Annotated in this window: 116 protein-coding genes, 4 tRNA genes, 2 pseudogenes and 1 riboswitch (2 of these 123 running past the window's edge); of the genes and pseudogenes, 31 read left to right on the top strand and 91 right to left on the bottom strand. The window is 71.8% G+C overall.

Annotation, left to right across the window (positions count from 1 at the left end; genetic code table 11):
* The 3 genes in view from nirB to ACTMTB_RS03065 are tightly spaced (at most 32 nt apart) and all read left to right on the top strand, a layout consistent with a single transcriptional unit that may run on beyond the window.
* Positions 1-2,177 carry the 3' portion of a nitrite reductase large subunit NirB gene (nirB, locus tag ACTMTB_RS03075; RefSeq protein WP_441142346.1) on the top strand. 355 nt of this gene lie to the left of the window's left edge, so only the last 2,177 of its 2,532 coding nucleotides appear in the window; the start codon falls outside the window, past its left edge; it ends in the stop codon at positions 2,175-2,177.
* 32 nt (positions 2,178-2,209) lie between these two features.
* Positions 2,210-2,557, top strand: coding sequence for a nitrite reductase small subunit NirD (nirD, locus tag ACTMTB_RS03070; protein ID WP_441142345.1), 348 nt, complete (start codon positions 2,210-2,212; stop codon positions 2,555-2,557).
* Positions 2,557-3,645 carry a uroporphyrinogen-III synthase gene (locus tag ACTMTB_RS03065; protein WP_441142344.1) on the top strand — a complete coding sequence of 363 codons (1,089 nt, stop codon included), beginning with the start codon at positions 2,557-2,559 and terminating at the stop codon, positions 3,643-3,645. The genes nirD and ACTMTB_RS03065 overlap by 1 nt, the downstream gene beginning before the upstream one ends.
* Positions 3,646-3,657: 12 nt before the next feature.
* On the opposite strand, the gene ACTMTB_RS03060 is transcribed toward ACTMTB_RS03065, so the two are convergent.
* From ACTMTB_RS03060 to ACTMTB_RS03045, 4 genes are all read right to left on the bottom strand, one after another.
* Positions 3,658-4,278 carry a GTP-binding protein gene (locus tag ACTMTB_RS03060; RefSeq protein WP_441142343.1) on the bottom strand — a complete coding sequence of 207 codons (621 nt, stop codon included), beginning with the start codon at positions 4,276-4,278 and terminating at the stop codon, positions 3,658-3,660.
* Positions 4,259-4,621, bottom strand: coding sequence for a DUF742 domain-containing protein (locus ACTMTB_RS03055; RefSeq protein WP_088960287.1), 363 nt, complete (start codon positions 4,619-4,621; stop codon positions 4,259-4,261). Before ACTMTB_RS03055 ends, ACTMTB_RS03060 begins: the two co-directional genes overlap by 20 nt.
* Positions 4,622-4,710: 89 nt before the next feature.
* Positions 4,711-5,118: a roadblock/LC7 domain-containing protein gene (locus ACTMTB_RS03050; protein ID WP_007465177.1), complete on the bottom strand. Its 408-nt coding sequence runs from the start codon at positions 5,116-5,118 to the stop codon at positions 4,711-4,713.
* Complete coding sequence (locus ACTMTB_RS03045) at positions 5,115-8,366, bottom strand: nitrate- and nitrite sensing domain-containing protein (RefSeq protein ID WP_441142342.1); 3,252 nt, start codon at positions 8,364-8,366, stop codon at positions 5,115-5,117. Before ACTMTB_RS03045 ends, ACTMTB_RS03050 begins: the two co-directional genes overlap by 4 nt.
* A 435-nt stretch (positions 8,367-8,801) precedes the next feature.
* Here ACTMTB_RS03045 and ACTMTB_RS03040 point away from each other — a divergent pair, with 435 nt between their 5' ends.
* A complete protein-coding gene (locus ACTMTB_RS03040) occupies positions 8,802-9,983 on the top strand; it encodes an ABC transporter substrate-binding protein (protein WP_441142341.1) in 1,182 nt (393 codons plus the stop codon).
* 128 nt (positions 9,984-10,111) lie between these two features.
* On the opposite strand, the gene ACTMTB_RS03035 is transcribed toward ACTMTB_RS03040, so the two are convergent.
* A complete protein-coding gene (locus tag ACTMTB_RS03035; protein ID WP_441142340.1) occupies positions 10,112-10,996 on the bottom strand; it encodes an ABC transporter permease in 885 nt (294 codons plus the stop codon).
* A gap of 102 nt (positions 10,997-11,098) precedes the next feature.
* A complete protein-coding gene (locus ACTMTB_RS03030; RefSeq protein WP_441142339.1) occupies positions 11,099-12,127 on the bottom strand; it encodes an ABC transporter substrate-binding protein in 1,029 nt (342 codons plus the stop codon).
* Positions 12,128-12,395: 268 nt separating this feature from the next.
* Here ACTMTB_RS03030 and ACTMTB_RS03025 point away from each other — a divergent pair, with 268 nt between their 5' ends.
* The 4 genes from ACTMTB_RS03025 (at position 12,396) to ACTMTB_RS03010 (ending at position 17,660) form a co-directional block, all read left to right on the top strand.
* Positions 12,396-13,175 carry an ABC transporter ATP-binding protein gene (locus ACTMTB_RS03025; protein WP_441142338.1) on the top strand — a complete coding sequence of 260 codons (780 nt, stop codon included), beginning with the start codon at positions 12,396-12,398 and terminating at the stop codon, positions 13,173-13,175.
* Between the two features lie 2 nt (positions 13,176-13,177).
* Positions 13,178-14,128, top strand: coding sequence for an LLM class F420-dependent oxidoreductase (locus tag ACTMTB_RS03020; RefSeq protein ID WP_441142624.1), 951 nt, complete (start codon positions 13,178-13,180; stop codon positions 14,126-14,128).
* Positions 14,125-14,433 carry a cupin gene (locus tag ACTMTB_RS03015; RefSeq protein WP_154941843.1) on the top strand — a complete coding sequence of 103 codons (309 nt, stop codon included), beginning with the start codon at positions 14,125-14,127 and terminating at the stop codon, positions 14,431-14,433. Before ACTMTB_RS03020 ends, ACTMTB_RS03015 begins: the two co-directional genes overlap by 4 nt.
* A 65-nt stretch (positions 14,434-14,498) precedes the next feature.
* Positions 14,499-17,660: a hypothetical protein gene (locus tag ACTMTB_RS03010; protein ID WP_441142337.1), complete on the top strand. Its 3,162-nt coding sequence runs from the start codon at positions 14,499-14,501 to the stop codon at positions 17,658-17,660.
* 57 nt (positions 17,661-17,717) lie between these two features.
* Here ACTMTB_RS03010 and thiC read toward each other — a convergent pair whose 3' ends face one another.
* From thiC to ACTMTB_RS02960, 10 genes and pseudogenes are all read right to left on the bottom strand, one after another.
* Complete coding sequence (gene thiC / locus ACTMTB_RS03005) at positions 17,718-19,310, bottom strand: phosphomethylpyrimidine synthase ThiC (RefSeq protein ID WP_441142336.1); 1,593 nt, start codon at positions 19,308-19,310, stop codon at positions 17,718-17,720.
* Positions 19,311-19,327: 17 nt separating this feature from the next.
* Entirely contained in the window at positions 19,328-20,116 is a 789-nt protein-coding gene (gene thiD, locus ACTMTB_RS03000) for a bifunctional hydroxymethylpyrimidine kinase/phosphomethylpyrimidine kinase (RefSeq protein WP_441142335.1), read from the bottom strand.
* Positions 20,117-20,370: 254 nt separating this feature from the next.
* Positions 20,371-20,970: pseudogene (locus ACTMTB_RS02995) on the bottom strand (thiamine phosphate synthase); the annotation flags it as partial.
* Positions 20,971-21,101: 131 nt separating this feature from the next.
* Complete coding sequence (locus tag ACTMTB_RS02990) at positions 21,102-21,881, bottom strand: thiazole synthase (protein ID WP_441142334.1); 780 nt, start codon at positions 21,879-21,881, stop codon at positions 21,102-21,104.
* Positions 21,878-22,078 (bottom strand): sulfur carrier protein ThiS, encoded by a 201-nt coding sequence (thiS, locus tag ACTMTB_RS02985; RefSeq protein WP_088960276.1) that lies wholly within the window; start codon positions 22,076-22,078, stop codon positions 21,878-21,880. Before thiS ends, ACTMTB_RS02990 begins: the two co-directional genes overlap by 4 nt.
* Positions 22,069-23,208 carry a glycine oxidase ThiO gene (gene thiO, locus ACTMTB_RS02980; RefSeq protein WP_441142333.1) on the bottom strand — a complete coding sequence of 380 codons (1,140 nt, stop codon included), beginning with the start codon at positions 23,206-23,208 and terminating at the stop codon, positions 22,069-22,071. Before thiO ends, thiS begins: the two co-directional genes overlap by 10 nt.
* The gene (gene thiE, locus ACTMTB_RS02975; protein ID WP_441142332.1) at positions 23,202-23,828 is read right to left on the bottom strand and encodes a thiamine phosphate synthase; all 627 of its coding nucleotides are present in this window, start codon (positions 23,826-23,828) and stop codon (positions 23,202-23,204) included. The genes thiO and thiE overlap by 7 nt, the downstream gene beginning before the upstream one ends.
* Positions 23,823-23,931: riboswitch (TPP riboswitch) on the bottom strand. Its footprint overlaps the gene before it by 6 nt.
* Positions 23,932-24,173: 242 nt before the next feature.
* A complete protein-coding gene (locus ACTMTB_RS02970) occupies positions 24,174-25,136 on the bottom strand; it encodes an aldo/keto reductase (RefSeq protein WP_441142331.1) in 963 nt (320 codons plus the stop codon).
* A 42-nt stretch (positions 25,137-25,178) separates the two neighbouring features.
* Positions 25,179-26,858, bottom strand: a complete 1,680-nt coding sequence (locus ACTMTB_RS02965) for an ABC-F family ATP-binding cassette domain-containing protein (RefSeq protein ID WP_441142330.1) — start codon at positions 26,856-26,858, stop codon at positions 25,179-25,181.
* A 41-nt stretch (positions 26,859-26,899) separates the two neighbouring features.
* Entirely contained in the window at positions 26,900-27,505 is a 606-nt protein-coding gene (locus tag ACTMTB_RS02960) for a class I SAM-dependent methyltransferase (RefSeq protein ID WP_441142622.1), read from the bottom strand.
* A 127-nt stretch (positions 27,506-27,632) separates the two neighbouring features.
* On the opposite strand from ACTMTB_RS02960, the gene ACTMTB_RS02955 reads away from it, so the two are divergent.
* Entirely contained in the window at positions 27,633-28,727 is a 1,095-nt protein-coding gene (locus ACTMTB_RS02955) for a hypothetical protein (RefSeq protein WP_441142329.1), read from the top strand.
* Positions 28,728-28,902: 175 nt separating this feature from the next.
* Here ACTMTB_RS02955 and truA read toward each other — a convergent pair whose 3' ends face one another.
* The 57 genes and pseudogenes from truA to ACTMTB_RS02670 all read right to left on the bottom strand — a co-directional run bounded on the left by truA (position 28,903) and on the right by ACTMTB_RS02670 (position 73,870).
* A complete protein-coding gene (gene truA / locus ACTMTB_RS02950; protein ID WP_441142328.1) occupies positions 28,903-29,733 on the bottom strand; it encodes a tRNA pseudouridine(38-40) synthase TruA in 831 nt (276 codons plus the stop codon).
* Between the two features lie 74 nt (positions 29,734-29,807).
* Entirely contained in the window at positions 29,808-30,365 is a 558-nt protein-coding gene (rplQ, locus tag ACTMTB_RS02945) for a 50S ribosomal protein L17 (RefSeq protein WP_280836951.1), read from the bottom strand.
* Between the two features lie 34 nt (positions 30,366-30,399).
* A complete protein-coding gene (locus ACTMTB_RS02940) occupies positions 30,400-31,422 on the bottom strand; it encodes a DNA-directed RNA polymerase subunit alpha (protein ID WP_154941831.1) in 1,023 nt (340 codons plus the stop codon).
* Positions 31,423-31,519: 97 nt separating this feature from the next.
* Positions 31,520-32,146, bottom strand: a complete 627-nt coding sequence (rpsD, locus tag ACTMTB_RS02935) for a 30S ribosomal protein S4 (protein WP_154941830.1) — start codon at positions 32,144-32,146, stop codon at positions 31,520-31,522.
* Between the two features lie 14 nt (positions 32,147-32,160).
* Positions 32,161-32,568 carry a 30S ribosomal protein S11 gene (rpsK, locus tag ACTMTB_RS02930; protein ID WP_013288613.1) on the bottom strand — a complete coding sequence of 136 codons (408 nt, stop codon included), beginning with the start codon at positions 32,566-32,568 and terminating at the stop codon, positions 32,161-32,163.
* Between the two features lie 18 nt (positions 32,569-32,586).
* A complete protein-coding gene (rpsM, locus tag ACTMTB_RS02925; RefSeq protein WP_091079342.1) occupies positions 32,587-32,967 on the bottom strand; it encodes a 30S ribosomal protein S13 in 381 nt (126 codons plus the stop codon).
* 261 nt (positions 32,968-33,228) lie between these two features.
* Positions 33,229-33,342, bottom strand: a complete 114-nt coding sequence (rpmJ, locus tag ACTMTB_RS02920; RefSeq protein WP_012184307.1) for a 50S ribosomal protein L36 — start codon at positions 33,340-33,342, stop codon at positions 33,229-33,231.
* A 93-nt stretch (positions 33,343-33,435) separates the two neighbouring features.
* A complete protein-coding gene (infA, locus tag ACTMTB_RS02915) occupies positions 33,436-33,657 on the bottom strand; it encodes a translation initiation factor IF-1 (protein ID WP_007073013.1) in 222 nt (73 codons plus the stop codon).
* Between the two features lie 357 nt (positions 33,658-34,014).
* A complete protein-coding gene (gene map, locus ACTMTB_RS02910) occupies positions 34,015-34,866 on the bottom strand; it encodes a type I methionyl aminopeptidase (protein ID WP_441142327.1) in 852 nt (283 codons plus the stop codon).
* A 94-nt stretch (positions 34,867-34,960) separates the two neighbouring features.
* The gene (locus ACTMTB_RS02905; protein ID WP_280836954.1) at positions 34,961-35,614 is read right to left on the bottom strand and encodes an adenylate kinase; all 654 of its coding nucleotides are present in this window, start codon (positions 35,612-35,614) and stop codon (positions 34,961-34,963) included.
* The gene (gene secY / locus ACTMTB_RS02900) at positions 35,615-36,943 is read right to left on the bottom strand and encodes a preprotein translocase subunit SecY (RefSeq protein ID WP_441142326.1); all 1,329 of its coding nucleotides are present in this window, start codon (positions 36,941-36,943) and stop codon (positions 35,615-35,617) included.
* A gap of 233 nt (positions 36,944-37,176) precedes the next feature.
* Positions 37,177-37,620, bottom strand: a complete 444-nt coding sequence (gene rplO / locus ACTMTB_RS02895) for a 50S ribosomal protein L15 (RefSeq protein WP_280836956.1) — start codon at positions 37,618-37,620, stop codon at positions 37,177-37,179.
* On the bottom strand, positions 37,620-37,802 hold the full coding sequence (rpmD, locus tag ACTMTB_RS02890) for a 50S ribosomal protein L30 (RefSeq protein WP_074314584.1): 183 nt from the start codon (positions 37,800-37,802) through the stop codon (positions 37,620-37,622). Before rpmD ends, rplO begins: the two co-directional genes overlap by 1 nt.
* A complete protein-coding gene (rpsE, locus tag ACTMTB_RS02885) occupies positions 37,802-38,416 on the bottom strand; it encodes a 30S ribosomal protein S5 (RefSeq protein ID WP_154941824.1) in 615 nt (204 codons plus the stop codon). Before rpsE ends, rpmD begins: the two co-directional genes overlap by 1 nt.
* A 33-nt stretch (positions 38,417-38,449) precedes the next feature.
* Complete coding sequence (gene rplR, locus ACTMTB_RS02880) at positions 38,450-38,839, bottom strand: 50S ribosomal protein L18 (protein ID WP_030329901.1); 390 nt, start codon at positions 38,837-38,839, stop codon at positions 38,450-38,452.
* Positions 38,836-39,378, bottom strand: coding sequence for a 50S ribosomal protein L6 (gene rplF, locus ACTMTB_RS02875; RefSeq protein WP_154941823.1), 543 nt, complete (start codon positions 39,376-39,378; stop codon positions 38,836-38,838). Before rplF ends, rplR begins: the two co-directional genes overlap by 4 nt.
* A 16-nt stretch (positions 39,379-39,394) precedes the next feature.
* Positions 39,395-39,802, bottom strand: a complete 408-nt coding sequence (gene rpsH / locus ACTMTB_RS02870) for a 30S ribosomal protein S8 (protein ID WP_013288624.1) — start codon at positions 39,800-39,802, stop codon at positions 39,395-39,397.
* A gap of 72 nt (positions 39,803-39,874) precedes the next feature.
* A complete protein-coding gene (locus ACTMTB_RS02865; RefSeq protein ID WP_007465272.1) occupies positions 39,875-40,060 on the bottom strand; it encodes a type Z 30S ribosomal protein S14 in 186 nt (61 codons plus the stop codon).
* 4 nt (positions 40,061-40,064) lie between these two features.
* Positions 40,065-40,634, bottom strand: a complete 570-nt coding sequence (gene rplE / locus ACTMTB_RS02860) for a 50S ribosomal protein L5 (protein WP_154941822.1) — start codon at positions 40,632-40,634, stop codon at positions 40,065-40,067.
* Entirely contained in the window at positions 40,634-40,954 is a 321-nt protein-coding gene (gene rplX / locus ACTMTB_RS02855; RefSeq protein ID WP_207914040.1) for a 50S ribosomal protein L24, read from the bottom strand. Before rplX ends, rplE begins: the two co-directional genes overlap by 1 nt.
* On the bottom strand, positions 40,951-41,319 hold the full coding sequence (gene rplN, locus ACTMTB_RS02850) for a 50S ribosomal protein L14 (protein WP_007465279.1): 369 nt from the start codon (positions 41,317-41,319) through the stop codon (positions 40,951-40,953). Before rplN ends, rplX begins: the two co-directional genes overlap by 4 nt.
* A 98-nt stretch (positions 41,320-41,417) precedes the next feature.
* Positions 41,418-41,693, bottom strand: a complete 276-nt coding sequence (rpsQ, locus tag ACTMTB_RS02845; protein ID WP_179801877.1) for a 30S ribosomal protein S17 — start codon at positions 41,691-41,693, stop codon at positions 41,418-41,420.
* Complete coding sequence (gene rpmC / locus ACTMTB_RS02840; protein WP_013288628.1) at positions 41,690-41,926, bottom strand: 50S ribosomal protein L29; 237 nt, start codon at positions 41,924-41,926, stop codon at positions 41,690-41,692. The genes rpsQ and rpmC overlap by 4 nt, the downstream gene beginning before the upstream one ends.
* Positions 41,926-42,351, bottom strand: a complete 426-nt coding sequence (gene rplP, locus ACTMTB_RS02835; RefSeq protein WP_073834927.1) for a 50S ribosomal protein L16 — start codon at positions 42,349-42,351, stop codon at positions 41,926-41,928. The genes rpmC and rplP overlap by 1 nt, the downstream gene beginning before the upstream one ends.
* Before the next feature lie 3 nt (positions 42,352-42,354).
* Positions 42,355-43,224 carry a 30S ribosomal protein S3 gene (gene rpsC, locus ACTMTB_RS02830; RefSeq protein ID WP_088960256.1) on the bottom strand — a complete coding sequence of 290 codons (870 nt, stop codon included), beginning with the start codon at positions 43,222-43,224 and terminating at the stop codon, positions 42,355-42,357.
* A complete protein-coding gene (gene rplV / locus ACTMTB_RS02825; RefSeq protein ID WP_088960255.1) occupies positions 43,224-43,682 on the bottom strand; it encodes a 50S ribosomal protein L22 in 459 nt (152 codons plus the stop codon). Before rplV ends, rpsC begins: the two co-directional genes overlap by 1 nt.
* Positions 43,683-43,722: 40 nt before the next feature.
* On the bottom strand, positions 43,723-44,004 hold the full coding sequence (rpsS, locus tag ACTMTB_RS02820; protein WP_007073032.1) for a 30S ribosomal protein S19: 282 nt from the start codon (positions 44,002-44,004) through the stop codon (positions 43,723-43,725).
* Between the two features lie 12 nt (positions 44,005-44,016).
* The gene (gene rplB, locus ACTMTB_RS02815; RefSeq protein WP_088998353.1) at positions 44,017-44,856 is read right to left on the bottom strand and encodes a 50S ribosomal protein L2; all 840 of its coding nucleotides are present in this window, start codon (positions 44,854-44,856) and stop codon (positions 44,017-44,019) included.
* A 12-nt stretch (positions 44,857-44,868) separates the two neighbouring features.
* Positions 44,869-45,171 carry a 50S ribosomal protein L23 gene (gene rplW, locus ACTMTB_RS02810; protein WP_073834931.1) on the bottom strand — a complete coding sequence of 101 codons (303 nt, stop codon included), beginning with the start codon at positions 45,169-45,171 and terminating at the stop codon, positions 44,869-44,871.
* Positions 45,168-45,818 carry a 50S ribosomal protein L4 gene (gene rplD / locus ACTMTB_RS02805; RefSeq protein ID WP_154941819.1) on the bottom strand — a complete coding sequence of 217 codons (651 nt, stop codon included), beginning with the start codon at positions 45,816-45,818 and terminating at the stop codon, positions 45,168-45,170. The genes rplW and rplD overlap by 4 nt, the downstream gene beginning before the upstream one ends.
* Positions 45,815-46,480 (bottom strand): 50S ribosomal protein L3, encoded by a 666-nt coding sequence (gene rplC, locus ACTMTB_RS02800; protein WP_334569339.1) that lies wholly within the window; start codon positions 46,478-46,480, stop codon positions 45,815-45,817. Before rplC ends, rplD begins: the two co-directional genes overlap by 4 nt.
* An 11-nt stretch (positions 46,481-46,491) precedes the next feature.
* Positions 46,492-46,800, bottom strand: coding sequence for a 30S ribosomal protein S10 (gene rpsJ / locus ACTMTB_RS02795; RefSeq protein WP_007073037.1), 309 nt, complete (start codon positions 46,798-46,800; stop codon positions 46,492-46,494).
* Between the two features lie 353 nt (positions 46,801-47,153).
* A complete protein-coding gene (gene tuf, locus ACTMTB_RS02790; protein ID WP_334569340.1) occupies positions 47,154-48,347 on the bottom strand; it encodes an elongation factor Tu in 1,194 nt (397 codons plus the stop codon).
* A gap of 222 nt (positions 48,348-48,569) precedes the next feature.
* Positions 48,570-50,666 carry an elongation factor G gene (fusA, locus tag ACTMTB_RS02785; protein WP_346538166.1) on the bottom strand — a complete coding sequence of 699 codons (2,097 nt, stop codon included), beginning with the start codon at positions 50,664-50,666 and terminating at the stop codon, positions 48,570-48,572.
* Between the two features lie 75 nt (positions 50,667-50,741).
* On the bottom strand, positions 50,742-51,212 hold the full coding sequence (gene rpsG / locus ACTMTB_RS02780) for a 30S ribosomal protein S7 (RefSeq protein ID WP_088647009.1): 471 nt from the start codon (positions 51,210-51,212) through the stop codon (positions 50,742-50,744).
* 1 nt (position 51,213) lies between these two features.
* On the bottom strand, positions 51,214-51,588 hold the full coding sequence (rpsL, locus tag ACTMTB_RS02775) for a 30S ribosomal protein S12 (protein WP_007465318.1): 375 nt from the start codon (positions 51,586-51,588) through the stop codon (positions 51,214-51,216).
* Positions 51,589-52,058: 470 nt separating this feature from the next.
* Positions 52,059-52,481 carry a hypothetical protein gene (locus tag ACTMTB_RS02770; protein ID WP_441142620.1) on the bottom strand — a complete coding sequence of 141 codons (423 nt, stop codon included), beginning with the start codon at positions 52,479-52,481 and terminating at the stop codon, positions 52,059-52,061.
* A gap of 493 nt (positions 52,482-52,974) precedes the next feature.
* Positions 52,975-53,343 carry a hypothetical protein gene (locus ACTMTB_RS02765; protein ID WP_154941815.1) on the bottom strand — a complete coding sequence of 123 codons (369 nt, stop codon included), beginning with the start codon at positions 53,341-53,343 and terminating at the stop codon, positions 52,975-52,977.
* Between the two features lie 118 nt (positions 53,344-53,461).
* The gene (locus ACTMTB_RS02760) at positions 53,462-57,349 is read right to left on the bottom strand and encodes a DNA-directed RNA polymerase subunit beta' (RefSeq protein WP_441142325.1); all 3,888 of its coding nucleotides are present in this window, start codon (positions 57,347-57,349) and stop codon (positions 53,462-53,464) included.
* Between the two features lie 80 nt (positions 57,350-57,429).
* Positions 57,430-60,861 carry a DNA-directed RNA polymerase subunit beta gene (gene rpoB / locus ACTMTB_RS02755; protein WP_441142324.1) on the bottom strand — a complete coding sequence of 1,144 codons (3,432 nt, stop codon included), beginning with the start codon at positions 60,859-60,861 and terminating at the stop codon, positions 57,430-57,432.
* A gap of 574 nt (positions 60,862-61,435) precedes the next feature.
* A complete protein-coding gene (gene rplL, locus ACTMTB_RS02750; RefSeq protein ID WP_088960246.1) occupies positions 61,436-61,819 on the bottom strand; it encodes a 50S ribosomal protein L7/L12 in 384 nt (127 codons plus the stop codon).
* 54 nt (positions 61,820-61,873) lie between these two features.
* Positions 61,874-62,419 carry a 50S ribosomal protein L10 gene (rplJ, locus tag ACTMTB_RS02745; RefSeq protein WP_120729737.1) on the bottom strand — a complete coding sequence of 182 codons (546 nt, stop codon included), beginning with the start codon at positions 62,417-62,419 and terminating at the stop codon, positions 61,874-61,876.
* Between the two features lie 424 nt (positions 62,420-62,843).
* Positions 62,844-63,533 (bottom strand): hypothetical protein, encoded by a 690-nt coding sequence (locus ACTMTB_RS02740; RefSeq protein WP_441142323.1) that lies wholly within the window; start codon positions 63,531-63,533, stop codon positions 62,844-62,846.
* Entirely contained in the window at positions 63,530-64,345 is an 816-nt protein-coding gene (locus ACTMTB_RS02735; RefSeq protein ID WP_441142322.1) for an ABC transporter ATP-binding protein, read from the bottom strand. The genes ACTMTB_RS02740 and ACTMTB_RS02735 overlap by 4 nt, the downstream gene beginning before the upstream one ends.
* Before the next feature lie 79 nt (positions 64,346-64,424).
* On the bottom strand, positions 64,425-65,141 hold the full coding sequence (rplA, locus tag ACTMTB_RS02730; RefSeq protein WP_334569349.1) for a 50S ribosomal protein L1: 717 nt from the start codon (positions 65,139-65,141) through the stop codon (positions 64,425-64,427).
* An 83-nt stretch (positions 65,142-65,224) separates the two neighbouring features.
* Positions 65,225-65,656 carry a 50S ribosomal protein L11 gene (rplK, locus tag ACTMTB_RS02725; protein WP_088960243.1) on the bottom strand — a complete coding sequence of 144 codons (432 nt, stop codon included), beginning with the start codon at positions 65,654-65,656 and terminating at the stop codon, positions 65,225-65,227.
* A 196-nt stretch (positions 65,657-65,852) separates the two neighbouring features.
* Positions 65,853-66,575, bottom strand: coding sequence for a transcription termination/antitermination protein NusG (nusG, locus tag ACTMTB_RS02720; RefSeq protein ID WP_179801890.1), 723 nt, complete (start codon positions 66,573-66,575; stop codon positions 65,853-65,855).
* A 38-nt stretch (positions 66,576-66,613) separates the two neighbouring features.
* Positions 66,614-67,018: a preprotein translocase subunit SecE gene (gene secE, locus ACTMTB_RS02715; RefSeq protein ID WP_441142321.1), complete on the bottom strand. Its 405-nt coding sequence runs from the start codon at positions 67,016-67,018 to the stop codon at positions 66,614-66,616.
* A gap of 212 nt (positions 67,019-67,230) precedes the next feature.
* Positions 67,231-67,303 (bottom strand) — tRNA-Trp (locus ACTMTB_RS02710).
* A gap of 127 nt (positions 67,304-67,430) precedes the next feature.
* On the bottom strand, positions 67,431-67,823 hold the full coding sequence (locus tag ACTMTB_RS02705; RefSeq protein WP_441142320.1) for a MaoC family dehydratase: 393 nt from the start codon (positions 67,821-67,823) through the stop codon (positions 67,431-67,433).
* A 1-nt stretch (position 67,824) separates the two neighbouring features.
* On the bottom strand, positions 67,825-68,271 hold the full coding sequence (locus tag ACTMTB_RS02700; protein WP_280836968.1) for a MaoC family dehydratase N-terminal domain-containing protein: 447 nt from the start codon (positions 68,269-68,271) through the stop codon (positions 67,825-67,827).
* A gap of 128 nt (positions 68,272-68,399) precedes the next feature.
* Complete coding sequence (gene rpmG, locus ACTMTB_RS02695) at positions 68,400-68,567, bottom strand: 50S ribosomal protein L33 (RefSeq protein ID WP_013288652.1); 168 nt, start codon at positions 68,565-68,567, stop codon at positions 68,400-68,402.
* 132 nt (positions 68,568-68,699) lie between these two features.
* Positions 68,700-68,772 (bottom strand) — tRNA-Met (locus tag ACTMTB_RS02690).
* 26 nt (positions 68,773-68,798) lie between these two features.
* Positions 68,799-68,871 (bottom strand) — tRNA-Thr (locus ACTMTB_RS02685).
* A 95-nt stretch (positions 68,872-68,966) separates the two neighbouring features.
* Positions 68,967-71,513, bottom strand: coding sequence for a putative bifunctional diguanylate cyclase/phosphodiesterase (locus ACTMTB_RS02680; RefSeq protein ID WP_441142319.1), 2,547 nt, complete (start codon positions 71,511-71,513; stop codon positions 68,967-68,969).
* 884 nt (positions 71,514-72,397) lie between these two features.
* Positions 72,398-72,685 (bottom strand): DUF1905 domain-containing protein, encoded by a 288-nt coding sequence (locus tag ACTMTB_RS02675; RefSeq protein WP_441142318.1) that lies wholly within the window; start codon positions 72,683-72,685, stop codon positions 72,398-72,400.
* A 94-nt stretch (positions 72,686-72,779) separates the two neighbouring features.
* Positions 72,780-73,870 (bottom strand): annotated as a pseudogene (locus ACTMTB_RS02670) (epoxide hydrolase).
* A 570-nt stretch (positions 73,871-74,440) separates the two neighbouring features.
* Between ACTMTB_RS02670 and ACTMTB_RS02665 the strand changes: the two are divergent.
* Complete coding sequence (locus ACTMTB_RS02665) at positions 74,441-75,085, top strand: dihydrofolate reductase family protein (protein WP_441142317.1); 645 nt, start codon at positions 74,441-74,443, stop codon at positions 75,083-75,085.
* A gap of 473 nt (positions 75,086-75,558) precedes the next feature.
* On the opposite strand, the gene ACTMTB_RS02660 is transcribed toward ACTMTB_RS02665, so the two are convergent.
* Complete coding sequence (locus ACTMTB_RS02660; RefSeq protein ID WP_441142316.1) at positions 75,559-76,773, bottom strand: PP2C family protein-serine/threonine phosphatase; 1,215 nt, start codon at positions 76,771-76,773, stop codon at positions 75,559-75,561.
* 243 nt (positions 76,774-77,016) lie between these two features.
* Positions 77,017-77,100, bottom strand: a tRNA-Tyr gene (locus ACTMTB_RS02655).
* A 148-nt stretch (positions 77,101-77,248) separates the two neighbouring features.
* On the opposite strand from ACTMTB_RS02655, the gene ACTMTB_RS02650 reads away from it, so the two are divergent.
* From ACTMTB_RS02650 to ACTMTB_RS02610, 9 genes are all read left to right on the top strand, one after another.
* Complete coding sequence (locus tag ACTMTB_RS02650; protein WP_441142315.1) at positions 77,249-77,743, top strand: YajQ family cyclic di-GMP-binding protein; 495 nt, start codon at positions 77,249-77,251, stop codon at positions 77,741-77,743.
* Between the two features lie 176 nt (positions 77,744-77,919).
* Positions 77,920-78,276, top strand: coding sequence for a hypothetical protein (locus tag ACTMTB_RS02645; RefSeq protein WP_441142314.1), 357 nt, complete (start codon positions 77,920-77,922; stop codon positions 78,274-78,276).
* On the top strand, positions 78,273-78,722 hold the full coding sequence (locus ACTMTB_RS02640) for a MerR family transcriptional regulator (RefSeq protein WP_441142313.1): 450 nt from the start codon (positions 78,273-78,275) through the stop codon (positions 78,720-78,722). Before ACTMTB_RS02645 ends, ACTMTB_RS02640 begins: the two co-directional genes overlap by 4 nt.
* On the top strand, positions 78,706-79,014 hold the full coding sequence (locus tag ACTMTB_RS02635) for a hypothetical protein (protein WP_441142312.1): 309 nt from the start codon (positions 78,706-78,708) through the stop codon (positions 79,012-79,014). Before ACTMTB_RS02640 ends, ACTMTB_RS02635 begins: the two co-directional genes overlap by 17 nt.
* Positions 79,011-79,346, top strand: coding sequence for a YnfA family protein (locus ACTMTB_RS02630; protein ID WP_441142311.1), 336 nt, complete (start codon positions 79,011-79,013; stop codon positions 79,344-79,346). The genes ACTMTB_RS02635 and ACTMTB_RS02630 overlap by 4 nt, the downstream gene beginning before the upstream one ends.
* A gap of 939 nt (positions 79,347-80,285) precedes the next feature.
* Positions 80,286-80,588 (top strand): FIMAH domain-containing protein, encoded by a 303-nt coding sequence (locus tag ACTMTB_RS02625; RefSeq protein WP_441142310.1) that lies wholly within the window; start codon positions 80,286-80,288, stop codon positions 80,586-80,588.
* Between the two features lie 83 nt (positions 80,589-80,671).
* Complete coding sequence (locus ACTMTB_RS02620) at positions 80,672-82,249, top strand: protein kinase domain-containing protein (RefSeq protein ID WP_441142309.1); 1,578 nt, start codon at positions 80,672-80,674, stop codon at positions 82,247-82,249.
* Between the two features lie 163 nt (positions 82,250-82,412).
* On the top strand, positions 82,413-82,796 hold the full coding sequence (locus ACTMTB_RS02615; RefSeq protein ID WP_441142308.1) for a hypothetical protein: 384 nt from the start codon (positions 82,413-82,415) through the stop codon (positions 82,794-82,796).
* A 508-nt stretch (positions 82,797-83,304) separates the two neighbouring features.
* Positions 83,305-83,880 carry a low temperature requirement protein A gene (locus tag ACTMTB_RS02610; RefSeq protein WP_441142618.1) on the top strand — a complete coding sequence of 192 codons (576 nt, stop codon included), beginning with the start codon at positions 83,305-83,307 and terminating at the stop codon, positions 83,878-83,880.
* A 208-nt stretch (positions 83,881-84,088) separates the two neighbouring features.
* Here ACTMTB_RS02610 and ACTMTB_RS02605 read toward each other — a convergent pair whose 3' ends face one another.
* From ACTMTB_RS02605 to ACTMTB_RS02570, 8 genes are all read right to left on the bottom strand, one after another.
* A complete protein-coding gene (locus ACTMTB_RS02605) occupies positions 84,089-85,348 on the bottom strand; it encodes an MFS transporter (protein WP_441142307.1) in 1,260 nt (419 codons plus the stop codon).
* A 137-nt stretch (positions 85,349-85,485) separates the two neighbouring features.
* Entirely contained in the window at positions 85,486-86,364 is an 879-nt protein-coding gene (gene htpX, locus ACTMTB_RS02600) for a zinc metalloprotease HtpX (protein ID WP_358000201.1), read from the bottom strand.
* Positions 86,365-86,686: 322 nt separating this feature from the next.
* Positions 86,687-88,186: an NADH-quinone oxidoreductase subunit N gene (locus ACTMTB_RS02595; protein ID WP_441142306.1), complete on the bottom strand. Its 1,500-nt coding sequence runs from the start codon at positions 88,184-88,186 to the stop codon at positions 86,687-86,689.
* Between the two features lie 157 nt (positions 88,187-88,343).
* The gene (locus ACTMTB_RS02590) at positions 88,344-89,846 is read right to left on the bottom strand and encodes a complex I subunit 4 family protein (RefSeq protein ID WP_441142305.1); all 1,503 of its coding nucleotides are present in this window, start codon (positions 89,844-89,846) and stop codon (positions 88,344-88,346) included.
* A 55-nt stretch (positions 89,847-89,901) separates the two neighbouring features.
* Complete coding sequence (locus tag ACTMTB_RS02585) at positions 89,902-91,833, bottom strand: NADH-quinone oxidoreductase subunit 5 family protein (RefSeq protein WP_441142304.1); 1,932 nt, start codon at positions 91,831-91,833, stop codon at positions 89,902-89,904.
* Positions 91,830-92,228 (bottom strand): NADH-quinone oxidoreductase subunit NuoK, encoded by a 399-nt coding sequence (gene nuoK, locus ACTMTB_RS02580; protein WP_441142303.1) that lies wholly within the window; start codon positions 92,226-92,228, stop codon positions 91,830-91,832. Before nuoK ends, ACTMTB_RS02585 begins: the two co-directional genes overlap by 4 nt.
* Complete coding sequence (locus ACTMTB_RS02575; protein WP_441142302.1) at positions 92,225-92,746, bottom strand: NADH-quinone oxidoreductase subunit J family protein; 522 nt, start codon at positions 92,744-92,746, stop codon at positions 92,225-92,227. The genes nuoK and ACTMTB_RS02575 overlap by 4 nt, the downstream gene beginning before the upstream one ends.
* Complete coding sequence (locus ACTMTB_RS02570; protein WP_280836989.1) at positions 92,746-93,336, bottom strand: NuoI/complex I 23 kDa subunit family protein; 591 nt, start codon at positions 93,334-93,336, stop codon at positions 92,746-92,748. The genes ACTMTB_RS02575 and ACTMTB_RS02570 overlap by 1 nt, the downstream gene beginning before the upstream one ends.
* Positions 93,337-93,440: 104 nt before the next feature.
* Here ACTMTB_RS02570 and ACTMTB_RS02565 point away from each other — a divergent pair, with 104 nt between their 5' ends.
* Positions 93,441-94,013, top strand: coding sequence for a Uma2 family endonuclease (locus tag ACTMTB_RS02565; RefSeq protein WP_441142301.1), 573 nt, complete (start codon positions 93,441-93,443; stop codon positions 94,011-94,013).
* Between the two features lie 86 nt (positions 94,014-94,099).
* A complete protein-coding gene (locus ACTMTB_RS02560) occupies positions 94,100-96,619 on the top strand; it encodes a carboxypeptidase-like regulatory domain-containing protein (RefSeq protein ID WP_441142300.1) in 2,520 nt (839 codons plus the stop codon).
* A gap of 241 nt (positions 96,620-96,860) precedes the next feature.
* Here ACTMTB_RS02560 and ACTMTB_RS02555 read toward each other — a convergent pair whose 3' ends face one another.
* Positions 96,861-97,268 (bottom strand): ester cyclase, encoded by a 408-nt coding sequence (locus ACTMTB_RS02555; RefSeq protein ID WP_441142299.1) that lies wholly within the window; start codon positions 97,266-97,268, stop codon positions 96,861-96,863.
* 132 nt (positions 97,269-97,400) lie between these two features.
* Between ACTMTB_RS02555 and ACTMTB_RS02550 the strand changes: the two genes are divergently transcribed.
* Positions 97,401-98,438 carry a glutathione S-transferase family protein gene (locus ACTMTB_RS02550; protein ID WP_441142298.1) on the top strand — a complete coding sequence of 346 codons (1,038 nt, stop codon included), beginning with the start codon at positions 97,401-97,403 and terminating at the stop codon, positions 98,436-98,438.
* Between the two features lie 10 nt (positions 98,439-98,448).
* Here the strand turns inward: ACTMTB_RS02550 and nuoH are convergent, their stop codons facing one another.
* Together nuoH and ACTMTB_RS02540 are read right to left on the bottom strand one after the other, a co-directional pair.
* A complete protein-coding gene (nuoH, locus tag ACTMTB_RS02545) occupies positions 98,449-99,411 on the bottom strand; it encodes an NADH-quinone oxidoreductase subunit NuoH (RefSeq protein ID WP_088960216.1) in 963 nt (320 codons plus the stop codon).
* Positions 99,411-100,193, bottom strand: coding sequence for an NADH-quinone oxidoreductase subunit C (locus ACTMTB_RS02540; RefSeq protein ID WP_441142297.1), 783 nt, complete (start codon positions 100,191-100,193; stop codon positions 99,411-99,413). Before ACTMTB_RS02540 ends, nuoH begins: the two co-directional genes overlap by 1 nt.
* Before the next feature lie 105 nt (positions 100,194-100,298).
* Here ACTMTB_RS02540 and ACTMTB_RS02535 point away from each other — a divergent pair, with 105 nt between their 5' ends.
* On the top strand, positions 100,299-101,345 hold the full coding sequence (locus tag ACTMTB_RS02535; RefSeq protein WP_441142296.1) for a glucose 1-dehydrogenase: 1,047 nt from the start codon (positions 100,299-100,301) through the stop codon (positions 101,343-101,345).
* Between the two features lie 12 nt (positions 101,346-101,357).
* On the opposite strand, the gene ACTMTB_RS02530 is transcribed toward ACTMTB_RS02535, so the two are convergent.
* Both ACTMTB_RS02530 and ACTMTB_RS02525 read right to left on the bottom strand, forming a co-directional pair.
* Entirely contained in the window at positions 101,358-102,674 is a 1,317-nt protein-coding gene (locus ACTMTB_RS02530) for a DUF2252 domain-containing protein (protein WP_441142295.1), read from the bottom strand.
* 75 nt (positions 102,675-102,749) lie between these two features.
* The gene (locus ACTMTB_RS02525; RefSeq protein WP_441142294.1) at positions 102,750-103,325 is read right to left on the bottom strand and encodes an NADH-quinone oxidoreductase subunit B; all 576 of its coding nucleotides are present in this window, start codon (positions 103,323-103,325) and stop codon (positions 102,750-102,752) included.
* Between the two features lie 165 nt (positions 103,326-103,490).
* Between ACTMTB_RS02525 and ACTMTB_RS02520 the strand changes: the two genes are divergently transcribed.
* The 3 genes from ACTMTB_RS02520 (at position 103,491) to ACTMTB_RS02510 (ending at position 105,565) form a co-directional block, all read left to right on the top strand.
* A complete protein-coding gene (locus ACTMTB_RS02520; protein ID WP_441142293.1) occupies positions 103,491-103,649 on the top strand; it encodes a hypothetical protein in 159 nt (52 codons plus the stop codon).
* A 175-nt stretch (positions 103,650-103,824) separates the two neighbouring features.
* Positions 103,825-104,373, top strand: coding sequence for a SigE family RNA polymerase sigma factor (locus tag ACTMTB_RS02515; protein WP_280836995.1), 549 nt, complete (start codon positions 103,825-103,827; stop codon positions 104,371-104,373).
* Positions 104,366-105,565 (top strand): hypothetical protein, encoded by a 1,200-nt coding sequence (locus tag ACTMTB_RS02510; protein ID WP_441142292.1) that lies wholly within the window; start codon positions 104,366-104,368, stop codon positions 105,563-105,565. Before ACTMTB_RS02515 ends, ACTMTB_RS02510 begins: the two co-directional genes overlap by 8 nt.
* 43 nt (positions 105,566-105,608) lie before the next feature.
* On the opposite strand, the gene ACTMTB_RS02505 is transcribed toward ACTMTB_RS02510, so the two are convergent.
* Genes ACTMTB_RS02505 through ACTMTB_RS02495 form a run of 3 tightly spaced genes read right to left on the bottom strand, consistent with a single transcriptional unit; the run spans position 105,609 to position 108,810 of the window.
* A complete protein-coding gene (locus ACTMTB_RS02505) occupies positions 105,609-107,087 on the bottom strand; it encodes a pyridoxal phosphate-dependent decarboxylase family protein (RefSeq protein WP_441142291.1) in 1,479 nt (492 codons plus the stop codon).
* Entirely contained in the window at positions 107,084-108,463 is a 1,380-nt protein-coding gene (locus ACTMTB_RS02500) for an MFS transporter (protein ID WP_441142290.1), read from the bottom strand. Before ACTMTB_RS02500 ends, ACTMTB_RS02505 begins: the two co-directional genes overlap by 4 nt.
* Before the next feature lie 32 nt (positions 108,464-108,495).
* Positions 108,496-108,810 (bottom strand): MGMT family protein, encoded by a 315-nt coding sequence (locus ACTMTB_RS02495; protein ID WP_088960207.1) that lies wholly within the window; start codon positions 108,808-108,810, stop codon positions 108,496-108,498.
* A 13-nt stretch (positions 108,811-108,823) separates the two neighbouring features.
* Between ACTMTB_RS02495 and proB the strand changes: the two genes are divergently transcribed.
* The 5 genes from proB to ACTMTB_RS02470 form a co-directional block, all read left to right on the top strand.
* Complete coding sequence (gene proB, locus ACTMTB_RS02490) at positions 108,824-109,981, top strand: glutamate 5-kinase (RefSeq protein ID WP_441142289.1); 1,158 nt, start codon at positions 108,824-108,826, stop codon at positions 109,979-109,981.
* 90 nt (positions 109,982-110,071) lie between these two features.
* Complete coding sequence (locus tag ACTMTB_RS02485; RefSeq protein WP_441142288.1) at positions 110,072-111,316, top strand: glutamate-5-semialdehyde dehydrogenase; 1,245 nt, start codon at positions 110,072-110,074, stop codon at positions 111,314-111,316.
* 86 nt (positions 111,317-111,402) lie between these two features.
* Positions 111,403-111,801, top strand: a complete 399-nt coding sequence (locus tag ACTMTB_RS02480) for a YbaB/EbfC family nucleoid-associated protein (RefSeq protein ID WP_441142287.1) — start codon at positions 111,403-111,405, stop codon at positions 111,799-111,801.
* 2 nt (positions 111,802-111,803) lie between these two features.
* Positions 111,804-112,130, top strand: coding sequence for a WXG100 family type VII secretion target (locus tag ACTMTB_RS02475; RefSeq protein ID WP_357609437.1), 327 nt, complete (start codon positions 111,804-111,806; stop codon positions 112,128-112,130).
* Positions 112,131-112,159: 29 nt separating this feature from the next.
* Positions 112,160-112,558, top strand: the 5' portion of a protein-coding gene (locus tag ACTMTB_RS02470; protein WP_441142286.1) for a hypothetical protein. The gene runs 96 nt beyond the window's last position; 399 of the gene's 495 nt are visible here — the first part of the coding sequence; its start codon is at positions 112,160-112,162; the stop codon falls past the right edge of the window.

Raw genomic sequence — 112,558 nt, 5'->3', positions numbered from 1 at the left:
CCGGGGTCTTCGTCTACCGCACCCTGGACGACCTGGAGGCGATCCGGGCGCACGCCCGGGGTCGGCGTACCGGCGCGGTGATCGGCGGCGGCCTGCTCGGCCTGGAGGCCGCCAACGCCCTGCGCCTGCTCGGCCTGGCCACCCACGTGGTCGAGTTCGCGCCCCGGCTGATGCCGGTGCAGGTCGACGAGGCGGGTGGCGCGATGCTGCGCCGCTACGTCGAGGAGCTGGGGGTCACCACCCACCTCGGGGTGGCCACCACCGCGCTGCGCCCCGGCCCGGACGGCGTCGTGGCCGGGCTGGAGCTCTCCGACGGCAGCACGGTCGACGCGGAACTGGTGGTGGTGGCCGCCGGCATCCGCCCCCGCGACGAGCTGGCCCGGGCCGCCGGGCTGGCGCTGGGCCCGCGCGGCGGGGTGCTGGTCGACGCGACCTGCCGCAGCGACGACGAGCGGATCTGGGCGGTGGGCGAGTGCGCGGCGGTCGACGGCACCTGCCACGGCCTGGTCGCCCCCGGGTATGCGATGGCCGAGGTCGTCGCCGACCGGCTGCTCGGCGGGTCGGCGACCTTCCCCGGGGCGGACACCGCCACCAAGCTCAAGCTGCTCGGCGTGGACGTGGCCTCGTTCGGCGACGCGCACGGCACGACGCCGGGCTGCCTGGACGTGACCTTCACCGACCCGGCCACCCGGTCGTACGCGAAGCTGGTCCTCTCCGACGACGCGCAGACGCTGCTGGGCGGCGTGCTGGTCGGGGACGCGAGCGCCTACCCCACGCTGCGGGCCAGCGTCGGCGGGCCGCTGCCCGCTCCCCCGCTGGCGCTGCTGGCCCCGGCCGGCGGGGCGGGCGCCGGGGCCGGGGCGCTGCCCGGCGCGGCGCAGGTCTGCTCCTGCAACGCGGTGACCCGCGACGACATCGACGCCGCGATCGCCGGCGGCGCGACGGACGTGCCGGCGCTGAAGGCGTGCACCCGGGCCGGCACCAGCTGCGGATCGTGCGTGCCGATGCTCAAGCAGTTGCTCGACGCGGCCGGGGTGAAGCAGTCCACGGCGCTCTGCGAGCACTTCGACGCCAGCCGGCAGGAACTCTTCGACATCGTCCGGGTGCGCGGCATCCGCACCTTCTCCGGGCTCATCGCCGAGCACGGGCGGGGACGCGGCTGCGACATCTGCAAGCCGGTGGTGGCCTCGATCCTGGCCTCGCTCGGCACCGGGCACGTGCTCGACGGCGAGCAGGCCTCGTTGCAGGACACCAACGACCACTTCCTGGCCAACCTGCAACGCGACGGCAGCTACTCGGTGGTGCCCCGGATCCCCGGTGGGGAGATCACCCCGGAGAAGCTGATCGTGATCGGTGAGGTGGCCCGCGACTTCCGGCTCTACACCAAGATCACCGGCGGGCAGCGGATCGACCTGTTCGGCGCCCGGGTCGAGCAGCTGCCGCAGATCTGGCGCCGGCTGGTCGACGCGGGCTTCGAGTCCGGCCACGCGTACGGCAAGGCGCTGCGGACGGTGAAGTCCTGCGTCGGCGAGACCTGGTGCCGGTACGGGGTGCAGGACTCGGTCGGCCTGGCCATCGCGCTGGAGCTGCGCTACCGGGGCCTGCGCGCCCCCCACAAGATCAAGTCGGCGGTCTCCGGCTGCGCCCGGGAGTGCGCCGAGGCCCGCAGCAAGGACTTCGGCATCATCGCCACCGACACCGGCTGGAACCTCTACGTCGGCGGAAACGGGGGCTTCCGGCCCCGGCACGCCGACCTCTTCGCCACTGATTTATCCACAGAAGCACTGATTCGACTAATCGATAGATTTTTAATGTATTACATCCGCACCGCCGACCGGCTGCAACGCACCGCCGCCTGGATCGAGGCGATGGACGGCGGCCTCGACCACCTGCGCTCGGTGATCGTGGACGACTCGCTCGGGCTCTGTGCCGACCTCGACGCGGCGATGGCCCGACACGTGGCGGCCTACTCCGACGAGTGGCGCGATGTCCTCGACGACCCGGAGCGGCTGCGCCGCTTCACCTCCTTCGTCAACGCCCCGGACGTGCCCGACCCGTCGATCAGCTTCGCCGTCGAGCGCGGGCAACCGGTGCCCGCCCGCGGCGCACCAGCCACCCCGGCGACCGACCGCCGCCGCCAGCCGGTCGCCCTCGGCCTTCCGGAGGTACGGCGATGAGCCCGACGAGCACCGTGGACGGAGACAGGGCGATGAGCTCGACGAGCACCCTGGACTGGACGGCCGTCTGCCCCCTCGACCGGTTGGATCCCGACCGGGGCGTCGCCGCGCTGGTGGACGGCGTACAGGTGGCGCTCTTCTCGACCGGCGGCGAGCTGTTCGCGGTCGACAACCTCGACCCGGTCGGCGGCGCGTACGTGATGTCCCGGGGCATCGTGGGCAGCCGCGGCGGGGTGCCGACCCTCGCCTCCCCGCTGCACAAGCAGGTCTACGACCTGCGTACCGGGCGCTGCCTGGACCTGCCCGGCGTGACGCTGCCCGTGCACCGGGTCCGCTGCCGGGACGGGCTGGTCGAGGTGCGGCTGCGACAGGAGGAGTGATGCGGGAGGAACTGGCCGGCTTCACCATCGGGGTCACCGCCGACCGGCGGCGCGACGAGCTGGCCGCGCTGCTGCAACGCCGCGGCGCCCGGGTGGTGCTCGCCCCGGCACTGCGGATCGTGCCGCTGGCCGACGACAGCGACCTGCGCGAGGCCACCCGCGCCTGCCTGGACCGGCCGCCGGACATCCTGATGGCGAACACCGGCATCGGGATGCGCGGCTGGCTGGAGGCGGCCGAGGGCTGGGGGCTCGCCGAGCCGCTGCGCTCGGTGCTCTCCCAGTCGTACGTGGTGGCCCGGGGACCCAAGGCGCGCGGCGCGATCCGGGCCGCCGGGCTGCACGACCAGTGGTCGCCGGAGTCGGAGAGCTGCGACGAGGTGATCGACCACCTGTGCCGGCGCGGGGTGGCCGGTCAGGTCATCGCCATGCAGCTGCACGGCGACCGGCAGCCGGAGTGCACCGAGGCGCTGGAGGCGGCCGGGGCCACCGTGATCGAGGTGCCGGTCTACCGCTGGGCGCCGCCCACCGACCCGGCCCCGCTGCACCGGCTGATCGACCTGGTCGCCGGCCGGCTGGTCGACGCCGTCACCTTCACCTCCGCGCCGGCGGCGGAGGCGCTGCTGCGGGCGGCCGGCGACCGGGCCGAGACGGTGCTGGAGGCGCTGCGCGGGGACGTGCTGGCCAGCTGCGTCGGCCCGGTCACCGCGGAGCCGCTGGTCCGCCGGGGAGTGCCGGTCAGCGCGCCCGCCCGGGCCCGCCTCGGGGCACTGGTCCGGCAGATCGTCGACGAGCTGCCCCGTCGTACGGTGACCGTCAAGGCCGCCGGGCACCTGCTGACCCTGCGCGGGCACGCGGCCGTGGTCGACGGGGAGCTGCGGCCGCTCGCGCCCGCCCCGATGGCGGTGCTGCGGGCGCTCGCCGCGTCGCCCGGCCGGGTGCTGTCCCGCACCGAGCTGCTGCGGACCCTGCCCCGGGGCGCGGACGAGCACGCGGTGGAGATGGCGGTGGCCCGGCTGCGGGTCGGGCTCCAGGCCCCCAGCGTGGTGCAGACCGTGGTCAAGCGGGGCTACCGCCTCCGGGTCGACTGACCCGGAGGCGGTTCAGCCCACCGGGGCGTAGCCCCGACCGTGCTCGGACTCCAGCCGCAGCATGGCGTGCTCGACCACGGTCACCAGCACCTGCTTCACCGAGTCCCGCTGCCGGGCGTCGCACATCACCAGCGGCACGTCCGGCGAGATGGCCAGCGCCTCGCGGACCTCCTCCGGCTCGTACTGCGGCGCGTCGTCGAACCGGTTCAGCGCCACCACGTACGGCAGGTTCCGGTTCTCGAAGTAGTCCAGCGGCGCGAAGGCGTCCGTGATCCGGCGGGTGTCCACCAGCACGGCGGCACCCACCGCCCCCCGGATGATCTCGTCCCACATGAACCAGAACCGGGTCTGCCCCGGAGTGCCGAACAGGTACAGGATCAGATCCTGCGCCATGGTGATCCGGCCGAAGTCCATGGCGACCGTGGTGGTCTCCTTGCCGGGCACCTTCGACGGGTCGTCGATGCCCACGCCGGCCGCCGTCATCAGCGCCTCGGTGGTCAGTGGCGTGATCTCGGAGATGGCGCCGACCATTGTCGTCTTGCCCACGCCGAAGCCACCCGCGACCACGATCTTCGCGGAGATGATCTCCCGGCTGCGGCGCGCCCCGGCGGGGTCATAGTTCGCGAAGTCCACTTAGCACCCTTCCCAGCAGGTTCATCCGCTCCTCGTAGCCCTCGGCTGGAGCGGCAGTGTGTAGCGTCAGCAGGCCCTCGGCCACCATGTCGGCGACCAGCACCCGGGTGACGCCCAGCGGCATCCGGGTGTACGCGGCGATTTCCGCCAGCGACTGTGCCCGGCCCTCGCAGACCGTGGCGATGCGGTACTTGTCGTGCCCGGCGAAGCGCGCTTCCGCACTCTGGGTGAGGCTGGCCGACAGCACCGCCTCCAGGGCGATGTCCCGGCTCGGCTCGGTACGGCCCCGGGTGACCGCGTACGGCCGCACCAACGCCCCGCGTGGGTCCCGCCGGGGTTCCATCCGCCATCACCTCCTCCGCCCGGAGCCCACCGGCACCGGATCGCCTGTCCCTCGCCGGGCGCGAGCGCGCCCGGCGTCGTACCGCCCGCCTACGAGCGCACGGCGTCCCGGGGCAGCGGCACCAGCGCGGCGCCCACCCGCTCGACGAGCAGCGCCATCTCGTAGCCGACCTGCCCGACGTCGCAGCTGCGCGCCGCGAGCACGGCCATCGACGACCCGTCACTGATCGACATCAGGAACAGGTAGCCGCTGTCCATCTCGATCACCGTCTGGAGCACACCGCCCGCGCTGAACATCCGGGCGGCTCCCTCGGTCAGGCTCACCACGCCGGAGGTGATGGCGGCGAGCTGGTCCGCCCGGTCCCCCGGTAGGTCCCGCGACGAGGCGAGCAGCAGCCCGTCCGCGGACACCGCCACCACGTGGGCGATACCCGCCACGCTGTCGGCGAAGTTGGTGAGCAGCCAACCCATGTCCTGCATGGCAGCTGGCCTGTTCATCGGCGCGTCTCCTTGGTCGAGGTGCTGTTCTGGTCCGTACCGGCCGAACGGCCGCGCTGCACCCCACGGTGGTAGGCGGAGAGCAGGCCGCGGACCTCGTCGGGGGTGCGGCGGCTACGGTCCCGCCCGTCCTTCGGCTCGATGCCGCCGGGGACGAGCTGGGCCTGGGGCACCCGCTTCGGCAGGCCGGAGCGGGTGGTGCCGCCGGTGGCCGGCTCGGCGGCCCGGGTGGCCCGGGACCAGCCTTCGTCGGCCGCCGTCCGCCAGGCGTCCGACTCCGCGGGTGGCGGGGTGGCGGACTCCGTGGGCGGCGGGGCGGTGGGGGTCGCCGGCGGCGCGGACGGCGCCGCCTGCGGAACGTACGACGGAGGCGGCGGCGCGACCGGCGGCTGCCCGGCGGCCGATCCGACGGACGCGGTGCCGGCGGTGGGTGACCCCACGGACGGGGTGCCGGTCGCGTTCGGGGCACCCGGCACCCGGGTCGGCAGCGGCGGCCGGCCGGGCTTCGCGGCGGAGGCGTCGGCCCGCGGCTCGTCGAAGTTGGGCCGGGTGAAGATCGCGGTGGCGTCGTCCCCGTGGGACCGGAACCAGACCGCCTCCATCTCCCGGAATATCGGCGAGTCGGCCGGCCGGGTCGGGCGGGCCACCACCGGGACGGCCGGCGCCGGGGCGGGCGGGGTGTACGGCGCCGCCGGGCTCTCCGACGCCGCCGGGGTCGCCGGGGCGAACGGTGCCGCCGGCGCCGCCCCGAACGGGGTGAACGGTGGGGGCGCCGGGGTGAACGGTTCGGCCGGTGCCGACGGCACGCCGGCGACCGGCCCGAGGGGCAGCGCCGGGGCGGCGTCGGCGGCCGGGGTCCGCTTCGGCAGCCTCGGCCGCGGGTCGACCAGGGGCTGCGTTCCCGTCGAGTAGCCGGCTCCGTACGCCGGCTCCGCCGGGGCGGCCGAGTACGGCAGCGCGGAGGTGGGTGCCGCCGACGTCGGCACGGCCGAGGCCGGCACCGCGGACGTCGGCACGGCCGAGGCGGGCACGGCGGAGGTGGGCGCGGACGGAACGTGGCCGCCGAGCGTCACCGCCGGGGCGGTGTCCCGCGCGTCGACCGGAGGCTGCCAGGGCGCCGGAGCCGGCGGGGCGGCCCGCCATTGGTCCGTCAGCGTCGCCGCGCCGGTACGCCCGCTGGTCAGCGAATCGCCGAGGCCGGCCGGGGTGAGCGGCGGCTGCTCGACCGCCAGCGGCTGGCGCGACCGGGGCAGCGACTGGTCCCGGCCCCGGTGGGCGGGCAGCACCACGGTCGAGGTGGGCAGCGTCACCTGGGCGACCGTGCCGCCCTCGACGTTGCGCCGCAGCTCCACCCGGATGCCGTACCGGGAGGCGAGCCGGCTCACCACGGCCAGACCCATCAGCCGGAACGCGGCCACGTCCACGCTCGGCGGCGCGGCCAGCCGGCGGTTGAGCGAGTCGAGCTGCTCGTCGGTGAGGCCCAGGCCCCGGTCCTCGATCTGGATCAGCACGTAGTCGCGGATCCGGCGGCCGTCGGCGACCACCGTGGTGGTCGGCGGCGAGAAGCGGGTGGCGTTGTCGAGCAGTTCGGCGACCAGGCGGACCACGTCGTTGACGGCGTGGGCGGAGACCGAGATGTCGGTGTCGACGGTGCCGAACTCGATGCGGTTGTAGAGCTCGACCTCGGACTGGGCGGCCCGCAGGACGTCGACCAGCAGCGCGTCGTCGCGGCGGGGCACCGCCGAGTCGGCGCCGGCCAGGACGAGCAGGTTCTCGTCGTTGCGGCGCATCCGGGTGGCGAGGTGGTCGAGCTCGAAGAGTTGAGCGAGGCGCTTCGGGTCCTCCTCGCTGCGCTCGATCGCGTCCAACTCGCCGATCATCCGGTCGACCAGCGTCTGACTGCGCCGGGCCAGGTTGAGGAACATCGCCGAGACGCTGGTGCGCAGGGCGGCCTGTTCGGCGGCGACCCGGACCGCCTCGCGGTGCACGACGTTGAAGGCCAGCGCCACCTGGCCGACCTCGTCGCGGTTGCGCAGCCGGATCGGGTCGCGGACCTGGCGCACGATCTCGTCCACGCCGCCCTCGCCGACGCTGCCCATGTTCTGCAGCCGCCGCACCGCGTCCGGCAGGTCGTGGTTGGCCACCGACAGTGCGCCCTCGCGCAGTCGCCGCAGCGAGTGGTTGAGCGAGCGGGCCAGCACCACGGCGAGCGAGACGGCGATGATCAGGGTGAGCAGCACCAGCGCCGACTCGATCACGGCCTGCCGGATGACGTCGCTGCGGGCCTGCTCGGCCCGGTCGAGCAGGCGGCCCTGGAGCTGGATCTCGGCCCACCGCATCAGGTCGTTGACCGCGCCGATCGAGGCGCTCGCGTCGGCCGCGCCGACCAGTGGTTGCTGCCCCACCGAGCGGGTGATGTCGGCGGCCACCCGGTCGGCGAGGCCGACCGCGTCGCCGGAGACGGTGCCCTCGACCAGGGCCCGCTGGTCCGGGTCGGCGGCCAGGGAGAAGGCGACCAGCGCCTCCTGCTGGCCGGTCAGCGTGGTGACGAAGGCGGAGAACTGCTCCTCGTCGATCCGGCCGGCGCTGAGCGCGGTGTAGGCGACCGCCTCCTCCTCGGCGACGGCCGCCTTGGCGCGGCTGAACGCGGCCACCGCGCGGCGGGCGTCGGCGAGGCTCTCCTGGCCGGGGAGCTGGGCCAGGGCGTCGCCGTACGAGACGAGGTCGGTCAGGACGATGCCGTAGCGCAGGGTGGCCTCGGCCACCGGCATCTGCCGACGGTCGAGCACCTCCTGGCGGGTGCCGTTGAGCGTCTCCAGGTGATCGTCGATGACCTTGAGCCGGTCACGGACGGCCGACGGGACCTCGCCGATCCTGCCGCGCTCGGCGCGGTACTCCCCGATCCGCTGGTCGGTGGCGCGGACCCGCAGGTTGTAGTCGTCGGCCTTCTGCTGCGGGGTGGCCAGGTAGCCGGCCGCCGCCATCCGCTCCTTGTGCAGATCCTGGGTGAGCGCGGAGACGTCGACGGAGAGCGCGGTCAGCGACCGGATCCGGGTGGCGTCGTACGCGCCCTCACCGGTGGAGATGAGTCGGATAGTTGCCAGAGCAATGACGGCGGCGACCGGAACCACCAGAATGAGGGCGAGTTTCGAGCGGATCCGCGCGTCCCTCAGTCGGGGCAGCCGCCGCCCCCGGTCACGCTGGGCGGCGTCGCCGATTTCGGGCAGGGTCGTCGGTCCGGTGCTCACGACATCGCCTCCGTCGTATCTTCCACGCCTGACCCGCCGACCCGTGCCTGGTGCAGCGGAGAGCGCCACGCGCGGCACGGCCGCGATTTCATCAGAGAAGATCGCGTTTGGGAAGCCGCAGTGCGGCAGGAAACGGTCAACCGGCGGCCTCGTCGCCCTTTGGCCTCATTGTCGCCCACGCTCTGAACAGGCATTCTCACTCCAGAGTGGCCGATCGCGTCTCCGAAGTGAGCGTCGGTAAATATCTGATGACCCCAACATGTGGGAAAGCCGTCCCGAAACCACATCGGGCTACCGCGCTTGACCGCGGGGCCCGGCATTGGCAAGGTTTTGCAGGCTTCGCGCACACCGTACGGCAGACAATCCCGTATCTCCACAGAGGACGGACTAGCGGCGGTGACCGGGCAGCGCCCGCGCCGCACCTGGAGGACTGAGTTGAGCCCCATCCGCTCCGCGACCATCGTGGCGCTCGCATCGGCCGTGCTGGCCACCACGCTCACCGGCTGTTCGTTCGGGGCGGGGCAGGAGGACACCAGCCCCATCGTCATCGCCGCGGACCTCGAACTCTCCGGTGCGGCGGCCCCGGTCGGCAAGGCGTACCAGCGCGCGCTGGAACTGAAGATCGAGCAGCTGAACACGTCCGGCGCCCTGGGCAGCCGAAAGATCCGGCTCGAGGTGAAGGACAACCGTTCCGACGCCAGTGAGTCACTGCGGAACATCACCGACTTCAGCGGCGATTCCAAGGTCAGCGCGATCATCATGGGCGGTTGCAACGAATGCGCCGTCGGCGCCGTACTCACCATCAACGAGAAGAAGATCCCCACCATCGCGCTCGCGCCGTCCAGCGCGATCTCCAACCCGGTCGCCGATCGGCGGTACGTCTTCAAACTGGCCCCCAACGCCGCCGACAGCGCCGCGGCGCTCACCACGGAACTGCGCCGAAAGGGCATCCGTAAGGTCGCCGTGCTGCACAGCGATGACGACTACGGCCGGGAGGGCCTGACCGCGCTGCGCGGCGAGTTCGACAAGGCCAAGATCCGGCTGGTCCGCAACGAGGCGGTGCGCACCACCGACACCGACGTCAGCCAGCCGGTCCGCCTGCTCACCTCCGGCGAGGCGCAGGCGCTGCTGCTCTGGACCCCGCCGGAGCAGGCCTCCCTCGCCGCGACCAGCGCGCAGGAGGCGGGCTTCTCCGGGTCGCTCTTCCTCGACGCGGCCGCCGCCGGCGACCTTTTCCTCGGCAACGCCGCCCGGTCCAGCGAGCGGGCCACCCTGATCTTCACCCAGACCATGGTGATCGACGACGTCATCGCCACCACCCCGGCCAAGGCGGCCCGGCGGCAGTGGTTCCAGGACTACACCGCCCGGTTCGGCGGCTACAACGGCTTCTCCTCCTTCGCCGCCGACGCCGTCCAGCTGATCGCCGACGCCGCGCTGCGGGCCGGCGGCCCGGCCGACCAGGTCAACCGGGACGGCATCCGGGACGTGCTGGAGACGTCCCAGATGGACGGGCTGTCCGGGCCGATCCGGATGACGCCGGACAACCACTCGGGGCTGATGCCCCAGGCGCTGACGACGCTGGTCGCCCGGGGTGGGCGCTGGCGGCTGGCCGGCTGAGGGGCGGTGTGGCTCACCGTCCCCGGCTCCGGGCGGTCAGGCTTGATCCCTACGCCGGGGACGGTGGCCACACCTCGGGCGATCCCGCAACTCCAACGGTTGACGTCGAGGTCAACGGTCGACGTGGGTCAGCGGGCGCTGGTGGTGGCGCGCACCCAGGGCAGGGCGAAGCGCTCCACCAGGGAGAGGGCGGCGTAGAGCAGGATGCTCATCGCCGCGATGAGCACGATCGCCGCCCAGGCGGTGGCGGTGTCCCCGATGCCGTTGTACTGCAGGATCTGGTAGCCGAGGCCCGGCTTGTCGGAGTAGAACTCGCCGATCACCGCGCCGATGGCGGCCAGCGGCATCGCCACCTTCAGCCCGACGAAGATCTGCGGCAGCGCGGCCGGGAAGCGCACCTTGCGGAACGCCTGCCACCACGAGGCGTTCAGCGACCGGGCCAGCTCAGCCAGGTCCGCCGGGGTGGTGGTGAGCCCGGTCGCGGTGGACAGCACGATCGGGAAGAAGCAGAGCAGGAAGACCATGGTCAGGATGGGTTTCTCGCCCCAGCCGACCGAGACCACCAGCAGCGGCCCGAGGGCGATCTTCGGCACCGCGTTGATCGCCACCAGCAGCGGCGCGAACATCCGCTCGGCCCGCCGGGAGGCGGCCAGCGCCATCCCGATCAGCACCCCGGCGGCGGCGGAGAGCACGAAGCCCAGCAGCGTCATCAGCGTGGTGATCCCCAGCGCCGGCAGCAGCACGTCGGCCGCCGCGGTCAGCGCTGCCCAGACGTCCTGCGGCGGCGGCAGGGACGCCGGATGGACCAGCTTCAACCCCGAGGTGACCAGCCACCAGACGGTCACCGCGATCACCAGGCCGAGCAGCGGCAGGCCGACCGTAGCCGGGCGTACCTGCGGGCGCCGCGGCGCCGCGGCGGCCGGTGGCGTGGTCGGCACCCCGGGCGCGTCGGCCGCGGCGGCCGTGTCGCGCTCCGCCTCCCCCGCCCCGGAGCGGGTACGGATCTGCGTCACGTGTCCCATCCTCTCCTGCCGGCCGGGGCCGGCACGGCCACGGGGGCGCGGCCACCGGTCGCTGTCCCGGTGACCGCACCCCCGTGGCACGGTCGGTGTCGATCAGGCCTTCGGCGTCAGGCTGAAGTCGATGATCTGGTCCGGGGTGATGTTCTGCTTGAGCGCGCCGGCGCCCTGCAGCAGCGCGATGCTCTTGGCGACCCGCTCGTTGTCGAGGGTGCCGATGGCGGTGCCGGAGTTGCTGGACCGGACGTACGCGGCCATCAGCTGGAGCTCGGCGGCGGCCGCGGCCGGGTTGGTCGCGGCGACGTTCTTCTTCAGCAGGTCGGCGGCCTCCTGCGGGTGGGCCAGGGCGTACTCCAGGCCCTTGAGCAGCGCCGCGGTGAAGCGCTTGACCATCTCCGGCTTCTCCTTGGCCAGCTTGGTCGAGGTGATCAGCGCGTTGCCGTAGAGGTCCTGCATGACCTCGCTGTACGCCAGGATGACCGGCTTCTTCTTGGTCACCGCCTCGACGGTGGGCTGGCCGACCACGAACTGACCGATGCCGTCGACCGTGCCGGAGGCCAGGGTGCCCATCAGGGTCTGCGCCTCACCGTTGACCCAGGTCACCTTGCTGGCGTCGACGCCGGCGAGGCGGGCGTACGTCGGGAAGAGCTGGCGGACCACGGAGGTGGGGGTGTCGGCGAGCTTCTTGCCCTCCAGGTCCTTCGGCGTGGCGATGTTCTTGCCCTCGACAGTGACCACGGCGGCCATGGTGCGCTGCTGGATCGCCGCCACCGCCACGAAGTCCTTGGCGGCGCCGTTGCCGAGCTGGAGCAGGCCACCGGTCAGGTCGATCGGGCCGAAGTCGGCCTGACCGCCGACGACGGTCTGGATGACCGAGCCGGTGCCCTGGCCCGGCTTGATCTCCACCTCGAAGCCGGCCTCCTTGAAGAAGCCCTTCTCCTTCGCCACCCAGGCGTACGAGTCACGGCCGAAGTTGCCGAAGGAGGTCAGGTAGGTCACCTTCTCCAACGCCTTGCCGTCACCGCCCTTGGCGTCGGAGTCGTCCGAGCCGCTGCTGCACGCGGAGACCAGGGCGAGGGCGGTGGCCAGGGCGGCCGCGGCGACCGTACGGGTCAGCCTTCTCATCAGTGCACCATGTCCTTTCCGACCGGGTCATGCCACCCGGAGGGGTTGTCGGTCCGGCGGTGCCGGCGTGGAGGGGGGAGCCGACGCCACCGTCGTGAAGGGACTCTTCGCGGGCACAGCGTACGAGAGACCCACCGTCACGACACCAGTCGCGCCGGGTTGCGGAACGGAAACAACTGAGCGTCCACCCCGGACTGTTGGCAAGTGCCACACGCCGGATAGCCTTTGTCGGATTCCTGACCGCCCACTCAGGGGAGGCCCGCCGGACATGATTCGACTCGCCGACGTGTCGCGTACCTTCGACGGCCGCTCCGGCCGGGTCGAGGCGCTGCGCGGCATCGACCTGGCGGTCGCCGAGGGCGAGTTCGTCGCGGTGCTGGGTCGCTCCGGCTGCGGAAAGTCCACCCTGCTGCGCATGGTCGCCGGGCTGCTGGCGGTGACCAGCGGCGAGATCACCGTGGGCGGCACGGCGGTCACCCGGCCCCGCCAGGACATCGCGATGCTCTTCCAGCGCCCCGCCCTGCTCCCCTGGCGCACCGTGCTCGACAACGTCCTGCTGCCGGTGGAGATCTTCGGCTGGAGCCGGGCCGGGCACCGCGACCGCGCCCGCCAGCTGCTGGAGATGGCCGGTCTCGGCGGGTTCGAGAAGCGGCTGCCGCACGAGCTCTCCGGCGGCATGCAGCAGCGGGTGTCGCTCTGCCGGTCGCTGATCGGCGAGCCCCGGGTGATGCTGATGGACGAGCCCTTCTCCGCCCTGGACGCGCTCACCCGCGAGGAACTCTCCGGCGAACTGCAACGCGTGCACATGGAGACCGGAGCCACCGTCGTCTTCGTCACCCACTCCATCGACGAGGCGGTGCTGCTCGCCGACCGGGTGGTCGTGCTCAGCCCACGCCCGGGGCGGATCCGCAGGATCGTCGAGGTGACCATCCCCCGACCGCGCACCCTCGGCCGCAACGCCCACCTGGCCGACGTCGCCCGGGTCAGCGCCGAACTGCACGAACTGCTGATGGAGCGCGAGACGCCGGCCGTGGCGGAGGGACGATGAGCATGCGGGTGGCCGTCTTCGTCGAGCCGCACCGCGGTGCCAGCTACGACGACCAGCTCCGGTTCGCCCGGCTGGTGGAGGCGGGCGGCTTCGACGGGTTCCTGCGGGCCGACCACTACCAGGCGATGGGCGACGAGCCGGGGCTGCCCGGCCCGACCGACGCCTGGCTGACCCTCGCCGCGCTGGCCCGGGAGACCACCCGGATCCGGCTCGGCACGCTGGTCACCTCGGCCACCTTCCGGCTGCCCGGGCCGCTGGCCGTGATGGTGGCCCAGGTGGACCAGATGAGCGGCGGCCGGGTCGAGCTGGGCATCGGCGCCGGCTGGTACGAGCGCGAGCACACCTCGTACGGCATCCCGTTCCCGGGCGTGGGTGAGCGCTTCGACCGGCTGGCCGAACAGCTGGAGATCATCACCGGGCTGTGGCGGACCCCGGTCGGCGACACCTACACCCACCTCGGCGACCACTACCGGCTGGTGGACGCGCCCGCGCTGCCCAAGCCCGTGCAACGGCCCGGTCCGCCGGTGATCGTCGGCGGGCGCGGCCCGAAGCGCACCCCCGAGCTGGCCGCCCGGTACGCCGACGAGTTCAACATGCCCTTCAAGTCGGTCGAGGAGACCGCCGGCGCGTACGAGCGGGTCCGCGAGGCGTGCGACCGGACCGGGCGTGCCGAGTCGGGGCGGGCCCCGCTGGTGCTCTCCGCCGGGGTGGTGGTGGCGATCGGGCGGACCGACGCCGAGGCCCGCCGCCGGGCGGCGCCGCTGCACGTCAAGAGCGCCCTGCCGCCGGAGGACCCGGTGGTCGGCTCCCCCGCGCAACTCATCGACCGGCTCGGCGAGTTCGCCGCGATCGGCGCCACTCGGGTCCACCTGCGCCTGATCGAACTCGACGACCTCGACCACCTGGAGCTCATCGCCGGTGAGGTGCTCCCACAACTGAACGGAACGCCATGACCGACGTGGTCGACGGTACGGAACTCGGCCCGGTGGGCCAGGAGATCGTCTTCGAGAACGAGCGGGTCCGGGTGTGGCACATCCGCCTGGAGCCGGGTGAGCGGCAGCCGCTGCACCGGCACGACCACCCGTACCTGGTGGTGGCCGTCCAGGGCGCGAAGAACGTGGTGCAGACGATCGACGGCACCCGGATCGACGCCGACGAACCCACCGGCGGGGTGGTCTACCGGGACCCGGGCGCGGTCCACATGCTCACCAACGTCGGCGACACCACGTATCTGGCCCGTCTCGTCGAGTTGAAGTAACCCCAGGCAGTCGCCCCGCCGCGCCACAGTGGCGATCGGGCGCACCGGGCCGTAACGTGCGCGACATGGCCTTTCGGACGTGGGGCAAGCTGCTGTTCACCGCATTCGGGGTGAGCGTGCTGGCCGGAGCCGGTCAGCTCGGCATCGCGTACGGGTTCGGGATCGTACGACTCAACGGCGCGTTCACGGATGTGAACCGGTGGCCGGCCCAGCTCGCCTGGGTCGGCTGGTTCGCCGTGACCGCCGCCGTGGTCGGCGCCGTGGTCACCGTCCGGCTCGCCCGCCGCGTCGGGCTGTCGGACGGCACCGGCGCGCAACTCGCCGTCTCCGGCGCGGCCGCACTCGGCGCGACCGTCGTCGCCCCGCTCTGTATGCAACCCGCCCGGGCCGCGGAGCTGAGCACCGTCGACCCGGTCTGGGCGGTCGGGATCTGCGCGGTCGTCGGCGCGGTGGTGGGCGCGGGCGCCGCCTCGGCCGTGCTGCTCCGGCCGCCGCTGGGCTGGAACGTCGCCCTGCTGACCGGCGCGGTCTGGCTGATCGCGCTGGTCTCCGTCGCGCCGGCGCTGCTGTCCACCGGGGTGCTGCGCTCCGTACGCCTCGGCGTGCTGGAGCCGTCCTGGTTGGACGCGGACGCGGCGCAGCGGCTGGCCATGCTGACCCTCCCCGCGGTGGCGCTGCTGGCCGGCGCGGCGACCGGTGCGCTGGCCCGCTGGCGCGGGCACGTCCCGCTGGTCAGCGGGGCGGCCGGGGTGGCCGGCCCGGTGCTGCTCGCCTTCGCCTACCTGACCGCCGGCCCGGGCGACTCCGCCGACCGCTACCAGCTCGCCCCGTACTACGGCGCCGTGATCGCCGTCGCGGCCGGCGCCCTGGGCTCGGCCGCCGCTACGCTGCTGCGCTGGCCGCTCTTCCCGGCGAGCGACGCCGGGACCGCCGCCGGAGCCGACGACGCCATCGAGCCGACCGACATCCTGCGCCCGCTGCCCGACAGCCCGGCCCTGAGCAGCGCCTCCGGCGACGGTACGGCGACCGTGGACCTGGCCGGCGCCGCCGGCGCGGGCACCCTGGCGGGGGCCGGCACGCCGGCCGGCGCGGACCGGGCCGCTGACCGGGCCGCGACCCGGGCGACCGGGCCGACCCCGGCGCACTGGGACTGGCCGGTCACCCCCGGCACCCCGACCCCGTCCGGTCCGCGCCCGGACAGTGGTTTCGCCCTCGACGACCCGGCCGGCGCACCCGCGTCGGCGACCTGGCCGGAGCCATCCGGCCGGACGCCCGACGAGCCGTCGTACGGCGACCTGCCGACGGGCCCGAGCCGCGCGCCGCAGGCCGAGGCCGCCGGCGCGGCGGGCGCCCCGCAGCCCCGGGACCGTCGCGGTACGCCGGAGTCCCGGTGGACGGCCGACCCGGCCGCGCCGACCGGCGAGCCGGCGTCCCTCGCCGGTCACCGGGTGGAGCCGACGGCGTGGGACGCCGCGGCGGACCGGGAGGCGCTGGCGGAGCCGGCCAGCGGGGTCGACGTCGGGGACGGAGCCGACTGGGACGGTACGGCCAGCCGGATCACGCCGGCGGTGTCCACCGGCGAGCCGGTGGTGGGCAGCTCCTCCGCGCCGGTCCCGTCCGACGGGTTGCGAGCGGTCGACCCGATCCAGGTGCCACCGACCGCCGACCCGGCCCAGGTTGCACCGCCTGCCGTTCCGTCCGACGAACCGCGTGCGGCCGATCCGGTCCAGGTTGCTCGGGCCGCCGGTCCGGCCGACGCGCCGGCAGCGGCCGGCGAGGTCACACCGCAGGTCGTGGTCGGGTCCGTGGCGGTCCCACGGGTAGCGGACCGGGCCGAGCAGCCGAACCGCACCGAGGAGACGGCAGCCACCACTCACCACACCGCGACGGCCGAGCAGCCGCACGACACCGAGCGGACGGCAGTGACCGCCGACCGCACCGCGCCCGCCGAGCCGGCCGAGCCCACCACCGTCACCCCCCGGCCCCGACCGAAGCGGACCCGCAAGTCCCGCTCCGCCGGGTCGGACGAGCCGGTCGCCACCACCGCCAGCAGCGCCGGATCGGACGCTCCGGTGGCCGCCACCTCCACCACGACCAGCGACGCCCGATCGGACGACCCGGTGGCGGCCACCCTCGCCACCACCGGCGACGCGGCGCCGGCCACCGACGCAGGTCCCGCGGCTGCCACCACCGCACCCACGGCTGCCACCACCGGCTCCGCCGCTCCTGCCGCTGCCGCCGGCTCCGCCGCTGCGGTCAGCGGCCATAAGGGTTCGGCGAAGCGGGCGATCCGCCCCGCGACGGACCCGACAGCCGCCCCCGAGCCGGCCGACTCCCCCGCTCCGGCACCCGCCGCCCGTTCCGGTGCGGACACCGCGCCGGCCGACAACCCCGAGCGTGCGCTCGACCTGCCCAGGCTCGACCGCCCCGGGCTCGATCGGGCACTCGACCGGAGCCGCCTCGACCGGCCGGAACTCGACACAGCCCGGCTCGTCGAAGCCGGCCATCGCACCACCGAACTCGACCCGGCCACGCCCGACTCGGCGCGGTTCGACCCGCCAGCGCTCGACTCAACCCGCTCCGAGTACCCCTCGGCCGGGTCCACCAGGGACGGCCTCCGCGACGCGCCGGTTCGCCGGCCCGGCGTGGGGCCATCGGATGCGCAACGCAGCCCGGCGCGCCACACCCCGCCCACCGCCGGCGCCACTCCCGTCGCCGAGCAGGCGCCCCGCCCCCGGCACCAACTGCCCGACCTGAACAGCGCGGCGAGCTGGAACGCCTTCACCGCTCCCCGCCCCGCGCCCGCGCCGCCCCGCGCCGGCCTGCCCTTCCCGGACCACGGTCCGGAGGAGGAACCGAAGCCGGTCACCTTCCGCTGGGACACGGACGACTCCCGGCCCGGCACGCCCACTACGGCGAGCCGGTCGACGGACCTGCCCGCAGCCGAGGTGCCCGGTGCCGAACCTCACGGGGCCGAACCGTCGTCGGAGGTCCAGCCGGAGCCGGCGGCCGACCGGTCCCGGCCGAAGCGGAGCTTGTTCCGCCGGAACAAGGCGCGCGGCGCCGAACCGCCGGCCGAGAATTCGGAGGCGGAGCCGCTCGCCGCGCAGGACGAGGAATACGTCGACTGGGTCGCCGGCCTGAGCCGCCCGCTGGCCGACAACGAGCCGGAGACGGAGAGCGGCCGCCGCTCGCTGCGGTCCAGCGGCCGGCACCACCGGGACTGAGGAAGCACAGCGGTCCGGCGACGGCACCCGCCGTCGCCGGACCGGCGTGGTCCAGGGTCAGGCCATCGGCAGGTACACCCGGCCGCCGGAGGAGAGGAACTCCGCCGACTTGTCCTGCATGCCGCGCGCGGCGTAGTCCTTCAGCTCCTGGGTGATCTTCATGGAGCAGAACTTCGGCCCGCACATCGAGCAGAAATGCGCGGTCTTCGCCGGCTCGGCCGGCAGCGTCGCGTCGTGGTACGACCGGGCGGTCTCCGGGTCCAGCGAGAGGTTGAACTGATCCTCCCAGCGGAACTCGAACCGGGCCTTGGACAGCGCGTCGTCCCAGGCCTGGGCGCCGGGGTGGCCCTTGGCCAGGTCGGCCGCGTGCGCCGCGATCTTGTACGCGATCACGCCCGCCTTCACGTCGTCCCGGTCCGGCAGCCCGAGGTGCTCCTTCGGGGTGACGTAGCAGAGCATCGCGGTGCCGAACATGCCGATCATCGCCGCGCCGATGGCCGAGGTGATGTGGTCGTACGCGGGGGCGATGTCGGTGGTCAGCGGGCCGAGCGTGTAGAACGGCGCCTCGTGGCACCACTCCTGCTGGAGGTCCACGTTCTCCTTGATCTTGTGCATCGGCACGTGGCCCGGGCCCTCGATCATCACCTGCACGTCGTACTCCCAGGCGATCTTCGTCAGCTCGCCGAGGGTCCGCAGCTCGGCGAACTGGGCCTCGTCGTTGGCGTCCGCGATCGACCCGGGCCGCAGCCCGTCGCCGAGCGAGAACGTGATGTCGTAGCGGGCCAGGATCTCGCACAGCTCCCGGAAGTTGGTGTAGAGGAAGTTCTCCTCGTGGTGCGCCAGGCACCAGGCCGCCATGATCGACCCGCCCCGGGAGACGATCCCGGTCACCCGGTCCACGGCCAGCGGCACGTACGGCAGCAGCACCCCGGCGTGCACGGTCATGTAGTCGACGCCCTGCTCGGCCTGCTCGACGACGGTCTCCCGGAACACCTCCCAGCTCAGCTTCACCGGGTCGCCGCCGACCTTCTCCAGCGCCTGGTAGATCGGCACGGTCCCGATCGGCACCGGCGAGTTGCGCACGATCGCCTCGCGGGTCTCGTGGATCCGCTTGCCCGTCGACAGGTCCATCACGGTGTCCGCGCCCCAGCGGGTCGCCCAGGTCAGCTTCTCCACCTCCTCCGCGACCGACGAGGTGACCGCGGAGGTGCCGATGTTGGCGTTCACCTTGACCAGGAACGCCTTGCCGATGATCGCCGGCTCGCACTCCGGGTGGTTGACGTTGAGCGGCAGCACCGCCCGCCCGGCGGCGATCTCGTCCCGGACGAACTCCGGCGCCATCCCCTCCCGGATCGCCACGAACTCCATCTCCGGCGTGACGACCCCGGCGCGGGCGTACGCGAGCTGGGTGGGCCGCTTCCCGTCCGCCCCGGCCAACGGCGTGCCGGCACCCCGGACCGGGGCCACGTCACCGCGCTCGGCGATCCACCTCCCGCGCAGCGGCGGCAACCCCACCTCCGGATCGGAGCCCGGGCCGGAGGTGTCGTAAAGGCGCAGCGGCGGGTTGTCCCCGGCCAGCTCCACCTCGGCGAACGGCACCCGGACGTCCGGCCGTGACCCCTCGACGTAGACCTTGCGACGTGCCTGCATGACAGCCTCCCTGATGGTCAACAGGACCAGCCGAAGTGGTCCAGCGGGCCGCGTCCCGCGCCCAGTTCCCAGTCCCGCGCGCCGGTCAGCGCGCGGGTGACGTACTCCTTGGCGGCGGCGACCGCGACCGGCACCGGGTCGCCCGCCGCCAGCCGGACGGCGATCGCCGCCGAGAACGAGCAGCCGGTGCCATGGGTGTGCCGGGTCCGCACCCGGGGCGCGCGCAGCAGGATGGTCGTCCCGCCGCCGCACAGCACGTCGACCGACTCGCCGCCGGCGTCCACGTCACCGCCGGTCACCACCACGTGCCCCGGGCCGCCGGCGGCGATCGCCTCGGCGGCGACCGCCATCTCCTCGACCGTGGTCACCGGGCGTCCGGTGAGGGCGGCGGCCTCCGCGCAGTTCGGCGTCGCCACCTCCGCGTACGGCAGCAGCCGCTCGACCGCCTCCACCACGCCGAGCGGGTGTCCACTGGTGGCGACCAGCACCGGGTCGACGACCAGGTACGGCAGCCGGCCCGCCTTCGCCGCCTCGGCCACGGCGTCGGCGACCGCCGGGGTGCCGAGCATTCCGGTCTTCACCGCCCGGACACGGAAGTCGCCGAGCACGCTGTCGAGCTGCTCAGTGACCGTTCGCGGGGGCAACGGCAGCACGGCGTCTACGCCCCGGGTGTTCTGCGCCGTGACGGCCGTGATCACGCTGGTCCCGTACGCGCCGAGGGCGGCGAAGACCTTGAGGTCGGCCTGAATGCCGGCACCGGCGCCGGAGTCCGAGCCAGCGATGGTGAGGACGGTTGTCGGCGTCACTGTCCCTCTTCCCGAGTCGCTGTTGAAGGCCGGCCGTGCGGGTTCGTCGAGGTCGGCGTGAGGGGCTGCGGCCGACCGTGCGGGTCCGTCGTTGTCGCTGTGGGGGGCTGCGGCCGACCGTGCCCACTCCGGGCGGTCAGGCTTGATCCCTGCGTGGGCACGGTCGGCCGCAGCCCCGTGTCGGAGACCTCCGCGAGGGCGTGCCAGGTTCGCGGCATCGGGGCGGGTGGGAGCGCCGAGACTGCTGATGTGGCGGTGGTGGTGGGGCTGGCTGCTCGGAAGGCCTCGGTCAGGGTGGCGGCTGCCTGAGTGGGATCTTCGGCTCGCATGATGGCGCCGAGCACGGCCACTCCGACGGCTCCCGCCTCCACGCAGGCGTGCACCTGGTCGGGGGTGTCGATGCCGCCGAGGGCGAGGATCGGCACGGGGCTGGCCTGGATCAGCTCGGCGAGCCCGTCCGGGTGCAGGGGTGGGCCGTAGCCGGGTTTGGTTCTGCTGGGGAAGACGGGTGAGAGGGTGGCGTAGTCCTCTGTGGTGAGTCGGGCCAGTTCGACGCGGTCGTGGCAGGAGCGGCCGACCAGGCCGAGGGGCGGTGGCGGGTAGGGGCCGGCCGACGGCAGGTGGACGGCGTCGCCGGCCAGGGGGTCGGGGCCGGCGACGATCAGGGTGCCGCCGGCCTCGGCGAGGAGCGGGCGCAGCGCGGCGGCGAGGGCGGCACGTTCGGCGCGGGGCAGGTCCTTCTCGCGCAGCACCACCCAGCGCACTCCCCCGGCCACCGCCGCCGCGACCACCTCCGGCAGCGGTCGCCGGGCCTGCCAGCGGTCGGTGAGCACCACCAGCCCGGAGGGCACCACCGGACGGGCTGGCCCGGTCGCGGCGAGCCGCCCCGAGCCGGCTCGACGCGGGTCCGGGCGCGTCCCGGCGGGGCGTGGACCGCGCACTGCGCCCGCCTCGGGCGGCCCGTCGACGACCTGCCGCGTCACCGTCACAGGTCGGGCCTTCCCTCGTCCGGCGTGGAGGCGAGGGCGTGGAAGCGACGGGCGATCCGGCCGGCACCGTACGCGAGCCGGCCCGCCTCCACCGCGTACCGCATGGCGGTGGCCATCGCCACCGGGTCGGCGGCCCGGGTGACCGCGCTGGCCAGCAACACCGCGTCGCAGCCCAGCTCCATGGCGAGCGCCGCGTCCGAGGCGGTACCGATGCCGGCGTCGAGGATCACCGGCACGGCCACGCTCTGCCGGATCAGCCGGATGTGGTGCGGGTTGGACACGCCCAGCCCGGAGCCGATCGGCGCGCCGGCCGGCATCACCGCGGCGCAGCCCACGTCGGCCAGCCGGCGGGCCAGGATCGGGTCGTCGGAGGTGTACGGCAGCACGGTGAACCCGTCGGCGACCAGTTCCTCGGCGGCGCGCAGCAGTTCCACCCCGTCGGGCAGCAGCGTGCGCTCGTCGCCGATCACCTCCAGCTTCACCCAGTCGGTGTCGAACGCCTCCCGGGCCAGGTGGGCCACCTTCACCGCCTCGCCGGCGGTGTAGCAGCCGGCGGTGTTCGGCAGCAGCCGCACCCCGCACCGGTCCAGCACGTCGAGCAGCCCGCCGGCCGCGGCGTGGGTGGTGTCCACCCGGCGCAGGGCCACGGTGACCAGCTCGGTGCCGGAGGCCCGGACGGCCTGCTCCAGCACGTGCAGGTTGGCCGCGCCGCCGGTGCCGAGGATGAGCCGCGACCCGAGGGTGACGGTGCCGATGGTGAGCGTCACGCCGCTCACCCGCCCTGCGCGGCGCTGAGCACCTCGACCCGGTCGCCGTCGCGCAGCACGGTCGCCGGCCAGCCGGTGCGGGGCACCACCTCGCCGTTCACCGCCACCGCGAGGCCGCGCCGCTGCTCGGTGACCGCGCGGACCAGGTCCGCCACGGTCGACCCGCCGGGCAGGTCCCGGCCGGCACCGTTGACGATCAGTTGCACGTCTCCTCCTCGGGGGTGGGTGCGATCCGGTCCCGGCCGGCGGCTCGGGCGGCGGCGCCGGCGGTGAACCGATCCGGCGCAAAGGGGGCGAGCAGCGGGTCCGCCGCGCCGGTGACCACCAGGTCGGTGATCAGGTCGGCGGTGACCGGGGTGAGCAGGATGCCGTGCCGGTGGTGGCCGGTGGCGACCAGCACACCGGGCCGGCCGGGCAGCGGCCCGAGGATCGGCGCGTTGTCCGGCGTACCGGGGCGCAGCCCGGCGGCGGCCTCCACCAGGTCGTACTCGGCCAGGTCGGGCACCAGGTCGACGGCGGCGCGGAGCAGCCGCAGCACCGCCCCGGCGGTCACCTCGGTGTCGGCGCGCTCCTCGACGGTCGCGCCGAGGACCACCTCGCCGTCGGCGCGCGGCACCAGGTACACCGACTCGCCGTCGGCGTACCCCCGGATCACGTGCCGGAAGTCCGGCGTGCCGCGACCGGGCGCGCGCAGCCGGAGCACCTGCCCCTTCACCGGCCGGACCGGCAGGCCGGTGAGCGCGGCGGCGCCGCAGCCGGCGGCGACCACGGTGACCCGGGCGTCCACGTCGGTGAGGCTCGCGACCGCGCCGGGCACCAGCGTGGCCCCGGCCCGCTCGGCCGCCGCCCGCAGCGCGGCCACCAGCCGCCGGGGGTCGACCTGGTGGTCGCCGGGCGCGACCGCGCCGCCGCGCACCCGCGGCGCCAGCGCCGGCTCGCGGTCCCGCAGCTCGGAGGGGCGCAGCGGGGTGATCGGCAGCCCCAACTCCCGCTGGTACGACCAGAGTCGCCGCGCCTCGGCCAGGTCGTCACCGGTGAGCCCGACGACGAGGGTGCCCTCGGTGCGGTGGCCGAAGTCGGTGCCGGCGGCCTCGGCCAGCTCGGCGGCGAAGCCCGGCCAGCGGGCGGCCGACTCGGTGAGCAGCCCGGTCAGCTCGTGCTCCCCGAAGTACGCCTCGGCGACCGGTGAGAGCATCCCGGCGGCCACGTGGGACGCGCCGGATCCAGGGGCGGGATCGTGCACGACGACGCGCAGCCCCCGCGCGGCGCAGCGCCAGGCGATCGCCAGCCCGACCGGTCCCGCCCCCACCACGGCGACGTCCGGTCGGGTCAGCACGTCAGCGCCCCGAGCAGTTCAGCGGTAGCTCGGGCCGGATCCGTTGATCCGGACAGCGCCCCCACCACCGCCACCCCGTACGCCCCGGCGGCCCGCAGTGCCGGCACCGACGCGGCGGTCACCCCGCCGATGGCGATCACCGGCACGGCGACGGCCTCGGCGACGGCGCGTACCCCGTCCGGGCCGATCGGGGCCGGCAGGCCGGCCTTCGTGGTGGTGGCGTGGCAGGGGCCCACGCCCAGGTAGCTGGCCCCGGCGGCGACCGCCTCGGTGGCGGCGACCGGTTCCCGGGCGGTGGCGCCGAGCACGGCGGTGGCGCCGAGCACCCGGCGGGCCGCCCCGACCGGCAGGTCGTCCGCGCCCACGTGGCCCCCGGCGGCGCCGACCGCGAGCGCCACGTGCAGCCGGTCGTTGACCAGGCACGGCACCCCGTACGGCGCGCAGAGCGCGAGCACCCGGCGGGCCAGCTCGTACGCCTGCCGGTCGGTGGCGTCGTCGTCCACCCGGACCTGTACGACCAGCTCGGCGCGGGCCACCGGCAGGGCGGCGCGCAGCACGGCGAGCGGCTCGCGCCCCGGCCGGGTGTCGGTGATCAGATGCAGTCGTCCCAGGGACGGCACGGCAACGCTCCTCCCTGCGCCGGCATTACCCGGATCAGGTTCGACGGTCGGGGGCTTCAGCCCCCCTCTCAGCCCGGTGCACCGGGCTCCCGTGGGTTACTTGCGGCATACCGTACGACGGATGCGCCGATCCGCCAAGGGCGGGGGTGCGCTTTTCCCACGGACCGTCTCAACTCGACGGTTCGGGCAGCGCGTGACGGACCGCTCACGCCATGCTGTCCGGTTGGCCCTGAGTGGACGGACCGGGCACGAAAGAGCGGGGCACCTCGGCGGCGTCGCAACGACTCCGAGGTGCCCCGCTCACGGCTGGTGCGACCGCCGGCGGGCGGGCCGACGGGCCGACGGTCAGAGGATGGCGTCGAGGGCGTCCAGGTCCTCGTCGGTGGGCTGCCAGGTGCCGGCCTCGGCGTTCGCCCGCACCTGCTCCGGGGTGGTAGCGCCGGCGATCACCGAGGTCACCGCCGGACGGGCGGCCAGCCCGCCGATCGCCACCTGGAGCATCGACAGGCCCCGCTCGCCGGCGTACGCCTCGATGGCCTCGATGGTGTCCCAGTCCGCGGCGGCGAGGCGCTGCGCGTACCGGCCGCCGCCGGAGAGCCGGCTGCCGGCGGGCGGCGCCTCGTTGCGCTTGTACTTGCCGGTGAGCAGGCCGTTGGCGAGCGGGAAGAACGGCAGCATGCCCAGGCCGAACCGCTCGCAGGCGGGCACGACCTCGGTTTCGACGGAGCGTTCCAGCAGCGAGTAGTGGTTCTGCGCGCTGATGAACCGGGCCCGTCCGTTGGACGAGGCGACCCAGTCGGCGTCGGCGATCTGCCAGCCGGCGAAGTTGGAGTTGCCAAGGTAGCGCACCTTGCCGGCGCGGACGAGGTCGTCCAGGGCGGCGAGCGTCTCGTCGATCGGGGTGCCCGGGTCGGGCTCGTGCATCTGGTACAGGTCGATGTGGTCGGTGCCGAGCCGGCGCAGCGACGCCTCCACCGCCCGGGCGATGTAGCGGCGCGCGCCCCGGGCGCCGTGGTCGGGGCCGTTCATGCCGTGCATGTCCATGCCGAACTTGGTGGCCACCACCACGTCGTCCCGGCGCCCCTTGAGCGCCTGCCCGAGCAGCTCCTCGGAGCCGCCCTGCGGCTCGCCGTAGATGTCGGCGGTGTCGAAGAAGTTGATCCCGGCGTCGAGGGCGGCGTCGACCACCGCCCGGGTGCCGTCGAGGTCGAGCTTGCGGCCGAAGTTGTTGCAGCCGACGCCGACCACGGACACCACGAGCCCGGAGTCGCCCAACCGGCGGTAGGTCATCTCAGTCACGTGATCCACCCTATGCCCGCCGTGAGGGACGGGCCCCGCGACCGCCGCCCGTCAGCGCACGTCCCAGACCGGCTCCGGCGTCTCCACCACTTCGCCGTCGCCGCCGAACAGCACGAACCGGTCGAAGGACCGGGTGAACCAGCGGTCGTGGGTGACCGCGACCACCGTCCCGGAGAACGCGGCCAGCCCGGCCTCCAGCGCCTCGGCGGAGGCGAGGTCGAGGTTGTCCGTCGGCTCGTCGAGCAGCAGCAGGGTCGCCCCGGACAGTTCCAGCAGCAGTACCAGGAAACGCGCCTGCTGCCCGCCGGAGAGGGTGCCGAAGCGCTGGTCGCCCTGCGCGGCCAGCTCGTACCGACTGAGCGCCGCCATCGCGGCGTGCCGGTCCATCCCGGCCCGGTGATCGTCGCCCCGCCAGAGGATCTCGACCAGGGTCTTCGCCACCAGCTCGGGCCGGTCGTGGGTCTGGGAGAAGTGGCCGGGCCGGACCCGCGCGCCGAGCCGGACCGTGCCGTCGTGGGCGACCGGGGCCAACGCGGCCGCGCCGTCGACCGGGCCGTTGGCCGGGTCCGGGTCGGTGCCGCCCCGGGCCAGCAGTCGGAGAAAATGGGACTTCCCCGTCCCGTTGGCGCCGAGCACGGCGACCCGGTCGCCGTACCAGAGTTCCAGGTCGAAGGGGTAGGTCAGGCCGTCGAGCTCCAGCTGGTCGCAGATGACCGCGCGCTTGCCGGTCCGCCCGCCGGCCAGGCGCATCCGGATGTCCTGGTCCTTCGGGGGTACGGGCGGCGGCCCGGCCTCCTCGAACTTGCGCAGCCGGGTCTGCGCGGCCTGGTAGCGCGACGCCATCCCGTCGTTGTACGCGGCCTTCTGCTTGTACATCAGCATCAGCTCGCGCAGCTTCTGGTGTTCCTCGTCCCAGCGTTTGCGCAGCTCGTCGAGGCGGGCGTGCCGGGCCACCCGGGCGTCGTACCAGCTGGCGAAGCCCGCCGGGTGCACCCAGGCGCTGCCGCCCTCGACGGCGACCACCCGGTCGGCGGTCTGGGCCAGCAGTTCCCGGTCGTGCGAGACGTAGAGCACCGACTTGCCGGACTCGCGCAGCCGCGCCTCCAGCCAGCGCTTGCCGGGCACGTCGAGGAAGTTGTCCGGCTCGTCGAGGAGCAGTACCTCGTCGGTGCCGCGCAGCAGCAGTTCCAGGGCGAAGCGCTTCTGCTGCCCGCCGGAGAGGGTCCGCACCGGGCGGTCCCGGGCGGCGTCCCAGGGCAGGTCCAGCACGATGGTGGCGACCGTGTCGAAGAGCACCTCGGCGTCGTACCCGCCGGTCTCGCCCCAGGCGGCCAGCGCGTCCGCGTACGCCAGCTGGGCCTTGCCGGCGGCGGTGCTGTACTTGCCGCGCAGCTCGGCCGACCGCATGGCCGCCTCGGTCTCGGCCAGCCGGCGACCGGCGTCGCGCAGCGCCGGTGGGGCGAGCGAGAGCGCCAGGTCGGCGAGCGTGGTGTCGTCCCCGATCATGCCGATGAACTGCCGCATCACGCCGAGGCCGCCGGCCCGGGCGACGGCGCCGGTCTTCACCGGCAGGTCGCCGGCGACCATCCGCAACAGCGTCGTCTTGCCGGCGCCGTTCGGTCCGACCAGGGCGACCTTGGCACCCTCACCGACCCGGAACGACACGTCGGCGAAGAGTTCCCGGCCGTCGGGGAGGATGTGCCCGACCCCTGCCACGTCCACGTATCCCACGCCGGCATCCTGCCGGAGCGGGCGGCGCGGGCGACACCCGATTACCGGGTGACCCGCAGCACCCGGTAGCCCTTCTGGCTGGCGTGCCGCTCGACCTGCCAGCCGCCGTCGACCAGCCAGCGGTGCAGCGAGTCGCCGCCGAGGTGACGGGCGATCACCAGCCAGGCGACGCCGTCCGGGGCGAGCCGGGGCAGCCAGCGGCGCAGCAGCTCGTGCAGTTCGGCCTTGCCGATGTGGATCGGCGGGTTGGACCAGATCTGGGCGAAGGTGACGTCGGCCGGGACCTCGTCCGGGGCGACCGCCCGCAGCCGGTCGGCGGCGCCGACCCGGCGGGCGTTCTCGGCGGTGAGGGCGCGGGCCCGCTCGTTGACGTCGACCGCCCAGACGGTGGCGGCCGGCGCGCTGGTGGCCAGCACGCAGCTGATCGGCCCGAAGCCCGAGCCGATGTCGAGCAGGTCACCGCCGACGGTGGCGGTCGGCAGCTCGGCCTTGCGCAGCAGGACGGCGGTGCCGGGGTCGAGCCGGTCGGCGGAGAAGACCCCGCTGGCGGAGGCCAGGGTGTAGTCGCGCCCGGCGACGGAGAACTCGACCTCCCGCGGGCGCGCCGCAGCGGTGGGGCTGGTGGAGAAGTAGTGGTCGCCGGTCACGTCCGGCATTCTTCCACCGGCCCGGAACCGGCTCGCGGTCGCCTCGGCGGGGAGGACCCCGACGCGCCCGCGCCGGAATTTCCCATTATTACCCCCTAAAGGGGCAACGGCTCCTACTCTGGGCGACATGGTGTATCGGTACGAGTCCGATGAGGACGCCTTCGTGGAGTACCCGCGGTCCGAGTCGGACCTGCCGGAGTTCCCGCCCGGCCCGCCCGCGCCGGCCGGGCCGTCTCCGTCCCGCTTCCCCACCCCGTCACTGCCGCGGACCACCCGGCCGGCCCTCCCGGCCGCCGAACCGGCTCCGGTCCGCCCGTCCGTCCAGGTCCCGCCGCCACCCACCCTCCCCCGCGAGTACGCCCCGACCGGGCCGATCGAGCCGCCGGGGCCGCCCGCGTCCGGCGGGTCCGGCTCCCGGCGCGGCGGTGGTCGGCTGTGGCAGGTGCTCGTCGGCGGTGCGGCGGTGCTGGTCCTGCTCGCGCTCTGTGGCCTCGGCGCGGCGGCCCTGCTCGTCGACCGCACGCCGAGCGACGACCCGACCGCGGCGGCACCGCAGCCCACCACGGCCGCCCCGGTCGACGGGTCGACCGCCGACGACCTCGACTCCCGCGACACCGACCAGCAGCCGCTGACCGCCCGTGAGGTCTTCGCCGGCAAGAAGCTGGTGGTGGCCGACGGACGACCCGCCTACGACGTGCTGAAGACGCACTCCGGTGGCAGTTGCGCGGTCGCCGCCACCGGCGAGATCGCCGACCTGCTGGTCCGGCTCGGGTGCAGCCAGGTGGTACGGGGCACGGTGCGCTCCGCCGACGGCGAGCACCTGGCCACCGCCGGCCTGTTCAACCTGACCGACAAGGCCAGCGCGCAACGCGTCCGGGACCGGATCCGGCAGCTGCTCGACGAGCGGCAGGGCCGCTTCCTCGGCCTGGCCGCCGGTGACGGCACCGAGGCGCTCACCACCGCCGCCGCCCGGATCGGCTGGCAGGTACGCGGCCACTACCTCGCCTACTGCCTGGTCGTCCGCGCCGACGGCGGCGCCGTGCCAGCCGGCGACAACGCGGTCCGCGACATCATCTACGACCTGATCGAGCTGCACCTCGACAAGGGCGTGCTCGAGCGGCGGGCCACCGGCGGCAGCGCCGTCCAGCCCACCGCGAGGGCGACCGAGGGCGCCGGCACCCAGGGCGGCAACGCCACTCCCGACGAGCTGCCCGGCGACTGAGCCGCCGGTCGACGGCGAGCGACGCGAGGCCCGGTCCGAGTCCTGCGGACCGGGCCTCGCCACGTGTCTCGCTCGCCTGAGCACGGCCCGGTCACGCGTCACGCCGCCCGCGCGGGCGCGCTGCGCACGGGGTGGGTGCCCTTGGCTGCACCGGGTCTCGCGAACCCCCGTGCGCTCAGGCCTCGGTGGAAACGCGGAGGCGGCGGGTGAGGTCGGCGCGGCGGGCGTACTCGGCCGGGTCGTCCGGGTAGCCGACCGCGACCAGGGTCAACCCGTGCGCCGCCGCGACGGTCACCTCGCTGGAGCGTTCCCGCCGGCTCAGCAGGCTCGCCGGCCACTCGACCGGCCGCCGGCCGTCCCCGGCGACCAGCATCGCCCCGACCAGGCTGCGCACCATCGCCTGGCAGAACGCGTCGGCCTGCACGGTGGCCACGAGGATGCCGTCCGGGTCGCGCCGCCAGTCCAGCCGGGTCACCTCGCGCAGCGTGGTGGCGTTCTCCTTGCGCCGGCAGTACGCGGCGAAGTCGTGCTCCCCCACCAGGCCGGCCGCGGCGGCGTTCAGCGCCGTCAGCTCCAGCGGCTTCGGCCAGGCGAGGGTGTCGTGCCGGCGCAGCGGCTCGGCGCCCCAGGGGGCGTCGGTCACCCGGTACTCGTAGCGGCGGAAGGTCGCCGAGAAACGGGCGTCGAAGTCGGCGGGCACCTCGCTCATGGCGCGGACCCGCACGTCGGTCGGGAGCAGCCGGGCCAACCGGCGCAGCAGCCGCCCGTCGTGTTCCCGCCACACGGCGGTGGGCAGGTCGAGGTGGCAGACCTGACCGGTCGCGTGCACCCCGGCGTCGGTGCGGCCGGCGACGGTCAGCCCGGTCGCCGTGCCCGCGCCGAGGACCAGGTCCAGCGTCTGGGTCAGCACCCCGGCGACCGTCCGCCGGGTCGGCTGGGCGGCCCAGCCGGAGAAGTCCGTGCCGTCGTACGAGACGTCCAGCCGCAGCCGGGTCCGCTCGTCCACCTCGTACCTCCCGTTCACGCCGTCGGGCCCGGCACCCCAGGAAGGGATGCCGGGCCCGACGATGACGCCTGTGCTCAGGCCTTGTTCTCGTTGGCCTCGTCGCTGTCCTCGCGGGCGGCGTCGGTGTCACCGGACGCCGACACCGGCGGCTCGGCGTCCTGGTCGCCCGAGTTCGACTCCGGGGTCTCCTCGGCCGGGGCCAGGGCCTCGACCTTGTCCTGCTGGGCGGCCTTGCGGGCGGCGGTCTTCTTGTTCGCCTTGGGTTCGGCGACCTGAAGCTCCTCGACCAGCTCGATGATCGCCATCGGAGCGGCGTCACCCTTGCGCGGACCGGTCTTCACGATCCGGGTGTAGCCACCGTTGCGGTTGGCGTACCGGGGCGCGATCTGGTCGAACAGGGCGTAGACCACGTCCTTGTCCTTGACGACGCCCAGCACCCGCCGGCGCGCGGCGAGGTCGCCACGCTTGGCCTTGGTGATGAGCTGCTCGGCCAGCGGACGCAGCCGCCGGGCCTTCGTCTCGGTGGTCTGGATCTTGCCGTGCTGGAACAGCGCGGTGGCCAGGTTGGCCAGCATCAGCCGCTCGTGCGCGGGGCTGCCGCCGAGGCGGGGGCCCTTGGTGGGCGTGGGCATGCTTGGTGCTCCTCAGGTGTGGCGGCAGCGCGGACTAGAGCTGCTCGGTCTCGCGGTAGTCGTCGGTGTCGTAGTCGGCCTCGCCGAAGGCGTCCACGACGTGCGCCGGGTCGAAGTTCGGGGCCGAGTCCTTCAGCCCGAGACCCATCCCGGCGAGCTTCATCTTGACCTCGTCGATCGACTTCTGACCGAAATTCCGGATGTCGAGGAGGTCGGCCTCGGTACGCCCGATGAGCTCACCAACGGAGTTGATGCCCTCGCGCTTGAGGCAGTTGTAGGAGCGGACGGTGAGGTCCAGCTCCTCGATCGGCAGGGCCAGGTCGGCCGCGAGCTGGGCGTCCTGCGGGGACGGCCCGATGTCGATGCCCTCGGCGGTCTCGTCCAGCTCCCGGGCCAGGCCGAAGAGCTCCACCAGCGTCGAGCCGGCGGAGGCCAGCGCGGTACGCGGGCCCATCGACGGCTTGGTCTCGACGTCGATGATCAGCCGGTCGAAGTCGGTCCGCTGCTCGACGCGGGTCGCCTCGACGCGGTACGTCACCTTGAGCACCGGCGAGTAGATCGAGTCGACCGGGATCCGGCCGATCTCGGCGCCGGCCTGCTTGTTCTGCGCCGCCGTGACGTAGCCACGACCCCGCTCGACGGTCAGCTCCATGTCGAGCCGGCCCTTGCCGTTGAGGGTGGCGAGCTTCAGGTCCGGGTTGTGCACCGAGACGCCGGCCGGGGGCTGGATGTCGCCCGCCGTCACGTCGCCCGGGCCCTGCTTGCGCAGGTACATGCTGACCGGCTCGTCGTGCTCGGAGCTGACGTTGAGCTCCTTGATGTTCATGACGAGCTCGACCACGTCCTCCTTGACCCCGGGGATCGTGGTGAACTCGTGCAGCACACCGTCGATCTTGATCGAGGTGACCGCCGCACCCGGGATGGACGACAGCAGCGTGCGCCGCAGCGAGTTACCCAGGGTGTAGCCGAAACCGGGCTCCAGCGGCTCGATGGTGAACCGGGACCGGGTCTCGTTGATCGACTCCTCGGAGAGGGAGGGTCGCTGGCTGATGAGCAATTTCTTCTCTTCTCTTCCGGGACGCCCGCTATATGACGCCCACGACACAAACTGTTCCGGTGGCCCGCCCCGAAGGGCGGGCCACCGCAACGAGCCCTTACTTGGAGTAGAGCTCGACGATCAGCTGCTCCTGGACCTGGGTGTCGATCACCTGGCGGGCCGGGAGCGAGTGCACGAGGATCTTCATCTGGCTCGGGATGGCCTCCAGCCACGCCGGAACCGACCGCGAACCGGCCTGAGCCTGCGCCACCAGGAACGGGGTGAGCTCCTTGCTCTTGCCCCGGACCTCGATGATGTCGTGCTCCTTGACGCGGTACGACGGGATGTCGACCTTCTTGCCGTTCACGGTGAAGTGGCCGTGCTTGACCAGCTGGCGGGCCTGGTCACGCGAGCTGGCGTAGCCGGCCCGGTAGACCACGTTGTCCAGCCGCGACTCGAGGATCTGCAGGAGAACCTCACCGGTCTTGGCCTTCTTGCTCACGGCCTCTTCGTAGTAGCCGCGGAACTGCTTCTCCAGCACGCCGTAGACACGACGGGCCTTCTGCTTCTCACGGAGCTGGAGCAGGTACTCCGTCTCCTTCGTGCGGCCGCGGCCGTGCTGCCCGGGCGGGAACGGCCGGGACTCGAACGGGCACTTCGGACCATCGCACTTGCTGCCCTTGAGGAACAGCTTCATCTTCTCCCGCCGGCAACGGCGGCAGTCAGCACCGGTGTAACGAGCCATCTCTCTCTAACCTCTCAGACCCGGCGACGCTTCGGCGGACGGCATCCGTTGTGCGGCTGCGGGGTGACGTCGGAGATCTGCCCGACCTCGAGGCCCACGGCCTGCAGCGAACGGATGGCGGTCTCCCGGCCGGAGCCGGGACCCTTGACGAACACGTCGACCTTGCGCATGCCGTGCTCCATCGCCCGACGCGCGGCGGCCTCGGCGGCGAGCTGCGCGGCGAACGGGGTCGACTTGCGGGAGCCCTTGAAGCCCACCTGGCCGGAAGAGGCCCAGGAGATGACCGCACCGGTCGGGTCCGTGATGGACACGATGGTGTTGTTGAAGGTGCTCTTGATGTGCGCCTGCCCGTGGGCGACGTTCTTGCGTTCCTTGCGCCGGACCTTCTTGACGGCGGCTCCGGCACGAGCCTTCGGTGGCATAAGTCTGTGCGCTCCTAGTTACTTCTTGCCGGGCTTCTTCTTGCCGGCGACGGTCCGCTTCGGGCCCTTGCGGGTCCGCGCGTTGGTCTTGGTCCGCTGGCCACGCACGGGCAGGCCCCGGCGGTGCCGGATGCCGGCGTAGCAGCCGATCTCGACCTTGCGGCGGATGTCAGCGGCGACCTCGCGGCGCAGGTCGCCTTCAACCTTGTAGTTGCCCTCGATGTGGTTGCGGAGCTGGACCAGCTCCTCATCCGTGAGGTCCCGAACGCGCTTGTCCGGCGAGATGCCGGTAGCGGTGAGCGTCTCCAGGGCGCGGGTCCGACCGACCCCGAAGATGTAGGTGAGCGCGATCTCCATCCGCTTCTCGCGGGGGAGGTCGACGCCGACTAGACGTGCCATGTGCGGGCGTACTCCTCGTGATGTTGTGGCGGAGGTCTGGACCCGTCCCACCCCGCTACCGGCCGTCCCGTCCTTCCGACGCTGTCAGCGCCGGCGACCGGGATCGGTCGTGCCCGAGCGGGCCCCGGCCTCCGACCGGGGGTCAACCACGATTGAGTACGCGCTGCGTACCGCTCGCGGCTGGAACGAGCTGATGATGTGCTTCCTGGATCTGCGGCCCGGACCGATCCGACCGGCCGTGTCACGACCGGTGGGACTGGTTCAGCCCTGGCGCTGCTTGTGGCGCGGGTCGGTGCAGATGACCATGACCCGGCCGTGCCGACGGATCACCCGGCACTTGTTGCAGATCCTCTTGACGCTCGGCTTGACCTTCACGGTTGCCTTACTTCCCATCTGGCCCGGTGGCGCGACCACGCGCGACGCCGGACGTCGAAGACGGACACGGGGACGTCCCGGCCGTCGTCAGGATTACTTGTAGCGGTAGACGATGCGCCCGCGGGTCAGGTCGTACGGCGAGAGTTCGACGACGACCCGGTCCTCCGGCAGGATACGGATGTAGTGCTGCCGCATCTTGCCGCTGATGTGAGCCAGCACCTTGTGGCCGTTCGCGAGCTCCACCCGGAACATTGCGTTCGGCAGGGGCTCGATGACCCGACCCTCGATCTCGATGGCTCCGTCTTTTTTCGGCATGTCCTCCGCTGTCCTGACGTCGGTTACTCCGGACGGCCCACAACGTCTTACACGGGCATCCGACCGAGATCGGAGGGCCCGCGCCAGCCGCGGCTCCGACTCCCACCGAAGCGCGTAGTGGGCATGCCGGAGTGGACGCTGTGCGCCGATCTGAAAGTGTACGCCCGAGTGCGGGCCGTCGCCAAACCGGCCACCCCGCCCGTCACCCGGAGGAAGGAAAACGGACGCGAGGCGACATCTCCCCCGCCGCCGGCGGCTCCGGCCGGCAGCCCGAAGGCCGGCCGGATCAGCCGGGTCCCGGATCGGCCCTGCCGCGCCAGCTGAACCCGGTGTCCGGTTCGACGTCGCGGAGCCGGATCAGGACGCGGCGGACTCGGCCGGCTGCCGGGTGGTGACCAGGTCGCCCAGTCGGGCCCGCCCGCCGTCGAAGGCGGTCAGCACCCAGACCCCGTCGGGCAGCAGCGCCATCGAGTGCTCCACGTGCACCGCCATCGACCGGTCCCGGGTGACGACCGTCCAGCCGTCGGCCAGCTCGACGGTACGCGGCGACCCCATCGTGATCATCGGCTCGATGGCCAGCGCCAGGCCCGGCACCAGCCGCGGGCCCTTGCCCGGCCGCCCGTGGTTGAGCACGTGCGGGTCCTGGTGCATCTCGGTGCCGATGCCGTGCCCGCCGTAGCCGTCGACGATGCCGTACCGGCCGCCCTTGCGGACCGCGTTCTCCACCGCGTGCGAGATGTCGGTCAGCCGGCCCCTGCCGCTGGCGGCGCCCCGCGCGGCGGCGGCGATCCCGGCCCACATGGCGTCCTCCGCCACCTCGGCCATCTTCAGCAGCGCCGGGTCGACCTCGCCCACGCCCACGGTGATCGCGGCGTCGCCGTGCCAGCCGTTCAGCACCGCGCCGCAGTCGATGGAGATCACGTCGCCGTCGCGGAGCACCTGCTGCGCCGACGGGATGGCGTGCACCACCTGCTCGTTGACCGACGAGCAGATCGAGGCGGGGAAGCCGTGGTAGCCCTTGAACGAGGGGACGGCCCCGGCCTCGCGGATGGTCGATTCGGCGATCGCGTCCAGGTCTGCGGTGCTGACCCCGGGGGCGACGGCCTCCCGCATCCGACGCAGGGCCTCGGCGACCACCAGGCCGGCGGCCCGCATCTTCTCGATCTGGTCGGGGGTCTTCAGCTGGATGTCCAGCTGGGGACGGCGCATGGAGCGAATACCTTTCGTTGCCGGACAGCGATCAGCGGGGCACGTCGCACGTACCCCGCTGTTCGCACTCTATCCGCCGGAGCCCGGCAGGACCTCAGCCGCCGTACGACCGCAGCGCGTCGATGGCGCGGACCGTGACGTCCTCCACCGGCCCGGTGGCGTCGATCCCGACCAGCTTGTTCTGGGCGCCGTAGTAGTCGACCAGCGGCGCCGTCTTCTCGGCGTACTCCCGCAGGCGGGCCGCGATCGTCTCCGGCTTGTCGTCGTCCCGCTGGAACAGCTCGGCACCACAGCGGTCGCAGATGCCCTCGCGGGTGGTGGCGTCGAACTCGACGTGCCAGATCTTGCCGCAGCCGCGGCAGGTGCGCCGGCCGGAGAGCCGCCGGATCACCTCGTCGTCGTCGACGACCAGCTCCAGCACCAGGTCCAGCGCGGTGCCGAGGTCCGCGAGGAGCTTGTCCAGCGCGGCGGCCTGCGGCGTCGTCCGCGGGAAGCCGTCGAGCAGGAAGCCGTCGGCGGCGTCCGGCTCGGCGAGCCGGTCCCGGACCATGTTGATGGTGACCTCGTCCGGGACCAGCTTGCCGGCGTCCATGTACCGCTTGGCCTCGACACCCAACGGCGTGCCCTGCGAGACGTTCGCCCGGAAGATGTCACCGGTCGAGATCTTCGGCACCGAGAGGTGTGCGGCGATGAATTCCGCCTGCGTGCCCTTGCCCGCGCCCGGCGGGCCAACCAGAACGAGTCGCATCTACCGCAGGAACCCTTCGTAGTTCCGCTGCATGAGTTGGCTCTCGATCTGCTTCACGGTCTCGAGACCGACGCCGACCATGATGAGCACAGCGGTGCCGCCGAACGGGAAGTTCTGGAACTGCTGGCTGTTCAGCCAGATGAAGAAGAAGTTCGGCAGGATCGCGACGACGCCCAGGTAGAGCGCGCCCGGCAGGGTGATCCGGCTGAGGATGAAGTCCAGGTAGTCGGCGGTCGGCTTGCCGGGGCGGATGCCCGGCACGAAGCCGCCGTACTTCTTCATGTTGTCCGCGACCTCGGTCGGGTTGAACGTGATCGACACGTAGAAGTACGTGAAGAAGATGATCAACAGGAAGTAGAGCGCGATGTAGATCGGGCTGCTCGGGTCGACCAGGTTGTTCTGGATCCAGGCCTGGGTCTTGCCCGGGTCGGTCTGGTCGAAGAACTGCAGCGCCAGCTGCGGCAGGTAGAGCAGCGACGAGCCGAAGATGACCGGGATCACACCCGCCTGGTTGACCTTCAGCGGGATGTAGGTCGAGGTGCCGCCGTACATCCGCCGGCCGATCATCCGCTTGGCGTACTGCACCGGGATGCGGCGCTGCGCCTGCTCGATGAAGCAGACCGCGGTGATGACCAGCAGCACCAGCACGAGCACCAGGCCGAACTTGGCCCAGCCCTCGTTGGTCTTGATCTTCCAACCCTCGCTGGGGAGGCGGGCCGCGATCGAGGTGAAGATGAGGACGGACATGCCGTTGCCGACGCCGCGGTCGGTGATCAGCTCACCGAGCCACATCACCATGCCGGTGCCGGCGGTCATCGTCATGACCAGGATGGACAGGGTGAGCCAGTTCGGGATGCCGGTGCCCTCAGGCACGATCGGGAACTGGTCGCAGCGGTTCTGGAACAGCTGCCCGGAGCGGGCCAGCGCCACGAAGGCCGACGACTGGAGGATGCCCAGCCCGAGGGTCAGGTAGCGGGTGTACTGGGTGATCTTCGCCTGGCCGGCCTGGCCCTCCTTGCGGAGGTGCTCCAGCCGCGGGATGACCACGGTGAGCAGCTGCAGGATGATCGACGCGGTGATGTAGGGCATGATGCCCAGCGCGAAGACCGAGAGCTGCAGCAGTGCGCCGCCGGAGAAGAGGTCCAGCAGGTTCAGCACTCCGGTGCTCTGACCCTGGAGGGTGTCGAGGCACTTCTGCACGTTGCCGTACGAGACGCCGGGGCTGGGCAGAGTGGCGCCGAGCCGGTAGACCGCGATGATGCCTACTGTGAACAGCAGCTTCTTGCGCAGGTCAGGCGTACGGAACGCACTGAGAAAGGCGGACAGCAACTTCTTCCTCCTGCGCGAGGCGGGCCGCCGGTGATCCCTGGCGGGGGCGGGGTGGGTGCCGGGCGAGTGCCCGATATCCATAGCTGGGAAGGGACTCTAACAGCCCGCTCCCGGTCCGGGCAGATGTGCCCGGCTACATAAACCGAATCCGATGTTACTCGGCGCACACATGCCTGGTAGACCACGGCGCCCGCCCAGTTGGGGACAACTGAGCGGGCGCCATGGGTCGTGCCTTACAGCTCGGTGACGGAGCCACCGGCAGCGGTGATCTTCTCCTTGGCCGACGCGCTGAACCCGTGCGCCGACACCTGGAGGGCCACACCGCCGAGGTCGCCGGTGCCGAGGACCTTGACCGGCTGGCCCTTGCGGACCGCGCCGACCTCGACCAGCTCCTGCGGGCCGACCTGGCCGCCGTTCGGGAAGAGCTCGGCGAGCCGGTCCAGGTTGACCACCTGGAAGACGACCTTGAACTTGTTCTTGAAGCCCTTCATCTTCGGCAGGCGCATGTGGATGGGCATCTGCCCACCCTCGAACGACGCCGGGATGTTCTTGCGGGCCTTGGAACCCTTGGTACCGCGACCGGCGCTCTTGCCCTTGGAGCCCTCACCGCGACCCACCCGGGTCTTCGCGGTCTTGGCACCCGGGGCCGGGCGCAGGTGGTGAACCTTGATCGTCATTACTCGACCTCCTCGACCTTCACGAGGTGGTTGACCGTGAAGATCATGCCGCGAATCTCGGGCCGGTCCTCCTTGACCACCACGTCGTTGATCCGCTTCAGACCGAGCGAACGCAGCGAATCACGCTGGTTCTGCTTGGTGCCGATGCCAGACCGGACCTGGGTGACCTTCAGGCGTGCCATCAGGACGCCACCCCCGCCCGCGACGCCAGCATGGCGGCCGGCGCGACGTCCTCCACCGGCAGACCACGACGGGTCGCGACGGCCTCGGGGGACTCGAGCCCCTTCAGCGCCGCCACCGTGGCGTGCACGATGTTGATCGGGTTCGACGAGCCGAGGCTCTTGGAGAGCACGTCGTGGATGCCCGCGCACTCCAGCACGGCACGCACCGGGCCACCGGCGATGACACCGGTACCGGCCGACGCCGGCTTGAGCAGCACGACGCCGGCAGCGGCCTCGCCCTGCACCGGGTGCGGGATCGACTGGCCGATCCGCGGCACCTTGAAGAAGTGCTTCTTGGCCTCCTCGACACCCTTGGCGATCGCCGCGGGCACCTCCTTGGCCTTTCCGTAGCCCACGCCGACCGTGCCGTCGCCGTCGCCCACGATCACCAGGGCGGTGAAGCTGAAGCGACGACCACCCTTCACGACCTTGGCGACGCGGTTGATCGCGACGACCCGCTCGAGGTGCGGGGTCTTCTCGACGGGCGCGTTTCCGCGGCCGCCCTCACGGCGGTTGTCGCGGCGACCACCCTCGTTGCCACCGGACCCGCCGCCACGGCGCTGTTGACCTGGCATCAGCAGCCTTCCTTATCTCTCGTGACGGGGTTTCTAGAACTCGAGCCCGGCTTCGCGGGCGGCGTCGGCAAGCGCGGCGACCCGCCCCGCGTACCGGTTGCCACCGCGGTCGAAGACGACCTTGGAGACGCCGGCGGCCTTGGCGCGCTCGGCGAGCAGGGCGCCGACCTTGCCGGCCAGGGCGCTCTTGTCGCCCTCCGCACCACGCAGCGACGCGTCCAGGGTCGAGGCCGACGCCAGGGTGTGACCCTTGGTGTCGTCCACGATCTGGGCGACCATGTGCCGCAGGGAGCGGGTGACCACCAGGCGGGGACGCTCGGCGGTGCCGCTGACGTTCTTGCGGACCCGGAAGTGCCGGCGCGCACGCCCGACGGCACGCTTGGCGGCGACGCCGCGGCGGCGCTTGAGCAGCGTGGCGCTCACTTCTTACCTGCCTTTCCAGCCTTGCGGCGGATGACCTCGCCCTGGTACTTCACGCCCTTGCCCTTGTAGGGCTCCGGCGGGCGGATCTTCCGGATGTTGGCGGCGACCTCACCGACCTGCTGCTTGTCGATGCCGGCCACGTGGAACAGCGTCGGCTTCTCCACCGTGAAGGTGATGCCGTCCGGAGCCGGCACCAGCACCGGGTGCGAGAACCCGAGCGCGAACTCGAGGTCCTTGCCCTTGGCGGTGACGCGGTAACCGGTACCGGCGATCTCCAGGCTCTTGCGGTAGCCCTCGGTCACACCGACGATCATGTTGGCGACCAGGGTACGGCTGAGGCCGTGCAGTTCCTTGGCCTTGCGCTCGTCGTTCGGCCGGTTGACGTGCACCTGGCCGTCCTCGCCACGCTCCGCCGTGATCGGCTCGGCGAGCGTGTGCGACAGCTCGCCCTTGGGGCCCTTGACCTTCACGGTCTGGCCGTCGATCGTGATGTCGACGCCGGCCGGTACCGGGATCGACTTACGTCCAATACGCGACATTTCTACCTGTCTCCCGTTACCAGACGAAGGCGAGGACTTCCCCGCCAACGCTCCGCTTGCGGGCCTGCCGGTCGGTGAGCAGCCCCTGGGACGTCGAAATGATCGCCACGCCCAGCCCGCCGAGCACCCGCGGGAGCCCGTCCGACTTGGCGTACACCCGGAGACCGGGCTTGGACACGCGCTTGATGCCGGCCAGGCTCCGCTCGCGGTTCTGGCCGTACTTCAGCTCGACGACCAGTCGCTTGCCGACGGCGCCCTCCTCGGGCTCCTCGACCGACCAGGTGGCGATGTAACCCTCGGCCTTGAGGACCTCGGCGATGTTCGCCTTGATCTTCGAGTAGGGCATCGTCACCCGGTCGTGGTACGCCTGGTTGGCGTTACGCAGACGCGTGAGCATGTCTGCGATCGGGTCGGTCATCGTCATGAATTCGTCAGCCTTTCTCGCCGGGGTTCCCGGGGCGTTCCGCCCCGGGCCTACGGCGAAGAGCAATAGCTATTACCAGGAAGCCTTGGACACGCCGGGCAGCTCACCGCGGTGGGCCATCTCCCGGATGCACACCCGGCAGAGACCGAACTTGCGGTAGACCGCCTTCGGACGCCCGCACCGCTGGCAGCGGGTGTACGCGCGAACCGAGAACTTCGGCTTCGCGGCCGCCTTGATGATCAGCGCCTTCTTGGCCATTCGCTCAGTTCTCCTTGAACGGGAAGCCCAGGAGCTTGAGCAGCGCCCGGCCCTCGTCGTCGGTCGTGGCGGTCGTGACCACCGTGATGTCCATGCCCCGCTGGCGATCGATCTTGTCCTGGTCGATCTCGTGGAACACCGACTGCTCGGTCAGACCGAACGTGTAGTTGCCGTGCCCGTCGAGCTTGCGCCCGTCGAGACCGCGGAAGTCGCGGATACGCGGGAGGGCGATCGACAGCAGCCGGTCCAGGAACTCCCACATCCGGTCGCCGCGCAGGGTCACCTTCGCACCGATCGGCATGCCCTCACGCAGCTTGAACTGCGCGATGGACTTGGTCGCCCGCCGCACCTGCGGCTTCTGGCCGGTGATCGTGGCGAGGTCGCGGACCGCGCCGTCGATCAGCTTGGCGTCGCGAGCAGCCTCGCCGACACCCATGTTGACGACGATCTTGACCAGCCGCGGAACCTGCATGGGGTTCGCGTAGCTGTGCTGCTCCTGCAGCTGCGCCACGATCTCGTTACGGTACCGCTCCTTGAGGCGCGGCATGGTCTTGGTTTCGGTAGCCGTGGTCATCACAGGTCCTTACCGGTGCTACGCGCGATGCGGACCTTCTGGCCGTTGTCGTCGATCCGGTACCCGACGCGGGTCGGGTTCCCGTCGGAGTCCAGGACCTGCACGTTGGAGACGTGGATCGGGGCCTCCTGGGTGACGATGCCACCGGTCTTGGCGCCACGCTGGGTGGTGCTGATGCGGGTGTGCTTCTTGACCCGGTTCACGCCCTCGACCAGGACCTTGTCCTGCCGCGGGTAGGCCGCGATGACCTTGCCCTTGGCACCCTTGTCCTTGCCGGCGATGACGACGACCGTGTCGCCCTTCTTGACCTTCACGGTCACAACACCTCCGGCGCGAGAGAGATGATCTTCATGAACCGCTTGTCCCGCAGCTCCCGACCCACCGGGCCGAAGATACGGGTACCGCGCGGGTCCCCGCCGTCCTTGATGATGACGGCGGCGTTCTCGTCGAAGCGGATGTACGAGCCGTCCGGCCGCCGCCTCTCCTTGGCGGTGCGGACGACGACGGCCTTGACGACGTCGCCCTTCTTGACACCGGCACCCGGGATCGCGTCCTTGACCGTGGCCACGATGACGTCGCCGATGCTCGCGTAGCGCCGACCGGAGCCACCGAGAACCCGGATGCACAGGATCTCCCGGGCACCCGTGTTGTCGGCGACGCGCAGTCGCGACTCCTGCTGAATCACGTCTATCTCCTATGTCTGCCGGTTCTCCGGCCGCCCGGAGGCGGCCGGAGCCTGGCGGAACGTGCGCCCGACCGATACCGGCCGAGCTCGAGCCTTCGCTACTTGGCCTTCTCGAGGATCTCCACGAGCCGCCACCGCTTGGTGGCGGAGAGCGGCCGGGTCTCCATGATCAGGACCCGGTCGCCGATACCGGCCGAGTTCTGCTCGTCGTGCACCTTCAGCTTGCGGGTACGGCGCATGATCTTGCCGTACAGCGCGTGCTTGACCCGGTCCTCGACCTCGACCACGACGGTCTTTTCCATCTTGTCGCTGACCACGAGGCCCTCACGCACCTTACGGCGGGCCCGCGCGGCGGCGGTGGTGTTCTCGCTCATGATGCAGTCACCTCAGTCGGCGCGGCCGAGAGACCCAGCTCGCGCTCACGCATGATCGTGTAGATCCGGGCGATCTCCCGACGGATGACCTGCAGCCGCCGGTTGTTGTCCAGCTGCCCGGTTGCGGCCTGCACGCGGAGGTTGAACAGCTCCGCCTTGGCCTCACGCAGCTTCGTGACCAGCTCCTCCTCGGAGAGCTCACGCAGCTCGGAAGGCTTGACGCCCGCTGCCATCAGGATTCACCCACTTCGCGCGTAACAATGCGGCACTTCATCGGGAGCTTGTGGATCGCGCGACGCATCGCCTCTCGCGCGATCTGCTCGTTGGGGAAGGACATCTCGAAGAGAACCCGCCCCGGCTTGACGTTGGCGACCCACCACTCGGGCGAGCCCTTACCGGAACCCATGCGGGTTTCCGCCGGCTTCTTGGTGAGGGCCTGGTCCGGGAAGATCGTGATCCAGACCTTGCCACCACGCTTGATGTGGCGGGTCATCGCGATACGGGCCGACTCGATCTGGCGGTTGGTCACGTACGCCGGCTCGAGAGCCTGGATCCCGAACTCGCCGAACACCACCCGGTTACCACCCTTGGACGCGCCGTGGCGGTCCGGGTGGTGCGGCTTGCGGAAGCCCTTCGGGGGCTTGCGCGGCATCAGCATCTGTCAGCCCTCCTGCTGCGTTTCTGCCGGAGCAGCCGCGGCCGAGGCGACAGCAGCACTGTCGATCGGCTCGCCACTCGGCGTCTCGGCCTGCTGAGCGATGGTGGTCGCAGCAGCCCGGCCGGCCTCGGTGCCGCCGGCGGTCGTGCCGGACGAACCCGACCGGCCACGGCGCGGCCGCTCGGGGCGGTCGCCGCGGTCACGGCGCGGGCGGGACGGACCGGCCTCGGCCGGAGCCTCCCGGCCCGGGACGGCGTCGCCCTTGTAGATCCAGACCTTCACGCCGATCCGGCCGAAGGTGGTACGGGCCTCGAAGAAGCCGTACTCGATGTTGGCCCGCAGCGTGTGCAGCGGGACGCGACCCTCGCGGTAGAACTCGGTCCGGCTCATCTCGGCACCGCCGAGACGACCCGACACCTGGACCCGGATGCCCTTGCAGACCGGGTTCTTCATCGCCGACTGCATCGCCTTGCGCATCGCCCGACGGAAGCTGACCCGGCTGGAGAGCTGCTCGGCGACGCCCTGGGCGACCAGCTGCGCGTCCGACTCGGGGTTCTTCACCTCGATGATGTTCAGCTGCACCTGCTTGCCGGTGAGCTTCTCCAGCTCGCCGCGGATCCGGTCGGCCTCCGCACCCTTGCGGCCGATGACGATGCCCGGCCGGGCGGTGTGGATGTCCACGCGGACCCGGTCACGGGTGCGCTCGATGTCGACCTTGGAAATGCCGGCACGCTCGAGGCCCTTGGACATCATCCGGCGGATCTTGACATCCTCGCCGATGTAGTCCTTGTAGAGCTTGTCCGCGAACCAGCGGGACTTCCAGTCGGTCGAGATGCCGAGCCGGAACCCAGTGGGGTGAACCTTCTGACCCATTACTCGGCGCCCTCCGTCTTGCTCTCCGTCTCAGCGGCCTCGGCCTGCTTCGCCGGGGCGGCCTTCTTCGCGGCGGCCTTCTTCGGCGCAGCCGGCGCGACCGCCTCGACCGCCACGGTGATGTGGCAGGTGCGCTTGCGGATCCGGTACGCCCGGCCCTGCGCCCGCGGCCGGAACCGCTTCATGGTCGGGCCCTCGTCGACGAACGCCTCGCTGACGAGCAGCGCGTCGGGGTCCAGCCGCTCGTTGTTCTCCGCGTTGGCGATCGCGCTCGCGAGCACCTTGTACACCTGCTCGCTCGCAGCCTGCGGCGCGAACTGCAGCACCGTGAGCGCCTCCTTCGCGGGCAGGCCGCGGACGAGGTTGACCACCCGGCGCGCCTTCATCGGCGAGATGCGCACGTGCCGCGCAACCGCCCGCGCGCCCGGAAGCACCGGAGCGTCGCCCTTTCCTGGCATCGCTGTAACCCCTTGTTCCTCTATCCGTATGCCCGCGGCGTCAGCGCCGACGGCTCTTCCGGTCGTCCTTCTCGTGACCCTTGAAAGTGCGGGTCAGCGCGAACTCGCCGAGCTTGTGCCCGACCATCGCCTCGGTCACGAACACCGGGACGTGCTTGCGTCCGTCGTGCACGGCGATCGTGTGACCCAGCATCTCCGGGATGATCGTCGAGCGCCGCGACCAGGTCTTGATGACGTTCTTCGAGCCCTTGTCGTTCTGCGTCTCCACCTTCTTGAGCAGGTGGTCGTCGACGAACGGGCCCTTCTTCAGGCTGCGAGGCATGTCTTATCTCCCTCAGCCGCGCTTACGCGTGGCGTAGCGACGGCGGACGATCAGCCGGTCACTCGGCTGGCCCTTACGACGGGTGCGGCCCTCGGGCTTACCCTGCGGGTTGACCGGGTGGCGACCGCCGGAGGTCTTACCCTCACCACCACCGTGCGGGTGGTCGACCGGGTTCATCGCCACACCACGGACGGTCGGGCGCTTGCCCTTCCACCGCATGCGGCCGGCCTTGCCCCAGTTGATGTTCGACTGGTCGGCGTTGCCGATCTCGCCGATGCTGGCGCGGCAGCGCACGTCCACCCGCCGGATCTCACCGGACGGCATGCGGAGGGTCGCGTACACACCCTCACGGCCGAGCAGCTGGATGCCGACGCCGGCCGAGCGGGCCAGCTTGGCGCCGCCGCCCGGACGAAGCTCCACGTTGTGGATCGTCGTACCGACCGGGATGTTGCGCAGCGGCAGGTTGTTGCCCGGCTTGATGTCGGCACCCGGACCGGACTCGACGCGGTCGCCCTGCTTCAGGTCCTTCGGCGCGATGATGTACCGCTTCTCGCCGTCGGCGTAGTGCAGCAGCGCGATGCGCGCGGTGCGGTTCGGGTCGTACTCGATGTGCGCGACCTTCGCCGGCACGCCGTCCTTGTCGACCCGCTTGAAGTCGATCAGGCGGTACTGCCGCTTGTGGCCGCCACCGTGGTGCCGGGTGGTGATCCGGCCGTGGGCGTTGCGTCCGCCCTTCTTCGGCAGCGGAGCCAGCAGCGACTTCTCGGGCGTCGACCGGGTGATCTCGGCGAAGTCGGCGACGCTGGAGCCACGTCGGCCCGGCGTCGTCGGCTTGTACTTACGGATAGCCATTGTCTACACCCCTCAGCTGACCGGGCCGCCGAAGGCCTCGATACGGTCACCGTCAGCCAGCTTCACGATCGCCCGCTTGGTCGCCTTGCGCTGACCGAAGCCGGTCTTGGTGCGCTTGCGCTTGCCCTCGCGGTTGAGCGTGTTGACCGTCAGGACGCGGACGTTGAAGATCTGCTGGATAGCGATCTTGATCTCGGTCTTGTTGGCGTCCGGGTGCACCAGGAAGGTGTACCAGTTCCGGTTCAGCTCGCTGTAGCTCTTCTCCGAGACGACCGGCGCGACGATGATGTCGCGCGGATCGGCGATCGTGCTCACTTGCCACCCTCCTCGGTGGTCTCGGCGGGAACGCCCAGGAACTCGTCGAGGGCCTCCTTGGTGAAGACCACGTCGTCGGCCACCAGCACGTCGTACGTGTTGAGCTGGCCGGCCTCGATCAGGTGCACCCGCGGCTCGTTGCGCAGCGACACCCAGTTCAGCTCGTCGGCGCTGCTCAGCACGACCAGGACCCGACGGGCCTCGGTCAGCTTCGCCAGCGTGGCCAGAGCGGCCTTGGTCGACGGCTTCTCGCCCGAGACGAAGGCCTCGACGACGTGCACCTGGCCGGCGCGCGCCCGGTCGGAGAGGGCGCCACGCAGGGCGGCGGCCTTCATCTTCTTGGGGGTGCGCTGGCTGTAGTCGCGCGGGACCGGGCCGTGCACCACGCCACCGCCGGCGAACTGCGGCGCGCGGATCGAGCCCTGCCGGGCACGACCGGTGCCCTTCTGCTTGTACGGCTTCTTGCCGCCACCGGCGACCTCGCCGCGGGTCTTGACCTTGTGCGTGCCCTGCCGGGCCGCCGCGAGCTGGGCCACCACGACCTGGTGCATCAGCGCGAGGTTGGCCTGGACGTCGAAGATGTCGGCCGGCAGCTCGACGGAGCCGCTCTTGGCGCCCTCGACGTTGCGGACGTCAACGGTGGTCACTTGGCCGCACCGCCCTTCTTCACCTTGGTCTTGGCCGCGGTACGGACCAGGACCAGCGCGCCCTTGGGGCCGGGGATGGCACCACGGACGAGCAGGAGGTTGTTCTCGGTGTCGACCGCCTGGACGGTCAGGTTCTGGACGGTGTAGCGCACGCCACCCATCCGGCCCGCCATCCGGGTGCCCTTGAAGACGCGACCCGGGGTGGCGCAGGCGCCGATGGAGCCCGGCGAGCGGTGCTTGCGCTCCACACCGTGGCTGGCGCGCAGACCGTGGAAGCCGTGCCGCTTCATCGGGCCGGCGTAGCCCTTGCCCTTGGTCTTGCCGGTGACGTCGATGGCGACGCCGGCCGGGAACTGCTCGACCGTGACCTCCTGGCCCAGCGAGTAGTCCGCGGCGTCCGCGGTGCGCAGCTCGACGATGTGCCGGCGCGGCGCCACGTCCGCCTTCGCGTAGTGCCCGCCCAGCGGCTTCTTGACCTTGCGCGGGTCGATCGTGCCGTAGGCGAGCTGGACCGCGGAGTAACCGTCCTTCTCGGCGCTACGAACCTGGCTGACGACGCACGGGCCGGCCTGAACCACGGTCACCGGGACAACGCGGTTGTTGTCCCAGACCTGGGTCATGCCGAGCTTTGCGCCCAGGATCCCCTTGACTTGCCTGTCCATTTGTCCGGTCCCTACAGCTTGATCTCGATGTCGACGCCAGCCGGCAGGTCGAGGCGCATGAGCGAGTCGACCGTCTTCGGGGTCGGGTCGATGATGTCGATCAGCCGCTTGTGCGTGCGCATCTCGAAGTGCTCGCGCGAGTCCTTGTACTTGTGCGGCGAGCGGATAACGCAGAAACGGTTGATCTCCGTGGGCAGCGGCACCGGGCCTGCGACCTGCGCCCCGGTACGCGTCACCGTCTCGACGATCTTCCGAGCCGAGGAGTCGACGACCTCGTGGTCATAGGCCTTGAGCCGGATGCGGATCTTCTGTCCCGCCATGGTGGCTTCTGTTCCTTCTCTCGATGCCGCTGTGTTGCGGGCGCCTGTACCGGCTGGTACAGGCCCACTTCGCCGACCCCCGCGGTCGGGCGTGTCGCGCCCTGGGGTCAGGCTCCGCCCCGGGACTCCGGAGCGGTTCTTGAACCACGCGGTGGGTCAAGGCGCCGATCGCATCACAGCGATCTGGACGCCGTGCGAGGGTGGTTGACCGCCAGGGGCGATCAACCACCCTACGCGCGACTGTTGGTCTCCCGGAGGTCCAGCTTTCACCGGACGCAGGTGACTAACCGTCGTTACGCAACCTGACTAGTATGCCGCACGACCGGCGGCGACGCTAATCGGGGTTACCCAGCTCACTTGAGGATGTTGGTGACGCGACCAGCGCCGACCGTACGACCACCCTCGCGGATCGCGAACTTGAGGTTCTCCTCCATGGCGATCGGCTGGATCAGCTTCACGGTCATGGTGGTGTTGTCGCCCGGCATGACCATCTCGGTGCCCTCGGGCAGCGTGACGACGCCGGTGACGTCCGTGGTCCGGAAGTAGAACTGCGGACGGTAGTTCTGGAAGAACGGGGTGTGCCGGCCGCCCTCCTCCTTGGAGAGGATGTAGACCGTCGCCTCGAACTCGGTGTGCGGGGTGCTGGTGCCCGGCTTGATGACAACCATGCCGCGCTCGACGTCCTCGCGCTTGATGCCGCGCAGCAGCAGACCGACGTTCTCACCCGCGCGGGCCTCGTCGAGCAGCTTGCGGAACATCTCGATGCCGGTGCAGGTGGTCTTCATCGACTTCTCGCGGATGCCGACGATCTCCACCTCCTCGTTCGGCTTGAGGATGCCGCGCTCGGCCCGACCGGTGACGACGGTGCCACGACCGGTGATCGTGAAGACGTCCTCGATCGGCATGAGGAACGGCTTCTCGGTCTCGCGCTCCGGCTGCGGGATCGCGGTGTCGACAGCGTTCATCAGGTCCAGGAGCTTGCCGGTCCACTCGGGGTCACCCTCGAGGGCCTTCAGCGCCGAGACCCGGACGACCGGCAGGTCGTCACCCGGGTACTCCTGCGCCGACAGCAGCTCGCGGACCTCGAGCTCGACGAGCTCCAGGAGCTCCTCGTCGTCGACCATGTCGCTCTTGTTGAGCGCCACGACGATGTACGGCACACCGACCTGACGGGCCAGCAGCACGTGCTCGCGGGTCTGCGGCATCGGGCCGTCGGTCGCCGCCACCACCAGGATCGCGCCGTCCATCTGCGCGGCACCGGTGATCATGTTCTTGATGTAGTCGGCGTGACCGGGGCAGTCGACGTGCGCGTAGTGACGCGCCTCGGTCTGGTACTCGACGTGCGCGATGGAGATCGTGATGCCGCGGGCCTTCTCCTCCGGCGCCTTGTCGATCTCGTCGAACGGCGTGTACGGGTTCAGGTCCGGGAACTGGTCGTGCAGGACCTTGGTGATGGCCGCCGTCAGCGTCGTCTTACCGTGGTCGATGTGACCAATGGTGCCGATGTTGACGTGCGGCTTAGTCCGCTCGAACTTCGCCTTCGCCACTGGTGTCCTCCTGTGGACTTCTTGGTTCGTTCGCCCCGGCGCGCCGATTGGCGCTTAGGACTCTGTCGACAGCCTTTCCGGCCTGGCGGCCGGAGAGCTTTGGTGGGTTCTGCGGCGATGAAGCCTACAGGCCCGGTCTCACACAACCCGATCGAGGTGGCCGCGGGCGGGGAGTGCCCTCCCGCGACCAGCCTCGAACCATCGGATCAACTCAGGTGAGCGTCACTCACCAGTCGCCTTGGCGATGATCTCCTTCGCCACGCTCTGCGGAACCTCGGCGTAGGAGTCGAACTGCATGCTGTAGCTAGCCCGGCCCTGGGTCTTCGACCGCAGGTCGCCGACGTAGCCGAACATCTCCGACAGCGGCACCAGGGCCCGGACGATACGAGCGCCGCTGCGCTCCTCCATCGCCTGGATGATGCCGCGCCGGGAGTTGAGGTCGCCGATGACGTCACCCATGTTCTCCTCCGGAGTGGTGACTTCAACGGCCATCATCGGCTCGAGGAGCGCGGGGTCGGCCTTGCGGGCCGCCTCCTTCATCACCATCGAGCCGGCGATCTTGAATGCCATTTCCGACGAGTCGACCTCGTGGTACTGGCCGTCCAGCAGCGTCAGCTTGACACCCACCAGCGGGAAGCCGGCGAGGATGCCGTACTGCATCGCGTCCTGGGCACCCGCGTCCACCGAGGGGATGAACTCCCGGGGGATGCGGCCACCGGTGACGGCGTTCGCGAACTCGTAGGTCGGCGAGTCGTTGTCCAGCGGCAGCGGCTCGACGCTCACGATCACGCGGGCGTACTGGCCGGAACCACCGGTCTGCTTCTTGTGGGTGTACTCGATCTTCTCCACCTTGCGGCGGATCGTCTCGCGGTACGCCACCTGCGGCTTGCCGATGTTCGCCTCGACGTTGAACTCGCGGCGCATCCGGTCGACCAGGATGTCCAGGTGCAGCTCGCCCATGCCGGAGATGACCGTCTGACCGGTCTCCTCGTCCAGCTTGACGCGGAAGGTCGGGTCCTCCTCGGCCAGCCGCTGGATGGCGGTGCTGAGCTTCTCCTGGTCGGCCTTGGTCTTCGGCTCGATCGCGACCTCGATGACCGGCTCCGGGAAGGTCATCGACTCCAGGATGACCGGGTTCGCCGGGTCGCAGAGGGTGTCACCGGTGGTGGTCTGCTTGAGACCCTGCACCGCGATGATGTCGCCAGCCTGGGCCGAGCTGCGCTCTTCCCGCTTGTTGGCGTGCATCTGGTAGATCTTGCCGATCCGCTCCTTGCGGTCCTTGGTGGAGTTGACCACCTGGGTACCGGTCTCGACCACGCCGGAGTAGACCCGGACGTAGGTGAGCTTGCCGAGGTGCTTGTCGGTCTGGATCTTGAAGGCCAGGCCGGAGAAGGGCTCCGACTTGGACGGCTTCCGCTGCAGCGGGGTCTCGCCGTCGGTGGCCGTACCCTCGATCGCCGGAACGTCCAGCGGCGACGGCAGGAAGTCGACGACGGCGTCGAGCATGGGCTGCACGCCCTTGTTCTTGAACGCCGAGCCGCAGAGCACCGGGTTGGCCTTGCTGGCGATGGTGGCCCGACGGATGGCGGCCTTGATCTCCTCGACGGAGATCTCCTCGCCCTCCAGGTACTTCTCCATCACCGAGTCGTCGACGTCGGCCAGGGTCTCCATCAGCTTCTCGCGCCACTCCGCCGCGGAGTCGGCCAGCTCGGCCGGGATCTCCTCGATGGCGTAGTCCTCACCCTTCTGGGTCTCCCCGCGCCAGGTGAGGGCGCGCATGCCGATCAGGTCGACGACGCCGATGTGGTCGCCCTCGAGGCCGATCGGGATCTGGAGCACCAGCGGGGTGGCGTTGAGCCGGTCGATCATCATCTGCACGCAGCGGAAGAAGTCGGCACCGGTCCGGTCGAGCTTGTTGACGAAGCACATCCGGGGGACGTGGTACTTGTCGGCCTGACGCCAGACGTTCTCCGTCTGCGGCTCCACGCCGGCGACACCGTCGTAGACCGCGACCGCACCGTCCAGCACCCGCAGCGACCGCTCGACCTCGACCGTGAAGTCGACGTGACCGGGCGTGTCGATGATCTGGATCGTGTGGCCCTTCCACTCACACTTGGTGGCAGCGGAGGTGATGGTGATACCACGCTCCTGCTCCTGCTCCATCCAGTCCATGACGGCAGCGCCCTCGTGGACCTCACCGATCTTGTACGTGATACCGGTGTAGAACAGGATCCGCTCGGTGGTCGTGGTCTTACCGGCATCGATGTGCGCCATGATGCCGATGTTGCGTACGTTGGCGAGCGCGTCTGCGGCGGCCACTTCAATCCCTACTTATCGTCGTCTCGACTCAACTGGTGGCGGTTCCGGCGCCGGTCCGGCGCCGGAACCAGGGTGTTACCAGCGGTAGTGCGCGAAGGCCTTGTTGGACTCCGCCATCTTGTGCGTGTCCTCGCGCCGCTTGACGGCGGCACCCAGACCGTTGCTCGCGTCCAGCAGCTCGTTCATCAGCCGCTCGACCATGGTCTTCTCACGACGGGCCTTGGAGTACGTCACCAGCCAGCGCAGACCGAGCGTGGTCGCGCGGGCCGGACGCACCTCGACCGGCACCTGGTAGGTCGCGCCACCGACACGGCGGCTGCGGACCTCGAGGGTCGGCTTGACGTTGTCCATCGCGCGCTTGAGCGTGACGACCGGGTCGGTGCCGCTCTTCTCGCGGCAGCCCTCCAGGGCGGCGTACACGATGCGCTCGGCGAGCTGACGCTTACCGCGCATCAGGATCTTGTTCACCAGCTGGGTGACCAACGGCGAGTTGTACACCGGGTCAGCGACCAGCGGCTTCCGCGGAGCGGGTCCCTTACGCGGCATGTCAGCTCTTCTCCTTCTTCGCGCCGTACCGGCTGCGCGCCTGCTTGCGGTTGCGGACACCCTGGGTGTCCAGCGAACCGCGGACGATCTTGTAACGCACGCCGGGGAGGTCCTTCACCCGGCCGCCGCGGACGAGCACGATCGAGTGCTCCTGCAGGTTGTGACCGACGCCCGGGATGTAGGCGGTCACCTCGATCTGGCTGCTGAGCTTGACACGAGCGACCTTGCGGAGCGCCGAGTTCGGCTTCTTGGGGGTGGTGGTGTACACGCGGGTGCACACACCGCGCCGCTGAGGGGAACCCTTCAGCGCCGGGGTCTTCGTCTTGGTCGTCTTGGCCTGGCGGCCCTTTCGGACCAGCTGCTGGATGGTGGGCACCGGGTTTCTCCGCTCCCTTCGGCCGCTGTCGCGGCCGCGCCGTCTGCTCGTTAGCCGACCTGATGGACGGCTCTCCTACATTCCGACCAGGGCCACCTCACGGAGGTCCCGGCACCCGCGGTCGGGCGTGTCGCCCAGCTCACGGTCCCGGTGCCGTCGCTCGCGCGTCGCACCGGGTTCTGTTCGCCGGCACGCGGTGGACCGTGCGCCGGGTCTTGGACTGTGTCGTACGGCCGCTCGATCGCCGGATGAACCGGGACCCGCGCACGCACGAGTTGCCCGGGCGGGCCCGGGCACAAGGGGAAAGAGTACCTACCACAGCCTCGCAGGTCAAAACGGAATGGTCCGGCGGATCTCAAACCCCGCCGGTCGCCCGCCCCGTGGCGCCTGCTCGCCCGTGCTGGGCACCTACGGCTCCAAGTGTACCGGCTGCCCTCGGAAGCGGCCCGTCGCCCCCGCCGCGACCGCCGTCACCCGAACTGCAGCAGCAACGCCAGCCCCAGGCCCGCCAGGCAGAGCAGCAGACCCGTCGCCCCGCAGCTGATCCCGGCCGTGGCGAGCCCTCGCCCGGTGAACCGGACCGCCGGCGGCGGCGCCGCCCGCCGGATCTGCCACCGGGCCAGCAGCCCGGCCACGATCGCGGCCGCCCCGGCCAGCGCGCCCGGCACGGTGAACGCCCCGGCCGCCCAGGCCCCGCCGTACCGCGCCGCCCCGACACCGAAGCAGACCACCAGCACCGACACCAGGATCGACACCACCCCGGCCACCAGCGAGCCCACCGCCGGACCGGAGGTCACCGCCGGCACGTCGAGATGGACCACCCCGAAAGGGGTACCCGGTACCGCGTCGACCCGCTTGGGCGGTTTGGGCGCCTCCCGCGGCGGCGGGGGCAGCCACCCCGGACCGGGCGGCCACCCGCCCCCCGGCGCCCCACCGAGGTACGCCCCCGCCGGAGACGCCCCCGGGTACGGCCCGGCCACCTGACCCGACTGCCCCGGCGACAACTGCCCGGGGTGACCACCGAAGGGCTGACCCGGCGACAACTGCCCGGGGTGCGACGGCGCCGGCGGCGACGCGTACCCGATGGGGTTGGCCTCCGGCGGCGTGCCGGCGCCCGGGGTCGACCGGTCGCCCGTGGCGGCCCCCTGCGCCGACCAGGGCGAGACCTCGGGAACGGCGGTCGCGGGCGGGGCGGCACCGGCGGAACCGGGCGCGCCCGTCTCCGGGGGCCCGGCGGGCTGGCCGCCCGGGTCGGCTCCCGACGGCGGCGCCGGTTCCGTCACGTGGTCCTCCTGTCGACAAGCCAGATCCCTCGCCGCGCGACGGACACCGGCCAGGCTACCGTCGGCGCGCACCGCCCCGCAGGGCCCGCGCGAGCACCGGCGCTCAGTCCACGTTCGGGGCGTAGTCCTGCCCGAACGGAGCGTCGGCCAGCCGGACCACGCCGATCACCACCAGCGTCACCACGGCGACCGCGACCAGCACCAGACCCGCCCAGGCCAGCCGCTCCCCCTGCCGCAGCCAGGCCGCACCGGTGAGGTACCCGCCGGAGGCGTACGCCTCCCGCCGGGCCTGCCGGGCGAGCTGGAGCGCCACCGTCGCGGGCACCACCCCGCCGACGAAGAGCCCGGTCAGCGCCCCGATCAGGCCCAGCGCGAAGACGGCGCGGGCCTTCGTCGCGGGCGCCGGGTCGGGGTCGAGCGGGTGGCGTGGCGGCTGGTGCGCCACGGGCAGCTGCCCGGGAGCGGTCGTCATACCCCCATCATGCCCGCCGGCGCACGCCGGGACCGGCCACCTCGGCCCCGAAGGCCGGCCCACCCCCGAACACGACGAGGCCCCCGGCGGTCACGCCGGGGGCCTCGTCGGTCACTGCTTAGCGGTACGACCCGAAGTCGAAGTCGTCCAGCGGCACAGCCTGCCCGCTGGCCGGCCCGAAGCCGTAGTCGGTCTCCGGGTAGCCGGTCATCGAGTAGACCTTGGCCTTCGCTTCCTCGGTCGGCTCCACCCGGACGTTGCGGTACTTGCTGATGCCCGTACCGGCCGGGATGAGCTTACCGATGATCACGTTCTCCTTGAGGCCGACGAGCGAGTCGCTGCGCGAGTTGATCGCCGCGTCGGTCAGCACCCGGGTGGTCTCCTGGAAGGAGGCCGCCGAGAGCCAGGAGTCGGTGGCCAGCGAGGCCTTGGTGATACCCATCAGCACCGGGCGACCGGCGGCGGGCTCGCCACCCTCGCCGACGAGCCGGCGGTTCTCCGACTCGAACAGCGCCCGGTCGACCAGCACGCCCGGCAGGAACTCGGTCGAGCCGGAGTCGATGACCGTCACCCGCTTGAGCATCTGGCGGATGATGATCTCGATGTGCTTGTCGTGGATGAGCACACCCTGCGAGCGGTAGACCTCCTGGACCTCCTGGGTCAGGTGGACCTGGACCGCGCGCGGGCCGAGGATGCGGAGCAGCTCGTGCGGGTCGATGGTGCCCTCGGTGAGCTTCTCGCCGACCTCGACGTGGTCCCCGTCGTGGGTCCGCAGCTTGACCCGCTTGGAGATCTTGTCGTAGACGATCTCTTCGCTGCCGTCGTCCGGCACCACGATGATCTTCCGGGACCGCTCGCCGTCCTCGATCCGGACCCGGCCCGGGGTGTCGGCGATGGGCGCCTTGCCCTTCGGGATCCGGGCCTCGAAGATCTCCTGGACACGGGGCAGACCCTGGGTGATGTCCTCACCCGCGACACCACCGGTGTGGAAGGTACGCATCGTCAGCTGCGTACCCGGCTCACCGATCGACTGGGCGGCGATGATGCCGACCGCCTCGCCGATGTCGACCGACTTGCCGGTCGGCAGCGAGCGGCCGTAGCAGGCCGCGCAGACGCCCAGCTTCGACTCGCAGGTGAGCACGCTGCGCACCCGGACCGTCTCCACCCCGGCGGCGACGATCTTGTCGACCAGGATCGAGTTGAGGTCCTGACCGCGCTGCGCCACCACGTTGCCGTCCGGCCCCTTGATGTCGTCGGCCAGGGTCCGGGCGTGCACGCTGGTCTCGGCGTGCGTGTGCACGACCAGCTTGCTGTCCAGCCGCTCGCCGATCTGCATCGGGATCGCCCGGTCGGTGCCGCAGTCCTCCTCGCGGATGATCACGTCCTGCGAGACGTCCACCAGACGACGGGTCAGGTAACCCGAGTCGGCGGTCCGCAGCGCGGTGTCGGCGAGACCCTTACGGGCACCGTGCGTGGAGATGAAGTACTCCAGCACGGACAGACCCTCCCGGTAGCTGGCCTTGATCGGCCGCGGGATGATCTCGCCCTTCGGGTTGGCCACCAGACCACGGATCGCCGCGATCTGCCGGAGCTGGAGCAGGTTACCGCGGGCACCCGAGTGGATCATCTTCCACAGCGGGTTCTCCTGCGGCAGCGCGGTGTCCATCTCCTTGGCGACCTCGTTGGTCGCCTTGGTCCAGATCTCGATGAGCTCGCCGCGACGCTCCTCGGCGGTCATCAGACCACGCTGGTACTGCTTGTCGATCTGGTCGGCGTCCTTCTCGTACCGCGCCAGGATCTCCCGCTTGCGCGGCGGCGCGATGACGTCCTCCATGCCGATGGTGACGCCGGACCAGGTGGCCCAGTGGAAACCGGCCTCCTTGAGCCCGTCCAGGGTGGCCGCGAGAGCCACCTTCGGGAAGCGCTCGGCGAGGTCGTTGACGATCGCGGAGAGCTGGCCCTTGCGGATCTCGTAGTTCACGAAGCGGTAGCCCTGCGGCAGCGTCTCGTTGAACAGGACCCGGCCCAGCGTGGTCTCCACGGTCAGCGGCTCGCCCTCGGCCCAGCCCTCGGGCGCGACCCACGGCTCGGCGCCGGCGCCGTTGTCGACACCGACCACACCGCGCAGCCGGATCTTGACCGGGGTCTGCAGGTGCAGCTCGCCGCTGTCGAACGCCATCCGCGCCTCGGCGTCCGAGCTGAACGCCCGGCCCTCGCCCTTGCCACCCGGAGTGAGGTGGGTGAGGTGGTAGAGACCGATGACCATGTCCTGGGTGGGCATGGTGACCGGCTTGCCGTCGGCCGGCTTGAGGATGTTGTTCGACGACAGCATCAGGATCCGCGCCTCGGCCTGGGCCTCGGCGGACAGCGGCACGTGCACCGCCATCTGGTCACCGTCGAAGTCCGCGTTGAACGCGGTGCAGACGAGCGGGTGGATCTGGATCGCCTTGCCCTCGACCAGCTGCGGCTCGAAGGCCTGGATGCCCAGGCGGTGCAGGGTCGGCGCGCGGTTCAGCAGCACCGGGTGCTCGCCGATGACCTCTTCCAGCACGTCCCACACGACCGGCCGCTGCCGCTCGACCATCCGCTTGGCGGACTTGATGTTCTGCGCGTGGTTGAGGTCCACCAGCCGCTTCATCACGAACGGCTTGAACAGCTCCAGCGCCATCTGCTTGGGCAGGCCGCACTGGTGCAGCTTCAGCTTCGGGCCGACCACGATGACCGAACGGCCGGAGTAGTCGACGCGCTTGCCGAGCAGGTTCTGGCGGAACCGGCCCTGCTTGCCCTTGAGCATGTCCGACAGCGACTTGAGCGGGCGGTTACCCGGACCGGTGACCGGCCGGCCGCGACGGCCGTTGTCGAACAGCGCGTCGACGGCCTCCTGGAGCATCCGCTTCTCGTTGTTGACGATGATCTCGGGCGCGCCGAGGTCGATCAGCCGCTTGAGGCGGTTGTTCCGGTTGATCACGCGGCGGTACAGGTCGTTCAGGTCGGAGGTCGCGAAGCGGCCACCGTCGAGCTGCACCATCGGGCGCAGGTCCGGCGGGATGACCGGGACGCAGTCCAGCACCATGCCGAGCGGCGAGTTGCGGGTGTTCAGGAACGCCGCGACGACCTTGAGCCGCTTGAGCGCCCGGATCTTCCGCTGGCCCTTGCCGGAGCGGATGGTCTCGCGCAGGCTCTCGGCCTCGGCGTCGAGGTCCATGTTCTGGACCAGCGCCTTGATGGCCTCGGCGCCCATGCCGCCGGTGAAGTACTCGCCGAACCGGTCGCGCAGCTCGCGGTAGAGCAGCTCGTCGGTGACCAGCTGCTTCGGCTCCAGCTTGCGGAAGGTGTCCAGCACCTCGTCGAGGCGGTCGATCTCGCGCTGGGCCCGGTCGCGGATCTGGCGCATCTCGCGCTCTCCGCCCTCCTTGACCTTGCGCCGGACGTCCGCCTTGGCACCCTCGGCCTCCAGCTCGGCCAGGTCGGCCTCGAGCTTGGCGGCCCGCTTCTCGATCTCCGAGTCGCGGCTGTTCTCGGACTGCCGCTTCTCGGCCAGGATCTCGTTCTCGATGGTCGAGAGGTCACGGTGACGCGACTCGGCGTCCACGCTCGTCACGACGTACGAGGCGAAGTAAATGATCTTCTCGAGGTCCTTGGGGGCGAGGTCCAGCAGGTAGCCCAGCCGGCTCGGCACGCCCTTGAAGTACCAGATGTGGGTCACCGGAGCGGCCAGCTCGATGTGCCCCATCCGCTCACGACGGACCTTGGAACGGGTCACCTCGACGCCGCAGCGCTCGCAGATGATGCCCTTGAAGCGGACCCGCTTGTACTTACCGCAGTAGCACTCCCAGTCCCGCTGCGGACCGAAGATCTTCTCGCAGAAGAGCCCGTCCTTTTCCGGCTTCAGGGTGCGGTAGTTGATCGTCTCAGGCTTCTTGACCTCACCGTGCGACCACTGACGGATGTCGTCGGCGGTGGCGAGGCCGATGCGCAGCTCGTCGAAGAAGTTGACGTCGAGCACTATGTCCCCTATGTCGTCGTCTGTACTGCTAGCTAGTGGGTGGGGTCGGGAGCCGGCGAGCCGGCTCCCGACCGCTCACCTCAGACCTCTTCGACCGAGCTCGGCTCGCGCCGGGACAGGTCGATGCCCAGCTCCTCCGCGGCCCGGAACACCTCGTCGTCGGTCTCGCGCATCTCCAGGGCCACGCCGTCGCTGGAGAGCACCTCGACGTTGAGGCACAGCGACTGCAGCTCCTTGAGCAGCACCTTGAACGACTCCGGGATGCCCGGCTCGGGGATGTTCTCGCCCTTGACGATCGCCTCGTAGACCTTGACCCGGCCCAGGACGTCGTCGGACTTGATGGTCAGCAGCTCCTGCAGGGCGTAGGCGGCGCCGTACGCCTGCATGGCCCAGCACTCCATCTCACCGAAGCGCTGGCCACCGAACTGCGCCTTACCACCCAGCGGCTGCTGCGTGATCATCGAGTACGGGCCGGTCGACCGGGCGTGGATCTTGTCGTCGACCAGGTGGTTGAGCTTCAGGATGTAGATGTAGCCGACCGCGATCGGGTCCGGCAGCGGCTCGCCGGAACGACCGTCGAACAGCTGCGCCTTGCCGGAGGACCCGATCAGCTGCTTGCCGTCCCGGTTGGGCAGGGTCGACGCGAGCAGACCGGAGATCTCCGCCTCGCGGGCACCGTCGAAGACCGGCGTGGCCACGTTGGTGTCCGGCTCGGACTCGTGGGCGTCGATCGAGCGCAGCGCCTTCTTCCACTCCGCGTCGTCACCGTCCACGCTCCAGCCGGTCTTGGCGACCCAGCCGAGGTGGGTCTCCAGCACCTGACCGATGTTCATCCGGCTCGGCACACCGAGCGGGTTGAGCACGATGTCGACCGGGGTCCCGTCCTCCAGGAACGGCATGTCCTCGACCGGCAGGATCTTGGAGATGACGCCCTTGTTGCCGTGCCGGCCGGCGAGCTTGTCGCCGTCCTGGATCTTGCGCTTCTGGGCGACGTAGACCCGCACCAGCTCGTTGACGCCCGGCGGCAGCTCGTCGCCGTCCTCGCGGGAGAAGGTACGCACGCCGATGACCGTGCCGGTCTCGCCGTGCGGCACCTTCAGCGAGGTGTCCCGGACCTCGCGCGCCTTCTCACCGAAGATCGCGCGGAGCAGCCGCTCCTCCGGGGTCAGCTCGGTCTCGCCCTTGGGCGTGACCTTGCCGACCAGGATGTCGCCGGGGACGACCTCGGCGCCGATCCGGATGATGCCGCGCTCGTCGAGGTCCGCGAGCATTTCCTCGCTGACGTTCGGGATGTCGCGGGTGATCTCCTCCGGGCCGAGCTTGGTGTCCCGGGCGTCGACCTCGTGCTCCTCGATGTGGATCGAGGTGAGCACGTCCTGCTGCACGAGGCGCTGCGACAGGATGATCGCGTCCTCGTAGTTGTGGCCCTCCCAGCACATGAACGCCACCAGCAGGTTGCGCCCGAGCGCCATCTCGCCCTCGTCGGTGCACGGACCGTCGGCGATGACCTGACCGGCCTCGACGCGGTCGCCCTCGAAGACGACCGGCTTCTGGTTGACGCAGGAGCCGGCGTTGGAGCGGCGGAACTTGTGCAGCAGGTACGTCCGGCGGTGGCCGTCGTCCTGGTGGATGGTGATGTAGTCGGCGCAGAGGTCCTCGATCACACCACCGACCTCGGCGACGACGACGTCACCGGCGTCGACGGCGGCCCGGTACTCCATGCCCGTGCCGACCAGCGGCGCCTCGGCCTTGACCAGCGGCACCGCCTGGCGCTGCATGTTCGCGCCCATCAGGGCCCGGTTGGCGTCGTCGTGCTCGAGGAACGGGATCATCGCGGTCGCGACCGAGGTCATCTGCCGCGGCGAGACGTCCATGTAGTCGACGGCGCTGGGAACCACGTCCTCGGTCTCGCCGCCCTTACGGCGGCACAGGACCCGGTCCTCGGCGAAGGTGCCGTCCGCCTTCAGCGGCGCGTTGGCCTGCGCCTTGACGTACCGGTCCTCCTCGTCCGCGGTCAGGTAGTCGATCTGGTCGGTGACCCGACCCTCGACGACCTTCCGGTACGGCGTCTCGATGAAGCCGAACGGGTTGACCCGGGCGAAGGTGGAGAGCGCGCCGATCAGGCCGATGTTCGGGCCTTCCGGCGTCTCGATCGGGCACATCCGACCGTAGTGCGACGGGTGCACGTCACGGACCTCGAAGCCGGCCCGCTCCCGGGACAGACCACCCGGGCCGAGCGCGCTCAGCCGGCGCCGGTGGGTCAGGCCCGCCAGCGGGTTGGTCTGGTCCATGAACTGGGACAGCTGCGACGTACCGAAGAACTCCTTGATCGCCGCCACCACCGGGCGGATGTTGATCAGGGTCTGCGGCGTGATCGCCTCGACGTCCTGCGTGGTCATCCGCTCGCGGACGACCCGCTCCATCCGGGACAGGCCGACCCGGACCTGGTTCTGGATCAGCTCGCCGACCGTACGCAGGCGCCGGTTGCCGAAGTGGTCGATGTCGTCGGCCTCGTAGCCGTCCTCACCGGCGTGCAGCCGGCAGAGGTACTCCACGGTGGCGACGATGTCGTCCTCGGTGAGCGTGCCCGTGGTGATCGGGACGTCCAGCTCGAGCTTCTTGTTGAACTTGTAACGACCGACCTTGGCGACGTCGTACCGCTTCGGGTTGAAGAAGAGGTTGTCGAGCAGGGTCTGGGCGTTCTCACGGGTCGGCGGCTCGCCAGGGCGGAGCTTCCGGTAGATGTCGAGTAGCGCCTCGTCCTGGCCGGCGATGTGGTCCTTCTCGAGCGTGGTCATCATCAGCTCGGACCAGCCGAACCGCTCACGGATCTGCTCGGCCGACCATCCGATGGCCTTGAGCAGGACCGTGACGGCCTGCCGACGCTTGCGGTCGATGCGGACGCCGACCGTGTCGCGCTTGTCGATGTCGAACTCCAGCCAGGCACCCCGGCTCGGGATGACCTTGACGCTGGAGAGGTCGCGGTCGGAGGTCTTGTCCGGCTGCTTGTCGAAGTAGACGCCCGGGGACCGGACGAGCTGGCTGACCACGACGCGCTCGGTGCCGTTGATGATGAAGGTGCCCTTCGGCGTCATCATCGGGAAGTCACCCATGAACACCGTCTGGCTCTTGATCTCGCCAGTGGTGTTGTTGGTGAACTCCGCGGTCACGAACAGCGGCGCGCAGTAGGTCAGGTCCTTCTCCTTGCACTCCTCGATCGAGGCCTTGACCTCGTCGAAGCGCGGAGCCGAGAAGGAGAGCGACATGGTGCCGGAGAAGTCCTCAATGGGACTGATCTCTTCGAGGATCTCCGCGAGACCCGATCGTGCGTGCGGGTCGTCCGCCGACCGGCCCTGCCAAGCCTCGTTGCCGACGAGCCAGTCGAAGGACTCGTTCTGAATGGCGAGGAGGTTGGGGACCTCGAGGTGTTCGGTGATCCTGCCGAAAGAAACTCGGCGGGGAGCGAAAGCGCTCGACGTACGACTGGTCTTCGCAGGGCGGGAAGCTGCCAAGATGCGTCCTTCCGAGGACCGGTGCTGCAGAACGGCTGGTACGCGTGCACTCCAATGACCCCACCAGAAATATCCGTAAACGGACATTTCCGAGCAGGGGTCAAGTCGGAAGGCAGCGCAAACTAGCAGTGTAGCCGAGAGGCTAACCGCTGTCCAGCCCACCCCGCAGGTCGTCGCGGAACGTGCCTCGGGACCCCGGGAAACCGGGTCTGCCGGGCCGCTCGGAACGCGGCGTTCCTGCGGGCCGCTCGGGTGGCGCGGCGGGTGGTGCTGCCGTTGCCATTACCCAAGTGGTGGCCGTCGCAAGCGCGGAAGGTCTTGCTGGTGTCAGCGTGCCTGGCAGTCCGGTGCCGCGTCAAGGGCCGGCGTCGGGTCGCCGCCCTCTTTCCCGCTCCGGGACCATTGCCGGGCACCACCGTGGTGCCGTACGCCGGGTGCCGGACGTCCTGCTCACGCCGCTGCCACCGACAGCCACCAACCACAGCGGGCGGTGATCCGTTCCCGGATCACCGCCCGCCGCGATGCGGTGTGCCCCGGCTCACGTGAGCCGGGCGCGCGCCTGGTCGTACCTCAATTACTTGAGGGTAACCTTGGCGCCCTCGCCCTCGAGCTTGGCCTTGGCCTTCTCGGCGGTCTCCTTGTTGACCTTCTCCAGGATGGCCTTCGGCGCGGACTCGACCGCGTCCTTGGCCTCCTTGAGGCCCAGGCCGGTCAGCTCACGCACGACCTTGATGACCTGGATCTTCTTGCCACCGTCGCCCTCGAGGACGACGTCGAACTCGTCCTTCTCCGGCTCGGCCTCGGCCGGGGCAGCAGCGCCACCGGCAGCGGCGACCGCGACCGGAGCCGCGGCGGTGACCTCGAAGGTCTCCTCGAACTGCTTCACGAACTCGGAGAGCTCGATCAGCGTCATCTCCTTGAACGCGTCGAGCAGCTCGTCGGTGCTGAGCTTCGCCATGTCTGGCGTCCTTTCCTGAATCTGTTAGGTAAGAACTGGGTGCGCCGGGAGGCCTCAGGCCGCCTCGGCGCCCTCCTTCTCGCGCTTGTCCTGCAGGGCGGCCGCCAGACGGGCGGTCTTGGAGAGCGGAGCCTGGAACAGGGCCGCGGCCTTGCTCAGGTTGCCCTTCATCGCGCCGGCCAGCTTGGCCAGCAGCACCTCACGGGACTCCAGGTCGGCGAGCTTCGTGACCTCGGCCGCGGAAATGGCCTTGCCCTCGAAGACACCGCCCTTGATGACGAGCTTCGGGTTGGCCTTCGCGAAGTCGCGAAGCCCCTTCGCCGCCTCGACGACGTCGCCCGAAACGAAAGTCAGCGCGGTAGGACCGGTGAACAGCTCGTCGAGGCCGGAGATGCCCGCCTCGGTCGCGGCACGCTTGGCCAGCGTGTTCTTCGCGACCGTGTAGGTGGTCTCCTTGCCGAGCGAGCGCCGCAGCTGGGTGAGCTGGGAAACCGTCAGACCACGGTACTCGGTCAGCACCGCAGCGCCCGCGTTACGGAAGCTCTCGGTCAGCTCAGCGACGGCCGTGGCCTTGTCGGCCCGGATCGGCTTGTCCGCCATGTCCCTCCTCTCTCGTTGCTCGAGGCTGGTCGCCGTCGGCAGGCCGGGAGGCCTGGGACGGCGGCGGAGGATCACGACAACGAGAAAAGCCCCGGCGCAGGGCGCACGGGGCGAGGGCCGGCACGATCACCATGGTCGGCGGACCACGGGAGGAGCCGATTTTCGCTTGCCGCCCTGCGCGGGTCGCCCGTCATCGCGGGACCTTCGACCGTGCCGGAGCACGGTGACCAGCGGTCTCTGGGTGGAACTTCGTCACCAGGTTACGGCACGCGACGGTGCGCACCAAATCGCCCCCCACGTGCGCCCGGTCACTCCGGCGCGGCACCTTCCGGCGGCGGTCCGCCGGCGGGCCGGCCCCGCTCAGGGGCGCACCCGGTCAGGGGCGCACCCGGTCAGGGGCGGACCCGGTCAGGGGCGGACCCGGTCAGGGGCGGACCCGGCGCCGCCAGACGTAGCCGGCCAGGGCCACCGCCGCCCAGGCCAGCGCGCCGGCGGTGAGCAGGAGCGCCGTCGAGCCGGCCAGCGGGCCGGTCACCGCCCGGGCGGTCGCCATCACCGGCGGCGCCAGCCAGGGCGCCACCGAGCCGCTCAGGCCGAGGACCAGGGCGCCGACCGCGCCCAGGGCCAGCACCGCCACGCCGTAGCCCGCGCTGCCGGTGACCGCCCGGCTGGCCAGGGCGCCGAGTGCCACCGCCGCGGGCAGGGCCAGCAGGTGGGCCCAGAGCCCGAGGGCGAGACCCACCGGCAGCGACCGGTCCCCCGGCCCCACCGGGCCGGTCACCCCACCGACCAGCCACGGGAAGATCATCGCGACGGCCACCGTGCCGAGTGCGGCCACCGTCGCCGCCAGCAGGCCGGCCGCGCGCTCCCGGGCCGGGCCGAGGACGACCAGGGCCAGCCGCCGCTGCACGTCCGGCTCCACGTCGAGCAGGATCCTGGTCTGCCAGGCCAGCACCGGGAAGAGCACCACCGCGGAGACGCCGTACGCCTCCGCCGGCTGGGCCCGGCCGCCGCCGTACAGGACGCCGAGGGCGAGCAGGCCGGCCAGCAGCGGCGCCAGCGCCCTCCCGGTACGCAGGAAGCCGGCCAGCCGCAGCCGCACCAGCGCGCTCACCGGGACACCTCCCGCGCCGGGCCGTCCGCTCCGACGCCCTCTCCCGCTGCCGGCTCGGGTGACCCGACGTCCGGCGGGGCGGCGTCGGGGCGTACCCGCAGGACGTGGTGGCCCTCGGCGCGCAACCGGGCGACGGCGCCGGCCACCCGCGCGGCCGGCACGGCGACCTCGACCACGGCCATCGGCTCCGCCCCGGCGGACGTCTCCTCGGTCACCACGCCGTCCGCGACGGTCCAGCGGCGGGCGCCCGGCAGCCGGGCGGTCTCCCCCCGGTGGTCGCTGACCAGCACCGACCCGCCGGCCGCCAGCACCTCGTCGACGAGGGCGGGGACCAGCTCGCGGGCGGCGGAGTCCAGGCCCTCCCAGGGCTCGTCGAGCACCAGCAGGCCGGGCCGGCGGAGCATCGCCTGGGCCAGTCCGACCTTCTGCGCGGTGCCCTTGGACAGCTCGGGCAGCTTCACGCCCCGGAACCGGGTCAGGCCCAGCCGCTCGGTCCACCGGTCGGCCTCCCGCGCCGCCCCGGGCCGGGACAGCCCGGCGACCCGGCCCATCGTGATGAGGTAGGCCTGGAGGGTGAAGGGCTGGTCGGCGGGGAACCGCTCCGGCACCCAGCTCACGTGGCGGGGCCGGTCGACGACCCAGCCCCGGCCCGGCCGGAGCACCCCGGCCGCGAGCTGGAGCAGGGTGGACTTGCCCACGCCGTTGCGGCCGAGCACGACCGCCACCTCACCCGGCTCGATCCGGGCCTGCGCCGCCCTCAGCACCCACGGGCCGCGCCGGTGGTACCGGAGCCAGACGTCCTCCAGCAACATGCCGCGAGCCTGCCACAGCCGGACGAACGGCAGGGGCCCCGCCACGAGTCGTGGCGGGGCCCCTGCGCGGGAGTCGTGCTCAGCCTTCGGTCGGGGCCTCGTGCAGGTTCTTCACCAGCTTCGGGTCGACCGGAACGCCCGGGCCCATGGTGGTGGTGAGGACGACCTTCTTGAGGTACGTACCCTTGGCCGCCGACGGCTTGGCGCGGAGCACCTCGTCGAGGACGGCGGCGTAGTTGTCCACCAGCTGGGTCTCGGAGAACGAGGCCTTGCCGATGATCAGGTGCAGGTTGGAGTGCTTGTCCACCCGGAAGGTGATCTTGCCGCCCTTGATGTCCTGAACGGCCTTGGTGACGTCCATGGTCACCGTGCCCGTCTTCGGGTTCGGCATCAGGCCGCGCGGGCCCAGGATCCGCGCGATCCGGCCGATCTTGGCCATCTGGTCGGGGGTGGCGATCGCGGCGTCGAAGTCCAGCCAGCCGCCCTGGATCCGGGCGACGAGCTCGTCCGTGCCCACCTCGTCGGCACCGGCGGCGGCGGCCTCCTCGGCCTTCGCGCCGGCGGCGAACACGATCACGCGGGCGGTCTTACCGGTGCCGTGCGGCAGGTTGACCGTGCCGCGGACCATCTGGTCCGCCTTGCGGGGGTCGACGCCGAGGCGCATGGCGACCTCGACCGTGGCGTCGAACTTGACGTTGGTGGTCTCCTTGGCCAGCTTCACGGCCTCGGCGGGGGTGTAGAGCTTCGACCGGTCGATGACGTCGGCGGCCTTGCGGTAGCTCTTGCTGCGCTGCATTTCTGGTTACTCCTGTGGTCTCTGGCGGGCCGCGGTCATCGCGCGCCCTCCCACGAACTGATCGGGTGAGTGCTCAGGCGACGTCAGTCGCTGACGATGATGCCCATCGACCGGGCGGTGCCGGCGATGATCTTCGCAGCCTGGTCGATGTCGTTGGCGTTGAGGTCGACCATCTTCTTCTCGGCGATCTCACGCACCTGGGCCTGCGACACGGAGCCGACCTTGTCCTTCTGCGGGACGCCGGAGCCCTTCTCCACGCCGGCGGCCTTGAGCAGCAGCCGGGCGGCGGGCGGGGTCTTCAGGACGAAGGTGAAGGACCGGTCCTCGTACACGCTGATCTCGGCGGGGACGATGTCGCCCCGCTGGGACTCGGTCTGCGCGTTGTAGGACTTGCAGAACTCCATGATGTTCACGCCGTGCTGACCGAGCGCGGGGCCCACCGGCGGCGCCGGCGTGGCCTGGCCCGCCTTCAGCTGAAGCGTGAACGTCTTGACGAGCTTCTTCTTCGGAGGCATGTCACTTCCTGGGGCTTGGAACTGGGAAAGGTGCCGGGCCGCGGGCGCGCACGGTCAGCGCGATGCGACAACGACGACGTTCTAGGGTAGCGCAGCGTTGCACCGCCCCGTCCGTCGAGGTCCGTCGAGGTCCAACGGAGGGGCGGAAACGGGTACGCCGGCGGCGGGCGAGTGCCCACCGCCGGCGACCCGGACGTCAGATCTTGGCGACCTGGTTGAAGTTCAGCTCGACCGGAGTCTCCCGGCCGAAGATCGACACCAGCACCTTGAGCTTCTGCTGGTCGGCGTTGATCTCACTGATCGTCGCCGGCAGCGAGGCGAACGCGCCGTCGGTGACGGTGACCGAGTCGCCGACCTCGAAGTCGAGGACCCTGACCTCGGGCTTGGCCTTCTTCTCCACCGCCTCGACCGCCGGGGCCAGCCACTTCAGCACCTCGTCGAGGCTCAGCGGCGCCGGCCGGTCGGCCCGGTCGGTGGCACCGACGAAGCCGGTGACCCCCGGCGTGTTGCGCACGCAGGAGTACGACTCGGCGGTCAGCTCCATCCGGACCAGGATGTAGCCCGGGAAGACCTTGGCCTGGACCTGGGACCGCTTGCCGTTCTTGACCTCGACCTCTTCCCGGGTCGGCACCTCGACCTGGTAGATGAAGTCCTCCATGTCGAGGGAGGTGATCCGGGTCTCGAGGTTGGTCTTGACCTTGTTCTCGTAGCCGGCGTACGAGTGCACCACGTACCAGTCGCCCGGGGCGTAGCGCAGCTTCTGGCGCAGCTCGGCGACCGGGTCGTACTCCTCGTCCGGGGCCGGCTCGGTGGTCGGGAATTCCGGCTCGCTGGCGGCCTCGACCGACTCGTCGCTCGCCGCCGTCGCCACCGTGGACTGGTCGTCCGTGGTCTCGGCGGTCTCGTCGTACTCAGGCACGCTCGCTCACTTCCGTCACTATCGGCTCAGTCGGCCGGTCAGCTGGGGTTGCCGAAGACCCACAGCACGCCCTTCGCGAAGGCGAAGTCGAGAAGGCCGACGATCGTCAGCACCACCGCGACGAACGTCACCACCACGGCCGTGTAGGTCAGCAGCTCCTTGCGGGTCGGCCAGATGACCTTACGCAGTTCGGCGACCACCTCGCGGAAGAAACGCGCGATGCGGGCGAACAGCCCGATCCGGTCGGTGTCGGTACGGGTCTTCGGCCTGCTGTCGGCCGAACCGGCACGGGCCCGCGAACGGGTCGCGGTGCCGCCCCGGGAGACCGGCTCGTCCGCGCCGGTGGCGTCGTCGTCGGCGGCCACGTCGTCAACGAGCTCGTCGCGCTCGTCGCGCAGACCCTCGTCGCCGGCGTCCTCGCCGCGCCGCTTGCTCTCGGCCACTTCGCCCTCCGTCGCGGGATGTCGGTCGTACGCCTCATGGGCGTACGCGGCGTTTGGTCACGCCGGCCGGACCAGCCGTCCCGCGACGGGCCGCGGCCGGCGGACCGGACGAAGGGGCCCGATGCCTCGGAACCACCCCGCCGATGCCACCACCACGGGCCGGACGCCGCCAGTCGGCGGCGCGACCCACGGGAACGGTCAGGCCTGAGGCGCAGGGGTGACAGGACTTGAACCTGCAGCCTGCGGTTTTGGAGACCGCTGCTCTGCCAATTGAGCTACACCCCTGTGCGGCAACGCTCGCCCCGCTCGGCCACGAGGGCCGGGCACGGATCACTTGCCCCACGGCGGACCAGTGTACGGGTAGTGCCCCGACTTTCCCAACCGGCACCGCCCATCACCTGTCCAGCACCGGTCAGCGGGTGGTCCGGACGATCGCCCGGGCCTGCGAGAGGACCTTCTCCCCCAGGCAGGTGGCGGTCACGTCGAGCCTGGTCAGGCCCTCCTCGGTGACCTCCTTCACCACCGCGTTGACCTCGATCTCGGTGCCCTCGTCGTCGTCCGGGACCACCACCGGCCGGGTGAACCGGACGCCGAAGTCGACCACCGCGTCGGGTGCCCCCGCCCAGGTGGTGACGGCCCGACCGACCAGCGCCATGGTGAACATGCCGTGCGCGATCACCCCGGGCAGGCCCACCTTGGTGGCGGTCCGGTCGCTCCAGTGGATCGGGTTGAAGTCGCCGGAGGCGCCCGCGTAGCGAACCAGGTCCGCCCGGGTGATCCGGAACGTCTGAGTCGGCAGTTCCATCTCAGCCCTCCCCACGTACGACGAGCTTGGACCAGACCGCGACCACCGGCTCGCCGGCGACGGTGCGCACGTCGGTGCGGGTGGTCAGGAAGCCGTGCCCGCCCCGGTTGGTGACCTCCTCGATGGTGTTCACGCAGACCAGCTCGTCCCCGGCCACCACCGGACGGGTGTACGCGAAGCGCTGGTCGCCGTGCACCACCCGGCTGTAGTCGACGCCCAGCGCCGGGTCCTCGACGATCTGGCGGTTCGCGGCCATGGTGATCACGAAGGGGAAGGTCGGCGGGGCGACCACGTCCGGGTGGCCCAGCGCCCGGGCCGCCTCCGGGTCGTGGTGGGCCGGGTCGGTGGCGCCGATGGCGGCGGCGAACTCGCGGATCTTTTCTCGGCCCACCTGATAGGGGGCGGTCGGCGGATAGGTCCGGCCGACGAAGGACGGGTCCAGGGACATGCCGCCGAACCTACACGCAAAGCACGAACGCCGATCCGTACGGGAGGGGCGGCGAAAATGCCGCGCCATCCGTGCGGATCGGCGTCCGGGAAGTGCTCAGGGACCGGGCCGGCGATGCCGGCCGCAGGTCAGCGGGTCTCGCGGTGGACCGTGTGCTTGCCGTCCCGGGGGCAGAACTTCTTCAGCTCGATGCGGTCCGGGTCGTTACGACGGTTCTTGCGCGTGATGTAGTTGCGCTCCTTGCACTCCACACACGCCAAAGTGATCTTCGGCCGGACATCGGTCGCCTTCGCCACGGCGGAGTGCCTTCCTCGCTGGGGTATCAACTACGACGCATCAGCCTACGCGGTCGATGCGCGGACATGCAAAGTGGGCGCCAGTGGCGCCCGTTCCACCGGCCGCCGGGAACCAGGCCCGGAGGACGAGAGTAGCGGTGGCCGGACTTGAACCGGCGACACAGCGATTATGAGCCGCTTGCTCTGCCATCTGAGCTACACCGCCGCAGGCGGGTCCAGCCGGACCCTCTGAGCCCCCTTACGGAATCGAACCGTAGACCTTCTCCTTACCATGGAGACGCTCTGCCGACTGAGCTAAGGGGGCCTGCCCGATCACCCGGAGGGCGTCGCGCAGAGGTAACAGTACATGACCTCGCCGCCGAGGTGAAATCGGATCCCCCTGCCCCGCGTTTCCACAGATCAGGGCACAACCCGCAGCCTCGGCGACTCACCCGCGGAGATCGTCTCCGGGTCCACCTGGGCGCCGAACCAGGCCTCCAGGCGCTCGTACGGCAGCGGGCGGCTGAACAGGAAGCCCTGGCCGATCTCGCAGCCGATGTCCTGGAGCAGCTCCAGGGTCAGCTCGCTCTCCACGCCCTCGGCCACCACGGCGAGACCGAACTGCTGGGAGAGCGTGACCACGGCGTTGACGATCGCCAGGTCGCCCGGATCCGTCGCCATCCCCTGCACGAACGAGCGGTCGACCTTGACCTCGTGCACCGGCAGCCGGCGCAGATGGGCCAGCGACGAGTCACCGGTGCCGAAGTCGTCCACCGAGAGCCGCACGCCCAGGTCCCGCAGCCGGCGCAGGGTCGGGATCGGCCGGTCGGTGCCGTCCAGCACCCCGGACTCGCGGATCTCGAGAGTGAGCCGCTGCGGCGGGACGCCGTACTCGGTCAGCAGCTCACCTACCCTGTCGGGGAAGTGCTGGTCGGTGAGCGTACGCGCGGCGAGGTTGACCGCGACGGCGAGCGGCTGGCCGGTGTGGCTCCAGTCCCGGCTGCGCCGCAGCCCCTCCCGCAGCACCACCTCGGTGAGCCGGCCCAGCTGGCCGGTGTGCTCGGCCACCGCGACGAAGTCCTCCGGACTCACCGTGCCGTGTGTCGGGTGTTCCCACCGGGCCAGGCACTCGACCCCGACCAACCGCCGGTCGCGCAGCGTCACCTTCGGCTGGAAGTAGACCTCCAGCGCGCCCTCGTCCAGCGCCCGACGCAGATCGCCGGCGAGGCCGAGCCGGCGCAGCGACCGCGACTCCAACGCCGGATTGAACAGCTGCACACTGCCCGGGACCGACTTGGCCGCCGTCGCGGCCAGGTCCACCCGTTGCAGCAGCGACGCGGCGTCGCTGCCGTGGTCCGGGTGCACCGCCACCCCGACCGCGGTGTCGACGTCGAGGGTGAGGGCGTCGAAGACCATCTCGTCGCGGATCTGCTCGCGCAGCTGGGCGGCCAGTTCCAGCGCCGCCTCGGCGTTCTCCAGCCGGAGGGTGACCAGGAACTCGTCGCCGCCGGCGCGGCCCACCAGGGCCGAGGAGGGCGCGCAGGCGCGCAGCCGCTCGGCCACCTCGACGAGGACCTTGTCGCCCGCGGCGTGGCCGAGGGACTCGTTGACCTGGCGCAGGCCGTCCACGTCGAAGAGCAGCACCGCCACCACCTCACCCGGTGCGCGGATCTTGACCGCCTCGTCGAGCGCGCCGGTGATCCGGCGGCGGTTGGGCAACTTGGTGAGCGTGTCGTGGTACGCGTCGTGGCGCAGCCGGTCGACCAGGCGGGAGTTTTCCAGGGCGACCGCGGCGTGCGCCGCCACGGTCTCGAAGATGGGAATGTCACTGTCGGTGAAGTGGCCCACGTCGCTGAGCCGGTTGGCCACCTCCAGGGTGCCGATGACGGCCTGCCCGGAGCGCAGCGGTACGGCGATGACGTCCTTGACGCCGGTCGTACGCAGCGACGCCCGCAACTCCTCGTCCCCGCCGAGCCGTACGCCGAGCGCCAGGCTCCGCTGCTGCCGTCGGGTCTCCTCCCGGATCACCTCGGGAGTGGGCGCGACGTCGAGCAGACCCGAGTCGTCCACCCGGGCGGTCAACATGACCTCCGGGTGCCGTCCCTGGGCGGGCAGCCAGAGGGTCGCGTACTCGGCCTGCATCAGCGCCCGGATCCGGCCGAGCAGGACGTCCACCAGGTTGCCGCTCTGCCCCTCCGCGGTCATCGCCTTGGTCAGGTCGTACATCCCGCCCAGCGTCCGGTGCTGCCGGAAGAACTGGGCGTACGAGCGGTAGACCAGGGCGACGGCGGCCGCGAGCGCGGCGATGAGGACCGCCGACCACCAGGTGGTGTCCAGCACGATGAGTACGACCAGACCGACCACCACGTTGACCGCAGAGGTCGGCAGCGTCGACGGCGCGTTCCGTAGCACCTTGGCACCGGCCTGCCAGCCGTGCATGACCATGATGACCCCTGCCACGCCGAACAGGGTGGCCAGCGTGAACGTGCTGACCGAGGCGAAAAGGATCCCCCAGGTGCCCGGCCCCACCCCACGGATCGGCGGGAGGGCCAGCAGCACCAGCGCGGCGAAGGACGCCGCAGCGGAGGCGTTGGCCACGTTGAACGCGAGCTTGGCGACCCCGAACCGGTAACGGAGATGGGTGAGCAGGGTCGCCAGCGTGTACGCCAGCACCACCATCAGTGGCGGCAGGAAGTAGAAGGCCAGGACCAGCGGGATCTCGGTGAGCCGCACCCCGAAGGACTGCCTGCCGATCACGAAGTTGAGCATCGGCAGGCCCGCCACCACCATGACGGTGAGCAGAACCGCGGCAATGCCCCATGACCCGAGCGGCGGCGAAGTGACCAGGCCGATCGCGGTGGAGAAGACGATGGCCACGATGGCCAGCGGTCCGGTGACCAACCAGGCGTGTTCGGCGGGCCGCCGAGGGGACGATGCCCCCGCCGATGACGACCGACGGTCGGCCATAACTCTCCTCATCGGTCATCGTGCCGAGGACCGTGGACTGATGGGCGTCAGGTCGCCGTCGACAAGTCTGGGCCCAGACCCGGGCGGGCGCCGACGAGACTACGGAGCCGGCGGGGCCGTCCAGACATAGTCAAAGGTCCGGATCTCAACCGGCCCGTTGCCGATCAGCCCACCGCCGACTCCAGCGGCGAGGGCGACGAGCATGAGCATCACGCCGACCCGCCGGGCCAGCCTTCGACCAGACATTCGCGTGCTCCTGTCGGCAGGGTTGTCGGTGGTGAAGATTCCACGATCGTGCCACAAGCGGGTCGACCCGCAAAGCGGACGGACGGCCCATCGGCGTGGTCCGTACCGGCCGGTTCGGACGGTCGACGACAAGTCACCAGCCGGAGCGACCTGCGGGCGTGAGCAGCGCACAGATGACGCGTCTTCCGTCTTTAGCCGCGATTCCCATCGTCCTCCGGCGAGTGGGACCTTTGCCACGAGAGCCGGCCAGTCAGAAGATCCGGTCAGAAGCGACGGAGGCGGTGGTACGCCCCGGAACGGCCTCAGCCCTCCCCGGGAGCCCGCGGCCTCCGGCCACCGCAGCCGGGCGGGTGAAGCCGGGCGAGGAATCGGTCGACCGGCGCTCCACCGACCGGCGACACATCCACGACCGTCAGAATGCTCTACGCGACGCAGAAGCGCCAGCCCTTAGCCGACAGTAAGCGACGTGAATACGCTCACCCGTCGGCGGCGGCGGCCAGGACGAGGGCTGCAACCCGCTTCTTCGCAGGTCAGGCCGCTCGGTCTCGCTGCGGGTCAGCCACCTCAGGCCGATTACTCCGCTGGGGTGCGGGGCGTGCCGCGCAGGGCCGGCAGCCGGCAAGCGGGGTGCCGCCCGCTCACCCGTCGACCACGAGCTGGACCGTCACCAGGTCTCCGACGTTGAGCCGCTCGGCCGCTCGGACGCCCGCCTTCACCGGCACCACGTACCGCCCGTCCTTGGGGAACAGCGACGTCGTCCACCGGGTCCGCCCGATCCGGGCCCTGACCGGCACCATGCCCCAGCCGTAGCTCACGGACGCGGCGGTCACGCTCAACTCCAGGCAGTCCTCGTCCGGGACGGTGACGAAGTGCCAGGGCGCCGGGCCCTTCCAGAACCACACCTCGCCGCTGAACTCCAGCTCCATCCGGCCAGGATAGGAGGGCGTCTGCCGGAGTGGGGTGACGAGAAGGGCCTGGCGGCTCACTGACCAGGAGGGTCACCCGCGAACCGGAGCGGGCTCAGGATTTCCGCAGCGGCCGGAACGCGGCCCGCACCTCGGTGGAGAAGATCTCCGGCTCCTCCCAGGCGGGGAAGTGGCCGCCGCTGTCGACCTCGTTGAAGTAGGCGACGCCGGGGTAGACCGTCTCGACCCAGCTGCGCGGGGCAGCCCAGATCTCGCCGGGGAACGTCGTGAAGCCGACCGGAACCGCGACCGCCGGAGGAGCCTGGCCGGCCGCACGGGCTCCGGCCACGAACCGTCCGAATTCCCAGTACCACCGGGCGGCCGAGGCGCCGGTGCCCGTCAGCCAGTACAGCGTGATGTTGTCGACGATGCTGTCCCGGGTGAGACCGCCCGCGGGCTCGCCGTCGACGAACGCGCGGGAGATCTTGTAGTAGCTGTCCGTGTCGTGGTCGAGCATCCAGGCCGCCAGCCCGACGGGTGAATCGAGCAGGGAGTAGCCGATCGTCTGCGGCCGGGTGGACTGCTCCAGGAAGTAGCCGAAGCCGTCCGTCGTGAACGTCTCGAGCGCTTTGTGCGCCGCGCGTTCCTGCTCGGACTCCGCGGGCAGTTGGTCCTTGATACCGAGCGCCCCGGCGAGCAGGTTGACGTGGATGCCGAGCAGCCCCTCGGGTGCTTGGCGGCCCATCGCGTCCGTGGCGCTGGCGCCGACGTCGCCTCCTTGGGCGACGTAGCGCGGGTAGCCGAGGCGGTCCATCAGCTCCGCCCACGCGCGTGCGATGCGGCCGGACTCCCAGCCGAGCTCGGTCGGCTCGCCCGAGAAGCCGTAGCCAGGCAGGGACGGCAGCACGAGGTGGAATGCGTCGTCGGGGGTGCCGCCGTGAGCGGTCGGGTCGGTCAGCGGGCCGACGGTCTCCAGCAGCTCGATGACCGAGCCGGGCCAGCCATGGGTCATGATCAGCGGCAGCGCATTCTCCTGCCGCGACTTGACGTGGATGAAGTGGATCTCGACCCCGTCGATCTCGGTCGTGAACTGGGGCAGCCGTTCAGTCTCGCCTCGCACCTGCGCCAGTCGTACTCATCCGTCCAGTAGCGGGCCAGCTCCTGGACCGTCGCCAGCTGCACGCCCTGGGAGCGATCGGTGACCAGCTCTCGTGTGGGCCAGCGGGTGGCCGCGGTCCGGCGCCGGCGGGGCTGACACGCGCCCAGTCTCACACCGGCCCGGCGACCCGAAACGCGATTTCGCGCTCGGGTCCGGCCCGGACCTGCTCACTGACCTCTGTCATGGAGAGTGCGCCGGTCACGGTGGCGGTCGTCACCAGCCGCACCGAGGCGGAACTGGCCGTCGGCCTGTTGCGCAGCCACGGCCTGCGGCCGACGCGACGGCCATCAACACCGCAGAGATCGCACCCACCGAAGCGGCTCGACAGATCCGAGAGCGGTTGGTACCACAGCCGTAGATCCCGCCGGTGACTTGCGGTGACGCTGGGCGCAGGGCAGCCACCCAGTTCGGACGCGGCTGTGATCTATCGTGAGTGGGGAGTGCCGGTGCGGCGTCCCGGGCGTCGCAAGGACGCTGACTGCGGGACGGGGTGGTGACCGATGCACCGGGCGTGGCGGTGGACAAGTACGAAACTTGGTGCCGTCGCAGCGATGAGTCTGCCGGTGCCCACAGGTCTACCTCCCGACCGAGACAACCAAACTCATCGGGAGTAAGGCATGGGCCTCATCCACATCGAGCTGTTCGCAACCCTCGACCTCGTCGGGCAGGCGCCCGGCGGCCCCGACGAGGACCCGGTGGGGTTCCCGTTCGGCGGCTGGCAGGCGCCCCTGCTGGACGAGGTCGCCGGGGCGCAGGTCGGTGCCGCGTACGAGGGCACGGACGCCCTCCTGCTCGGCCGGCGGACGTATGACATCTTCGCCGCCTACTGGCCGCACCAGGAGGGCGGCGAGGACAACGAGATCGCCACGCTCTTCAACAGCGTCCCGAAGTACGTGGCCTCCCGCGGCAGGCCCGACCTCTCGTGGGCCGGGTCCACGCAACTCGGCCCGGATCTGGCCGGCGCGGTGCGCGAGGTCCGTGACCGGCACAAGCACGTGAAGGTCGTCGGAAGCCTGAACCTGGTGCAGACCCTCCTGCGCGAGAAGCTCTTCGACCGTCTCGACCTCTGGGTGCACCCGATCGTGCTCGGCGTCGGGAAGAAGGTGTTCGACGGTGGCGCGGTGCCCACGAACCTCACACTCCTCGAACCGCCGGTAGCCAATCCGAAGGGCACCGTGTACCTGCGCTACGGGCTCGCCGATGGCACGCCCGGGACGGGGGACATGAGCGCACCCGATCGCGGTGCCGGACGCGACGACTGAAGCCGACCCGCGCCAGGTGGGTCCGTGTCGTCGGCGGTGAACCCGCCAGGTCGGCATTCCGTCACGCCCACCAGCGGCATATGTTGCCGCGTATGGGACCAGGGGAGGCACCAGCTTTGCCGGGTCGCCGGGCGGCGGCGGCGATCCGTTGGTTCAATCATCGCGCCATTGGCCTTGGGTAGTTCTCTCGCTCGTAGCCGTGCTGTGTACCGGGATTGTGGCTGTGCCGGTGTCGTGGGCTGCGCTTCGGCAGGCCGAGGCGGAGCGGGACTTGTGAACTTCCGCCGGGGCGGGGTGCAGGTTTCGGGCGGGTCGACGAGGACCAGGTCCAGGCCGTCGGAGGCCGACCGTGAGCGCAACGACGACCACTGGTGACGACGTCTGCCGAGGTGACACGGCGTGGTCGGCCCGAAGACCAGGCCGGCCGGGGTCCCTTACCTGTAGTTGGTGAACCGCAGGCTCGCGCAGGCGTTCTAGTTGGTCAGCCGGCGGATGGCCAACAAAGCGATGTCGTCATCCGGGTGCTCCGCGTCGAGGGTCGCCATGACGGTCTGACACACGGTCTCGACGGGAGCCAACGGAACGGCGGCCATCAGACGAGCCATACCGGCATCGAGCAGTTCGCCCCGGCGTTCGACGAGCCCGTCGGTGTAGAAGACGAGGACCGCGCCGGGTGGAAAGTCGAGGCTGGTCGTGCGCCGCTGCGGCTGCCGGGGGCCGATGCCCAGCGGAGGGTCGATGTGCGCGGGAAGCATTGTGGTCGACTCACCGGGAACGGCCAGGACCGGCCGGGGGTGTCCGGCCAGGGAGACGTGCACGGTGGAGGCATCCGGAGAGATCATCGCGTACAACGCGGTGGTCAGGCTGCCGGCCTCGAAATGAGCCACCTTTCGATCGAGAAGGGTCAGCGCCTCTGCGGGGTCATCGCAGACCAGGGCGTACGCGCGAAGCGCACTGCGGACGCGTCCCATCACCACCGCAGACTGCAACCCATGACCCGACACATCACCCATGACCACGCCCAGCCAACCGGAGGGAAGGGTGAACACGTCGTACCAGTCACCGCCGACGCCAGAGGCGTGACCCGGCACGTACCGGCCGGCCATCTCAAGGCCGGGCACCTCGGGCAGTTCGGTGGGGATCAGGCTACGTTGCAGAGCCAGGGCGGTTGCCTGATCCAGCGTGTTCGCGCGAGCCCGGCTGGCCAGGCTGACCCGATCGGCGACCAGTTCCAGCAGGCGGACGTCGTCGGGGGTGAACCGGCGCGGCGTAAGGGTGCCGACGTGCAGAACGCCGACAAGTTCGGCACGAGCGATGATCGGTACGCCCAGCAGGGACTGGACACCGGTTTGCAGCAGGATCGGGTTCACCACGTTGTCCGAGGTGACCTGCTCGATGATCACTGGCTGCTGGGTCAGGGCGATTCGGCCGGCGAACCCTCGACCGACCGAGATGCGGAAGCCCTGGCGGACCTCCTCCTCCAGCCCCTTTGCCGCAGTTGCCACCAACTGCCGGGCGGGTACATCGAGCAGGAGGATGGCGGCCGTGTCAACCTGCATTAGGTCGCGGACTCGGTCGAGTAGCTCGTCGAAGAGGTCGGCGGCATCGAGTCGAGACAGGGCCGCATCAGTCACGGCCTCAATGCGGCGTAACCGCTGCTCATCTCTCCGGCTCTCCGCGCGAACCACCCCCGGATCGTAGTTGTACCTCCGCCACTTCTGGCCCAAGCGAGACGAAGCCCTTGGTGAGCGAAGCCACGTCAAGCTGCCACTGAGCCATTACGCTCTCCCCTGGCCGCAGCTTCGCCGGTATAGCTCCCCCCGATACGCCCCCGGACTGTGATCGACGGCGGGCGACGGCTGGACTCAGCGGGACCGAACGAGATTGGCCCCCGACCCGCATTTCTGCTGGTCAGGGGCCTTTGTCGCACCTGGTGGCGGGTAGAGGATTCGAACCTCTGAAGCTTTCGCGACGGATTTACAGTCCGCTCCCATTGGCCGCTCGGGCAACCCGCCAGGGCGTACCACCGCACTCGCGCGCGGCAGCGACGCCAAGGATAGCGGTTGCCCCCGGGGCCGCCGCAACCGGGTACGGTCAGGGGGTCGTGCCGCTGGTCAGCGGGCGACGGTACGTGACAGACCGCCGGACAGCAGGAGCATGAGCATGGCAGCGAACCCGTCGTTCGACATCGTGAGCAAGGTCGATCGCCAGGAGGTCGACAACGCCCTCCGTCAGGCGGAGAAGGAGCTCGCGCAGCGGTTCGACTTCCGCGGCACCGGCGCGGAGATCTCCTGGTCGGGCGAGGAGGCGATCAGCCTCCAGGCGGAGACCGAGGAGCGGGTCAGCGCCGCGCTGGACGTCTTCAAGGAGAAGCTGGTCAAGCGGAACATCTCGCTGAAGTCGCTGGATGCCGGCGAACCGCGCTCCTCGGGCAAGGTCTTCAAGATCGACTGCAAGGTGATCCAGGGCATCGACTCGGACAAGGCCAAGGCGATCAGCAAGAAGATTCGCGACGAGGGCCCGAAGGGCGTCCAGGCCCAGATCCAGGGTGACCAGCTGCGCGTCACCGGCAAGAAGAAGGACGACCTGCAGGCCGTCATCGCGCTGCTCAAGGGCGAGGACTTCGGCGTGGCCCTGCAGTTCACCAACTACCGGTAAGGCCCTCTCTGCGCGCAGGTCACCGTCTGGACCACGTCGCGCTACCTGCGCAACCGTCGTCGCCAATGGCCATCTTTGGTGGGCTTGTCCGACCTCTGACGGCCTGGCGACGGCCTGGATCCCTCCACCGACCGGGGCTTGCATCCGGTACCTAGGTACAGGCTTACCGTCGGAGTATGAGCGATCGACATGTCACCACGGATGACTCCTGGGCGCCGGATGCGTGCACCCTGCCGACGTACGAACGGCCGCTGCGGCTCGCCGAGTTCGATCAGTTCTTCCGCGATGCGGTCCAGGGTGTCGACCGGCTGTCGGCACAGCATCTGCGATTGCAGCTCGACGGCGCGGAGCAGGTGGAGGAGACTGCGCGGGATCTGACGGACCGTGAATCGTCCTGCTGTTCGTTCTTCGCTTTCGACATCATGCGACCCAGCCCGGACTCGCTGAGCCTGGACGTCCGGGTACCGGCGGCACACGTCGACGTCCTCGATGCCCTCGCCGAACGGGCGACGTCTGTCCGGGGCCAGAAATGACCGGATCGGGGCTACGCAGCGGCCAGCTGGCCGACGCGGCCGGCGTCAACTTGCAGACGCTGCGCTACTACGAGCGCCGGGGACTACTTGCCTCTCCCCAGCGGTCGCCGGGCGGGCATCGGCTCTACCCGTCCGACACGGTCACCCTGCTGCGGGTCATCAAGACCGCACAGCGCCTCGGCTTCACCCTCAACGAGGTCGCCGACCTGCTCGACGCGGGCCGACATCAGCACAGCGGCCGACCCGACGCCGGACTCCAGGCACGGGCAAAGGACAAGCTCGTCGAGGTGGAACGGAGGTTGGCAGACCTGACCGTCATCCGCGACACCCTGCGCGCCGCCATCTCGGCCGGCTGCGACGACCTGGTCGCCTGTGCCAGCAGCTCCTGCTGCCCCCTGCCCTTTGCGGAACTCGGCGAAAGGAACGACCGTGCCGACACCTGCTGACCGGCTGCGCCGCCTCCTCCCCTCCAGCATGACCGGACTCGCAGGAGCCGCCTGCGCCGCCTGCTGCATCCTGCCGCCGCTGCTGGCAGCCGGGGTTCTCGGCGGTGCCGGCTGGGCCGCGGTCAACCGTTTCCTGCCCGGCGTCGCCGTCGCCCTGGCCGTGCTCGCCGGCCTGTCCTGGTGGTGGGCCACCAAACGCCGCCACACCACCGGCTGCGCCGGCGGCAACTGCTCCTGCGGCCAACCCGACCAGCACGACCGCCAGGTGGTCACGCTACGGTCCGACGCGTGACGGTTGCCCGCTCAATCCTGCTGTTCCTACTCGCAGCGCTCGCCGAAATCGGCGGCGCCTGGCTGGTGTGGCAGGGCTGGCGGGAAAACCGCGGGCTGCTCCGGATAGCGGCCGGAGTCATCGCGCTCGGGCTCTACGGCTTCGTCGCCACCTTCCAACCCGACCCGAATTTCGGCCGCATCCTCGCCGCCTACGGCGGAATCTTTGTCGCCGGCTCCCTCGCCTGGGGCATGGTCGTCGACAGGTTCCGCCCCGACCGCTACGACGTCATCGGTGCAGCCATCTGCCTCACCGGCGTGGCCGTCATCATGTACACCCCGCGTGCCAGCTAGCTCCTCCGCTGCTGTTCCGATTCCTCGCTGGTGAGAACTCCGCGCCCCGTCCGGCTGTGTCCGCCCGCGTCCTCGCCCTCGGAGTGTTCGCGTCACCGATGCTGCCGACGGCCACCCGCGCCAGGTGCAGCGGCAACGACTCAGGTGTAACGCCCGTCCCGTCTGCCACGCCGATGGGAAGGGCGGTGTAGGCGCGGCGCGGCGGCGGAGCGTAGAGGTGTTCAGCGTCAGCGACGCGCCCAGACCAGCCTCGGACGCCCGCCCGGTACGCCCTAGGGAGTTGTGTCATGGCCCAGTCAGCACACCGCACGTCGTCCGCTCGGTGGCCCCACGTCAACGTTTCCAATGCCACGCCCTCGACCTCTCACGGATGGAACTCGCCGACTCGCCCTGTCCCCGTTCTGTCGAGGCGCTCGGATCCGTGGTGGTCGTATGCCATGTTTGGGGGAATCATCCTTGTGGTCGGATCCATTGCTCTCGGCGTGGTGCTGTTGAGCCGATGAAGCGACACACTTCTCTCTCCAGAAGAGTCCATCTGGACTGCCGTGAGCTGGCCCAGCACCAGTCCCCCGACGGGTGCGACACACCGTTGAACCTCGTCGCCTGGATGGCCGCGGGGGCTCTGGCGTGACTTCCGACTTTCCTGCCACCCCTACCGCTCCCGGTCCGGACTCGGCGACCCGCACGATGCCGATGGTGCGGAGAGGCGGACACCGGCGGGCCGAGACCGACGCGACGCGGTGGTTCATGTGGGCGGCTGTGGCTGGTGCTCTGGTCGCGGTGCTCCTTGCGGCCATGGTGGTGACGTTCACGGGCGGCGATCCTGAACCGTCCGCAGCCGGGCCGGGGGTCCCTGTGGCCAGCGGGGACGTTGCACCGGAGGCTGCTGACGCGGCGATGGCCGAGGAGCCGTCAGAGTCTCCGTCAGCCTCACCAACGGTGAAGCCGTCCCCCCGCCCAAGCCTGAACGCCACCCAGCTCATCGCGGGGCTGCGCACCACTATCGTGGGGCTCGCTGAGAACGGGCAGTTGACTCCGAAGGCCGCTGAGGAGCTGACAAAGCGACTGCGGGAAGCCGCCGAGAAGCAAGCTGCCGGGGAGGAGGACAAGGCCCGGGAAAAGCTAGCGGAGTTCGGCGAAAAAGTCGCCGAACTGCGGAAGGAAAACAAGATCTCCGAGGCCGGTTACCAGACTCTCGCCGCTGGGCTGGCACAACTCGTGCGAGTCCTGCCCAGCCGCTGATCCGTCCTGCTGGTCGAGCCGGCGCCGCACGGACACGTCGGGTCACTGTTTCGTCCGGTGCCCGCCTGGGCACCGCTACCGTCATGGAGAGCGGGCATCTGCTCAACGGCCGGTACCGGCTGGTGGACCGCCTGGGCGCGGGCGGCATGTCGGTCGTCTGGCGGGCCCACGACGAGGTGCTCGGACGAGACGTCGCGGTCAAGATGCTCTCGCCGGAGCTGGCCGCCGACCCGCAACTACTGCAGCGTGTCCGGCTGGAAGCTCGTTCGGCGGCGCGGTTGCGCCACCCGAACATCGTGGAGGTCTACGACTACGGCGAGGCGGCCGACGGCGCCGGGCGCCGGCTGCCCTATGTCGTCATGGAGGTCGTTGAAGGCCGCTCGCTGGCACAACTGCTGACCGGCGGTGCGCTGCCGTGGCGACTGGCTGTGCTGATCTGCGCCCAGGTCGCCGCCGCGCTGGCGGCGGCCCATGACCGCGGCGTCGTTCATCGTGATGTCAAACCCGGCAACGTGATGGTGACCGCGGCAGGGGCCAAGTTGGTGGACTTCGGGCTCTCGGCCGCTTCCGGCGACGCGGATGGTTCGGCCGGCCCGCTGCTCGGTACACCGGCGTACCTAGCTCCCGAACGGCTGCAGAAAGGGTTGGTGCAGCCGGCGACGGACGTGTATGCGCTGGGTCTGTTGCTCTATCGGGCACTGGCCGGGACTCTGCCGTGGCACGCCTCCAGCACCACCCAGATGCTGGTCGCGCACCGGTATCAGGAGCCAGCCGCCTTGCCGCCCATCGAGGAACTCCCGCCCGAGGTGACGGAGTTGTGTCGGCGGTGCCTTGGCAAGGAGCCAGCCCAGCGGCCAAACGCGGCCGAGGTTGCCATGGTCCTCAGCGACGTTGCTGGGCTCTCGGCCGCCACGCTCGTGCTGCCCCAACAGGAGGCCACGGCCAAGGCAGGTCCGACGAAGGTCGCTGTACCGGGCCGAGCGACCGGCGGTGCCGGCAACCTAACCAAGATCGCGGTTGGGCTGCTGGCACCAGGCCCGTACGAGCAGCTTCTAGCCCGCTGGCGACAACTGTTGCCGAGCAGACGTCGCCAGGTCGCGGCCACTGGCGCCGCCGCCCTGCTGTTCCCGGGCGTATTCGCTGCCGCTTGGCTGAATCACACAGCAGGTCAGGGAGAGGATGAGGCCCTGGTTGGCACGCCCAGCGCCGTCGCCGGAATGGGCGAGCGTAAACCAGAGTGCAGTGTCCAGTACACCGTCCGGCGGGCCGTCAACGGCCGTTTCTCCAGCACTGTCAGCATCTCCAACACCGGAACCACGGCCATCAACACCTGGCGGCTGACCTTCGACCTTCCAGGCGAGCAGCGGCTTCTGCGCGGCTCTCCAGGTGCATGGAAACAGAAGGGCCGTTCGGTGGAGGTGCGGGGCGATGCACTGCCTGCGAAGAAGTCCGTCACCGCTCGCGTGGACGGGACTTACCAAGGGGTGAACTCCCTTCCCACCACCTTCACGATCAACGGGACCGTCTGCCGGTCGAATTTCTCCGTCGCCGGCCAGACCATCCGGCCCGTCCCGCCCCCAGGTGAGGGTAAGAACGACGAGAAGAAGGGCGAGGAAAAGAAGGACGAGGAAAAGGAAGACGAGGAGAAGGACGACCACTAGATCCTCCGCAGTGGCCGTCCCACCGTGCGGCCTGACGACCGCCTGGACGTGAGCCGCGTCGACGGCGTGCGGAACCGCTCTGCCGCCGGCTTCGCCAGGGCGTAGTCTGCCCGCCCACGCAGAGCCATGTAACACGCACCCGGGCTCGTCACGCCTCCAGGAGGTGGAGTCAAGCCTCAGTGAATGGCGCGACGTGCCTGATCTTTCCGACAGGAACTGCACGCCCCGTGGCCGGATCTGCCGCTGCCTGCCCGGGGAACCGGATCTGGATGACGGCAGCAGCCTGCTGCCGGAGCGGCACGAAGAGGGTTGGACTGTTGTCGTCATCGTGAGCGGACTCGCTACGGAGACAGACCGTGGCGTGCGGCACGTGAATATCAGCGTGACGGCCGGCATCCCCACGCAGGACAGTGGCGACGTCCAAGGAACGAGCGAGCCAACCTCATCGACCGGCGGTGAACCGGACATCGTTCTTGACTATCGCGATCCACACGGACCCCTGATCCGCTACCTGGCACCCCACCTGTCGCCGGACGGCCAACGGTAGGCGCTGGCGCTCCCACTCGAACCCGACTGTCGCTGCGCTCGCCGCGGGCGCAGGTCTCGTCTGCCCGCTTGGCTGCTTTCGCGGGACCTGCCCAGCCATGGAACGTGCGATGATCGGTGGGTGACTCGCCGGTTCGCCGCTTGGCTCGGCATGGCGGTCGTGCTACTCGCTGGCTGTTCTGAGCCGGAGTACCTATTGCCCGACCGCGGCACCGCTGCTGTCCAGGTTGAGGAAAAGCGGCTCGCCTCGCTCTTGCCTGGCAAGTTGCTCAGCGGTCCGGGTACATGCAACGTCCGACTGCTTGGACGGGACGGTTCCTCGTCGTTTGCCTGGGCGCTGTGCGAAGGCGCACCGGAGCCGGGGGTTACCTCGGGTGTCTCCTTGCCGGTGCGGGTAGATGGTGACCAGGTGAGCCGACCCTTGGACGGGAGCGAGTACGCCGCGAGCGTCAAGCGAATGTTCCCGGCGGACCTGGCAGAAGCCGTTCTCGACTCTCCCGGCAGGATGCATCCATGAGCTGAGGCTTGGCCATGCCGTTCAAGCGGCGCCTGTCCGCGGGGGAGATATCCGTTCGCTATGGCAGCGGCTTTCGCGGCTGATCGGAGCGCGGCGTTCGTGGTGTCGTTCGTCATCACGGTGCTGTTCTGGCGGATCTACATCTACCGCGCCCGGGAACTGTTGGCCGAGGCTGTCGCAGCGGCCCCGGACCCGACCCGCGTCGCCTTCTCGGCGACATACTCCCAGCCGATCATGGTGGCCGGCGGTCGTCGTCACCTCCGTCGGCGTCGAACTCGTCATCGCCCATCCACTCGGACACCCGCAGCCGGCCTGGGTCGCCGTCATCCTCGGCGGACCCGTGCTGTTCCTGGCCGGGCGCGCCGGCTTCGAGTACGCGGTATTCAGCCGCGTGTCCCTGGATCGGCCGATCGGCGTGCTCGTGCTGGCCGTCCTGGCACCGGCGATGCTGTTCGTGTCGCCGCTGCTGGCCGCCCTCGCCGCGACCGCGGTCCTGGCCGGGGTCGCCATCGCCGACGCGGCCCGCGCGAAAGGACGCCCACTCGAGCCACCGTCACCACCTGGCTAGCACCTCAACGCCGGGTTGTTCAGCGAGAGAAGATCAACAACAGCACCACGGTCAGGATCGCGCTGATCAACAGGGAGCCGAGGCACCCCACCCGGTTCGAGAAGAAGAGAAACATTCCGACGCTGTACCCCGATCAGGGGAATGCAGGCCGTCGCGGCCGTTCCTCAGGGGGAACGGCCGCGACGCCGCTTCCGGCCATGGGGGCCAGTCAGACCAGGCTCGGTTGCTCCGCGCGTACCGCTGTCGCCTCGGCCCGGGCGATCGGCCCGGCGGGCATCGCGGCCACCGCGGCCCCGACGGCCACCGCGGCCCCGGCGAAGAGGAACGCCCACGGCACGCCGCCGGCGTGGTCGACGATCAGCCCGGCCACCGCGCCGCCGGCGGCGCTCGCCGCGACCGACATGGTCACCACCCAGGTGTACGCCTCGTTCAGCATGCCGGGCGGGGCGATCCGCCCGACCAGGGTGTTCTCCAGGGTGAGCGCCGGCGCGATGGTGGCGCCACCGACCACCAGCGCGACACCCAGCGCCGCCGGGCCGGGCATCACCGCGAAGACGGCGAAGCTGGCGGCCACCGCGCCGAGGAGCCAGGCGAACTGGCGGGTCATGTTCGCCGACGGCTTGCGTACGCCGAACCAGAAACCCCCGGCGGCGCTGCCGACGCCCCAGACGGCGAGCAGGATGCCGGCGAGGCTCTCCGGGTCGGCGGTGGGCTGGTCACCGGCGAAGGCCGGCACGATCACCCCGGCCGCGCCGAACGCGATGCCGAGGCTGGCGACGCAGACCAGCAGCGCGGGGAAGCCGCCCACCCGCAGTGGGCCGAGACCCCGGGCGTGGTGCTCGCGCGGGTGCGGCTGCCAGCCGCGCATCACCCGCCCCAGCGCCACGGCCGCCGTGCCGACCAGGGTGACCAGGGCGGCGCCGACCAGCGCGGCAGCAGCGTCGGCGACGAGCACGAAGCCGGCCACCAGCAGCGGGCCGAGCACGAAGACGACCTCGAAGAGCGAGGTCTCGGCGGCCAGCGCCGTGTTGCGCAGGTGGTACCGCCCGGAGTTCGGGCCGGTGAGGTCGTTCCAGGCACCCCGGATCGCGGCGGTCAGCGGCGGGTAGGTCGCACCGGCGATCCCCGCGGCCAGGTAGATCAGGCCGAGGCCGCCGGCCTCCGCGCGGCTCGCCCAGAGCAGGCCGAAGAGCGCCAGCGGGTGGGCGACGGCGGTGGCCAGCAGCACCCGGGTGGGACCGATCCGGTCGGCGATCCGGCCGGCGACGGGGCTGAGCGCGGCGCCGGAGAGGGCGTAGACGCCTCCGGCGACCGCGGCGAGCGAGTATCGCCCGGTCACCTGCTCCACCACCAGCAGCAGCGCCAGTGGCGTCATGCCGATCCCGAGCCGGCCGATGATGCCGAAGACCAGCAGCATCGGCGCGCCGGGGATCCGCCAGACGCCCAGGTACTGGCGCAGTGCGGCCACGGTCGACCTCCAGAGGTGTAATGGGTGAGAGACGTTTCGACCCTAACGCCGGTCTCGCCGCGAGGGAAACGGTTAGTGCCCGCGGACACGACCGCGCCCGCGGCCGGCGAACCGGACGCGGGCGCGGGTGTCGTCCGTCAGCGCTGGAACTGCACCGGGCCGCTGTTGGCGGCCAACTGCTCCAGTCGGGCGACCCGCTCCTCCATCCGGGGGTGGGTGGAGAAGAGCGCGGCGATGCCGCCGCCCCGCTTGAACGGGTTGTCGATCATCAGGTGGGCGGTGCTGGTCAGCTGACCCTGCGCGGGCAGCGGACGCTTCTGGGTACCCATGTGGATCTTCTTGAGGGCGCTGGCCAGGGCCAGCGGGTCCCGGGTGAGCTGGGCGCCGGAGGCGTCCGCCTGGAACTCCCGGCTCCGGCTGATCGCCAGCTGGATCACGGTGGCCGCGATCGGGCCGAGGATCAGGGTGAGCAGCAGCACGACCGGGTTCGGGGCGTCCTCGTCGTCGCCACCGCCCAGCGGGATGAACCAGGCGATGTTGGCCAGCGCGGTGATGATGCCGGCCAGGCCGGCCGCCACGCTGGAGATGAGGATGTCCCGGTTGTAGACGTGCGACAGCTCGTGGCCGATCACCCCGCGCAGCTCCCGGTAGTCCAGGATCTCGGTGATCCCCTGCGTGACGCAGACCGCCGCGTGGGCCGGGTTACGCCCGGTCGCGAACGCGTTGGGCTGCGAGGTCGGGCTGACGTACAGGCGGGGCATCGGCTGCCGCGCCTCGGTGGCCAGCTCACGGACCATCCGGTACAGCTCGGGGAATTCGGCCTCGCTGACCGGTTGCGCCCGCATCGAGCGCAGCGCCAGCTTGTCGGAGAAGAAGTAGGACACACCGTTCATCAGCAACGAGACGACGACGGCGATGACGAGGCCGCCGCTGCCGCCGAACCAGTAGCCGACCGCGAGGATCAGCGAGGTCAACAGGCCGAGCAGCGCTGCGGTCTTCAGACGGTTGTGATGCACGATCACTCCTTCGGTGCGCGGGCCACGCGGGACCCGCTGACCGGTCCAACGTCACCGGTACCCGTCAACCATCCTGCTCATGACTGTGAGTTGGCTGGAGGTCGCTGTGGGCGCGCTGGGAGCGCGACCTCGCGCGCTTTGCGGCGTGTCGCGGCATCTCTCGGCCGGACACCGCGACTCGCCGCAAACCGCTCGGCAGGGGTGACGAGGGCGCGAGGAGTCGAAACTGTGCGGGCGGTGGCGGAAGGGGGCGGCGAGGTCGCGACGGGTGTGGCCGGGGGGGCGAAAGGAGGCGGGGAGGCCTGGTAGGCAGGGGAAGGGATCAGCGAGCGGCGAGGTCGAGGACGAGCTGCGGGGCGCAGCCGACCACCACGGCCAGCGCGGTGGCCAGGGCCAGCGCGGTGGTGACCGTCCAGGCCACCCGGCCGCCGGCAGCCGGCGCCCCGCCTTCCTCGCCGGAACGGACGTCCCGGGCGTCGCCGGCGTACAGGGTGGCGGCGAGGCGCAGGTAGTAGGCCAGCCCGATCACCGCGTTGACCGCCACCACCAGAGCCAGCCAGCCGGCACCACCGGTCAGCAGCGACCGGACCACGGTGACCTTGGCGAAGAGACCGGCCAGCCCCGGCGGCAGGCCGGCCAGGCCGATCAGTGCCAGCGCGAGGGCCGCCGCCACCCACGGCTGCCGGCGGGCCGATCCGCGCAGGTCGTCGACCGTGCCGCCGTCCGCGCCGGCCGGGCGCAACGCCACCAACGCCGCGAAGGCCGCCAGCTCCAGCAGCACGAAGAAGACCGCGTACGCGACCGCGGCGGCGTACGCCTCCGCCCGCGCCTCGTCGGTGCGCCCGGCGGCCAGCGCCAACGCGCCCAGCGGGGCCAGGATGTAGCCGGCCTGGGCCACCGACGACCAGGCGAGCAGTCGGACCGTACGCCGCTGGCGCAGCGCCACCAGGTTGCCGACCGTCATGGTCAGCACGGCGAGCAGGGCGAGCACCGGGCCGGTGACGTCGGCCGGCAGCGCGCGCTGCACCACGGCGAGCAGGGCCACCACCCCGCCGAGCTTGGAGGCGGTGGAGAGGTACGCGGCCACCGGCAGCGGCGCGCCGTCGTAGGTGGCCGGCGCCCAGGCGTGGAACGGCACCGCCGCCACCTTGAACGCCAGGCCGAGTACCACGAGCGCGACGGCGGCGGTGGCCAGCGGCAGGTCGAGCAGCTCCGGGCGGTCGTTGAGGATGGCGCCCAGCCGGTCCAGGTGCAGCCCGCCGGTGACCGCGTAGAGCAGCGCCGCGCCGAGCAGGGTCAGGGTGGTCGCGACCACGCTGACCACGAAGAAGGTGACCGCCGCCTCGGCGCTGGCCAGGCTGCCCCGGCGCAGGCCGACCAGCACGTACAGCGGCAGGGTGAGGGTTTCCAGCGCGACGATCAGGGTGATCAGGTCGCCGGCGGCGCCGAGCACCACGCCACCGGTCATCGAGCAGGCGAGCAGGAAGCAGAACTCCCCCGGCGGCGTCGGCCCGCCGCGCAGCAGCGGCCCGGAGAGCCCGAGCACCCCGAGGGTGAGCAGTGCGAAGACGGCGGCGACCAGGGCCGCCCGGCCGTCCAGGACCCAGGAGCAGTCGGCGCCGACGCAGAAGGTCCGCCGGGTCTCCCCCGCGCCGACCAGCACAGCGCCGGCGGCGGTGGCGACGGCGCCCGCGGCGGCCACGGCCACCGTCGCGCCGCGCCGGGCCACCAGCAGGTCGGCCAGGAGCACGAGTACGGCGGTGCCGGCGGCCAGGTACGCCGGCAGCAGCGCCACGTTGTCCACGCTCTGCACGAGACTCATGCCGCCCACTCCCGCCGCGCGGCCACCCGGCCGCCTCCGCCCGCGACCCTCACGCCGCACGTCCGACGCTCGCCGGTCCACTTCCGCCCACGACCGCGCGGTCCCGCCGTGCCGTGCGTACCCGCCGCGCCGCCGTCGACCGGGGCGGTCCGCGCGGTCACCGGAGCACTCCCACCAGGGCGTCGACCGGGCCGGTGGCGAGGCCGAGCACCAGCGTGGGCGCCAGGCCGACCGCGAGGGCGAGCAGCACCAGGGGCGCCCAGGCGGTCAGCTCGGCCCCGGCCAGCCCGGGCGCGAGCCGGCCCACCGCCGGGCTGGGCCGCCCGTGGGTGACCTGCCGCAGCAGCCGCAGGAAGTACGCGGCGGTGAGCGCCCCGCCCACCGCGGCCAGCACGGCCAGCGTGGTCCAGAGCGGCCCGCCCCGCCGGACGGCGGCGAACACGGCGAACGCCTCACCCCAGAAGCCGGCCAGCCCGGGCAGGCCGAGCGAGGCCACCGCGGCGAAGCCGAGCAGCCCGGCGAGCCGGGGCGCGGTCTCCCGCAGCCCGGACAGCTCGGCGAGCGCGCCGGTGTGCGTACGGTCCTTGACCGCCCCGGCAAGGAAGAAGAGCAGGCCGGTGATCACCCCGTGCGCGATGTTGCCGATCAGGGCCGCCTGGATGCCGGTGGCGGTCAGCGTGGCCACCCCGAGCAGCACGAACCCCATGTGACCGACGCTGGAGTACGCGATCAGCCGCTTCAGCTCGTCCTGCGCGAGGCAGACCAGCGATCCGATCAGGATCGCCGCGACGGCCAGCACGCCGAGCACCGGGGCGGCCCAGCGGGCGCCCTCGGGGGCGACCCCGACCGCGACCCGGATCAGGCCGTACGTGCCCATCTTGAGCAGCACCCCGGCGAGGATCACGCTGCCGACGGTCGGCGCCTGGGTGTGCGCGTCGGGCAGCCAGGAGTGCAGCGGCCAGAGCGGGGCCTTCACCGCGAAGGCGAGCCCCAGCAGGGTGAACGCCGCCAGCTGGGTGCCCCGGGACAGCCCGGCCCCACCGGTGAGCGCGACGATGTCGGCGGTGCCGGCGGCGGCGACCACCACGTAGACGCCGACCAGCAGCAGCACCGAGCCGAGGAGCGTGTAGAGGGCGAACTTGCGCGCCGCCCGGCGCCGGTCCGCGCCGCCCCAGCCCGCGATGATCGCGTACATGGGGAGCAGGACGACCTCGAAGAACGCGAAGAAGAGCACCAGGTCGAGGGCGAGGAAGGTGCCGAGGATGCCCACCTCGACCACCAGCAGCAGCGCCACCAGCGCCCGCCCGCTTCCGCCGGCCGGCACCCGCCAGAGGGTGTAGCCGCAGCAGAGCAGGGTGAGCAGGGCGGTGAGCACCACCAGCGGCCAGGAGATCCCGTCCACCCCGAGGTGGAAGCGCAGGTCCAGGCCGGGCACCCAGGGCAGGTCGAGCTGGTGCCACGGCTGCACCGCCGGCGCCGGGCCGTAGCCGAACCAGCCGTGGTCGCCGAACACCAGCAGCACCGCGCCGACCAGGGTCAACGCGGCCACCGCCGTGCCGACCAGCCGGGCCACCCGCTCCCCGGGCGTCACCGCCACCAGACCCGCCCCGACCGCCGGCAGGGCCAGCACCGCGACCAGCAGGAACTCTCCGAGACTCACGGGGCCACCTCGGTTCGCGACTGCGGGGCTCGCAACACCGGCTCACTCCTCGCGCTCACGGCAGTCCTCCGATCAGGACGGTGGCCAACCCGATCAGCAGCGCGCCGGCCAGCACCGCCGCCGCCGCGCGGGGCAGCGCCGCCCGGTGCAGCGCGGCCAGGCCACCGCCGAGGCCGGACGCGCCCCGGCCGCTCCCCTCGACCAGGCCGTCCACCCCCACCTCGTCACCGGTACGCGCGAGGCGGGCGAGCGCCCTCGCCGGGCGTACGACGAGGGCATGCTGGACGTCGTCGAGCCGGAACGCCCGGGCGAAGACCGGCCGCAGCGGGCCCAGCGCGCGGGCCGGATCGGCGGCCGGGTCCCGGCGCCAGCCGGCCCAGGCCAACCCGGCCCCGAGCAGCAGCAACGCGGTCGGCAGCAGCAGCGCCGGCCCGACGTGGACGAGCAGCGCCTCCCCCGGCGCCAGCGTCGGCACGGTCGGGACGAGCAGCCGGTCGGCGATCGACTGGACGAAGCCGACCAGCCCGAGCAGCGCGGCCGGGACCGCGAGCAGCAGCACCGGCCAGCGCATCGCGGCCGGCGGGTCGTGCGGGCGCAGCAGCGGCATCCGGGGCTCACCGTGGAACGTGCGCAGCAGCAGCCGGGTGGCGTACCAGGCGGTGATCACGACGCCGAGCAGCCCGGCCAGCCAGACCAGCCAGCCGACCCAGGCCGGTGCGGGGCCGGTGCCGTCCAGGGCGGCGGCCTCGGCGACGGCGAGCACGCCGTCCTTGCTCCAGAAGCCCGACAGCGGCGGCACCCCGGCCAGCGCGCCGAGCCCGATCAGCGTGCACCAGAAGGTCAGCGGCATGTCCCGGCGCAGGCCGCCCATCCGGGACATCAGTGTGGTGCCGACGGCGTGGATCACCGCACCGGCGGCGAGGAAGAGCAGCGCCTTGAAGGCGGCGTGGGTGAGCAGGTGGAACAGCGCGGCGGCCGGCGCGCCGACGGCGAGCGCCCCGGTCATGTAGCCGATCTGGGAGACCGTCGACCAGGCGAGCACCCGCTTGAGGTCGTCCTGGGCGGTCGCCGCGAGGGCACCGAGCAGCAGGGTGATCGAGGCCATCACCCCGAGCACGGCCAGCGCGGTCGGGGTGGCCTCGAACAGGGGGTAGAGCCGGGCCACCGCGTACACGCCGGCGGCGACCATGGTGGCCGCGTGGATCAGCGCGGAGATCGGGGTCGGGCCGGCCATCGCGTCCGGCAGCCAGGTGTGCAGCGGGAACTGCGCGCTCTTTCCGGCCACCCCGGCCAGCAGCAGCAGGCAGGCGGCGGTGAGGGTGCCGGTGGCGTGGTCGTGGGCGAGCACGTCGGCGATCCGGAAACTGCCCGCCGAGACGCCGAGCAGCGCGATGCCGAGCAGGAAGCCGACGTCGCCCACCCGGGTGACCAGGAACGCCTTCATCGCGGCGGCCGGCGCCTCGGGCAGCCGCCGGTCGTGGGCGATCAGCAGGTAGGAGCAGAGGCCCATCACCTCCCAGCCGACCAGCAGCATGACCAGGTCACCGGCGACCACCACCAGCAGCATCGCGGCGGTGAAGAGGCTGATCTGGGCCGCGTACGGCGGGTAGCGGTGGTCGACCTCGACGTCGTCGTGCGGGCCCCGCTTCAGGTAGGCGGTGGAGTAGACCTGCACGGCCAGCGCGACCGCCGCGACGGCCACCGCGACCAGGGCAGCGGTGCCGTCCAGCCGCACCCCGAGGGTGACCCGCAGCCCGCCCAGGTCGATCCAGGTCGCGGAGGTCTCGACCGGGTCGCCGACCCGGGCAAGCAGGAGCAGCGCGATCAGCAGCGCCCCGGCCGCGCCGGCCACCCCGAGGCCGATCGCGACCCGCCGGGCCCGATCCTCCCCGGTGGCCGCGCCGCGCGGCGACGGTGGCAGCAGCAGCCCGATCAGGCCGGCCACCAGGGGTACGGCCGGCAACGCGGCCCCGAGCAGCCCGGTCACCGGTCCCCCTCCGGCCGGTCGGCGGGCCCGCCCGACAGCCGCTCGACGCCGGCTCCCGCAGCGAGCCGCTCGGCCGGCACGAGCGCCGGAGCCTCGGTCAGCGGCACCTCGTCCACGGCGACGCTGGCCCGCAGCCGGTAGAGCTGGAGCACGATCGCCAGGCCCACGCCGATCTCGGCGGCGGCCAGCACGATCACGAAGAGCGCGAAGACCTGCCCGCCGTGCGGCAGGGCGGCCTTCGCCGTGGTGTCGGCGGTGACCAGGATCAGGTTGACGGCGTTGAGCATCAGCTCGACCGCCATCAGCACCAGCACCGCGTTGCGGCGGCGCAGCACGCCGTAGACGCCGAGGCCGAACAGCAGCGCGGCGGTGACGTACGGGATGACGGGTCTCACCGGCGGCCGCCCTCGCCGGGGCGGCGGCCGATGTCGGGGCGGGAGAGCACGATCGCGCCGACCAGGGCGGCGAGCAGCAGCACCGAGAGCACCTCGAACGGCAGCACCCAGGAGCGGAAGACCTGCTCACCCAGGCGCTCGGCGGTGCCCGCCGCCGGCAGTTCGACCCGGGTCCAGCGGAACGCGTCGACCAGCAGCACGGCCAGCCCCAGCCCGCTGCCCGCACCGATCAGCGCGGCCGGCCAGCCGGGGCGGTCCAGGTCGTCGGAGGCGCCGATCGGGGCGCGGGTCAGCATCACCGCGAACAGCAGCAGCACCACCACCGCGCCCACGTAGATCAGCACCTGCACCCAGGCCACCAGCTCGGCGGTGAGCACCAGGTAGTCACCGGCCAGCGCGCCCAGGCAGACCACCAGGTAGAGGCCGGCCCGCACCAGGTGCTTGGTGCCCACCACCAGCACGCCCGCCCCGACCGCCACCGCGCCGAGGGCGAGCAGCAGCACGTCCGCACCGGTCATCAGGGCGTACCCCCGTCGGCGGCGGGGCCGGACTCGGGGCGTACCACGGTGGGGCGGGCGGCGGAGCTGGTCGGGGCCGCGGCCTTGCGCGCGGCGGTGGCCTCCTCCTTGGCCGGCTCACCGTTGTGGTCGTGGGCGGGCGGCGGCGGGACCGTCCCCATCCACTGGCCGAGGTGGTCCTTGTCGTGCAGCAGGTCCTTGATGTCGTACTCGGCGTACTCGAACTCCGGCGACCAGTAGAGCGCGTCGAACGGGCAGACCTCGACACAGATCCCGCAGTACATGCAGAGCGAGAAGTCGATGTCGAACTTGTCGAGCACGTTGCGCTGGCGGGGGCGGGCGGCCCCGGCCACCACCACCTCCTCCTTGTGGGAGTCGATGTAGATGCACCAGTCGGGGCACTCCCGGGCGCAGAGCATGCAGACCGTGCAGTTCTCCGCCAGCAACGCGATCACACCCCGGGAGCGGGGCGGCAGCTCGGGGGCGACGTCCGGGTACTGCTGGGTGGTCGACCGGCTGGTCATCGTCTTCAGCGTGACCGCCAGCCCCTTCACCAGGCCCTCGCCGGGAATGCCGCTGCGCTCGCTCATGACGCTCATCCTGCCCTGTGCCCCCGGCGCGCGCGACCACCACCCGTCTGTTGACGGCGGTACCGTGACGGTGGGGAGAACGACGCACCGGGAAGGACCCGTCGATGACCGCCGCGCTGCACGACGACTACCCGCCGCCGGGCGAGTGGACCACCGACGACCTCGACGCCCTGCCGGACGACGGCCGCCGCCACGAGCTCCTGGACGGAACCCTGCTCATGTCGCCCTCCCCCACGCGACTCCACCAGTCCATCGCGCTGCTGCTCGGGGCAGCCCTGCAAGAGAGCTGCCCCGCCGACCTCGACGTGACCCAGGCCGTCGAGGTACGGCTCTCCCGGACCCGCGCGTTCATCCCCGACCTGCTCGTCACCCAGCTCGACGCCGCCGAGCGAAACCCGTCGCACTACCGCCCGCACGAGGTGCTGCTGGTGGTGGAGATCGTCTCCGAGGGCTCCCGGAGCGTGGACCGGGTCCTGAAGCCCGCCCTGTACGCCGAGGCGGACATCCCCTACTTCTGGCGGATCGAGACCGCCGACGGGATCGTCGTGCACGCGTACAAGCTGGACCCGGTGAAGCGGGTCTACGTCGAGCAGGCCCGGATGACCGACGGCATCCTGCTGCCCGAGCCGTGGGAGATCGACGTGCCGCTGGCGCGGATCACCCCCCGCCGCGCGTGACCTGATCCGGGGCTCCGCGCGGGGACGTCGCCGACGTTGTTGATCATCTATGCTGCTCCGGCCGACGTAGAAGGGGCCACGGCCGGATGAAGAAGACCACGACCCGGGTGACGGCGGCGCTGGCCGTCGTCACCATGGTGCTGTTCGGAGCGACGGCCGCCCAGGCCGAGCCCGGTGCCACGATCACCGGAAGGGTGACCGACCGGGCGACCGGTGCGCCCCTCGCCGGCGCCTGCGTCTCGCTGATGTCGACGGCGGAACGGGCGCTGGCGACGCGCTGCACCGACACCACCGGCACCTACACCTTCACCGGGGTCACCGGGCAGTCCTTCTGGGGCGTGCACATCCGGGCCCGGGCGACCGGCCGGCCCGACGTCTGGTGGCCGAGCGCGCCGGACTACTACAACGGCGAGCGGCTGCACGTGGATCCGGGTACGACCGGCCGGGCCGACTTCAGCATGGTCACCGAGGTGGGCGGCTTCCAGGGCCGGATCACCCACCCGGACGGCAGCCCCGCGTACGCCAGCGAGGTCACCGCCGTCGCCGTCGACGGCGACTGGCGGGCGCGGGCCCTGACCGACAACGAGGGCCGGTACCGGCTGGTCAACCTGCCGGTCGGCGCGTACCGGCTGGGCGTGGGGCCCGAGGGCTGGGTTCCCCAGCAGTGGGTGCCGGGCAAGGCGAGCCAGGGCGACGGGACCGTCTTCACGGTCACCGCCGGCAGCGCCACCACGGTCGACGAACGGTACGTCTCGGTCGCGCCGCCGACGCGCATCGGCAACGGCACGATCACCGGCCTGGTCACCGCCCGGGCCACCGGGGAGCCGGTCGCCGGCGCCTGCGTGACCGCCGTCAACGCGGACCTCGGCGGGGAGGTCGGCCGGTCGTGCACCGACGCGACCGGCCGTTACCGGATCGAGCGCCTGTGGTACCAGTACCGCTACCGGCTGCGGGTCCAGGCCGAGGGCTTCCCGGAGCAGTGGGCCAAGGACGCCAACGACTTCGACAACGCGACCCTCTATTCGACCTCGGGCGAGGAGGTCACCACGGTCGACGTCGCGCTGCGGGTCGGTGGCGGCACGATCCGCGGCCGGGTCACGCCGGAGGAGGGCGGCACCATGCCCTGGTCGCTGTCCGTGGTGGCCAGGGCGGTCGACGACTCCTGGCGCGGCAGCGTGATGGCCGTCGACGGCGAGTACCGGCTCGACCGGGTGCCGCCCGGTGACTACCGGGTCTACTTCTACGCCGCCGGCCGGACGCGCCAGTTCCACCCGGGCGTCGCCACCGCGGAGGAGGCGGCCATCGTCCACGTCGCCGAGGGCGGGACGACCGTCGTCGACGAGCGACTCGTGCCCGCCGGCTCGGTCGAGATCGACCTGGTGAACAAGAGCACCCGCGGCCCGGTCAGCGGCTGCGTCGAACTGGTCGAGTCGGTCGAGAGGGCCTGCACCCCGAGCGGCTCCAACCGGGTCACCTTCCCGGTGGTCTGGGCCACCACCCAGCGGGCGGAGACCGCGCGGGTGACGCCGGGCCCGGGGTACTGGCAGCGCTCGGTCGGCGGCATCCAGGTGGCGTCGGGCAAGGCCACCCGGCTCACCCTGGAGTTGGAGCCCGCGGCCACGGTGCGGACCAGCGTGGTCGACGGCGCGGGCAACAAGGTCGCCGGGGTCTGCGTCAAGCCGGTCTCCGGCCACCCGGTCCCCACCACCCCGCTCCGCCAGGAGAACCAGGACCGCCGGTACTGCTCGGACGCCTCGGGCGCGGTGACCCTCGGCCCGCTGCCCGCCGGCCCGACGCAGCTCTTCGTGCAGTCGACCAAGCCGTGGGGCGCCCAGTGGTACGCCACCACCGGCGGCACCGGCGACCGGCGTACCGCCACCACCCTGAACCTCGTGGCCGGCACGGTGACCAGCACCGCACCGATCCGCCTCGACCGGGCCGGCTCCATCACCGGAACCGTCAACGGCGCGGACGGTAAGTTCGTCGAGGGCTGCGTGCAGGCCGGCGCCGACCAGCCCGACCTGGTTGGCGGCGCGGCCAAGGGGTGCACGGTGTTCACCAACCCGTACGAGGGTCGGTTCACCATCACCGGGCTCGGCCCGTACCGGTGGCCGTTGCAGTACACCGGGCAGTGGATCGGCGACGACAAGCCCTTCGCGCTGGCCTGGTCCGGCAACGCCACCAACCGGTACCTCGCCAACCCGGTGCAGGTGAAAGCGGACGCGACCGTGACCGCCCCGCCGGTCACCCTGCCCTACGACGGCACCATCCGGCAGTTCGACGTGGGCGCCGGCGCCGGCACGACCTGGTCGGTCGAGGCGTACCACCCGAGCACCGGAGACCTGGTGGCGGTCTACCGCCGGCCGTACGACGAGGCGATGGTCGGCCTGCCGGCCGGTCCGCTGCTGCTGCGCCACGTCCCGAGCAGCGGCAAGCCGTGCTGGTACGTGGCCGGCGGCGCGACCGGGGGCGCCGGGAGCAATACCCGGCCGACCGTCGTGACCCTCGCCGCGCGGCAGGTCATCGACAGCATCCGCCTGGTGCCGGGCAGCACCTGCCTGGCCGTCCCGGTCGCGACCCGGGAAGGCCCGTCGAAGCCGGGCTGAGCCCCGGCGCGTCCGCGGCCCGTGCCGGCGTCCCCCGCGAAGGGCGCCGGTGCGGGCCGCGGCCGTTCCGGCCGGAGCACCCCGGACGGACCGCGGGCCGGCCCGGCGCCGGAGGCGGATGCCGGTACGAGCGTGATACCTCTGGGTCATCAATATGCCTCTGAGGCATCACGCTCATCCGCGCTCAGGCCGCGGCGGGGTGACCCTGAGTGACAGAGCCGGCGAGCGGGGGCCGTGCCGGTCAGGCCGGCGGCAGGACTTCCACGCCGAGCTGCTGGAGGAGCTGGAACAGCTCGTTGACGCTCCACACGTCGACGATCCGGCCGTCGCCGTCGAAGCGCAGGAAGGTCGCCCCCGAGTAGCTGACCACCTGCCCGGTCGGCGGCACCGGGCCGAACTGCCCGGCCTGGGTGCCGGCCGCTCGCCAGCGCACCGCCACCCGGTCGCCGGCGGCCACCACGTCCACGATCTTGTAGCGCAGGTCGGGGAAGGCCGCCCGGCGGTCCCGGTGCCAGGCCAGCGTCGCCTCCGGTCCGACCCCGCCGAGCCCCGGGCACTCCGCCCCGATCAGCTCGTACACGGAGTCCTCGCGCCCGCCGTTCCACACGTCGGCGACGAACCGCCGCGCCAGCGCCTCCCGATCGATCATCCGGGCAGCCTAGCCGGGGCCGCGCCGGGCGAAATGCGGTCGTGCGACCGCGGAGACGGACGCTCACCGGACCCGGGCGCGCGAGATCGGCAAAGATGGAGGGGACGCGACGAACGGACTCCAGGGGGCGAAGTGGGCGAGGCGGCAGGCGAAACGACCGGCGGCAAGTACGTCGAGCCGGGCGGTGAGTTCACCCGCGACCAGCGCTACATCGCCACCCGGATCACCGCCGACGGGCGGGACGGCTACCCGGTCGAGCCGGGGCGGTACCGGCTCGCGGTCAGCCGCGCCTGCCCCTGGGCGAACCGGCTGATCATCGTGCGGCGGCTGCTCGGGCTGGAGGACGCCATCTCGATGGCGGTGGCCGGGCCGACCCACGACGCCCGGAGCTGGACGTTCGACCTGGACCCGGGCGGGCGGGACCCGGTGCTCGGCATCGAGCGGCTCCAGGAGGCGTACTTCGCCCGCTTCCCCGGCTACGAGCGGGGCATCACGGTGCCGGCGATCGTCGACGTGCCGACCGGGCAGGTGGTCACCAACAACTTCGGGCAGATGAGCCTGGACCTGTCCACCGAGTGGACGGCGTACCACCGCGAGGGCGCGCCACAGCTCTACCCGGAACGGCTGCGCGACGAGATCGACGAGGTGAGCGCGGCGCTGTTCCGGGACGTCAACAACGGCGTGTACCGGTGCGGCTTCGCCGGCAGCCAGGAGGCGTACGAGAAGGCGTACCACCAGCTCTTCGACCGGCTGGACTGGCTGACCGAGCGGCTGGCGGGCCAGCGCTACCTGGTCGGCGACACCATCACCGAGGCGGACGTGCGGCTGTTCACCACCCTGACCCGCTTCGACCCGGTCTACCACGGCCACTTCAAGTGCAACCGCAGCAAGCTGACCGAGATGCCGGTGCTGTGGGCGTACGCGCGGGACCTGTTCCAGACCCCCGGCTTCGGCGACACGGTCGACTTCGACCACATCAAGCGGCACTACTACGAGGTGCACCGGGACATCAACCCGACCGGCGTGACGCCGCTCGGGCCCGACCTGTCCAACTGGCTCACCCCGCACGGCCGGGAGGAACTCGGCGGACGGCCCTTCGGCGACGGCACCCCGCCGCCACCCCCGCCGGCCGACGAGCGGGTCGACCCCGCCCACAGCCCGCTGCGCTGAGCGCGGGCCGTTACAGCGCGACGCGCACGGCGGCGGTGAGGACCAGCTGGGCCAGGGAGAGCGGCACCAGCACCAACCAGCAGAGGCGTTGCAGCTGGTCCTCCCGCAGCCGCGGGTACGAGACCCGGAGCCAGATGATCACGAAGGAGACCGCGAAGACCTTCAGCAGCGTCCACAGCCAGCCGAGCTGACCGTCGGCGAACGGGCCCTGCCAGCCGCCGAGGAAGAGCACGGTGGTCAGCGCGGCGATCACCACGATGCCGACGTACTCGGCGAGCAGGAAGAAGGCGAAGCGCAGGCCGGTGTACTCGGTCATGTAACCGAAGACCAGCTCGGAGTCGGCGATCGGCATGTCGAACGGGGGCCGCCGGATCTCGGCCAGCCCGGCGACGAAGAAGACGAACATCGCGGGCGCCTGCCAGAGCAGCCACCAGGGCTGCCACGCCTCGACGATGCCGGAGAGGCTGAGCGTGCCCGCCGCCATCGCCACCGAGGCGGCGGAGAGCACCAGCGGCAGCTCGTAGCCGAGCAGCTGGGCCGCCCCGCGCAGGCCGCCGAGCAGGCTGTACTTGTTGGCCGAGGCCCAGGCCGACATCAGCACCGCGACCACGCCCACGCCGACCACGGCGAGGACGAAGAAGAGGCCGATGTCCAGCGGCTGCCCGACCAGGTCGTCCGGGCCGAGCGGGATGACCAGCAGGACCAGCAGGTAGGGCACCAGGGCCACCACCGGGGCGAGCCGGAACACCGCCCGGTCCGCCTCGCGCGGGGTGACGTCCTCCTTCTGCACGAACTTCACCCCGTCGGCGACCAGCTGCGCCCAGCCGTGGAAGCCGCCCGCGTACATCGGGCCGAGCCGGCCCTGCATGTGCGCCATCACCTTGTGTTCGGCCTGGCCGACCACCAGCGGCAGGGTGAGGAAGGCGACCAGCACGCCACCGACCCGGATCACCAGCTCCAACCAGGTGGGCATCAGGCCGTACCTTCCTCGTCGCGCGGCGCCGGGCCGTCGCCGGTCGCGGGCTCTCCGGCCGCCGCCGGGCCGTCGCCGGTCGCCCCGGCCCCCGGGGTACGCGCCGCGCGCGCGCCCGGAGCCGGCCGGGCGGGCCGCTCCCGGACCGGGCGGGCCGGGGTACCGCCGCGCGGCCCCTCGCCCACCCCGGCCGCCCCGGCGGGCGTCGGCGTGGTGCCCCACTCCCCCGGCGCGGGTACGCCCGGCGGCCGGATCGGCCGGCGACCGCCGCCGGCCTCCGACTCGCCCGGCTCCTTCGCCCCCGGCCAGGGCTTGGCCACCCGGGAGGCGAGCACGAACTCCTTGCGCAGCGGATGCCCCTCGAACTCGGGCGGCAGCAGCAGCGGGGCCAGCCCGGGGTGACCGGCGAAGTCGATGCCGAACATCTCGTGGGTCTCCCGCTCGTGCCAGGCGGCGCCCGGCCAGAGGTCGACCACCGAGGCCACCGTCGGCGACTCGCGGGGCACCCGGGTGCGCAGCAGCACCCCGTGCCGGCGGGTGGTCGACCAGAGGTGGACCACCACGTCGAACCCGTCGGCCAGCTCGTCGACCGCCGAGAGCCAGTCGAAGAAGTCGCAGGCCAGCTCGGCGTCGTCGCGCGCAGCGCGCAGCGCGTCGGTCCAGCTCGCAAGGGGTACGTCGACGGTGGCGCGGGCGTGGGACTGACCGCCGGAGACCGACGTGGTGGCCTCGACCGGCGCGAGCAGCGCGACCACCCGCTGGCCGACCTCTTCCGGAGTCATGCCGCTGATCCTAGGGCCGCCGGCTCGCGGCCGTGTCGGCCCGCCCGGGCGGCATCTGGTCGCTTTACCCGGCGGGTGGACGCCGGAGGGGGAAAGATGTTCACCGTGCGTGCTGTCACTGTGACTCCCGGAATGCCCGACTCGCTGCGCCTGGTGGACGACTGGCCCGAGCCGGCGCCCGAGGAGGGCGCGATCCTGGTCGAGGCGCTGGCGGTCGGCATCTGCGGCACCGACCTGGAGATCGTCGCCGGCGAGTACGGCGAGGCCCCGCCCGGCCAGGATCGGCTGGTGCTCGGGCACGAGGCGCTGGGCCGGGTGCTGGAGGATCCCACCGGCACCCTGCACCCGGGCGACCTGGTGGCGGGCGTGGTCCGCCGGCCCGACCCGGTGCCCTGCCCGAACTGCGCCATTGACGAGTGGGACATGTGCCGCAACGGGCAGTACACCGAACACGGGATCAAGGGCCTGCCCGGCTACGCCCGGGACCGGTGGCGGATCCAACCGAAGTACGCCGTCGGCCTGGACCCGTCCCTCGCGCCCGTCGGCATGCTGCTGGAGCCGACCAGCGTGGTGGCGAAGGCCTGGGACCACATCGAGCGGATCGGCGCCCGCGCCGAGTGGAAGCCGCAGACCGCGCTGGTCACCGGCGCCGGGCCGATCGGCCTGCTGGCCGCGCTGCTGGCCACCCAGCGCGGCCTGGCGGTGCACGTCCTCGACCGGAACACCACCGGCCCGAAGCCCGACCTGGTCCGGGCGCTCGGCGCGACGTACCACACCGTGCCGGTGGCCGAGCTGGACTTCGAACCGGACGTGGTGGTCGAGTGCACCGGTGCACCGCCGGTGGTGCTGGACGCGATGCGCAAGGCCGGGCCGATCGGCATCGTCTGCCTGACCGGCGTCTCCAGCGGCGGCCGGAGCATCGAATTCGACGCGGGCGCGCTCAACCGGGACCTGGTGCTGGAGAACAACGTGGTCTTCGGGTCGGTCAACGCCAACCGGCGGCACTGGGAGCTGGCCGCCGAGGCGCTCGCCCGGGCCGACCGGTCCTGGCTGGAATCGCTGATCACCCGCCGGGTGCCGGTGTCGGCGTACGCCGAGGCGTACACCCACACCGGCGGCGACATCAAGACGGTGCTCGACTTCACCGCCTGAGCGGCGGACGCCTCAGATGCCGGGTAGGCGGCCGTTGCGGAACAGGTCCACGAAGAGCTGGTGGTCCTCCCGGGTCCGGACGCCGTAGGCGTGCGCGAAGTCGACGAGGTGGGTGACGAAACCGGCCTCGTCGGCGTCCACCGCCGCCACGATCGACTCCTCGGTGGAGTAGTCCACCAGGTCGTGGCTGGACTCGTCGTCGGCGACCGAGTGCATCCGGGCCACCGCCCGGCCCAGGTCGCTCAGCACCCCGGCCAGCTCGTCCGGCTCGTTGACGTCCGCCCAGTCCAGGTCGGCGGCGTACGGGGAGATCTCGGCGACGAGCTGGCCGGTCCCGTCCAGCTCGGTGAAGCCCAGCCACGGATCGGCGTGCGCCTGGAGTGCCCGCTGCGACTCGGCCGTACGGTGGCCCTGATGCCGGAAGTAGCCGCGGACCCGCTCGTCGTCGATGTGCCGGGCCACCGCGGGCACCTGCGCCTGCTTCATGTAGATCACGACGTCGTTCTCCAGCGCCTGGGTGTGCCCCTCCAGCAGCAGGTTGTACGACGGCAGCCCGGCCGAGCCGATGCCCACGCCCTTGCGCAGCACCACGTCCTTGATGTGGGATGAAACAGGACGCAGCCGCGGGGGCGATGCCGGCAACGACCCCAGATAGCTCTCGAAGGCAGCGCAGACCTTCTTCCGGGTGGCCGCGTCGATCTCGAACACCCCGTCGCCGAGGGAGAAGCGGCGCTCGTAGTTGTCGATGGTGGTCTGCGTGGCGAGCAGGTCCACCCGGGTGTTGAGCCGGGCCTGCTGGAGCACCCGGCGCAGCACGCCGTCGGCGTTGTCCAGGGTGATCGAGCCGATCGCGTCGTCCCCGCCGGCCGCGATGGCCCGCAGCTCGGTCAGGTACGACCGGGCGAACCGGGCGACCAGCTCACTGATCACCTGGTCCGACAGGGCCTTGGCGTAGCAGAGCAGGGCGACGCTGGCCGCCAGGCGCTTGAGGTCCCAGGAGAACGGCCCGACGTACGCCTCGTCGAAGTCGTTGACGTTGAACACCAACTGCCCGGAGCCGTTCATGTAGGTGCCGAAGTTCTCCGCGTGCAGGTCGCCGTGGATCCACACCCGGCTGGTCCGCTCGTCGAGGAACGCCACGTCGGCGAAGTCGCCGCGCTGGTCGGCGTAGAACAGGGATGCGCTGCCCCGGTAGAAGGCGAACGGGGAGGCGGCCATCTTGCGGAACTTGCGGCGGAAGGCCGCCGGGTCGAGTGCCATCGACGCACCGAACTCCTCGGTGAGCACGTCGACGATGAAGGCGGAACGCTGCTCCGCGGACTGGGTCATGGACCGCAGGCTAACCGCCGGCCGCCAGCCGGGGCGCTCGTCCGAGCGGGTCGGCCGGGTGGGCCGGGTGGCGGTTCAGGACACCGGCGGGCGTACCGGCGGGGAGGTGAGCGAGCCGACCGAGCGGGGTGGGAAGTCCGGGCGCGGCGCGTCCGCCGGCGAGGCGAGCGCGTCGGGGCGGGCCACGCCGCCGATCCCGGACTGCTCGGCGGCGATCTTCTCCTGCAGGCGGAGGATGCCGTGCAGCAGCGCCTCCGGCCGCGGCGGACAGCCGGGCACGTAGACGTCGACCGGGATGAGCTGGTCGACGCCCTTGGTCACCGAGTACGAGTCCCAGTACGGGCCGCCGCAGTTGGAGCAGGCGCCGAACGAGATCACGTACTTCGGCTCGGGCATCTGGTCGTAGAGGCGCTTGATCGCCGGGGCCATCTTGTCGGTGACCGTGCCGGAGACCACCATCAGGTCGGCCTGCCGGGGGCCGTGGGCGAACGGGATCACGCCCAGCCGGATGAAGTCGTGCCGACCCATGCTGGTGGCGATGAACTCGATCGCGCAGCAGGCCAGGCCGAAGTTGAAGACCCAGAGCGAGTAGCGGCGGCCCCAGTTCAGCACGAACCGGATCGGCTCGCCGAGCACTCCCGGCAGCTGCACGACCGCCCCCTTCCTGTCTCCCACCGGACAGTCAACCACAGCGCCCGGGCTGCAACCGGAACGGCCGTCGCGGGCTTCTACGGGTGTGACGACGCGGAGGAAACCCACCCGCGCGCCACCAACGGGCGCGGCCGACGCCGCGACCGACGATCACGGGGAGAAAGCATGGACGTAGGAACCGGAGGACGGGTCGCCGGCGCGCCGCTCGGGTCGGCGCTGGCCGTCCTGGCCGCGGCACGGGCCGCCGCCACCACGACGACCGGCCGGCCGGCCACCGTCTCGGCGGGCCGGCTGACCACGCTCGACGCCGTCGACAACGGCTGACGTCCATGAGCCACCGCCGGCCGGGCACGGGGGTCTCGGCCGGCGGTGCCCGTCCGGGTCCGGTCGTCCCGGCCCCGACCGCCCTCCCCCGTCGAACGACGACAACCGGCCGGTGCCGGTACCGGAGTGACCGGTGCCGGCGGGTACGGACCCACGGCCGCCACGGGGAGGACGAGTGACTGTGACGAGAGACGTGCGGGTCGCCGAGCCACCGCCGGGCCCGGCTCCCGAGCCGCCCGAGCTGATCTTCGACGACTTCTACCACGCACACTTCCGGGGGCTGGTCGTCCAGCTCACCGCGTACACCGGTGACCTCGGCCAGGCGCAGGACCTGGTCCAGGAGGCCTTCTGCCGGGCGTACGTGCGCTGGGACCGGGTGGCCGGCTACGAGGACCCGCTGGCCTGGGTACGCAAGGTCGCCTGGAACCTGGGCCACCACCGCTGGCGGCGGCTGCGTACCGCCGAACTGTTCCTGCGCCGGCAGCGGGAGACGCACGTGGCCGGGCCGACGCCGGACCGGGTGGCGCTCGACCAGGCCCTGGCGCAGTTGCCGCCCAAGCAGCGCCGCGCCGTGGTGCTGCACTACCTCGCCGACCTGACGGTCGCCGAGATCGCCGCTCAGGAGCAGGTCGCCGAGGGCACGGTCAAGTCCTGGCTGCACCGGGGCCGGGCGGCGCTCGCCACCCACCTGCGCGAGACCACCGAGGAGGTGCGGGATGCCTGAGCAGGAGGTTCTCGCCACGGAGTTCGCCCGCTACCGCCAGGCGGTGATGACCGAGATCGAGGTGCCGGGACCGGCCGCCGTGCGGCGGGCCGTACGCCGGCGGCGGCGCAGCCACCTCGCCGCGGGGGCGACGGCCGCGCTGACCCTGCTGGCCGGGCCGGTCGTCGGGTACGCGGCGCTGGACCGCTCGGCCCCCGGCCCGACCCCGGTCGAGCCGACGCCGAGCGCCACCGCGAGCCCGTCGCCGACGCCGAGCGGCTCCGGCAGCCCGACCCCGTCCTCGGCGACCACCAGCACGAGCCCGACCGGGGCGCCGGACGGCCGGATCAGCCGGGCCCAGCTCCTGGCCGGCCCGGTCACGCTGCCCACCTGGCACGTCGACGCCGGTTGCCCGAACGGCCGGGTCCGGTTGACCGGCGAAGCCGGGTGGGAGACGAACACCCTGCTCGCGCTCGACACCGGTGACATCGACGGCGACGGGGCGGCCGAGACCGTGGCGCTGGTGCAGTGCGTGCGGGGCACCGGCGGCCCGCAACAGGTGGTGGCCTTCGACCGGGACGGGTCGGGACGGATCGTGACCGTCGGCCGGGTGGCGGCGAGCAGGTTGGAGCGACCGCAGTGGCTGATCGCGCTCGATGTCCGCGACGACGGTGTGGTCCGCGTGCAGGTCGGCGACATCGCACCCGGCGGCGGCTGGCCCGGTGACTGGTCGCAGCGGCAGTGGCGCGGTTACCGCTGGGACGGCCGCTCGTTCGGTCAGGTCTCCGGGCCGACCGCCTTCGGCCCGAACCCGTACTCCGCCAACCTCGCGATCAGCGTGGCGGAGCTGCGGCTCACCGAGGCCGACGACGGTTCCCGCGTGGGCTGGATCGAGGCGCGGATCCGGCACCTCGGCGGTCGGGAGGTCGCCGCGGTCCAGCTGCGCCTGGATCTGCCCGCGCAGCTCGAACCGGACGTCGACGGCTGGGGTGGCTGCGGCGCCGACGTGGCTGACCGCACGCCGTTGATCTGCCGGTTCGGGTCGCTCGAGTCCGGCGGGGAGCTGCCGTTACGGTTGGCCGTCCGGGTGCGGCCGGGGGTCGCCCTGCCCGCCGGGACCGCGCCGTTGAGCGTGGCGGCGCTCGGGCCGGGCAGCAACTACCTGCTGGAACGGGACGACAGCGACAACCAGGACACGATTGCCTGGCGGTGAGGCTGGGACCCGGTGCGGCGTCGGCGATCGCCACACCGGGCACTCAGTACGTCGGGCGCTGGAGCAGGCTGACGAACTCGACCAGCAGCCGCTCCCGCAGCGCCGGCGGCGCGGCGTCGAGCAGCGCGTTGACCAGGGCCATCCGCTCCGGTAGCGCGCCGCCGCCAGTCGGGGCCGGGTCGGACCCGGCGCCCAGGCCGAGGCCGGCGGCCAGACCGGCGACCAGGTCCGGGGTGAGCGCGTCCGGGGTCAACGCGGTGGCCAGGGCGCGCAGTTCGTCGGGGAGCCGCACCGGCCCGGCGGCCCGGGCCGCGGCCACCGCGGCCACCAGGTCCGGGCCGAACTCGGCCACCCGGGGCGCGACCGACGCGGTGACGGTGAGGTGCACGCTGGCCGGCAGGTCGGCGTACGACAGCTGCGGCTGGGTGTGCCAGCCGCGCGCGGCCAGCTCGTCGACCAGCACAAACAGGTCCAGCTCGGGGTCGGTGCTGGTGAAGCAGACGACGGTGGACTCCGGCTCGGCCATCAGCCGCAGGCCGGCCACACCGCGCACCGCGTCGGCCAGGCCGGCCACCGCGTCCCGGGTCAGCCCGGCGAGCCGCAGGTAGCCGGCGTCGCCGAGGTGCCGCAGGGTGGCGTACGCGGCGGCGATCGGCCCGCCCGAGCGGGTCGAGGCGAGCACCGGGTTGACCATCGTGTACCCGGGCCAGTCCGCGTACGCGAAGTACTGCGGGGCGCGCAGCGCCGGGTCGCGGTGCAGCAGCACCGACACGCCCTTCGGGGCGTACGCGTACTTGTGCAGGTCCACCGAGATCGAGGTGACCCCGTCGACGGCGAAGTCGAACGGCGGCACCGGCGCGCCGAGGCGGCGCAGGTAGGGCAGCGTCCAGCCGCCGAAGCAGGCGTCCACGTGGCAGCGCACCCCGGCCGCCGCGGCCGCCGCGGCGATCTCCGCCACCGGGTCGATGACGCCGTGCGCGTACGAGGGGGCGGAGCAGGCCACCAGCACCGTCTCCGGGCGGATCGCGGCGGCCACGTCGGCGGCCGCCGGGCGCAGCGTCTTCGGGTCGACCGGCACCGTGTCGAGGGTGACCCCGAGCAGGTGGGCGGCCTTGGCGAAGGCGGCGTGCCCGCTGGCCGGCACCACGATCCGGGGCGCGGTCAGCTCGGGGCGGGCGTCCCGGGCGGCCTTGACGGCGAGGATCAGCGACTCGGTGCCACCGCTGGTGACGCTGCCGACCACCTCCGCAGCGGTCGTGCCGGGGCCGCCGCCGAGCAGCCGGGCGGCCGCTCCGACCAGCGCGTTCTCCATCGCCAGCAGGGACGGGAACGCGGTTGGGTCGAGCCCGTTGACGTGCGCGCTGCCGGCGTGCGCGGCGGCGGCCAGCTCGTCCAGGCCGGGCACGGCGGGGTCGTAGACGTAGGCGAACAGCCGTCCGCCGTGTGTCGGCCGGTCGAGGGCCCGCAGCTCGCGGATCTCCGCCAGCACCCGCTCGGCGGGTGCGCCGTCCTCGTCGATCATCGGTCGCCCTTCGGGTCGGGGTCCAGGGTCCAGCCGCGCAGCAGCAGCACGGCGAGCCCGACCAGCAGGGCGGGCAGCACGGTGAAGCCGAGCAGCACGCCGAGCCGGGCCTGGTCGGACTGGGCCGCCGCGGTGCCGGTGTCGGAGGAGACGTAGCCGGAGACCTGGAGCACCAGGCCGTAGAGGCCGGGGCCCAGCGCCAGGCCGAAGGTCTCTCCCGCCGTCCACAGGCCGGTGAAGACGCCCGCCTGCCGGCGGCCGGTCCGCGCGGTCTCGTGGGCGACGCAGTCCGGCAGCAGGGCCAGGGCGAAGACCTGCTGGCCGGCGTACCCGACGCCGAGCAGCGCGACCACCGCGTAGACGGCGGCGGCGGGCAGCGCGGGCGCGGCGACCAGGGCCAGCGCCCCGGCGGCGAGCAGCAGCGAGGCGGCGACCAGGGTGGTCCGCTTGCCGAGCCGGGCGCCGAGCCGGGACCACAGCGGCATCACCAGCAGCGCCGGCCCGACGAAACAGGCGAAGAGCAGGGTCGGGCCGTTCTCCGGGTCGCGCAGGATCTGGTCGGCGAAGTAGCTGACCCCGGCCAGGATGGTCGCCACCCCGGCCGACTGGATCACGAAGCAGAGCAGCAGCGCCCGGAACGGCCGGTTGCCGGCGGCCACCGCGAGCTGGGCGCGCAGCGTGGGCTCGGTCTCGGTCACCGCGCCGGTCGCGACCGCGCGGGTCCCGAGGAAGGCGCCGACGGCGCCGAGGGCGATCAGCGCGGCGACGAAGAGGCCCATCCACCGGTGCCCGGCGAGGCCGTCGCCGGTCGCGGTCACCACCATCGGGGCCACCGCGCCGGAGACCAGGATGGCCAGCGCCAGCACCGCGATCCGCCAGGTCATCAGCCGGGTACGCTCCGCGCGGTCGCCGGTCAGCTCGGCCGGCATCGCCACGTACGGCACCTGGAAGAAGGCGAACGCGGTGGCGGTGGCGAGGAAGGCGAGCGCCACGTACGCCCCGGCGGCGGGACCGGCGCCGAAGGGCGCGGCGAAGATGGCGGCGAAGAGCACCGCGAGGGCGAGCCCGGCGCCGAGCAGCCACGGTCGGCGCGGCCCCCAGCGGGAACGGGTGCGGTCGGAGAGCCGCCCGGCCACCGGGTTCACCAGCACGTCCCACGCCTTGGGCAGCAGCACCAGCAGGGCGGCCACCCCGGCGGCCACGCCCAGGGTGTCGGTGAGGTACGGCAGCAGCAGCAGCCCCGGCACGGTGCCGAACGCGCCGGTGGCCAGCGACCCGAGGGCGTAGCCGGCGTGCACCCGGCGCGGCAGCGGGTCCGGTCGCGCCTCGGTCGGGCCGGCGACCGAGGGGTCGGCTTCAGCCGGCGGCGCGTCCATGGGGCCGAATGTTACTCACGTTATGGCCGGGGTCACATTCCCTCTTCCGGCCACCAGCTCGCCGCCGACATGTCCACCCCGGCGGCCCGCAACGGGCAGCCCTCAGCCCGCAACCGGGCCCGTGCCTCGACCTCGTGACCCGGCGGCAGTCGGCCGGCGGAGGTCACCACCCGGTGCCAGGGCACCCCGCCGCCGTGCCGGGCCATGATCGAGCCGACCAGCCGCGCGGAGGCCCGGCCCGAGCGCTCGGCGAGGGCGTCGGCGACCGCCCCGTACGACATCACCCGGCCCGGCGGGATCCGCTCGACCAGCGCGAGCACCGCTTCGACGTACTCCTCAGGCGTCACGACCGGCCACGATATGGGAAGCCTGCCGGGTCGCGCGGAACCGACCGCGCAGAATGGGCGGGTGCGCGAAGCAGTCACCCAGGCCCGGCGGATCGTCGTCAAGATCGGTTCGTCCTCGCTGACCACCGGCGGCGGTGGGCTGGACGACGCCCGGGTCGACGCCCTGGTGGACACTCTCGGCGCGCTCGCCGCCCGGGGACACGAGGTGGTGCTGGTCTCCTCCGGCGCGATCGCCGCCGGCCTGGCCCCGCTCGGGCTGGCCCGGCGTCCCCGCGACCTGGCCACCCAGCAGGCCGCCGCGAGCGTCGGGCAGGGCCTGCTCATCGGCCGGTACGCGACCGGCTTCGCCCGGCACCGGCTCACCGTCGGCCAGGTGCTGCTCACCGTCGACGACGTGACCCGGCGGGCGCACTACCGCAACGCGTACCGGACCCTGCGCAAGTTGCTCGACCTGCGCGCGGTGCCGATCGTCAACGAGAACGACACGGTCGCCACCGAGGAGATCCGCTTTGGCGACAACGACCGGCTGGCCGCGCTGGTCGCCGCCCTGGTCGACGCCGACCTGCTGGTGCTCCTCTCCGACGTGGACGCGCTCTGGACCGGGGACCCGACCCAGCCGGGCAGCGCCCGGATCACCGAGGTGCGCGGCGCGGCCGACCTGGCCGGCATCGACATCGGCGGCGCGGGCCGCTCCGGCGTCGGCACCGGCGGCATGGTCACCAAGGTCGAGGCGGCCCGGATCGCCACCGGCTTCGGCATTCCAGTGGTGCTGACCGCCGCGCCGCTGGCCGCCGAGGCGCTGGCCGGCGAGCCGGTCGGCACCTTCTTCCACGCCAGCCGGCAGCGGCCCGCGGCCCGACTGTTCTGGCTCGCGCACGCCACCTCGCCCCGCGGGCGGCTGCACCTCGACCCCGGGGCGGTGCAGGCGGTGGTGGGGCGACGCAAGTCGCTGCTGCCGGCCGGGATCACCGCCGTGGACGGCGCGTTCACCGCCGGCGACCCGGTCGACCTGGTGGACGCTGAGGGCGCGCCGGTGGCCCGGGGGCTGGTCAACTACGACGCGGTGGAGCTGCCTGGGCTGCTCGGCCGCTCCACCGGAGAACTCGCCGCGGCGCTCGGCCCGGCGTACGAACGGGAGGTCGTCCACCGCGACGACCTCGTGCTGCTGTGAGGAGTTGCCGATGAGCGAGCGTCAGCGAGCGTTTCATCAGTTCAGCGCGATGGTGCCTCATGGCGGCACGGAGCGCGGCGGAGCGCCGGCATGAGCGTCAGCGAGCAGGCCCGCCGGGCCCGGGACGCGGCGGGCGAGCTGGCGGTCGCCACGCGTACCGCCAAGGACGCCGCGCTGCACGCGATGGCCGACGCGCTGGTGGCGCGTACGCGTGAGATTTTGACCGCCAACGAGGCGGACCTGGCGGCGGGGCGCACGGCCGGGCTGAGCGCGGCCGTGCTGGACCGGCTGGCGCTCGACGCGGGCCGGGTGGCGGGCATCGCGGACGCGCTGCGCCAGATGGCCGCGCTGCCCGACCCGGTGGGCGAGGTGGTCCGCGGCTCGACCCTGCCCAACGGGCTGGAGCTGCGCCAGATCCGGGTGCCGTTCGGGGTGGTCGGCATCATCTACGAGGCCCGGCCGAACGTGACCGTGGACGCCGCCGGGATCTGCCTGAAGTCCGGCAACGCCGCGCTGCTGCGCGGCTCCTCGTCGGCGGCGCACTCGAACGCGGCGCTGGTCGCCGTGCTGCGGGACGCGGTCGCCGGGGCCGGCCTGCCGGCGGACGCGGTGCAGCTGCTCGACGCCACCTCGCGCGACTCGGTCAAGGAGCTGATGCGGGCGCGCGGGCTGGTCGACGTGCTGATCCCCCGCGGCGGCGCGTCGCTGATCCGCACCGTGGTCGAGGAGTCGACGGTGCCGGTGATCGAGACCGGGGTGGGCAACTGCCACGTCTACGTCGACGCCGCGGCGGACGTGGCGAAGGCGGTGGCGGTGACCCTCAACGCGAAGACCCAGCGGCTGTCCACCTGCAACACCGCCGAGTCGCTGCTGGTGCACGCGGACGTCGCGGACGCCTTCCTGCCGCCGGCGCTGGCCGCCTTCGCCCAGGCCCGGGTGACCGTGCACGGCGACGACCGGGTGGCCGCGTACTCCGCCGCGGTGGTGCCGGCCACCGACGAGGACTTCGCCACCGAGTACCTCTCGGCGGACATCTCGGTGGCCGTGGTCGACTCGCTCGACGCGGCGGTCGCGCACATCCGCCGCTACGGCACCGGGCACACCGAGGCGATCCTCACCGACTCCGCCGCGGCGGCCCGGGAGTTCGTGGCCCGGGTGGACGCGGCGGCGGTGATGGTGAACGCGTCGACCCGGTTCACCGACGGCGGCGAGTTCGGCTTCGGCGCCGAGATCGGCATCTCCACGCAGAAGCTGCACGCCCGCGGCCCGATGGGTCTGCCCGAGCTGACCTCGACGAAGTACGTGGTCACCGGGAACGGACACCTGCGCGGCTGACCGTCCGGGTTGGACGGGCGTACGCGGGGGTGCGCGGGGCCGCTAGTCTGAGGCCCGGTTCGGCACGGCTTGTCTGGGGAGGCGGCATGCTGGGCGAGAGCGCCCTGGAAGAGCAGCTGGCGCAGGCGCGCGCCGCGCTGCGCGAGGTGAGCCGCACCGTCACGCCCCGGGAACGGGTCGAGTCGGTGGGCGAGGCCGCCGACGGACGGATCCGGGTCACCCTCGGCACCGACGGGCGGGTCAGCGCCGTCGACCTCGACCCCCGGGTGCTGCGCGAGGGGGCGGAACACCTCGCCGAGGAGTTGCGCCGGGCGGTGAACGCGGCGCTCGACGGGCAGGACGACTCGGCCGCGGCCGAGCCGATGCCCGACCTCGCCGCGATGACCGCCACCGTCGAGCGCCTGCAGGACCAGGGCCTGCGCCAGATGCGCGAGATCAGCCAGGCCATCAGCGAGACCATGCGCAAGATCCAGCAGCGGAGCTGACGATGGAGAACCTCGAGGTCGACATCGACGCCCTGCGCCGCGGCGCGGACGAGCTGACCCAGGCCAAGGAGGAGGTCCGACAGGCCTTCGAGACGTTCCAGGCCGCGCTGGGCAGCTACGCGCAGGCCTTCGGCGGCGACGAGATCGGCATGCTGGTCGGCGTCGCCCACCAGGCCTGTGTGGACGCCCTGACCGAGTGCCTCAGCACCAACGTCGCCGAGCTGGAGAGCTACGCCGACGGCCTGCACGGGATGGCCGAGAACTACCGGGCCGTCGAGGAGGACGTCACCGCCTCGTTCCGCTCGATCCTCGGCTCGCTGGGCGGCTGAGCCCCTCCACACGTACGAAAGGAGTCGCCGTGGGCCTGACGCTTCCGGGCGAGCTCGCGTCCCTGCTCTCGATGATCGGCTACGACTGGCCGGAGTCCGACGAGACCGCGATCTTTCAGCTCGCCGGCGAGTGGACCGGCATGGCCGACCGGATCAACGGCTCGGTCGCCCGGTTGGAGTCGGCGGCGCGGACGGTGCTGGAGACCAACCGGGGCGAGAGCATCACCGCCTTTGCCAGCGAGTGGAACGACAAGGAGTCGGCCGCCCGCAACATCGCCGACGCCACCAACCCGACGAACGTGATCGCCATCGGGCTGATGGCCGCGGCGGGGGTGGTGCTGGCCCTGAAGATCCAGGTGATCATCCAGCTGATCCTGCTGGCCATCCAGATCGCGCAGGCGATCGCCACGGCGGCGGTCACCTTCGGC

The sequence above is a fragment of the Micromonospora sp. L32 genome (genome assembly GCF_052068055.1).
GTDB lineage: Bacteria > Actinomycetota > Actinomycetes > Mycobacteriales > Micromonosporaceae > Micromonospora > Micromonospora purpureochromogenes.
Note: the sequence above shows the minus strand (reverse complement) of the source record. Positions and strands in the feature narration are given on the sequence as shown.

Bases quoted from the DNA above. Each gene is read 5' to 3' on its own strand.
- ACTMTB_RS02500 (WP_441142290.1), bottom strand. From the start codon at position 108,463: ATGGACGCGCCGCCGGCTGAAGCCGACCCCTCGGTCGCCGGCCCGACC.
- rplC (WP_334569339.1), bottom strand. From the start codon at position 46,480: ATGGACAGGCAAGTCAAGGGGATCCTGGGCGCAAAGCTCGGCATGACC.
- ACTMTB_RS02480 (WP_441142287.1), top strand. From the start codon at position 111,403: ATGCTGGGCGAGAGCGCCCTGGAAGAGCAGCTGGCGCAGGCGCGCGCC.
- ACTMTB_RS02520 (WP_441142293.1), top strand. From the start codon at position 103,491: ATGGACGTAGGAACCGGAGGACGGGTCGCCGGCGCGCCGCTCGGGTCG.
- ACTMTB_RS02575 (WP_441142302.1), bottom strand. From the start codon at position 92,746: ATGACCGGTGCGGACGTGCTGCTGCTCGCCCTCGGCGCGGTGGCGGTC.
- ACTMTB_RS02505 (WP_441142291.1), bottom strand. From the start codon at position 107,087: ATGATCGACGAGGACGGCGCACCCGCCGAGCGGGTGCTGGCGGAGATC.
- rpsM (WP_091079342.1), bottom strand. From the start codon at position 32,967: ATGGCACGTCTAGTCGGCGTCGACCTCCCCCGCGAGAAGCGGATGGAG.
- ACTMTB_RS02565 (WP_441142301.1), top strand. From the start codon at position 93,441: ATGACCGCCGCGCTGCACGACGACTACCCGCCGCCGGGCGAGTGGACC.
- ACTMTB_RS02705 (WP_441142320.1), bottom strand. From the start codon at position 67,823: ATGGAACTGCCGACTCAGACGTTCCGGATCACCCGGGCGGACCTGGTT.
- ACTMTB_RS03020 (WP_441142624.1), top strand. From the start codon at position 13,178: ATGCGGGTGGCCGTCTTCGTCGAGCCGCACCGCGGTGCCAGCTACGAC.
- ACTMTB_RS02510 (WP_441142292.1), top strand. From the start codon at position 104,366: ATGCCTGAGCAGGAGGTTCTCGCCACGGAGTTCGCCCGCTACCGCCAG.
- ACTMTB_RS02485 (WP_441142288.1), top strand. From the start codon at position 110,072: ATGAGCGTCAGCGAGCAGGCCCGCCGGGCCCGGGACGCGGCGGGCGAG.
- rpsC (WP_088960256.1), bottom strand. From the start codon at position 43,224: ATGGGTCAGAAGGTTCACCCCACTGGGTTCCGGCTCGGCATCTCGACC.
- rplV (WP_088960255.1), bottom strand. From the start codon at position 43,682: ATGCCAGGAAAGGGCGACGCTCCGGTGCTTCCGGGCGCGCGGGCGGTT.
- rplK (WP_088960243.1), bottom strand. From the start codon at position 65,656: ATGCCTCCGAAGAAGAAGCTCGTCAAGACGTTCACGCTTCAGCTGAAG.
- nuoH (WP_088960216.1), bottom strand. From the start codon at position 99,411: ATGCCCACCTGGTTGGAGCTGGTGATCCGGGTCGGTGGCGTGCTGGTC.
- rplA (WP_334569349.1), bottom strand. From the start codon at position 65,141: ATGCAGCGCAGCAAGAGCTACCGCAAGGCCGCCGACGTCATCGACCGG.
- rplL (WP_088960246.1), bottom strand. From the start codon at position 61,819: ATGGCGAAGCTCAGCACCGACGAGCTGCTCGACGCGTTCAAGGAGATG.
- rplP (WP_073834927.1), bottom strand. From the start codon at position 42,351: ATGCTGATGCCGCGCAAGCCCCCGAAGGGCTTCCGCAAGCCGCACCAC.
- rpsJ (WP_007073037.1), bottom strand. From the start codon at position 46,800: ATGGCGGGACAGAAGATCCGCATCCGGCTCAAGGCCTATGACCACGAG.
- ACTMTB_RS02570 (WP_280836989.1), bottom strand. From the start codon at position 93,336: ATGAGCGAGCGCAGCGGCATTCCCGGCGAGGGCCTGGTGAAGGGGCTG.
- ACTMTB_RS03025 (WP_441142338.1), top strand. From the start codon at position 12,396: ATGATTCGACTCGCCGACGTGTCGCGTACCTTCGACGGCCGCTCCGGC.
- ACTMTB_RS02700 (WP_280836968.1), bottom strand. From the start codon at position 68,271: ATGTCCCTGGACCCGTCCTTCGTCGGCCGGACCTATCCGCCGACCGCC.
- rplJ (WP_120729737.1), bottom strand. From the start codon at position 62,419: ATGGCGGACAAGCCGATCCGGGCCGACAAGGCCACGGCCGTCGCTGAG.
- ACTMTB_RS02475 (WP_357609437.1), top strand. From the start codon at position 111,804: ATGGAGAACCTCGAGGTCGACATCGACGCCCTGCGCCGCGGCGCGGAC.
- infA (WP_007073013.1), bottom strand. From the start codon at position 33,657: ATGCCGAAAAAAGACGGAGCCATCGAGATCGAGGGTCGGGTCATCGAG.
- ACTMTB_RS02530 (WP_441142295.1), bottom strand. From the start codon at position 102,674: ATGACCCAGTCCGCGGAGCAGCGTTCCGCCTTCATCGTCGACGTGCTC.
- ACTMTB_RS02640 (WP_441142313.1), top strand. From the start codon at position 78,273: ATGACCGGATCGGGGCTACGCAGCGGCCAGCTGGCCGACGCGGCCGGC.
- rpmD (WP_074314584.1), bottom strand. From the start codon at position 37,802: ATGGCACGCCTGAAGGTCACCCAGGTCCGGTCTGGCATCGGCACCAAG.
- thiC (WP_441142336.1), bottom strand. From the start codon at position 19,310: ATGCAGGCACGTCGCAAGGTCTACGTCGAGGGGTCACGGCCGGACGTC.
- ACTMTB_RS02595 (WP_441142306.1), bottom strand. From the start codon at position 88,186: ATGAGTCTCGTGCAGAGCGTGGACAACGTGGCGCTGCTGCCGGCGTAC.
- rpsD (WP_154941830.1), bottom strand. From the start codon at position 32,146: ATGGCTCGTTACACCGGTGCTGACTGCCGCCGTTGCCGGCGGGAGAAG.
- rpsK (WP_013288613.1), bottom strand. From the start codon at position 32,568: ATGCCACCGAAGGCTCGTGCCGGAGCCGCCGTCAAGAAGGTCCGGCGC.
- ACTMTB_RS03030 (WP_441142339.1), bottom strand. From the start codon at position 12,127: ATGAGAAGGCTGACCCGTACGGTCGCCGCGGCCGCCCTGGCCACCGCC.
- proB (WP_441142289.1), top strand. From the start codon at position 108,824: ATGGGAAGCCTGCCGGGTCGCGCGGAACCGACCGCGCAGAATGGGCGG.
- map (WP_441142327.1), bottom strand. From the start codon at position 34,866: ATGCGCCGTCCCCAGCTGGACATCCAGCTGAAGACCCCCGACCAGATC.
- rplB (WP_088998353.1), bottom strand. From the start codon at position 44,856: ATGGCTATCCGTAAGTACAAGCCGACGACGCCGGGCCGACGTGGCTCC.
- ACTMTB_RS02905 (WP_280836954.1), bottom strand. From the start codon at position 35,614: ATGCGACTCGTTCTGGTTGGCCCGCCGGGCGCGGGCAAGGGCACGCAG.
- rpsG (WP_088647009.1), bottom strand. From the start codon at position 51,212: ATGCCGCGTAAGGGACCCGCTCCGCGGAAGCCGCTGGTCGCTGACCCG.
- rpmC (WP_013288628.1), bottom strand. From the start codon at position 41,926: ATGGCAGCGGGCGTCAAGCCTTCCGAGCTGCGTGAGCTCTCCGAGGAG.
- ACTMTB_RS02955 (WP_441142329.1), top strand. From the start codon at position 27,633: ATGGTGTATCGGTACGAGTCCGATGAGGACGCCTTCGTGGAGTACCCG.
- ACTMTB_RS02665 (WP_441142317.1), top strand. From the start codon at position 74,441: ATGGGCCTCATCCACATCGAGCTGTTCGCAACCCTCGACCTCGTCGGG.
- rplQ (WP_280836951.1), bottom strand. From the start codon at position 30,365: ATGCCCACGCCCACCAAGGGCCCCCGCCTCGGCGGCAGCCCCGCGCAC.
- ACTMTB_RS02680 (WP_441142319.1), bottom strand. From the start codon at position 71,513: ATGGCCGACCGTCGGTCGTCATCGGCGGGGGCATCGTCCCCTCGGCGG.
- rplO (WP_280836956.1), bottom strand. From the start codon at position 37,620: ATGACGATCAAGGTTCACCACCTGCGCCCGGCCCCGGGTGCCAAGACC.
- ACTMTB_RS02620 (WP_441142309.1), top strand. From the start codon at position 80,672: ATGGAGAGCGGGCATCTGCTCAACGGCCGGTACCGGCTGGTGGACCGC.
- ACTMTB_RS02865 (WP_007465272.1), bottom strand. From the start codon at position 40,060: ATGGCCAAGAAGGCGCTGATCATCAAGGCGGCCGCGAAGCCGAAGTTC.
- ACTMTB_RS02560 (WP_441142300.1), top strand. From the start codon at position 94,100: ATGAAGAAGACCACGACCCGGGTGACGGCGGCGCTGGCCGTCGTCACC.
- ACTMTB_RS02645 (WP_441142314.1), top strand. From the start codon at position 77,920: ATGAGCGATCGACATGTCACCACGGATGACTCCTGGGCGCCGGATGCG.
- ACTMTB_RS02555 (WP_441142299.1), bottom strand. From the start codon at position 97,268: ATGATCGATCGGGAGGCGCTGGCGCGGCGGTTCGTCGCCGACGTGTGG.
- rplF (WP_154941823.1), bottom strand. From the start codon at position 39,378: ATGTCGCGTATTGGACGTAAGTCGATCCCGGTACCGGCCGGCGTCGAC.
- ACTMTB_RS03010 (WP_441142337.1), top strand. From the start codon at position 14,499: ATGGCCTTTCGGACGTGGGGCAAGCTGCTGTTCACCGCATTCGGGGTG.
- ACTMTB_RS02650 (WP_441142315.1), top strand. From the start codon at position 77,249: ATGGCAGCGAACCCGTCGTTCGACATCGTGAGCAAGGTCGATCGCCAG.
- rpsE (WP_154941824.1), bottom strand. From the start codon at position 38,416: ATGCCAGGTCAACAGCGCCGTGGCGGCGGGTCCGGTGGCAACGAGGGT.
- ACTMTB_RS02765 (WP_154941815.1), bottom strand. From the start codon at position 53,343: ATGACGACCGCTCCCGGGCAGCTGCCCGTGGCGCACCAGCCGCCACGC.
- nirD (WP_441142345.1), top strand. From the start codon at position 2,210: ATGAGCTCGACGAGCACCCTGGACTGGACGGCCGTCTGCCCCCTCGAC.
- ACTMTB_RS03065 (WP_441142344.1), top strand. From the start codon at position 2,557: ATGCGGGAGGAACTGGCCGGCTTCACCATCGGGGTCACCGCCGACCGG.
- ACTMTB_RS03055 (WP_088960287.1), bottom strand. From the start codon at position 4,621: ATGGAACCCCGGCGGGACCCACGCGGGGCGTTGGTGCGGCCGTACGCG.
- ACTMTB_RS02735 (WP_441142322.1), bottom strand. From the start codon at position 64,345: ATGTTGCTGGAGGACGTCTGGCTCCGGTACCACCGGCGCGGCCCGTGG.
- ACTMTB_RS02675 (WP_441142318.1), bottom strand. From the start codon at position 72,685: ATGGAGCTGGAGTTCAGCGGCGAGGTGTGGTTCTGGAAGGGCCCGGCG.
- rpsH (WP_013288624.1), bottom strand. From the start codon at position 39,802: ATGACGATGACCGACCCGATCGCAGACATGCTCACGCGTCTGCGTAAC.
- ACTMTB_RS03050 (WP_007465177.1), bottom strand. From the start codon at position 5,118: ATGAACAGGCCAGCTGCCATGCAGGACATGGGTTGGCTGCTCACCAAC.
- rplE (WP_154941822.1), bottom strand. From the start codon at position 40,634: ATGACCACGGCTACCGAAACCAAGACCATGCCGCGCCTCAAGGAGCGG.
- rpsQ (WP_179801877.1), bottom strand. From the start codon at position 41,693: ATGAGCGAGAACACCACCGCCGCCGCGCGGGCCCGCCGTAAGGTGCGT.
- rpsS (WP_007073032.1), bottom strand. From the start codon at position 44,004: ATGCCTCGCAGCCTGAAGAAGGGCCCGTTCGTCGACGACCACCTGCTC.
- ACTMTB_RS03015 (WP_154941843.1), top strand. From the start codon at position 14,125: ATGACCGACGTGGTCGACGGTACGGAACTCGGCCCGGTGGGCCAGGAG.
- ACTMTB_RS02540 (WP_441142297.1), bottom strand. From the start codon at position 100,193: ATGACTCCGGAAGAGGTCGGCCAGCGGGTGGTCGCGCTGCTCGCGCCG.